The sequence below is a fragment of the Streptomyces sp. NPDC046862 genome, from assembly GCF_040704615.1.
GTDB lineage: Bacteria > Actinomycetota > Actinomycetes > Streptomycetales > Streptomycetaceae > Streptomyces.
Genome location: NZ_JBEYXP010000014.1, coordinates 51,239 through 164,557 on the forward strand (window position 1 = coordinate 51,239; position 113,319 = coordinate 164,557).

At 69.8% G+C, this 113,319-nt stretch carries 107 protein-coding genes, 1 tRNA gene and 2 pseudogenes (1 of these 110 running past the window's edge); 45 read left to right on the forward strand and 65 right to left on the reverse strand.

The genetic code is table 11. The annotated features are described in order from the left end of the window. From AB0959_RS17460 to eccD, 6 genes are all read right to left on the reverse strand, one after another. Positions 1-1,567: AAWKG family protein (locus AB0959_RS17460; RefSeq protein WP_366827279.1), on the reverse strand; the 1,567-nt coding region annotated here is incomplete at its 3' end. 72 nt (positions 1,568-1,639) lie between these two features. After that, positions 1,640-2,089: a type VII secretion system-associated protein gene (locus AB0959_RS17465; RefSeq protein ID WP_366827280.1), complete on the reverse strand. Its 450-nt coding sequence runs from the start codon at positions 2,087-2,089 to the stop codon at positions 1,640-1,642. Between the two features lie 254 nt (positions 2,090-2,343). Further along, complete coding sequence (locus AB0959_RS17470) at positions 2,344-2,664, reverse strand: WXG100 family type VII secretion target (RefSeq protein ID WP_366827281.1); 321 nt, start codon at positions 2,662-2,664, stop codon at positions 2,344-2,346. A 155-nt stretch (positions 2,665-2,819) separates the two neighbouring features. Then, positions 2,820-3,215, reverse strand: a complete 396-nt coding sequence (locus tag AB0959_RS17475; RefSeq protein ID WP_366827282.1) for a hypothetical protein — start codon at positions 3,213-3,215, stop codon at positions 2,820-2,822. Between the two features lie 381 nt (positions 3,216-3,596). Continuing rightward, positions 3,597-5,075, reverse strand: a complete 1,479-nt coding sequence (gene eccB / locus AB0959_RS17480; protein ID WP_366827283.1) for a type VII secretion protein EccB — start codon at positions 5,073-5,075, stop codon at positions 3,597-3,599. 18 nt (positions 5,076-5,093) lie between these two features. Then, entirely contained in the window at positions 5,094-6,491 is a 1,398-nt protein-coding gene (gene eccD, locus AB0959_RS17485) for a type VII secretion integral membrane protein EccD (protein ID WP_366827284.1), read from the reverse strand. 392 nt (positions 6,492-6,883) lie between these two features. On the opposite strand from eccD, the gene eccCa reads away from it, so the two are divergent. Further along, positions 6,884-10,873 (forward strand): type VII secretion protein EccCa, encoded by a 3,990-nt coding sequence (gene eccCa, locus AB0959_RS17490; RefSeq protein WP_366827285.1) that lies wholly within the window; start codon positions 6,884-6,886, stop codon positions 10,871-10,873. Between the two features lie 308 nt (positions 10,874-11,181). Here the strand turns inward: eccCa and AB0959_RS17495 are convergent, their stop codons facing one another. Beyond that, on the reverse strand, positions 11,182-12,489 hold the full coding sequence (locus AB0959_RS17495; RefSeq protein ID WP_366827286.1) for a S8 family serine peptidase: 1,308 nt from the start codon (positions 12,487-12,489) through the stop codon (positions 11,182-11,184). A 133-nt stretch (positions 12,490-12,622) separates the two neighbouring features. On the opposite strand from AB0959_RS17495, the gene AB0959_RS17500 reads away from it, so the two are divergent. Next, complete coding sequence (locus AB0959_RS17500; RefSeq protein WP_366827287.1) at positions 12,623-15,970, forward strand: right-handed parallel beta-helix repeat-containing protein; 3,348 nt, start codon at positions 12,623-12,625, stop codon at positions 15,968-15,970. A 66-nt stretch (positions 15,971-16,036) separates the two neighbouring features. Here AB0959_RS17500 and AB0959_RS17505 read toward each other — a convergent pair whose 3' ends face one another. Then, positions 16,037-17,044, reverse strand: a complete 1,008-nt coding sequence (locus AB0959_RS17505) for a sugar-binding domain-containing protein (RefSeq protein ID WP_366827288.1) — start codon at positions 17,042-17,044, stop codon at positions 16,037-16,039. A gap of 413 nt (positions 17,045-17,457) precedes the next feature. Next, a tRNA-Thr gene (locus AB0959_RS17510) sits at positions 17,458-17,533 on the reverse strand. A gap of 176 nt (positions 17,534-17,709) precedes the next feature. Here AB0959_RS17510 and AB0959_RS17515 point away from each other — a divergent pair. The 4 genes from AB0959_RS17515 (at position 17,710) to AB0959_RS17530 (ending at position 22,095) form a co-directional block, all read left to right on the forward strand. After that, positions 17,710-19,116 (forward strand): RNA-guided endonuclease TnpB family protein, encoded by a 1,407-nt coding sequence (locus AB0959_RS17515; protein WP_366827289.1) that lies wholly within the window; start codon positions 17,710-17,712, stop codon positions 19,114-19,116. 360 nt (positions 19,117-19,476) lie between these two features. After that, complete coding sequence (ugpC, locus tag AB0959_RS17520) at positions 19,477-20,568, forward strand: sn-glycerol-3-phosphate ABC transporter ATP-binding protein UgpC (RefSeq protein ID WP_366827290.1); 1,092 nt, start codon at positions 19,477-19,479, stop codon at positions 20,566-20,568. Between the two features lie 206 nt (positions 20,569-20,774). Then, positions 20,775-21,230, forward strand: coding sequence for a hypothetical protein (locus AB0959_RS17525; protein ID WP_366827291.1), 456 nt, complete (start codon positions 20,775-20,777; stop codon positions 21,228-21,230). 133 nt (positions 21,231-21,363) lie between these two features. After that, positions 21,364-22,095 (forward strand): nucleotidyltransferase family protein, encoded by a 732-nt coding sequence (locus AB0959_RS17530; protein ID WP_366827292.1) that lies wholly within the window; start codon positions 21,364-21,366, stop codon positions 22,093-22,095. Positions 22,096-22,261: 166 nt separating this feature from the next. Here AB0959_RS17530 and AB0959_RS17535 read toward each other — a convergent pair whose 3' ends face one another. From AB0959_RS17535 to AB0959_RS17560, 6 genes are all read right to left on the reverse strand, one after another. Continuing rightward, positions 22,262-24,085: a DoxX family membrane protein gene (locus tag AB0959_RS17535; protein ID WP_366827293.1), complete on the reverse strand. Its 1,824-nt coding sequence runs from the start codon at positions 24,083-24,085 to the stop codon at positions 22,262-22,264. A gap of 114 nt (positions 24,086-24,199) precedes the next feature. Further along, positions 24,200-25,144: a 23S rRNA (guanosine(2251)-2'-O)-methyltransferase RlmB gene (rlmB, locus tag AB0959_RS17540; protein WP_366827294.1), complete on the reverse strand. Its 945-nt coding sequence runs from the start codon at positions 25,142-25,144 to the stop codon at positions 24,200-24,202. Positions 25,145-25,268: 124 nt separating this feature from the next. Then, positions 25,269-26,669: a cysteine--tRNA ligase gene (gene cysS, locus AB0959_RS17545; RefSeq protein WP_366827296.1), complete on the reverse strand. Its 1,401-nt coding sequence runs from the start codon at positions 26,667-26,669 to the stop codon at positions 25,269-25,271. Between the two features lie 679 nt (positions 26,670-27,348). Then, a complete protein-coding gene (gene ispF / locus AB0959_RS17550; RefSeq protein WP_366827297.1) occupies positions 27,349-27,876 on the reverse strand; it encodes a 2-C-methyl-D-erythritol 2,4-cyclodiphosphate synthase in 528 nt (175 codons plus the stop codon). Then, positions 27,866-28,654, reverse strand: a complete 789-nt coding sequence (ispD, locus tag AB0959_RS17555; protein WP_366827298.1) for a 2-C-methyl-D-erythritol 4-phosphate cytidylyltransferase — start codon at positions 28,652-28,654, stop codon at positions 27,866-27,868. Before ispD ends, ispF begins: the two co-directional genes overlap by 11 nt. 488 nt (positions 28,655-29,142) lie before the next feature. Next, positions 29,143-29,625 carry a CarD family transcriptional regulator gene (locus AB0959_RS17560; RefSeq protein WP_003953493.1) on the reverse strand — a complete coding sequence of 161 codons (483 nt, stop codon included), beginning with the start codon at positions 29,623-29,625 and terminating at the stop codon, positions 29,143-29,145. 662 nt (positions 29,626-30,287) lie between these two features. On the opposite strand from AB0959_RS17560, the gene AB0959_RS17565 reads away from it, so the two are divergent. Then, complete coding sequence (locus AB0959_RS17565) at positions 30,288-30,977, forward strand: DUF461 domain-containing protein (RefSeq protein WP_366827299.1); 690 nt, start codon at positions 30,288-30,290, stop codon at positions 30,975-30,977. Between the two features lie 86 nt (positions 30,978-31,063). Here AB0959_RS17565 and AB0959_RS17570 read toward each other — a convergent pair whose 3' ends face one another. Both AB0959_RS17570 and AB0959_RS17575 read right to left on the reverse strand, forming a co-directional pair. Continuing rightward, entirely contained in the window at positions 31,064-31,744 is a 681-nt protein-coding gene (locus AB0959_RS17570; RefSeq protein WP_043441515.1) for a response regulator transcription factor, read from the reverse strand. Next, a complete protein-coding gene (locus AB0959_RS17575; RefSeq protein ID WP_366827300.1) occupies positions 31,741-32,997 on the reverse strand; it encodes an ATP-binding protein in 1,257 nt (418 codons plus the stop codon). The genes AB0959_RS17570 and AB0959_RS17575 overlap by 4 nt, the downstream gene beginning before the upstream one ends. A gap of 279 nt (positions 32,998-33,276) precedes the next feature. Here AB0959_RS17575 and phoU point away from each other — a divergent pair, with 279 nt between their 5' ends. The 5 genes from phoU (at position 33,277) to AB0959_RS17600 (ending at position 36,043) form a co-directional block, all read left to right on the forward strand. Beyond that, positions 33,277-33,966, forward strand: coding sequence for a phosphate signaling complex protein PhoU (phoU, locus tag AB0959_RS17580; RefSeq protein WP_366827301.1), 690 nt, complete (start codon positions 33,277-33,279; stop codon positions 33,964-33,966). A gap of 264 nt (positions 33,967-34,230) precedes the next feature. Further along, positions 34,231-34,383 carry a hypothetical protein gene (locus tag AB0959_RS17585; protein WP_366827302.1) on the forward strand — a complete coding sequence of 51 codons (153 nt, stop codon included), beginning with the start codon at positions 34,231-34,233 and terminating at the stop codon, positions 34,381-34,383. Between the two features lie 142 nt (positions 34,384-34,525). After that, positions 34,526-34,774 carry an SCO4226 family nickel-binding protein gene (locus tag AB0959_RS17590; protein ID WP_366827303.1) on the forward strand — a complete coding sequence of 83 codons (249 nt, stop codon included), beginning with the start codon at positions 34,526-34,528 and terminating at the stop codon, positions 34,772-34,774. A gap of 258 nt (positions 34,775-35,032) precedes the next feature. Further along, positions 35,033-35,248, forward strand: a complete 216-nt coding sequence (locus tag AB0959_RS17595; RefSeq protein WP_366827304.1) for a hypothetical protein — start codon at positions 35,033-35,035, stop codon at positions 35,246-35,248. Between the two features lie 177 nt (positions 35,249-35,425). Next, on the forward strand, positions 35,426-36,043 hold the full coding sequence (locus tag AB0959_RS17600) for a hypothetical protein (protein WP_366827305.1): 618 nt from the start codon (positions 35,426-35,428) through the stop codon (positions 36,041-36,043). Positions 36,044-36,366: 323 nt separating this feature from the next. On the opposite strand, the gene AB0959_RS17605 is transcribed toward AB0959_RS17600, so the two are convergent. Together AB0959_RS17605 and AB0959_RS17610 are read right to left on the reverse strand one after the other, a co-directional pair. Continuing rightward, complete coding sequence (locus AB0959_RS17605) at positions 36,367-36,588, reverse strand: hypothetical protein (RefSeq protein ID WP_366827306.1); 222 nt, start codon at positions 36,586-36,588, stop codon at positions 36,367-36,369. Between the two features lie 250 nt (positions 36,589-36,838). Beyond that, positions 36,839-37,600, reverse strand: coding sequence for a phosphoglyceromutase (locus tag AB0959_RS17610; protein WP_366827307.1), 762 nt, complete (start codon positions 37,598-37,600; stop codon positions 36,839-36,841). Between the two features lie 217 nt (positions 37,601-37,817). Between AB0959_RS17610 and AB0959_RS17615 the strand changes: the two genes are divergently transcribed. After that, positions 37,818-39,146, forward strand: a complete 1,329-nt coding sequence (locus AB0959_RS17615; RefSeq protein WP_366827308.1) for an MFS transporter — start codon at positions 37,818-37,820, stop codon at positions 39,144-39,146. 18 nt (positions 39,147-39,164) lie between these two features. Here AB0959_RS17615 and AB0959_RS17620 read toward each other — a convergent pair whose 3' ends face one another. Beyond that, positions 39,165-39,617 carry a DUF2000 domain-containing protein gene (locus tag AB0959_RS17620; RefSeq protein ID WP_366827309.1) on the reverse strand — a complete coding sequence of 151 codons (453 nt, stop codon included), beginning with the start codon at positions 39,615-39,617 and terminating at the stop codon, positions 39,165-39,167. A gap of 49 nt (positions 39,618-39,666) precedes the next feature. Between AB0959_RS17620 and AB0959_RS17625 the strand changes: the two genes are divergently transcribed. After that, entirely contained in the window at positions 39,667-40,536 is an 870-nt protein-coding gene (locus AB0959_RS17625; RefSeq protein WP_366827310.1) for an AraC family transcriptional regulator, read from the forward strand. Here AB0959_RS17625 and AB0959_RS17630 read toward each other — a convergent pair. The 3 genes from AB0959_RS17630 to mshA all read right to left on the reverse strand — a co-directional run bounded on the left by AB0959_RS17630 (position 40,529) and on the right by mshA (position 44,415). Continuing rightward, positions 40,529-42,313: a glycosyl hydrolase family 28-related protein gene (locus tag AB0959_RS17630; protein WP_366827311.1), complete on the reverse strand. Its 1,785-nt coding sequence runs from the start codon at positions 42,311-42,313 to the stop codon at positions 40,529-40,531. The two genes, AB0959_RS17625 and AB0959_RS17630, sit on opposite strands and share 8 nt — an antisense overlap. Positions 42,314-42,438: 125 nt before the next feature. After that, positions 42,439-42,939, reverse strand: coding sequence for a YbjN domain-containing protein (locus AB0959_RS17635; RefSeq protein ID WP_366827312.1), 501 nt, complete (start codon positions 42,937-42,939; stop codon positions 42,439-42,441). Positions 42,940-43,074: 135 nt separating this feature from the next. Then, entirely contained in the window at positions 43,075-44,415 is a 1,341-nt protein-coding gene (gene mshA, locus AB0959_RS17640) for a D-inositol-3-phosphate glycosyltransferase (protein ID WP_366827313.1), read from the reverse strand. A 309-nt stretch (positions 44,416-44,724) separates the two neighbouring features. On the opposite strand from mshA, the gene AB0959_RS17645 reads away from it, so the two are divergent. The 3 genes from AB0959_RS17645 to AB0959_RS17655 all read left to right on the forward strand — a co-directional run bounded on the left by AB0959_RS17645 (position 44,725) and on the right by AB0959_RS17655 (position 48,716). Continuing rightward, complete coding sequence (locus AB0959_RS17645) at positions 44,725-45,525, forward strand: class I SAM-dependent methyltransferase (protein ID WP_366827314.1); 801 nt, start codon at positions 44,725-44,727, stop codon at positions 45,523-45,525. Positions 45,526-45,710: 185 nt separating this feature from the next. Next, positions 45,711-46,826 carry an NlpC/P60 family protein gene (locus tag AB0959_RS17650; RefSeq protein ID WP_366827315.1) on the forward strand — a complete coding sequence of 372 codons (1,116 nt, stop codon included), beginning with the start codon at positions 45,711-45,713 and terminating at the stop codon, positions 46,824-46,826. 474 nt (positions 46,827-47,300) lie between these two features. Continuing rightward, a complete protein-coding gene (locus AB0959_RS17655; RefSeq protein ID WP_366827316.1) occupies positions 47,301-48,716 on the forward strand; it encodes a SpoIIE family protein phosphatase in 1,416 nt (471 codons plus the stop codon). Positions 48,717-48,797: 81 nt separating this feature from the next. Here the strand turns inward: AB0959_RS17655 and AB0959_RS17660 are convergent, their stop codons facing one another. The 4 genes from AB0959_RS17660 to AB0959_RS17675 form a co-directional block, all read right to left on the reverse strand. After that, complete coding sequence (locus tag AB0959_RS17660) at positions 48,798-49,136, reverse strand: DUF2516 family protein (protein ID WP_366827317.1); 339 nt, start codon at positions 49,134-49,136, stop codon at positions 48,798-48,800. A 165-nt stretch (positions 49,137-49,301) separates the two neighbouring features. Further along, positions 49,302-49,937: a hypothetical protein gene (locus tag AB0959_RS17665; protein WP_366827318.1), complete on the reverse strand. Its 636-nt coding sequence runs from the start codon at positions 49,935-49,937 to the stop codon at positions 49,302-49,304. Positions 49,938-50,063: 126 nt separating this feature from the next. Continuing rightward, the gene (locus AB0959_RS17670) at positions 50,064-50,600 is read right to left on the reverse strand and encodes a helix-turn-helix transcriptional regulator (RefSeq protein WP_366827319.1); all 537 of its coding nucleotides are present in this window, start codon (positions 50,598-50,600) and stop codon (positions 50,064-50,066) included. 272 nt (positions 50,601-50,872) lie between these two features. Continuing rightward, positions 50,873-54,598, reverse strand: coding sequence for a helix-turn-helix domain-containing protein (locus tag AB0959_RS17675; protein ID WP_366827320.1), 3,726 nt, complete (start codon positions 54,596-54,598; stop codon positions 50,873-50,875). Between the two features lie 285 nt (positions 54,599-54,883). Between AB0959_RS17675 and AB0959_RS17680 the strand changes: the two genes are divergently transcribed. The 3 genes from AB0959_RS17680 (at position 54,884) to AB0959_RS17690 (ending at position 57,294) form a co-directional block, all read left to right on the forward strand. Next, entirely contained in the window at positions 54,884-56,155 is a 1,272-nt protein-coding gene (locus AB0959_RS17680) for an acyltransferase (RefSeq protein WP_366827321.1), read from the forward strand. Between the two features lie 213 nt (positions 56,156-56,368). Continuing rightward, complete coding sequence (locus AB0959_RS17685) at positions 56,369-56,824, forward strand: DUF6228 family protein (protein WP_366827322.1); 456 nt, start codon at positions 56,369-56,371, stop codon at positions 56,822-56,824. After that, positions 56,821-57,294 (forward strand): hypothetical protein, encoded by a 474-nt coding sequence (locus tag AB0959_RS17690; RefSeq protein WP_366827323.1) that lies wholly within the window; start codon positions 56,821-56,823, stop codon positions 57,292-57,294. Before AB0959_RS17685 ends, AB0959_RS17690 begins: the two co-directional genes overlap by 4 nt. A 210-nt stretch (positions 57,295-57,504) precedes the next feature. Here the strand turns inward: AB0959_RS17690 and AB0959_RS17695 are convergent. Continuing rightward, a pseudogene (locus AB0959_RS17695) lies at positions 57,505-57,918 on the reverse strand (VapC toxin family PIN domain ribonuclease); the annotation flags it as partial. Positions 57,919-58,423: 505 nt separating this feature from the next. Beyond that, positions 58,424-58,852, reverse strand: a complete 429-nt coding sequence (gene tnpA / locus AB0959_RS17700) for an IS200/IS605 family transposase (protein WP_366827324.1) — start codon at positions 58,850-58,852, stop codon at positions 58,424-58,426. Positions 58,853-58,902: 50 nt separating this feature from the next. Between tnpA and AB0959_RS17705 the strand changes: the two genes are divergently transcribed. Together AB0959_RS17705 and AB0959_RS17710 are read left to right on the forward strand one after the other, a co-directional pair. Beyond that, the gene (locus tag AB0959_RS17705; RefSeq protein ID WP_366827325.1) at positions 58,903-60,117 is read left to right on the forward strand and encodes a transposase; all 1,215 of its coding nucleotides are present in this window, start codon (positions 58,903-58,905) and stop codon (positions 60,115-60,117) included. A 480-nt stretch (positions 60,118-60,597) separates the two neighbouring features. Next, positions 60,598-61,482: a nitroreductase/quinone reductase family protein gene (locus AB0959_RS17710; protein ID WP_366827326.1), complete on the forward strand. Its 885-nt coding sequence runs from the start codon at positions 60,598-60,600 to the stop codon at positions 61,480-61,482. Positions 61,483-61,684: 202 nt separating this feature from the next. Here AB0959_RS17710 and AB0959_RS17715 read toward each other — a convergent pair whose 3' ends face one another. From AB0959_RS17715 to AB0959_RS17725, 3 genes are all read right to left on the reverse strand, one after another. Continuing rightward, complete coding sequence (locus tag AB0959_RS17715; protein WP_366827327.1) at positions 61,685-63,844, reverse strand: AAA family ATPase; 2,160 nt, start codon at positions 63,842-63,844, stop codon at positions 61,685-61,687. Positions 63,845-63,896: 52 nt separating this feature from the next. Further along, entirely contained in the window at positions 63,897-64,526 is a 630-nt protein-coding gene (locus AB0959_RS17720) for a TetR family transcriptional regulator (RefSeq protein ID WP_366827328.1), read from the reverse strand. A gap of 63 nt (positions 64,527-64,589) precedes the next feature. Then, positions 64,590-65,675 carry an aminoglycoside phosphotransferase family protein gene (locus tag AB0959_RS17725; protein WP_366827329.1) on the reverse strand — a complete coding sequence of 362 codons (1,086 nt, stop codon included), beginning with the start codon at positions 65,673-65,675 and terminating at the stop codon, positions 64,590-64,592. A gap of 255 nt (positions 65,676-65,930) precedes the next feature. On the opposite strand from AB0959_RS17725, the gene AB0959_RS17730 reads away from it, so the two are divergent. Next, entirely contained in the window at positions 65,931-66,749 is an 819-nt protein-coding gene (locus AB0959_RS17730; protein WP_366827330.1) for an HAD-IA family hydrolase, read from the forward strand. Here AB0959_RS17730 and AB0959_RS17735 read toward each other — a convergent pair. Next, the gene (locus AB0959_RS17735; protein WP_366827331.1) at positions 66,688-67,626 is read right to left on the reverse strand and encodes a GntR family transcriptional regulator; all 939 of its coding nucleotides are present in this window, start codon (positions 67,624-67,626) and stop codon (positions 66,688-66,690) included. The two genes, AB0959_RS17730 and AB0959_RS17735, sit on opposite strands and share 62 nt — an antisense overlap. 207 nt (positions 67,627-67,833) lie before the next feature. On the opposite strand from AB0959_RS17735, the gene AB0959_RS17740 reads away from it, so the two are divergent. After that, positions 67,834-68,028: a hypothetical protein gene (locus AB0959_RS17740; RefSeq protein ID WP_366827332.1), complete on the forward strand. Its 195-nt coding sequence runs from the start codon at positions 67,834-67,836 to the stop codon at positions 68,026-68,028. Here the strand turns inward: AB0959_RS17740 and AB0959_RS17745 are convergent. Continuing rightward, positions 68,019-68,726, reverse strand: a complete 708-nt coding sequence (locus tag AB0959_RS17745; RefSeq protein ID WP_366827333.1) for an HAD-IA family hydrolase — start codon at positions 68,724-68,726, stop codon at positions 68,019-68,021. The genes AB0959_RS17740 and AB0959_RS17745 overlap by 10 nt on opposite strands. Before the next feature lie 29 nt (positions 68,727-68,755). Then, positions 68,756-69,634 carry a winged helix-turn-helix domain-containing protein gene (locus AB0959_RS17750; protein ID WP_366827425.1) on the reverse strand — a complete coding sequence of 293 codons (879 nt, stop codon included), beginning with the start codon at positions 69,632-69,634 and terminating at the stop codon, positions 68,756-68,758. A 235-nt stretch (positions 69,635-69,869) separates the two neighbouring features. Between AB0959_RS17750 and AB0959_RS17755 the strand changes: the two genes are divergently transcribed. Continuing rightward, positions 69,870-70,058 (forward strand): hypothetical protein, encoded by a 189-nt coding sequence (locus AB0959_RS17755; protein WP_366827334.1) that lies wholly within the window; start codon positions 69,870-69,872, stop codon positions 70,056-70,058. A 76-nt stretch (positions 70,059-70,134) separates the two neighbouring features. Here the strand turns inward: AB0959_RS17755 and AB0959_RS17760 are convergent, their stop codons facing one another. Then, positions 70,135-71,043: a GntR family transcriptional regulator gene (locus AB0959_RS17760; RefSeq protein WP_366827335.1), complete on the reverse strand. Its 909-nt coding sequence runs from the start codon at positions 71,041-71,043 to the stop codon at positions 70,135-70,137. Positions 71,044-71,272: 229 nt separating this feature from the next. On the opposite strand from AB0959_RS17760, the gene AB0959_RS17765 reads away from it, so the two are divergent. Next, the gene (locus AB0959_RS17765; RefSeq protein WP_366827336.1) at positions 71,273-71,455 is read left to right on the forward strand and encodes a hypothetical protein; all 183 of its coding nucleotides are present in this window, start codon (positions 71,273-71,275) and stop codon (positions 71,453-71,455) included. A gap of 261 nt (positions 71,456-71,716) precedes the next feature. Here AB0959_RS17765 and AB0959_RS17770 read toward each other — a convergent pair whose 3' ends face one another. The 3 genes and pseudogenes from AB0959_RS17770 to AB0959_RS17780 all read right to left on the reverse strand — a co-directional run bounded on the left by AB0959_RS17770 (position 71,717) and on the right by AB0959_RS17780 (position 73,988). Then, positions 71,717-72,973 (reverse strand): GNAT family N-acetyltransferase, encoded by a 1,257-nt coding sequence (locus AB0959_RS17770; RefSeq protein ID WP_366827337.1) that lies wholly within the window; start codon positions 72,971-72,973, stop codon positions 71,717-71,719. A 42-nt stretch (positions 72,974-73,015) separates the two neighbouring features. Next, positions 73,016-73,240 (reverse strand): annotated as a pseudogene (locus tag AB0959_RS17775) (GNAT family N-acetyltransferase); the annotation flags it as partial. 118 nt (positions 73,241-73,358) lie between these two features. Further along, the gene (locus tag AB0959_RS17780; protein ID WP_366827338.1) at positions 73,359-73,988 is read right to left on the reverse strand and encodes an AmfC protein; all 630 of its coding nucleotides are present in this window, start codon (positions 73,986-73,988) and stop codon (positions 73,359-73,361) included. A gap of 276 nt (positions 73,989-74,264) precedes the next feature. On the opposite strand from AB0959_RS17780, the gene dtd reads away from it, so the two are divergent. Next, positions 74,265-74,690 (forward strand): D-aminoacyl-tRNA deacylase, encoded by a 426-nt coding sequence (gene dtd, locus AB0959_RS17785; RefSeq protein WP_366827339.1) that lies wholly within the window; start codon positions 74,265-74,267, stop codon positions 74,688-74,690. A 23-nt stretch (positions 74,691-74,713) separates the two neighbouring features. Here the strand turns inward: dtd and AB0959_RS17790 are convergent, their stop codons facing one another. The 6 genes from AB0959_RS17790 to AB0959_RS17815 form a co-directional block, all read right to left on the reverse strand. After that, the gene (locus AB0959_RS17790; RefSeq protein ID WP_366827340.1) at positions 74,714-75,679 is read right to left on the reverse strand and encodes a folate-binding protein; all 966 of its coding nucleotides are present in this window, start codon (positions 75,677-75,679) and stop codon (positions 74,714-74,716) included. Between the two features lie 10 nt (positions 75,680-75,689). Continuing rightward, positions 75,690-76,127: a transcriptional repressor gene (locus tag AB0959_RS17795; protein WP_366827341.1), complete on the reverse strand. Its 438-nt coding sequence runs from the start codon at positions 76,125-76,127 to the stop codon at positions 75,690-75,692. A gap of 30 nt (positions 76,128-76,157) precedes the next feature. Beyond that, on the reverse strand, positions 76,158-76,805 hold the full coding sequence (locus AB0959_RS17800; RefSeq protein ID WP_366827342.1) for a restriction endonuclease subunit S: 648 nt from the start codon (positions 76,803-76,805) through the stop codon (positions 76,158-76,160). Continuing rightward, positions 76,805-78,484 (reverse strand): N-6 DNA methylase, encoded by a 1,680-nt coding sequence (locus AB0959_RS17805; RefSeq protein ID WP_366827343.1) that lies wholly within the window; start codon positions 78,482-78,484, stop codon positions 76,805-76,807. Before AB0959_RS17805 ends, AB0959_RS17800 begins: the two co-directional genes overlap by 1 nt. 14 nt (positions 78,485-78,498) lie before the next feature. Next, a complete protein-coding gene (locus AB0959_RS17810) occupies positions 78,499-79,167 on the reverse strand; it encodes a hypothetical protein (RefSeq protein WP_366827344.1) in 669 nt (222 codons plus the stop codon). A gap of 281 nt (positions 79,168-79,448) precedes the next feature. Continuing rightward, entirely contained in the window at positions 79,449-80,024 is a 576-nt protein-coding gene (locus AB0959_RS17815; protein ID WP_366827345.1) for an FABP family protein, read from the reverse strand. A gap of 252 nt (positions 80,025-80,276) precedes the next feature. Between AB0959_RS17815 and AB0959_RS17820 the strand changes: the two genes are divergently transcribed. Then, complete coding sequence (locus AB0959_RS17820) at positions 80,277-80,639, forward strand: DsrE family protein (protein WP_366827346.1); 363 nt, start codon at positions 80,277-80,279, stop codon at positions 80,637-80,639. Between the two features lie 71 nt (positions 80,640-80,710). On the opposite strand, the gene AB0959_RS17825 is transcribed toward AB0959_RS17820, so the two are convergent. The 9 genes from AB0959_RS17825 to AB0959_RS17865 form a co-directional block, all read right to left on the reverse strand. Further along, positions 80,711-81,088, reverse strand: coding sequence for a VOC family protein (locus AB0959_RS17825; RefSeq protein ID WP_366827347.1), 378 nt, complete (start codon positions 81,086-81,088; stop codon positions 80,711-80,713). Between the two features lie 13 nt (positions 81,089-81,101). Next, complete coding sequence (locus tag AB0959_RS17830) at positions 81,102-81,359, reverse strand: DUF3099 domain-containing protein (RefSeq protein WP_366827348.1); 258 nt, start codon at positions 81,357-81,359, stop codon at positions 81,102-81,104. 131 nt (positions 81,360-81,490) lie between these two features. Then, positions 81,491-81,778 carry a DUF1416 domain-containing protein gene (locus AB0959_RS17835; RefSeq protein ID WP_009189358.1) on the reverse strand — a complete coding sequence of 96 codons (288 nt, stop codon included), beginning with the start codon at positions 81,776-81,778 and terminating at the stop codon, positions 81,491-81,493. A gap of 90 nt (positions 81,779-81,868) precedes the next feature. Continuing rightward, positions 81,869-82,708: a sulfurtransferase gene (locus tag AB0959_RS17840; RefSeq protein WP_366827349.1), complete on the reverse strand. Its 840-nt coding sequence runs from the start codon at positions 82,706-82,708 to the stop codon at positions 81,869-81,871. A gap of 164 nt (positions 82,709-82,872) precedes the next feature. Then, a complete protein-coding gene (locus AB0959_RS17845; RefSeq protein WP_366827426.1) occupies positions 82,873-82,956 on the reverse strand; it encodes a putative leader peptide in 84 nt (27 codons plus the stop codon). A gap of 256 nt (positions 82,957-83,212) precedes the next feature. Next, positions 83,213-83,947: a DUF2993 domain-containing protein gene (locus tag AB0959_RS17850; RefSeq protein WP_366827350.1), complete on the reverse strand. Its 735-nt coding sequence runs from the start codon at positions 83,945-83,947 to the stop codon at positions 83,213-83,215. Positions 83,948-84,242: 295 nt separating this feature from the next. Then, positions 84,243-85,460 (reverse strand): hypothetical protein, encoded by a 1,218-nt coding sequence (locus tag AB0959_RS17855; RefSeq protein ID WP_366827351.1) that lies wholly within the window; start codon positions 85,458-85,460, stop codon positions 84,243-84,245. Positions 85,461-85,467: 7 nt separating this feature from the next. Beyond that, positions 85,468-85,722 carry a MoaD/ThiS family protein gene (locus tag AB0959_RS17860; protein ID WP_366827352.1) on the reverse strand — a complete coding sequence of 85 codons (255 nt, stop codon included), beginning with the start codon at positions 85,720-85,722 and terminating at the stop codon, positions 85,468-85,470. A gap of 36 nt (positions 85,723-85,758) precedes the next feature. Then, positions 85,759-86,646: an alpha/beta hydrolase gene (locus tag AB0959_RS17865; protein WP_366827353.1), complete on the reverse strand. Its 888-nt coding sequence runs from the start codon at positions 86,644-86,646 to the stop codon at positions 85,759-85,761. Positions 86,647-86,827: 181 nt separating this feature from the next. Between AB0959_RS17865 and AB0959_RS17870 the strand changes: the two genes are divergently transcribed. Further along, positions 86,828-87,616: a response regulator transcription factor gene (locus AB0959_RS17870; protein ID WP_366827354.1), complete on the forward strand. Its 789-nt coding sequence runs from the start codon at positions 86,828-86,830 to the stop codon at positions 87,614-87,616. A 150-nt stretch (positions 87,617-87,766) separates the two neighbouring features. After that, a complete protein-coding gene (locus tag AB0959_RS17875; protein WP_366827355.1) occupies positions 87,767-88,789 on the forward strand; it encodes a LacI family DNA-binding transcriptional regulator in 1,023 nt (340 codons plus the stop codon). A gap of 284 nt (positions 88,790-89,073) precedes the next feature. Here the strand turns inward: AB0959_RS17875 and AB0959_RS17880 are convergent, their stop codons facing one another. Beyond that, entirely contained in the window at positions 89,074-90,903 is a 1,830-nt protein-coding gene (locus AB0959_RS17880) for a trypsin-like serine protease (protein ID WP_366827356.1), read from the reverse strand. 359 nt (positions 90,904-91,262) lie between these two features. Between AB0959_RS17880 and AB0959_RS17885 the strand changes: the two genes are divergently transcribed. The 4 genes from AB0959_RS17885 to AB0959_RS17900 all read left to right on the forward strand — a co-directional run bounded on the left by AB0959_RS17885 (position 91,263) and on the right by AB0959_RS17900 (position 95,056). Beyond that, positions 91,263-92,411, forward strand: a complete 1,149-nt coding sequence (locus AB0959_RS17885) for a trypsin-like peptidase domain-containing protein (RefSeq protein ID WP_366827357.1) — start codon at positions 91,263-91,265, stop codon at positions 92,409-92,411. Positions 92,412-92,463: 52 nt separating this feature from the next. Next, positions 92,464-92,718, forward strand: coding sequence for a hypothetical protein (locus AB0959_RS17890; protein ID WP_366827358.1), 255 nt, complete (start codon positions 92,464-92,466; stop codon positions 92,716-92,718). Positions 92,719-92,846: 128 nt separating this feature from the next. Next, complete coding sequence (locus AB0959_RS17895) at positions 92,847-93,584, forward strand: response regulator transcription factor (protein WP_366827359.1); 738 nt, start codon at positions 92,847-92,849, stop codon at positions 93,582-93,584. Then, a complete protein-coding gene (locus AB0959_RS17900; RefSeq protein ID WP_366827360.1) occupies positions 93,581-95,056 on the forward strand; it encodes a HAMP domain-containing sensor histidine kinase in 1,476 nt (491 codons plus the stop codon). Before AB0959_RS17895 ends, AB0959_RS17900 begins: the two co-directional genes overlap by 4 nt. A 13-nt stretch (positions 95,057-95,069) precedes the next feature. Here the strand turns inward: AB0959_RS17900 and AB0959_RS17905 are convergent, their stop codons facing one another. The 8 genes from AB0959_RS17905 to AB0959_RS17940 form a co-directional block, all read right to left on the reverse strand. After that, on the reverse strand, positions 95,070-95,675 hold the full coding sequence (locus tag AB0959_RS17905; RefSeq protein ID WP_366827361.1) for a DinB family protein: 606 nt from the start codon (positions 95,673-95,675) through the stop codon (positions 95,070-95,072). A 51-nt stretch (positions 95,676-95,726) separates the two neighbouring features. Continuing rightward, on the reverse strand, positions 95,727-96,032 hold the full coding sequence (locus tag AB0959_RS17910) for a DUF6247 family protein (protein ID WP_366827362.1): 306 nt from the start codon (positions 96,030-96,032) through the stop codon (positions 95,727-95,729). Positions 96,033-96,141: 109 nt separating this feature from the next. Next, positions 96,142-96,540, reverse strand: coding sequence for a hypothetical protein (locus AB0959_RS17915; RefSeq protein WP_366827363.1), 399 nt, complete (start codon positions 96,538-96,540; stop codon positions 96,142-96,144). Continuing rightward, on the reverse strand, positions 96,537-96,824 hold the full coding sequence (locus AB0959_RS17920; RefSeq protein ID WP_366827364.1) for a hypothetical protein: 288 nt from the start codon (positions 96,822-96,824) through the stop codon (positions 96,537-96,539). Before AB0959_RS17920 ends, AB0959_RS17915 begins: the two co-directional genes overlap by 4 nt. A 162-nt stretch (positions 96,825-96,986) precedes the next feature. Beyond that, the gene (locus AB0959_RS17925; protein WP_366827365.1) at positions 96,987-97,310 is read right to left on the reverse strand and encodes a hypothetical protein; all 324 of its coding nucleotides are present in this window, start codon (positions 97,308-97,310) and stop codon (positions 96,987-96,989) included. Further along, positions 97,307-97,612 (reverse strand): DUF6247 family protein, encoded by a 306-nt coding sequence (locus AB0959_RS17930; RefSeq protein WP_366827366.1) that lies wholly within the window; start codon positions 97,610-97,612, stop codon positions 97,307-97,309. Before AB0959_RS17930 ends, AB0959_RS17925 begins: the two co-directional genes overlap by 4 nt. Before the next feature lie 178 nt (positions 97,613-97,790). Next, the gene (locus AB0959_RS17935; RefSeq protein WP_366827367.1) at positions 97,791-98,012 is read right to left on the reverse strand and encodes a DUF397 domain-containing protein; all 222 of its coding nucleotides are present in this window, start codon (positions 98,010-98,012) and stop codon (positions 97,791-97,793) included. Next, positions 98,009-98,833: a helix-turn-helix transcriptional regulator gene (locus tag AB0959_RS17940; protein ID WP_366827368.1), complete on the reverse strand. Its 825-nt coding sequence runs from the start codon at positions 98,831-98,833 to the stop codon at positions 98,009-98,011. The genes AB0959_RS17935 and AB0959_RS17940 overlap by 4 nt, the downstream gene beginning before the upstream one ends. Positions 98,834-98,970: 137 nt before the next feature. Here AB0959_RS17940 and AB0959_RS17945 point away from each other — a divergent pair, with 137 nt between their 5' ends. The 5 genes from AB0959_RS17945 to AB0959_RS17965 all read left to right on the forward strand — a co-directional run bounded on the left by AB0959_RS17945 (position 98,971) and on the right by AB0959_RS17965 (position 103,688). Next, positions 98,971-99,258: a hypothetical protein gene (locus tag AB0959_RS17945; protein WP_366827369.1), complete on the forward strand. Its 288-nt coding sequence runs from the start codon at positions 98,971-98,973 to the stop codon at positions 99,256-99,258. Next, positions 99,255-99,587, forward strand: a complete 333-nt coding sequence (locus AB0959_RS17950) for a hypothetical protein (protein ID WP_366827370.1) — start codon at positions 99,255-99,257, stop codon at positions 99,585-99,587. The genes AB0959_RS17945 and AB0959_RS17950 overlap by 4 nt, the downstream gene beginning before the upstream one ends. Before the next feature lie 157 nt (positions 99,588-99,744). After that, entirely contained in the window at positions 99,745-100,614 is an 870-nt protein-coding gene (locus AB0959_RS17955) for a hypothetical protein (RefSeq protein WP_366827371.1), read from the forward strand. A 171-nt stretch (positions 100,615-100,785) separates the two neighbouring features. Next, positions 100,786-102,849, forward strand: a complete 2,064-nt coding sequence (locus AB0959_RS17960; RefSeq protein ID WP_366827372.1) for a pectinesterase family protein — start codon at positions 100,786-100,788, stop codon at positions 102,847-102,849. A 113-nt stretch (positions 102,850-102,962) separates the two neighbouring features. After that, positions 102,963-103,688, forward strand: a complete 726-nt coding sequence (locus AB0959_RS17965; RefSeq protein WP_366827373.1) for a response regulator transcription factor — start codon at positions 102,963-102,965, stop codon at positions 103,686-103,688. Positions 103,689-103,761: 73 nt separating this feature from the next. Here the strand turns inward: AB0959_RS17965 and AB0959_RS17970 are convergent, their stop codons facing one another. Beyond that, entirely contained in the window at positions 103,762-105,012 is a 1,251-nt protein-coding gene (locus tag AB0959_RS17970) for a DUF2993 domain-containing protein (protein ID WP_366827374.1), read from the reverse strand. A 139-nt stretch (positions 105,013-105,151) separates the two neighbouring features. After that, complete coding sequence (locus AB0959_RS17975; protein ID WP_366827375.1) at positions 105,152-106,960, reverse strand: bifunctional metallophosphatase/5'-nucleotidase; 1,809 nt, start codon at positions 106,958-106,960, stop codon at positions 105,152-105,154. Between the two features lie 294 nt (positions 106,961-107,254). Between AB0959_RS17975 and mshD the strand changes: the two genes are divergently transcribed. From mshD to AB0959_RS18005, 6 genes are all read left to right on the forward strand, one after another. Next, a complete protein-coding gene (mshD, locus tag AB0959_RS17980; RefSeq protein WP_366827376.1) occupies positions 107,255-108,226 on the forward strand; it encodes a mycothiol synthase in 972 nt (323 codons plus the stop codon). Between the two features lie 136 nt (positions 108,227-108,362). Continuing rightward, positions 108,363-108,764, forward strand: a complete 402-nt coding sequence (locus tag AB0959_RS17985) for a GntR family transcriptional regulator (RefSeq protein WP_366827377.1) — start codon at positions 108,363-108,365, stop codon at positions 108,762-108,764. Further along, complete coding sequence (locus tag AB0959_RS17990) at positions 108,761-109,672, forward strand: ABC transporter ATP-binding protein (RefSeq protein WP_366827378.1); 912 nt, start codon at positions 108,761-108,763, stop codon at positions 109,670-109,672. Before AB0959_RS17985 ends, AB0959_RS17990 begins: the two co-directional genes overlap by 4 nt. Continuing rightward, positions 109,669-110,670 (forward strand): ABC transporter permease subunit, encoded by a 1,002-nt coding sequence (locus AB0959_RS17995; protein ID WP_366827379.1) that lies wholly within the window; start codon positions 109,669-109,671, stop codon positions 110,668-110,670. Before AB0959_RS17990 ends, AB0959_RS17995 begins: the two co-directional genes overlap by 4 nt. Next, a complete protein-coding gene (locus AB0959_RS18000) occupies positions 110,667-111,581 on the forward strand; it encodes a hypothetical protein (RefSeq protein WP_366827380.1) in 915 nt (304 codons plus the stop codon). Before AB0959_RS17995 ends, AB0959_RS18000 begins: the two co-directional genes overlap by 4 nt. Before the next feature lie 356 nt (positions 111,582-111,937). Beyond that, a protein-coding gene (locus AB0959_RS18005; protein WP_366827381.1) for an RNA degradosome polyphosphate kinase crosses the window boundary here: on the forward strand, positions 111,938-113,319 show its 5' portion. 847 nt of this gene lie beyond the right edge of the window; 1,382 of the gene's 2,229 nt are visible here — the first part of the coding sequence; it begins with the start codon at positions 111,938-111,940; its stop codon lies off the right edge, out of view.

Here is a 113,319-nt window from a genome sequence, read left to right on the forward strand (position 1 = left end):
CCTTGGCCTCGGCCTTCTCCCTCTCGGCCTCCGCCTTCTCCCTGTCCCGCTCGGCCTTGGCCTCGGCCTTGTCCTTCTCCGCCTGCGCCTTGGCCTCGGCCTTCTCCCTCTCGGCCTCCGCCTTCTCCCTGTCCCGCTCGGCCTTGGCCTCGGCCTTGTCCTTCTCCGCCTGCGCCTTGGCCGCCGCTGCCGCCGCCTCGGCCTCGGCCTTGGCCTTCGCCGCGTCGGCCTCGGCCTTCGCCCGCGCCGCGTCGGCTTCCTTCTTCGCCTTGTCGGCCTCTTCCTTCGCGGAGATGTCCGAGAGCGACCGCTTGTCCTTGTCGGTCAGCTTGGTGTCAAAAGCCTTCTGGGCGTCACCGAAGGCCTTGTGAATGGCGACGATGGCCTCCGCGCCCGCCACTCCGAGGAAGTTCTGAACGGACTTCCCCCACCGGCTCACCGCCTCGTCCGCCACCTTCTTCCAGGTCGCCATGTCACTGGGCGATCCATAGGACTGGCCGTCGATGATGACGTCGTTCTTGAAACCTTCCTTCGCCACGACGACGATTTGGGCAGAGCTGTACATTCCGCCCCCGATCGTCTCGAAGTCGGTTTTGTCGACCTGGTCGAGGAACTCCAGACGGGCCTGTTCCAGCATGTCGTAGAGCCAACGCTGGGGATTGCTCTCGGGCCTCCACGAGTTGTAGGCGTACTCAAGGTTCTTCGCCTGCTCGTAGAGCTGGTTCTGGGCGGCGATCAGGGCGCGAGCGGGCTCGGACTTGACCACCGTTCCGTCGAGGGCTGTTTCGCCGGCGGATCCGTCGCCGTTGTCACCGTTGAGCTGGTCGGCGTATCCCTCGTAGTTCCTGGCCAGCTTGTGGATGAGCGCCTTGAAGATGGCGGCCGAGGTACCGTCCCAGGAATCGCTGCCCTCGCCGATGTTCTCGGTGTCCCATTTGCCGACGGTGACCGCGCTGTCCTCGAAGAACTTCACGGCCCGGTCGAACGCCCTGGCCGAGTCGGTGAACGAGTTCAGATCGACATAGGCGCTGTCGGTGACGTTCGCCCCACGGTTCGAGAAACCGTGGGTGGAGTGGGGCCACGCCGTCAGCTGCCCAAGGGCTTCCTTGGAGCCGTAGACGTACTGGGTCAGGGCTCTGGTGTTCCAGTCGAGGTCGTTTCCCTCTTTGTTCCAGCCGCCCTTGTCCTTCAGGTTCGTGCTGGTCTTCGTGTAGTCCGGGATGATGTCGTTCCCGCCGGGCGGTGCCTCCTGATAGGAGGCCAGGAAGGTGATGTGCGCCCGGTACATGTAGAGCATCGTCCCCGCCGACACGTCCTTGGCGTCATTGGCCGGGCGGTAGAACGGGATGGTGTAGTCGGTGTTCTTCGTGTGCCAGCCGCCCGAGCCGATGAAGCCGGACGACCAACCCGGCCCGCCCACCTTGTCCAGGCGGACATGGATCATCGGGATGCCGTCGTTCCCCGTCAGGTCCTTGAACACCTCGGCCCGGTCCGGAACGGGATAACCGGTGAGCATCGAGACCGCCGCTCTCCAGTTGTCGTCGTTGTTGTCCTTGGGGTCGGCCATCACCGTGCTCCGCGAATGTCGTGGTCGTGGTCGTGGGAGAAAAGAGGGCTGGCGGTCCGGGGTCGGACCGTCCTAGGAATCGTCCTCGTCATCGCCGTCACCGGTGAGGTCGCTGTCGACGTCCTCGAAGATGTCCATGAATTCCTCCATGGCGATGGTCTCCAGGCCTTTCCCCTGGCTCTTGTTCAACTGCTCGATGGTTTCCCACAGAGCATCCTGGACGTCCTCGAAGAGCACCGAATGGTCCTCGAAGACGCGCACGATCTCTCCCGCCGCCTTCTGGACGACCGCGTTCAGCTCGCCCCCGCCCGCCGCCGCGTTCTCGCCGGCCATACCGCCCAGGATGAGCGGCTTCGTGGCGGTGATCGTGGTGGTGTCGATACCTTCGCTGACGGATTCCATGGCCGGCCCGTCCTTCGGGTCGTCCTTGGCGATTTTGCCCAGGGCCGCCACGAAGGGCTCGATGTGTTCGCTGATGAACTTCTTCAGGAATTCGCTGTCAAGGACCGTGACTTCGGCCACGTCGTTCCCCTTCCGTGCGGCGTCGGGGGACCGGACCGGTCCCGCGCCCAGGACTTCTGAAAGATCGGTCAAACGCCGGGCGCCGTCGCCCTCAGCTGTTCCGGACCGGGTCAGCGGCGCACGGAACAACGGAGGCCGACGGCGCCCGGTCGTTCATTCGCCGCTCCCGCCCGGCTCGACCCGCACGTCGCGCGCGGAGAACCCGGCCCGCGCCGTCGTGCGCGGGAACGGCGGGAGACAGCTGTCTCGCGCGGTCAGCGACTGCCGATCCTGACGCCCTGCCACCGCTGGGTGCCGCTCTGCTCGCTGCGCCGGTAGTCGTCGGAGATGTCGGTGAGCGCGAGGGAGTGGTTGTTGAGCAGGGTCCTGATGTTCTCGACGGCCGCGTTCCACTTCGACTGGACTTCGCCGTAGACGTCGCGGTCGTCACCGATCCAGGTGTTCTGGAGCTCGGACAGCTCCTGGTTCAGGGTCTCGATGGCGCTCGCGATGGCCTGCGACTGGTTCTGCATGTCCTCCACGGCGGCCTGCACCTGGGCGTAGTCGACGTAGATAAAGCCTTCGCTGTTGTTCATCGGAATCCTCGATTCGCCGCGGGTACGGGGGGCGGGTACCGACGGTCAGTGGGCGGGACCGTCGCTGCTGAGCGTTGTTCTCCCGAGCGCGTTCCGCCGTGCTCACCGCCGGCGGAACCCCGTGCTCAGGAGGGAAGGCTGTGGGGGGGACGACGTCAGGAAGGAATGCCCGACTCGGCCTGGCCCGTGGTGGAGGTGGTGTTGGAGGAGGAGACGTCCGTCCCGTTGAGCTCGTCGAAGACGGCCGTGGACCTGGAGTACTCCGCGTCGATCGCCTCGTCCGAGGAACCCTGCACCAGACCCTGTTCCCTGAGGGTCTCGTTGAGCTCGTCGACCATCCGGTCCAGATTGATCAGGATGGTGTCGACATGCCCGTCCCACGTCTCCATCAACTGCTTGAACTTCCCGCCGTCCTTGCCCTGGTAGCTGTTGGCGAGGTTGCCCGCGGTGGACTGCACGTCGTGCTGGCGGCGCGAGATGTCACTGAACGCCGTCTCCAGCGCCATGATCCCGCCGCGTGTCGCCTGCTCTTCGGACTGCTGCATGGCCATGAGAGAACTCCCTAACGGCGAAATTCACCGATCTCTGAGCCCCATACCACCCGTGGGCAGACGAGGTGGCCCGCGAAGCACGCACTGGTTCGCCGGAACATGGGGGGTGGCCAGATGCTAAGCACCCGTCAACTCGTTTGGCAATTGCCAACGAACGGCAAAGACCACGCCAACTCGACTCTTTCGACGCTCAGTTGAGCACAGGTCCGGAATGTGCGCCGCTCACTTGAGCGGCGACACAATGACGGCCGGGCAGACCGGACAATCTCCCCTTTCCCGTGTGGCGGTGGAACACACGGCCTTAACACAAGGTGACCCCGAAGAATCCGAAAATTTCCCCGCCGCAGGCGCACCAGCGATGCGACTTTTCCCACATGCCCACTATTTCTCCGGACAACGCAGCGTCACCCTCGCCTCACCCGAGGACGCCGCCTCGGGAGTGAGGTCCGGGCCGCTCGGCAGCATCGCCAGCATCGGCGACGGCATCGTCCGCGCCTCGACGCCCTCGTATCCCAGCGCCTTCACGCCCTCCTGGGACAGCACCCGGTACTTCAGGCCCTCGTCGGTCACCAGGTAGGTGGTGTCCCCCAGCTCGCTGCCACCCGCGCTCAACGCCCTGACCAGCGCGCCCTTTCCGGCTCGTACGGCGATGGCGTCGACCTTCAGACAGCCCGGCACGACCTCGGGGCCGGGTGCCTGCGCTGCCTCGGGCAGGGCGCTCGCGGGCAGCACGGACGCGCCCACCCGCACACCCCGCTCCGTGGAGTCGACGGCGGCGCACGCGACCGAGGCGGCGGGGACACCGACGGCCTTCGGCGGGCGCTGGGGCAGTTTCGCCGCCTGGGCCGCGAAGTCCCCTGCCCCCGGGGCGAGATGCTCGGTGAGGGCGTCGGCCCCGAGCGTCGCCACGCTCGCCGCGGCTCCCCCGTACGCCTTCTCACGGGTCCGCGGGTCGCCGAGCGTCAGCGCCGCTCCGGTGGCCGTGAGCGGGACCAGCCCCTGCTGGGTGAGCAGGTGGTACCGGGGCGCGGAGCCGGGTACGTCGACCCGGAAGACCTGCCCGATCCTGGTGCTGCGGCCCGCCAACTCAGGCCCTTGGGCTCCCCTGCCGGGCACGTCGGCCGGGGCCAGGTCGGGCCCCTGGGGGAAGGCGTCGAGGAACGCGGCCGAGACGGGGCGCGGCGTGACGTCCCCGTACCCGAGGGCCTCGGCTGCGTTCGCCCGCTTGTCCAGGCGCAGCCGGCTGCCCTGCCACACCAGGTACGTCGTGTCGTCGGGACCGGAGATCAACAGGCCGTCCCGCTCGCCCAGTTGCCGCCCGCCCGGAATGTCCTCGGGCTCGTCCGTGCCGAGGGCGAGGGCAGTGGTCGCCATGACGACTCCGGTGGTCCTCGGCTGGACGCCGGAACACACCAGCCAGGGTTTGCTGTCCAGGTCACCGGTGCCCGGCAGCGTCTCCGGGCCGTCCGGGATGCCGACGGGCGTCCCGTGCGGTGTGCCCGCGAGCGAGGACGTGCCCACGGTCGTGACGTCGACGGCGCCTCCCGAGATCAGCTGGGCCGAGGCGTAGTTGCGCACCGGGCGCAGCCGTCCGTCCAGATACAGGTAGCGGGCGCCGGTCTGCTTGTCGACGATGAGGTTCTGCGCGCTGCGCCAGGAGTCGTTCCCGCCCGGCCTGATGAGCCCGAAGACGAACGCCCCCGCGCACACCAGCACGGCGATGACCACGCCTATCGCGGCACCGCGGTTGGTTCTGCCGAGGGGGCTCTCCGGGTCGTCCGGCTCGGCCCGCAGCATGGCCGAGGCCAGTCGGCCCATGACGAAGAGATGGGCCTGTACTTGGTCCCGTTTGCTGTGCATGGTCGCCGTTCTCCCAGGTCAGCCGTTGATCCCGCGCAGCATGCCGTAGACGCCCATCGACCACAGGGTCAGCGGCAGCATGCTGATGGCGGCGAGTGAGTGCAGCAGCTCGGCCGCGCGTCCCCAGTACGGAACCAGCCGCCGTCCCGGCACGGTCCAGGAGGCGATGGTGATCGCGGCCGTCAGGCCCAGCAGTCCGGCCGTCAGGGTCAGCCGGCCCTCCGGGTCGAGGGCGCGTGCCGCCACGAACAGCAGCAGGGCGGTGCCCCAGGCGCCGGCGGTGGTCAGCGCGAGCCGCTGCAGGACGTTGCCAAGTCCCCTGCTGTGCAGGAGCAGCAGCAGCGACAGGGCCACGACGGTGAGGACCCGGGCGAGGCTCGGATCGGCCACGAGCATCGCGAGACAGGGCAGGCAGATCAGGCCGATGGCCGTGTAGAAGGCGGTCATCCAGCCGTCCGCCATGGTGGCTCGGGTCTCGACGTCGGAGGCGGGGTACGGGTCGATGCCCTGCTGCAGCTGCTGGACGTTGGTGGGCAGCGGCGGCATCCGCATGCCGGAGAGCCGGAACGACAGCGAGGGGACGAAACCGCCGAACAGCACCACCACGACGACGACCGCGCCGGCCGCCTGCTCCGGCGACAGCTTCACCAGGATCAGGACCGCGCCCAGTGCCCCCGCCACCGCGATGGACGCCGTACCGAGGAACAGCGCCGGGTACATGCCGACCGCCGCGAGCGCCAGCACCGCCGCGCCGCCGGCCGCGGCCGAGGCCGCCAGCAGGCGCGCACCGAGCACGGCGTCACCGTCGGCGCCGCTCAACTCCCCGCCGGGCAGCAGCCATCCGGCCAGCGCGAAGTAGGGGGTCGCCATGAGGCCGAGCATCGAACCCGCCGCCGAGTCGCCGACGGCGCGGGCCGCGGAGCCGGCCCCCGCGAGCAGCAGCAGTCCGGCGGCCAAGGCCACCAGCGCCCGCAGCCAGCCGGGCGAGCCCGGCACGGCCAGGAACACCACGCCCAGCGCGAGAGTGGCGACGGCCAGACCGTGCAGCAGGCGCCGGCCGGCCTCCGGGCTCCAGCCGTACGGCCGTTGCCGCATGGTGGTGGAGATGCCGTCGACGAGGTCGTCGAGGTGCACCTCGGGCAACGCCTCGGTGCGCGGCCTGAGATAAAGCGCCTCGCCGTCACGCAGGCCGAGGGAGTCCAAGGTACTCTCTGGGTCGAGCGGTGGGCCGCCGAGGCGTTGCAGTACCCAACCACCGTGCTCCAGGCCGGATTCCTCCAGGTCGTCGCCTCCGTAGCCGATCACAGTGGGCAGCAGATCGGCAACAGGGACGTCGGAGGGCACGGCCAGGTCGACGGTCCTGGCCGGAGCACGTACGGTGACGCGGCACAGGTTTGCCACCTGAATGTCAGTCATGGGCTTCGGGTTCACGCTTTCTGGCGGACCGCGGAACGCGGTGGCTGGAAGGTGGGGAAGCGGCACACCGGTCGGTCACTGAACGTGACGGGAAGTCGGGCAGTGCGCGCCGAAGAGTCTGGCGGTCGGCCGGTCCCCTTCGCAACACCGTTGAAGAATACAGCCCTTCACACAGCTCCCCCGGATCCCATTCGGGAATCGGAAATCAGCCGTGCCGTACGGGCTGACGAAAAAGCCGTTCCGAGCATCCGGGAAACGGTGAACTCCGGCATACGTTCCGGCATACGCTCCGGCTTACGCTCCGGCTTACGCTCGGGCTTACGCTCGGGCTTACGCCCGGGCTTGGCCGTGCCGTCGCCGGAATTGTTCCGACATCATCGAGGAGGCCATTCGTGAGCGTGATCCTGTTTCGCAGGCCGGCACGCCGCAAAGGTCCGGAATTGCCGTCGGGAGACCTGAGTCTTCAGGAACCGCCGACCCTTCCCGAAGTGGTGCCGGACACTTCCGCGGTATGGACATACCTGCCGATGGCGCTGATGTCCGTATCGATGATGCTGATGTTCATGCGGCCCGGTATGGCGCGCTCCAGCGGCGGATTCATCTATATCGCGCTCGGCATGATGGTGGTCGCGTCCGCGGCGATGATGCTCGGTCAGGTCATGAAGCGCAACGCCGACCGCAAGCAGCGGCTGAAGGGCGAGCGCCGCGACTACCTGCGCTATCTGCGGCAGACGCGGCGCAAGGTGCGGGCGTCCGTCGTCGACCAGCAGCGGGCGCTGGCCTGGCGCCACCCCGAGCCCGACGCGCTGTCGTCCTTCGCGCGCAGCACCCGGCTGTGGGAGCGCCGGGCGTCCGACGAGGACTTCGCGGAGGTCCGGATGGGCGTCGGCGACCAGCGCATCGCGATGAAGCTGACCCCGCTGTCGACCAAGCCCGTCGAGGACCTCGAACCGCTGTCCGCGCACGCGCTGCGCAGCTTCACCAAGGCCTACTCGACCGTCCGCGACCAGCCCATCGCGATCTACCTGCGCGCCTGGTCGAAGGTGCTCTTCCGCGGCGACGAGGAGCGCACCCGCGAGCTGGTGCGCGCCCTGCTCGCCCAGCTGGCGGTCTTCCACTCCCCCGACGACCTGTGGATCGCGCTGTGCGTCTCGGACGAGCGGCGCGCCGAGTGGGAGTGGGCGAAGTGGCTCCCGCACAGCCTGCACCGGCACGAGGAGGACGGCGCCGGACCGGCCCGCATGATCACCTCGGCCTTCAACGAGCTGGAGGGTCTGCTCGGCGCCGAGTTCCACGAGCGCCCCGGCGCCGACCCCGACGCGGTCCCCGGCCGCGAGGAGCCCTTCACGGTCATCGTGATCGACGGCTGCACCGTGCCGGCGGGCCACCGCTTCGACGGCCACGGGTTCCGCAACGCGGTGGTGCTCGACCTCACCGGATCCCTCGCCTGGAAGCCCGGCCGCACCACCCTGCGCCTGGAGGTGAAGCAGGACAGCGTCGCGCTGGTCCGCACCGACCGCGACCGCAAGGAACAGTCGACCGTGCTCGGCAGGCCCGACCGGTTCGGTCCCGCCGGGGCGCTGGCCCTGGCCCGGCTCCTCGCGCCGTACCGGATGAGCGTGGGCGGCGACGACTCCAAGCCGCTCGCCACCGACGTCGAGCTGACCTCGCTGCTGAACATCCCGGATCTGCACCGGCACGACCCGGCCACGCTCTGGGAGCGGGCCACCGGCAGCGCCCGGCTCCGGGTGCCCATCGCGGTCAGCGGCGACGGCAGGCCGGTGGAGCTGGACATCAAGGAGTCCGCGCAGGGCGGTACCGGCCCGCACGGCATGCTCATCGGCGCCACCGGCTCCGGCAAGAGCGAGCTGCTGCGCACCCTCGTCCTCGCGCTCGCCCTCACCAACTCCTCCGAGACGCTGAACTTCGTCCTCGTCGACTTCAAGGGCGGCGCCACCTTCCTCGGCCTCGACGAACTGCCGCACACCTCCGCCGTCATCACCAACCTCGCCGACGAGGTGGCGCTGGTCGCCCGTATGCAGGACGCCCTGCACGGTGAGCTGATACGCCGTCAGGAGCTGCTGCGGGCCGCCGGCAACTACACCTCCGCCCTGGAGTACGAGAAGGCCCGGCAGTCCGGGGCGGCGCTGGAGCCGTTGCCCAGCCTGTTCGTCGTGGTCGACGAGTTCAGCGAACTGCTGTCCGCGCACCGTGACTTCATGGAGCTGTTCATCATGATCGGGCGGCTCGGCCGCTCGCTCGGGGTGCACCTGCTGCTCGCCTCGCAGCGGCTCGACGAGAGCCGTATGCACCAGTTGGAGAGCCACCTGTCGTACCGGATCGGTCTGCGCACCTTCTCGGCGATGGAGAGCCGTGGCGTGCTGGGCGTGCCGGACGCCTACGAGCTGCCCGCGCAGCCGGGTGCCGGATTCCTCAAAAGCGGTGTCGACGCGCTGACCCGGTTCCGTGCCGCGTACGTCTCGGGCCCGTACCAGCGGCGCCGTGCCGTCGTACAGGCGCAGGTGGCGCGTCAGGTGGTGCCCTGGACGGCGGAGTGGGTGGTGCCGCGCACCCTCGCGGACCCGGATCTCACCGGGACGGCCGAGGAGGAGCCGGAGACGGAGGGCGCCGACGAGGAGAGCGGGGAGTCGCTGCTGTCGGTGGCGCTCGACCGGCTGCGCGGCTCGGGCCGGCCCGCCCACCAGGTCTGGCTGCCCCCGCTCGACACCCCGCCCACCCTGGACCAGATCCTGCCGCCGCTGACGCCCGATCCGCGCTACGGCCTCACCACGGCCGACTGGCCGATGCGGGGCCGGCTCACCGTGCCGGTGGGCATCGTGGACCGGCCGTTCGACCAGCTCCGCGACCTGCTGACGGTGGACCTGTCGGCGGCCGGCGGCCACGTGGGGATCGCCGGCGGCCCGCAGAGCGGCAAGAGCACCCTGCTGAGGGCCCTCATCACCGGGCTCGCCCTCACCCACACCCCCCGCGAAGTGCAGTTCTACTGCCTGGACTTCGGCGGCGGCACCCTCGCCGCCCTCGACGGCCTGCCCCATGTGAGCGGAGTGGCGGCCCGCGTGGACACCGAGCGCGTGGGCCGGGTGATCGCCGAGGTCACCGCACTGCTCACCAAGCGGGAACGGTTCTTCCTGGAGAACGGCATCGACTCCATGCCCACGTACCGCAAACGGCGGGCGGCGGGCGAGTTCCCCGACGAGCCGCACGGCGACGTCTTCCTCGTCGTCGACGGCTGGTCCACCGTGCGCCAGGACTTCGACCGCCACATCCCCACCTTCAACGCGCTGGCCTCCCGCGGACTCAACTACGGCGTCCACCTGATGGTGACCACGGCCCGGTGGGTGGAGCTGTCGTCGTCCGTGCGCGACCAGACCGGAACCCGCCTCGAACTGCGGATGGGAGACCCGATGGACTCCCAGATCGACTCCCGCAGGGCGGCGACCGTCCCGCGCAGCCCCGGCCGGGGCCTGACCGCCGACAAGCTGCACTACCTCTCCGCGCTGCCCCGCATCGACGGCGTGGAGGACGCCGACGACCTCGCCGAAGGCGTCGCCGGTCTCGTCGCCGCGATCGACGAGAACTGGACGGGCCCGGCCGCACCCCGCGTGCGGATGCTGCCGACCAGCCTGCCCGTCGCCGAACTCCCCGAGGCGCAGGGCGACCTCGGCCTGCGGATCGCCATCGGCCTGGACGAGAACGAACTCGCCCCGGTCTGGCACGACTTCACCGAGAACCCGCACCTGGTCGTCGTCGGCGACACCGAATGCGGCAAGACCAACCTCCTGAAGGTCATCGCCAAGGGCATCACCGACCGGTACACCCCCGGCGAGGCCCGCATCATGACCGTGGACTACCGGCGCGAACTGGTCGAGAGCATCCCCGAGCCCTACCGCCTCGGCCACGCCGTGTCCCTGGACATGCTGAAGGAACTCGTGGACGGGGCCGCCAGGGCCGTCAGGCAGCGGGTCCCCGGGGAGGACATCGCCCCCTCACGGATGAGGCAGGCCGACTGGTGGAAGGGGCCACGGCTGTTCGTCCTCGTCGACGACTACGACATGGTGGGCAGCGGTCCCATGACGCAGCCGTTCAACCCGCTGCTCGACCATCTCGCGCTCGGCCACGAGGTCGGCCTGCACATGATCGTGGCCCGCTCCTCCGCCGGAGCCGGCCGCGGCCTCAACGAGCCCCTGATGCGCAGGCTCCAGGAGGTCAACACCCCCGCCCTGCTGATGTCCTGTCCACCGAGCGAGGGCTACCTGTTCGGCAACGTCAAGGGCCGCGAACTGATCCCCGGCCGCGCCGTCCGCATCGCCCGCCGCAAGACCCTCCAGATCCAGACACCACGTCTGGGGGGCGACGACTGATGCGTCATACAGCCGTGAGAGGGCCGCGCCCCCAAGGGGCCGCAGGCCCCTTCAGGGGTGCGGGGAACCGCGCGACAAGCCACAACGAGCCTGCGGCAATACGACGGCACCAGCCAGGCAGACGCGGCTTCTACTCCCGAACGCCCCGGTTACTGCCCACCGCGGGCGCAAGCCCCTCCAGGGGCGCGGGGAACCGCGCGACAAGCCACAACCAACCCGCAGCCACGCACCGACACGAACCCGGCAGACGAGCAGCCCCACCCGACCACCACCCACGCAGACGCCGCTCCCACACGCGAACGACCCGCTTACTGCTCCCTGGCGGAGCCCCCCGGCAGCCAGTTCCGAGCGCGGCCACGAGGAATCACCACGGCCGCCGCTCCGATCAAAAGCACCACCGCCAGCCCCACACCCGCGATCGCCAACGCCCGGCTCCGAGGACCGGGATCGGCCGGCTCCGGAAGATGCGCGGCGGCCGGCCGACCCGGGGTGGCCTCAGCCGCCTCCGGGACCACGGACAGCGCGGCATAGGGATCGAGCCGGGGCGTGTCCGACGGATAGCTGGTCGCGAGGAGCCGCGCGGAGACCTCCGCCGCCTTCATCTCGGGCCGGTACGCCCGCAACAGCGCGGCGGCCCCCGCGGTGACGGCCGTGGCCAGCGAGGCCCCGGAGCCGATGTAGTGGCCGGACCCGCGCGGCCCGACGCTGACCATGGAGCTGCCCGGCGCCGCCAGGTCGGGCTCATGGGCCGGCGGAGCCTTCTCCTGCCTCAGACCGCTGCGCCCGAAGTCCACGACGGACAGCACACCGGGCGCCGCGGCCGGCCAGTACGGCCCCCCGGGCATCTCGCCGCCGGGCCCGAGTTCCTCGCGCGGTACGGCGTCCGGGGCGGCGGGCGCGACCACGAGGGCGTCCCGCCGGGTGGCGTAGGCGACGGCGTCGGTCAGCTCCGCCTTCCCGGTGCGCAGCGTGTGGCCGACGTAGATGACCCGCGCGCCCCGGTCCGCCGCCGTACGGATGCCGAGGGCGACGCGCTGGACGGAGGGCACACCGCGGTCGTCGGTGCCCCGCAGCGCGACGATCTCGGCCTCCGGGGCGACCCCCGTGACACCGCTGCCCTCCCTAGGGGCGGCCGCGATGAGCCCCGCGGCGAAGGTGCCGTGCCCCACGCAGTCCTCACCGGCGCCGTCGAGGGCCGTCACCCGCCCCGACAGGCTGGGCACGTCAGTGGAGACACCGGTGTCGACCACCGCGACCGTCACCCCGGCGCCCCGGGACATCCGCTGCGCCCACGACAGCCCGAGAGCCGTCTGCGACCACGCCGCGCCCGTGGCGGTCGCCTCCGAGGCTCCGGTGCACGGGCTGTCCTCACCCAGGCGCACCGGCAGCGGAGGCAGTCGCGTCGCGCCCGGATCGCCGGCGCCGGAATCGCCGGAGGCGGGAACGTCGGCGGCGGGAACGTCGGCGGCGGGAACGTCGGCGGCGGGAACGTCGGCGGCGGGAACGTCGGCGGCGGGAACGGCCGACGTCGCGTCCGGTGCGGCGAAGGCGGGCACACCGGTGCCCGGCAGGAGGGCGGCGACAGCCAGCACAAGGCCCGTACACCTGTATTTCATGGCACTCCGCATAAAGCGCATGATATGCGCATGACATAGGCGCCCGCACGCACGGGGCAGGACCCGAGCAGAACCCAGGCAGCAGAACCAGGCAGAACCCAAGGCGCAGAGATTCCAAGGAGGTTCGAGGCGCGTGGCACGGCAAATACTCACGGTCAGCCCGGAACGGACGGACAGCTTCCAGACGATCGGTGAGGCACTGGCCCAGGCACGCACCGGGTCGGTGATCCGAGTACACCCCGGCCGCTACGCCGAGAACCTCGTCATCAGGAACCGGGTGACGATCGTCGCCGAGGGCGAACCGGGAACCGTCGAACTCAGCCCCCGCGCCGGCAGCGCCGTCAGCCTCATGGCCGACGCCGTCATGCTGGGCGGCCTGACCCTGCGCGGACGCGACAAGGAACTGCCCGTCGTCGACGTACCCGCCGGCCAGGCCGCCCTCGACGGCTGCACCGTCACCGGCTCCGGATGGACGGCGCTGCTGGTCCGCGGCAAGGGCTCACTGGCCGCCCGCGACTGCCGGATCAGCAACCCCGGCGGCGCCGGAATCGTCGACTCCTCGGAGACCGAAAGCGTCATCGAGGACTGCGTGTTCGAGAACTTCGGCACCTCCGCCGTCGTCATCGGCGAGACAGCCCGACCCCTCCTCCGCGACTGCCGCATCCGCGGCGCACGCGCCAACGGCGTCCTCGCCAGCGGCGAAGCCAGGGGCACCGTGGACAACTGCGACATCTCCGGCACCGACAAACCCGCCATCGCCCTGGAAGGACACAGCTCCACCCGCGTCCTGCGCTCGACCGTCCACCACACCTCCGTGGGCCTGCTGGTGAGCAGCCTGTCCCGGCCCGAGATCGAAGAGACCTCCTTCGAGTCCATCGCCCAGAGCGCCATCGTCATCTCCGGCGGCGCCGACCCCTACCTGCGCCACTGCGTCACCCGACGCACCAAGAACAGCGGACTGCTCGTCCTCGACCGCTCCCGCGGAACCCTGGAGGACTGCGAGTTCCACACCTCCACCGAACCCGCCATCCGGATCGTCGAAGGCAGCTCCCCGCTCCTGCGGGACACAAAGGTCAGCGACTGCACCGACGCCTCCACGGCCGTACTGCTCGCCGACGACTCCTCCGCCGAGTTCGACCGCCTGGACGTACTCGACGCGACCGGCACCGGCATCTCCGTACGCTCCGCCAACCCCCTCCTGCGCCACGCCCGGGTCATCCGAGCAGGCGGCCACGGCATCGAGATCACCGACGACGGCCGCGGCCGCCTGGAACACTGCGAGATCGACTCAGCGGGCGGCTGCGGCCTCAGCATCGACGACGACGCGAACCCCGAGATCACCGACACCGCACTGCGCTCCTCCGCCCGGTCGGGCGTCCTCATCGGCGCCCACGGACGCGGCACCCTGCGGGACTGCGAGATCACCGACAGCGCCGACGCGGGCGTGAACGTCCAGGACACCGGCGAGATCACCCTGGACCACGTACGCGTGAACGACTCCAAGGCCCACGGCATCCAGGTGGCCCGCGGCGGCCGAGCCTCCCTCACCACCTGCGAGATCACCGGCAGCACCGGCGACGGCATACGCGTCGACAGCGCCGAACGAGTCACCGTCACCCGCTGCGTCGTACGCGACAACCGAGGAGCCGGACTGCGCCAGAGCCGCTCAGGCGACCAGCTCTCCGTCGACTTCCTCACCAGCGCGGACAACGGCACGCCGGACAGCTGGGGCGAGAACGCCGAGATACCGGGCGGCGAGAACACAGCACCCGGCCAACCCGCGAGCCCACCCGAACCCGAGGGCCCGCTCGCGGAACTGGAGGCACTCATCGGCCTCGACAACGTCAAACACCAGGTCAACACCCTGGTCAACCTCAACCAGCTCGCCGAACGCCGCCGCCGCCTCGGCATGCCGGTCCCACCCATGAGCCGGCACCTGATCTTCGCCGGCCCGCCCGGCACCGGAAAGACCACCGTCGCCCGCCTCTACGGAAGCATCCTCGCGGACCTCGGCGTCCTGCGCTCCGGACACCTCGTCGAGGTCGCCCGCGCCGACCTGGTCGCCCAGATCATCGGCGGAACCGCCATCAAAACCACCGAAGCCTTCAACAGCGCACTCGGCGGCGTGCTCTTCATCGACGAGGCCTACACCCTCACCCCCGAAGGCGGCGCCTCCAACGACTTCGGACGCGAAGCCGTCGACACCCTCCTCAAACTCATGGAGGACCACCGCGACGACGTGGTCGTCGTGGCGGCCGGATACTCCGAACAGATGGAGTCCTTCCTGTCCGCCAACCCCGGCCTGGCCTCCCGTTTCACCCGCACCGTCGAGTTCGGCAACTACGCGGTGGACGAACTGGTCACCATCACCGAGAGCATGTGCGTCAAGCACCAGTACGAACTCGGGCCACTGACCCGCGAGGCACTCGCCGTACGCTTCGAAGGCATGACCCGCGACGCCAGCTTCGGCAACGGCCGGGCGGCCCGCGGGGTGTTCGAGGAGATGGTGGACCGACAGGCCTTCCGGCTCGCGGCCATGCCGGACCCGGGCGAGAACGACCTCACGCTCCTCCTGCCACAGGACGTCGGGGACGCGGAAGCGGCGGCCGTCCGCGGAACACCACAGCACACCAACGACACGGACGCGGCAGCCGACCCAATGACCGAACTCACCGCCATGGTGGGACTCGGATCCGTGAAGCAGGAAGTCACCGACCTGGTCAACCTGCTGTCCAACGCCCGCCAGCGCATCGCGGCCGGACTGCCCGCCCCGAAGATCAGCAACCACCTCGTCTTCACCGGCCCACCCGGCACCGGAAAAACCACGGTGGCCCGCCTCTACGCCAAACTCCTCCACTCACTCGGAGTACTCCCCCGCCCCACCCTGGTCGAGGTGGACCGCGCCGACCTGGTGGGCCAGTACATCGGCCACACCGCCCAGCGCACCAAGGAGGTCTTCAACAGCGCACTCGGCGGCGTTCTGTTCGTCGACGAGGCCTACACCCTCACCCCCGAAGGCGGCGCCTCCAACGACTTCGGACGCGAAGCCGTCGACACCCTCCTCAAACTCATGGAGGACCACCGCGACGACGTCGTCGTCATCGTCGCCGGATACACCGAGGAGATGGAACGCTTCCTCGCCTCCAACCCCGGCCTGTCCTCACGGTTCTCCAAATACGTACAGTTCGAGGACTACAGCACCGACGAACTCGTCACCATCGTCACCCGGCACGCCACCACCTCCGGATACGAGTGCGGCCCCGACACCCTCGCGGCACTGCGCACCCACGTGGACGCCATCCCCCGCGACCGCTCCTTCGGCAACGCCCGGCTCGCACGCCGGCTCCTGGAAACCATGATGACCAACCAGGCCCGCCGCCTCGGCGGCCTCCCGTCACCGAGCCTCGCCGACCTCACGACACTGCTCCCAGAGGACCTGCCGCCCACGGACAGCCCCGCACGCCACCAGGCCACGCTCTGACCAGAACAGACCGACCAGGCGAGACCAGGAGACCGCCCGCCGGAAACCACACACCGGCGGGCACCCTCACCCAGCCTTCTCCACCACGTACACATCCCTCACCCGCGGCACGTCGTCCACCCCGTCGGACCACAGCAAGCGGCGCGCGGTCGTCACATCCGTCACGAGCCCGGAGAGCAAACCGGACTTGAGAACGGCACCGATCGCCTCGGCGCTCCGCGGACCCCCCGAAACACCGATCAGCTCCGGAACGCGACGCAACTGATCGGCCCCGACGGAGATCGTGCGCGCGCCCAGCTCCATGGGAATCACCTGGCCGCCCTCGTCGAAGAGGTGACCGGCGACCTCGGCACAGGCACCGAACCCCCGGTACGTCTCGCGCTCCTCATCGCTCAGCGCCTCGTACACCGGCGAACCCGCCGCAGCCCACGCACGAACACCGACGACCGCCTTGGTCACCCGGCCGAAACGGTTCAGCGTCTCGGCGATGGACGGCTGGCTCCTGAGAATGGAAGCGGTCTGCGCGTCCGGCAGAGCGAACGGCGCATAGAGGGGAAAGGCACGGCCACCACCGGCCTCGGCAGTACGACGCACCGCGGCGACAACGGCGTCATTGGCCAGGTCCTGCCCGTGCACCCCGGTCAGCTGGACCACGTCGCAGGAAGGCAGCCGGACAACCGACTCACTGAACGCCTCCACCGAACGACTCCCGTCCAGCCCCAGGACGTCACCCTCCTCGGCGATCTCCGAGACCAGCTGCGCGGCCGCCGTTCCGAGCCACCGGTTGACCTGGCGCGAGTCCCCCGCACCCGGTGCACCGCCCTCACCCGCGGCCAACCTGACGACGACGACGTGCCGGAGACCGAAACGTTCGGTCAGGGCCTGCGCGAGCGGGGCGTCGATCTCGGCCGGGACGGTGATGTCGATCCGCACGATGTCGTGGGCCACCGCGGCGTCGAGAAGACGGGCGACCTTGAAACGGCTGATGTTGAATTCCCTGGCGATGTCGACCTTCGACTGATTGTCGAGGTAGAAGCGCCTGGCGACAGAAGCGGCGAGGAGCTTGTCGATCAACACGGGCGGAGACTCACCCTCACCGTGCTCGCCCACGTCGTCCCGCTGCGGCCTCATAAGCCGCCCCCGACCGGGCCGAGCAGGAAACCGAACAGGAAACCGAACAGGACACCGAGCAGGACATCGTGCCGTTCGGCGCGCGCACCCGGCGCACGGTCAGCTGGCAACACGTCGTTCCCTCCCACAGTCGCACCTCACCGTGGACGCGGTCCGACAACCTCGGGGAACTCCGCTCCCCTCCCACTCCCACAGCGACCAGTCAAGGCTACGCACTTCACCAGACGGTGGCGGGGCAGGGGCGGTTCACCTCACACGGCGGAAATCCGAACGCCGGAGGGACTGGAGGGTGTGGGGCCGTGCGGCGCTGCGCCAGAACACCTCGCAGCAGACGAGGGCTCCGGAACGGAAGAAAGAGCCCCCTGTCGGATTCGAACCGACGACCTGATCATTACAAGTGATCCGCTCTGGGCCGGACTGAGCTAAGGAGGCACCGCGCACCACAACGCCGCACGCGAAGGCGGCTCCACTCTACACAGAGCCCGCATCCTCAAGCCACGAAGTTCCCCGCTCATGTGATCCAAAAAACTGTGCGTAACCATCCGTGCACCCGTTCGTTGATCGGTCTGACGTGCTGTTCCGAAGATCGGATCGTCGGGGAGGGGATCATGGGCGGGTCGGCGGAGAAGGCGAAGCCGAAAGCGGTGACGGGCGAGCAAGCCAAGCGCATCAAGCGTGAGGCGCTCGGCATCGGCGACCGCCGCAAGCACCACACGCGCAAGGCGACCCCGTTGAAGGGGCACGTCAAGGAGCCGGACACCCAGCACCGTCTGTACCGGTTCCGCTTCTATCCGACGGAGGAGCAGGCCGAGCAGCTGGGGCGGACGTTCGGTGCCTGTCGGTGGGTCTGCAACGAGGGGTTGGCTCTGCGTTCCAACGCCTGGGAGCAGCACCGCGTGAATGTGGGTTTCGCGGAGACGTGTCGAGCGCTGACCGGTTGGAAGCGGTCGGAGGAGACGGTGTGGCTGGGGGAGGTGTCGTCGACGGTTCTGCAGCAGTCGTTGCGGCATCTCGACCAGGCGTTCGGCCGGTTCTTCAAGGGTGTGGCGCGGTATCCGAAGCGGAAGAGGAAGGGGCGGTCCCGGGATACGGCGACGTATGTGCGTACGGGTTTCAAGTGGGTGGAGGATCCGGAGCGGACGGGTACGGGGCTGATCACGCTGGCCAAACAGGCGCGGCCGTTGGACGTCCGCTGGTCGAGGGCGTTGCCCGCCGGGACGGTTCCGGTTCGGTTGTCGGTGACGCGGGATCGAGCCGGCCGGTACTTCGTGTCGACGCTGGTGGAGGAGCGAATAGCACCATTGCCTGCCGCGTTCGTGCCGGGTTCGCGGGCGCCGAAGGCGGTGGGGCTGGATCTGGGTCTGGCGTCGCTCGTGACGCTGGACGACGGGACGAAGCTTGATCATCCGCGGTTGTTGAGGCGGTATGCGGAGAAGTTGGCGCGGTTGCAGCGTGAGCTGCACAAGAAGGTGAGGGGGTCGAGGAACCGGCAGAAGGTCAGACAGAGGATCGCACGTCTCTACGCGCTCATCAGTGACGTACGCAGGGACCTGCTGGACCAGTTCACGACCCGCCTGGTGCGCGAGAACCAAGTGCTCGTGGTGGAGGACCTGTCCATCGTGACCCTGCTCCGTGCGTCGCGTGGCAAGGGGAGGCGCCGGAAGGCGAAGCTGAATGAGGCGATCTTCGATGCGGCGTGGGGTGAGTTGCTGCGGCAGCTTCGGTACAAGTGCGAGTGGTACGGCCGGACGCTGGTGGTCGTCGACCGTTTCTTCCCCTCGACCCGGCGGTGTTCGGCCTGTCACGCGAAGGGCCCGAAGATGGACGTCTCGGTTCGGGAGTGGACCTGCACCGAGTGCGGTGTGGTCCATGATCGCGACGTGAACGCTGCCGTGAATCTCCGCGACGAGGGGATGAGGCTGTACTGGCTGGTGGCGGCCGGGCTGCCGCCGGAGAGGAAGTCGCCGACGGTGATCAAGGCGTCGGAGCTGAAGGAGTGTTTGCCGACCGCGTAGGAGCGGCCGGTGCTGTACGGACCGACGGACCGACGGGCCGTCGGCCGGAATGCCTGTGGAGTCCGTGTGAGACCGGTCAGGCACAGCTCTCCAGGGCTGTGCGTGGTCGGCAGTGGGCGATGAAGCAGGAAGCCGTTGGGCAGGACCAAAAGGGCCGCGCTCTGCCCCGTCGAAAATTTCCGCGAAGTTCACAAGGCCCGGACTACTGACAGACCGGTGAACGCCAGGTACCGTCCTGACCCAGTTCACCCCTGTGGACTACACCACCGCGGAAGCGTACGAAACTGCCGCGGCGGATCACCACCTTCCTACAACGGATCGTCCGGCACGTTCCTGCCGGTAGAAGGGGGCCTACGACCCATGGCCACTGTTTCGTTCGACAAGGCGACCCGGATCTACCCGGGTACCGAGAAGCCCGCCGTAGACGCGCTCGACATCCACATCGAGGACGGGGAGTTCCTCGTTCTGGTCGGCCCGTCCGGCTGTGGAAAGTCCACCTCGCTCCGCATGCTCGCGGGCCTCGAGGACGTGAACGCCGGCGCCATCCGCATCGGTGACCGCGACGTCACGCACCTGCCGCCGAAGGACCGGGACATCGCCATGGTGTTCCAGAACTACGCGCTGTACCCGCACATGACCGTCGCCGACAACATGGGCTTCGCGCTCAAGATCGCCGGTGTGCCGAAGGCGGAGATCAAGCAGAAGGTCGAGGACGCCGCCAAGATCCTGGACCTCACCGAGTACCTGGCCCGCAAGCCGAAGGCGCTCTCCGGTGGTCAGCGTCAACGTGTCGCCATGGGTCGTGCCATCGTGCGTGAGCCGCAGGTCTTCCTCATGGACGAGCCGCTGTCCAACCTCGACGCCAAGCTCCGCGTCTCGACCCGTACGCAGATCGCGTCGCTGCAGCGCCGCCTCGGCATCACCACCGTCTACGTCACCCACGACCAGGTCGAGGCCATGACGATGGGCGACCGCGTGGCGGTCCTCAAGGACGGTCTGCTCCAGCAGGTCGACACCCCGCGCAACATGTACGACCGTCCGGCGAACCTCTTCGTGGCCGGCTTCATCGGCTCCCCGGCGATGAACCTGGTCGAGGTGCCGATCACCGACGGCGGTGTGAAGTTCGGCAACTCCGTCGTCTCGGTCGACCGTGACGCGCTCTCCGCCGCCACCGACAAGACGGTCACCGTCGGTGTCCGTCCCGAGCACTTCGACGTCGCCGGCTCCGACTCGGACCAGGGGCTCGCGGTCACCGTGAACGTGGTCGAGGAGCTGGGCGCCGACGCGTACGTCTACGGCACCGCCAAGGTCGGCGGCGACGACTCCAAGGACCTCGTGGTCCGCGTCAGCGGCCGTGACGTCCCGGAGAAGGGCAGCACGCTGCACATCGTCCCGCGCTCCGGCGAGACCCACGTGTTCTCGACCTCCACGGGCGAGCGTCTGTCCGACTGACGCACGACTGACGCACACGCACCCAGGTTGACGAAGAGGGCCCCGCGGACCACCACGGGGCCCTCTTCGCTGCTCGCAGCCACTCCGGCAAAACCGGTCATTTCGAGCGGTGTGCGTCAACCCCTACCCAGAAATCCGCACTCTCACATCCCCCGAACCGGTGACCAAGTGTCGTCGCCCGACTACCCCACGCTACCCTCGCTCGCGTGAAGCACACCATCACCCAACGGACCCAGCGCGGCCCGGGCCCCGCCCGCCGGATCGGCCGCAGCCTCGCTCTCGTTCTCCCCGTCGTCCTGGTGCTCTCCGGGACCCTGGCGGTCACCCGGGTCAACTGGTCCGGGAGCTCGTCCTCGGACTCGGTGCTCGCCGCCGCCGAGGCCCCCTCCGCCGCCAAGGCCCGCACCAAGTCCCGCGCCGCACACGAGGTGCTGCGCGACAAGCTCCTGCTGGAGCTCCAGGAGAAGGACCCGGGCGTCGCCCTCACCCACCTCCAGCAGGCCGTGAACGGCCGCCCGTCGCTGGCCCGCCACTGCACGTCGATCGCCCGCTCCCTGGGCCGCGCGGCCGTCAGGATGTACGGCCCGTCCCGCGCCCAGTCGTACGCCCGCCCGGTCTGCGACACGTCCTTCGCGTCCGGCGTCCTCACCCAGCACGGCTGAGCGCCCGCAGAGCCCGCCCGTCCGCCGCCCGGGCGGTGACCGCCGCGCAACCGATCCACGCGCTACCGATCCACGCGCAACCGATCCACAGGGCCGTGCTCCCGAGAACGGGGTGCCACGTACAGTTCCGGTCATGACCGATCCGAACGCCGCGTCGCGCCCCGTTCAAGCCGTCGTCCTGGCCGGGGGCCAGGGTTCCCGGCTGCGTCCGTACACCGACGACCGGCCCAAGCCCATGGTCGAGATCCCCGGCACGGGCACCCCGATCATCGGCCATCAGCTCGCCTGGCTCGCCGAGGAGGGCGTGACCGACGTCGTCGTCTCCTGCGGCCATCTCGCCGACGTCCTGGAGAAGTGGCTGGACTCGGCCGACCTGCCCGTCCGCGTCACCACGGTCGTCGAGACGGAGCCCCTCGGCCGCGGCGGCGGCCTCAAGTACGCCGCCTCCCACCTCCCGCACCCCGAGCAGCCCTGGTACGCGACGAACGGCGACATCTGGACCCGTTTCTCGCTCCGCGACATGGCGGACTTCCACGCCGAGCGCGACGCCGTCGCCACGCTTGCCCTCGCCCGCCCGCGCATCCCGTGGGGCGCCGTGCGGACGGACGGCTTCGGCCGGGTCACGGACTTCATCGAGGCCCCGCACGTGACGCACGAGATCAACGCGGGCGTCTACGTCTTCTCCCCCGAGTTCGCCTCCCTGCTCCCCGAGCGCGGCGACCACGAACGCACCACTTTCCCGCGCCTGGCCCGTGAGCGCCGCCTGGCCGGCTTCCCGATCCCGCAGGGCGCGTACTGGCGCGCCATCGACACGGCGAAGGACCTGACGGAGGCGGCGAAGGAGCTGGCTGCGCTGGGGCGTTGAGTTCCAGGCGGTCCGGACGGTCCGGACGGTTCGGACGGTTCGGACGGTTCGGACGGTTCGGACGGTTCAAGTAGTCGCCCCGCACAGGCCGTTGTACGACGACGGGGTCCCGCACATGCCCTGTGCGGGACCCCATCGTCGTACGACGCGTGCGTTCCTCTGGTCGTTACCCGAGCAGGCCGCCCACGAGTCCGTCCTTGCCTCCCTCGGAGCCGCCTCCGCCGGAGCCGGCCGAGCCGCCGGCGCCCGTGGAGGAGCCGCCGGACGCGCCGCCGCTGGAGGTGGGGCCCGTGGTGGTGCTGGGGGCCTGCCGGCCCGGGGACGTCTGCTGCGGCGGGACCTGCCCGGCCGTGCCCTGGGTCTGGCTGGGGCGGCCGCCGGTGACGGCGCCCGTGTCGCGGGTCGCGCCCGGGCTGCTCGCGCCCTGGGAGGGACTGGCGGACGTGGCGCCCTGCGTGGGCGAGTCGGCCGATGACGGGGTGCTCTTCTTGTGCCTGCCGGGTTCCTTGGGGAGCGGTGAGCCGGGCAGTTCGTTGCGCGGGGCCTCGCCCGGGCCGGGGACGACCACGCGGTCGGCGTCCCGGACGGCTCCGCCGAGCACCGAGCCGACGAGCAGGGTGAGCCCGATGACGACGGCGGTGACGAGGGCGCCGCGGCGCAGCACGTACCGCCGCAGTTCCCAGAGCTCCGCGCGCGGGCCGAGCCGGCGCCAGGCGTTCCCGGCGAGGCGGCCGTCGGCGGAGTAGACGGGTGCGCCGGCGATGATCAGCGGGGACCAGGCGGCGAGGTAGATGATGTCGGGGGTCTCGTAGGCCGGGACGGTCTTCCAGCTGACGGTGACGAGCAGCGCGGCCGACAGCAGGGCCCCGAAGGCGGCGGCGACGCGCTGCCAGAGGCCGAGGACCGTGAGGACGCCCACGACGACCTGGGCGAAGGCGATGACCAGGCCGGCGCCGACGGGGTGTTCGAGGCCGAACTGGCGCAGTGGCTCGGCGACTTCCCACGGGTGCAGCGTGTTGAGCCACTTCACCATGGAGCCGCGCTTGCCGCCGTCGAAGTAGTGCGGGTCGCAGAGTTTGCCCATGCCGGCGTAGATGGAGATGCAGCCGAGGAAGACCCGCAACGGCAGCAGCACCACGCCGAGGTTCATCCGGCGGCCGGGGTAGTAGGCGTGCCGCAGGGGCTCGTTGCCGTGGCGCCTGGACGGTGAGCGCCCGTCGGCGTCCTCGTACCCCTCCTCGAACTCCTCGTCGGCGTACCCGGGTTCGGCGTATCCGGATTCGGCGTAACCGGCGTCCCCGTACCCGGGCTCGTCGTACGCGCTGCCCGCGCCGCGCATCGGGGGCAGGATGCGGGCGCCGGCGGGGGCGTGGTCGCCGTGGCTGCGCTGGGCGCCCACGATGGGGGTCTCGACGGTCAGGTCGCCGTCGTGGCCAACGTGATCAGTATGACCAACGTGACCAACGTGACTGCCATGACTGCCATGACTGCCGTGACCTCCGTGGCCGCCCGCTCCGGTGGCGTAGCGGTCGGCCCCGGTGTCGTAGCCGGACCCCGAGGGGTATCCGTTGGGGTCGTCGACGCGGGGGATGACCTGGGTCGCGCCGGCGTCGCCCAGCGGGTCGGCGTGGTGGTGCACGCTCGTGCTCCGCACGGCCTGCAGCAGCCGGTGGGCGCCGGTGTCGTCGGGTGCGGACCTCCCGCTCCAGACGACGGGCGCCCGGCGGCGGGTGCCGGCGGCCGCGCCCGCCCTGCCCGCCGCGCCCACGACAGGGATGCGCGCGGTGTTCTCGGTGGCGCTGGAGTACCGTGCGATCCGCGGGGACCGGGCCCCCTGCGCGGCGCCCAACTGCACGCGGAAACTGGCGTGATTGACGATGATCTGCGCCGGATCGCTCGGCACCTTCACCATGCTCAGCGCGGGAGCGTCGTCGAATCCAGACGAGCGGTCCCCCGTGGGTGTGCGGGGTGTTCTGGTGTCCACACTCATCTAACCGAGTGACGTGTCGTTAGGACACTGCCTTGACCGCCCCGATCTGTCCGGACACCATCAAGATCATCCGCAATGCCCCGGACGTGCCCCAGACACCCCCGACGCCCCGTCTCACGCGCGCCGGCGCGCCGCCTCGTACAGCACAACTCCCGCCGCCACACCGGCGTTCAGCGACTCGGCGCCACCGGGCATGGGGATCCGCACCCGGAAGTCGCAGGTCTCGCCCACGAGTCGGGACAGGCCCTTGCCCTCGCTGCCGACGACGATGACGACGGGCCCTTCGAGCGCCTCCAGTTGGTCGACCTCGACCTCACCGTCGGCGGCGAGTCCGACGACCACGATGCCGGCCTTCTTGTACGCCTCCAGGGCGCGCGTGAGGTTGGTGGCGCGCGCGACGGGCGTACGGGCGGCCGTACCGGCGGACGTCTTCCAGGCACCGGCGGTCATGCCGGCCGCGCGCCGTTCGGGCACCACCACGCCGTGCCCGCCGAACGCGGTGACGGACCGGACGACGGCGCCCAGGTTGCGCGGGTCGGTCACTCCGTCGAGGGCGACGATCAGCGGGTCCTGGCCCTCGTCGTACGCGGCGTTCGCGAGGTCCTCGGGGTGCGCGTACTCGTAGGGCGGGACCTGGAGGACGAGGCCCTGGTGGTTGAGGCCGTTCGTCATGCGGTCGAGCTCTGGGCGGGGGGCCTCCATGAGGTTGATGCCGCCGCGCTCGGCGGCGAACTGGAGCGCCTCGCGGACCCGCTCGTCGTTGTCGATGAACTGCTGGACGTACAGCGTGGACGCGGGCACGCCCTCGCGCAGCGCCTCGACGACGGGGTTGCGGCCGACGACCAGCTCGGAGGACGACTTGCCGCCCCGGCCCTTGGGCTGCGGCCGCCCCTGCGCCGCCCGCCGCGACTTGGCGTTCGCGGCGCGCTGCTTGACGTGACCCTTGCGCATCTCGGCGGGCGGGGTCGGACCCTTGCCCTCGAGGCCCCGGCGCCGTTGGCCGCCACTGCCGACCTGCGCGCCCTTCTTGCCGGACATGCGGCGGTTGTTTGCGGCCATGACCTACCTGTCTCCGTGAGCTTTCGTACGTACGTCTTATGCAGTGTGCCGCCCGGAGAGCCGAGCGGCACAATCGATCAAGAAGCCGATCGAGAAGTCGATCGAGGAGTCGATCGAGAAGTGCTCAGCGCGGGCCGAGCGACCAGCGCGGTCCCTGCGGGCTGTCCTCGATGACCAGACCCGACTGGTTGAGCTGGTCGCGGATGGCGTCCGCGGTCGCCCAGTCCTTGCGGGAGCGGGCCGCCTCGCGCTGGTCGAGGACGAGCCGTACGAGGCTGTCGACGACCCCGTGCAGGTCCTCACCGCGGTCGCCCTCGGTCGACCACTGCGCGTCGAGGGGGTCGAGGCCGAGGACGCCGAGCATGGCGCGCACCTCGGCGAGGCGGGCCACGGCGGCCTCTTTGTCGTCGGCGGCGAGGGCGGAGTTGCCCTGGCGGACCGTGGTGTGCACGACGGCGAGCGCCTGCGGTACCCCGAGGTCGTCGTCCATGGCCTCGGCGAAGGCGGGCGGCACCTCGGCCGACGGCTCGACGGCACCGCCGGCCTTCTCCACGACCCGCTGGACGAAGCCCTCGATGCGCGCGAACGCCGACTCGGCCTCGCGCAGGGCGTCCTCGCTGTACTCGATCATCGACCGGTAGTGCGGCGTGCCGAGGTAGTAGCGCAGGACGATCGGCCGCCAGTGCTTGACCATCTCGCTGACGAGCACCGAGTTGCCGAGGGACTTCGACATCTTCTCGCCGCTCATGGTGACCCACGCGTTGTGCACCCAGTAGCGGGCGAACTCGTCGCCGAAGGCCTTGGCCTGGGCGATCTCGTTCTCATGGTGGGGGAAGATCAGGTCGAGCCCGCCGCCGTGGATGTCGAACACGCTGCCCAGGTACTTGTGGGCCATGGCCGAGCACTCCAGGTGCCAGCCCGGCCGCCCGCGTCCCCACGGTGTCTCCCAGGTCGGCTCGCCGGGCTTGGCGGCCTTCCACATGGCGAAGTCGCGGGGGTCCCGCTTGCCCGTCTCGCCCTCGCCCGAGGGCTGCAGCAGGTTCTCCAACTCCTGGTTGGACAGCTGCAGGTACTCCGGGAAGGAGCGCACGTCGAAGTAGACGTTCCCCTCGGCCTCGTAGGCGTGGCCGCGCTCGATGAGCCCGCGCATCATCTCGACCATCTCGGTCACGTGGCCCGTCGCGCGCGGCTCGTACGTGGGCGGCAGGCATCCCAGCACCTCGTACCCGTCGTTGAACGCGCGCTCGTTCTCGTAGCCGATCGCCCACCACGGGCGGCCCTGGTCCGCCGACTTGGTGATGATCTTGTCGTCGATGTCCGTGACGTTCCGGATGAACGTCACCTCGTAGCCGCGGTAGGCGAACCAGCGGCGCATGATGTCGAAGTTGAGGCCCGAGCGGATGTGCCCGATGTGAGGTGCTGCCTGCACGGTGGCGCCACACAGGTAGATCGAGACGCAACCCGGCCTGAGCGGGGCGAAGTCACGGATCTGCCGGGCACTGGTGTCGTACAGGCGAATAGTCACCACTCCAGGGTAGTGGGCGTGGGGCAGTGCACAGCGACTTATGACGTGAGGGCCACGTATTCGTGACATGTGAGGGTTCCTCGCCCCCGCCGCCCCTACCCGTCCCATCCCCAGGGGCGCTGCCCCTTCGACCCCGACCGCCGGTCAAGGGGGCTGCGCCCCTTGGACCTCCACCCTTTTTCGGGGCTCCGCCCCGGACCCCGCACGGGGCTCCGCCCCGGACCCCGTTTCAGGGGCCGCCCCCCGGACCCCCGCTCCTCAAACGCCGGAGGGGCTGGAGGGCGCGGGTCGGCGCTGGATGGCATGGGTCGGGGCTGGGTGCTGCGGGGCGAGGGCTGGACGGTAAGGGCGGCGCTGAAGGGTGCGGGGCGACGCTGAAGGGTGCGGGGCGGGGGCTGAATGGCGCGGGGCAGCGCTGAAGGGTGCGGGGCGGGGGCTGAATGGCGCGGGGCAGCGCTGAAGGGTGCGGGGCGGCGCTGGCTTTCCCGGCCGGGAGCTGTGCTTTCAGGGCCGCGGGGAACCGCACGGCTTTCAGGGGTGCGGGGAACTGCGCGACCAGCCCTCACCCACCCGCACCCAACCCACTCGCCCGGAGACCCCACACGGGGGTCTGGGGGCGCAGCCCCCGGGGACAGGATGGGACGGGTAGGGGCGGCGGGGGCGAGAACACCCCGGTGGGTCAGCCGGACCGTACGACCAACGCCGTAGCCACCGCCATCAACCCCTCCCCCCTCCCCGGAAACCCGAGCCCGTCCGTCGTCGCCCCGGAGACGGACACAGGAGCCCCCACCGCCTCCGACAACACCGTCTGCGCCTCACCCCGCCGCTTGCCGATCTTCGGGCGCGGCCCGACGACCTGCACCGCGACGTTCCCGATGACGAAGCCCGCCGCCCGCACGATGCGGGCGGCCTCCGCCAGCAGCACGACCCCCGCCGCACCGGACCACTCCGCCCGCCCCGTACCGAAGTGCTGCCCCAGGTCCCCCAACCCGGCGGCCGAGAACAGCGCGTTGCACGCCGCGTGCGCGACCACGTCCGCATCCGAGTGACCGGCGAGTCCGGGCCCCTCCCCCTCCCAGAGCAACCCGGCGCACCACAGCTCCCGCCCCTCCTCGAAGGCGTGGATGTCGGTGCCGATGCCCACCTGGGGCAGGGGGAAGGGGACGGCTCCCCCGTGCGGCCCGGAGGCCATCGGTTCAGAAGCCATCGTTCAGCCTCCTCCGCGCGAGGACCGCCTCCGCGAGAACGAGGTCGAGGGGCCGGGTGACCTTGAAGGCCTCCTCGTGCCCCGGAACCACCACGACCCGCAGCCCGAGCTGCTCCACCATGCTCGCGTCGTCGGTGACGTTCTCGGTGACCGTCTCGTGGGCTCGCACGAGCGTGTCGCGGTCGAAGCCCTGGGGAGTCTGCACGGCACGCAGCCGCGAGCGCTCCGGCGTCGCGACCACGGGCTCCGGCGCACCGGGCGCGTCCGCCGGCTCGACCTGCTTGACGGTGTCCGCGAGCGGCAGCGCCGGCACGACGGCGGGCGCCCCCTCCCGTACGGCCTCGATGACGGCGTCCACCGTGTCGACGGGCACCAGTGGCCGCGCCGCGTCGTGGACCAGCACGATGTCGACGCCGGGCGGCAGCGCGTCCAGTCCGAGCCGCACCGACTCCTGCCGGCTCTCACCACCCGGTACGACGAGGAAGTCGGTCCGCTCGGGCAGCGCGTGCGCATCGAGCAGGCTCTTGGTCTCGGCGGTACCGTCGGGCGGCGCCACCACCACCACGAGGGAGACGGCCCGTGACGCGGCCATCGCGCGGGCCGCGTGGATGAGCATCGGGGTGCCGTTCAGTGTGCGAAGCGCCTTGGGGGCGCCCGGACCAAGGCGCACGCCCCGGCCCGCGGCCGGGATCACGGCCGCCGTACGGGCCCCCGTACGAGCCCCCGTACGAGCCTCCGTTCGAACACCTGGAGACGAAGGGCGCGGATCGTCAGACATCGGTTCCTGTCAGGTTTGTGTGCTCGGCATGCGTGGGTATGGCCTGGAGGAGTGCCGGGCGCGAGCCTTGACCGGACCCTTCCGTGACACCTGGTCGAGCCAGCTGCCCGGGCCCGGCACGTCAGTATCGGGGGAATCCCCGTCCGAGTACGGCACGGCGGCACGACACAGGCGTACGAGCGCGTGAACGGACCGTGAAGGATATCGGTGCGGAGCGATGCGCGGAGCTTCATGTACCGCGGAGCTTCATGTCCCGGCGTCATGGCTCGGCATCATGTCGGCGTCGGCTTCGGCGCATCATGACGATCCGGAGTTACGTCCGTCACCGGCGTCCGGGCACGACCGCGCACCCGAGTACGAACATGCGTCCGAGCACAAACATGCCGCAGCGCCCGGCGACAGCTACTGGTCATCGGGCACCGCGGCATTTCACTGCACGGGTTTTCACTCCACTGAAGCGAGCTGCTGGCGCGCTGGGGGCGCCTGCGTCAGGACGCGAGGACCTCGTCGAGCAGTGCCTCGGCCTTGTCCTCGTTCGTGTTCTCTGCGAGCGCGAGCTCACTCACCAGGATCTGCCGGGCCTTGGCGAGCATGCGCTTCTCACCGGCGGAGAGTCCGCGCTCACGCTCGCGACGCCACAGGTCACGCACCACTTCCGCGACCTTGATGACATCGCCGGAGGCGAGCTTCTCCAGATTTGCCTTGTAACGACGCGACCAGTTCGTGGGCTCCTCGGCATACGGTGCGCGCAGCACCTCGAAGACCCGGTCCAGCCCGTCCTGACCGACCACATCACGCACGCCGACGAACTCCGCATTGTCCGCTGGCACACGCACTGTCAGGTCGCCCTGGGCGACCTTCAGCACCAAGTAGGTCTTGTCCACGCCTTTGATCTGACGAGTTTCGATAGCCTCGATCAGCGCGGCCCCGTGATGGGGATAGACCACGGTGTCGCCAACCTTGAACGTCATGTGACAGGTACCCCTTCCGTGGCTATCCAGGGTAACACGGATACGGCGTCTTCTGAATGGCGTTTTCGCAGGTCAGGGCATATCTCGGGGCTTGACAACAGCGACAGGAACGTGCATCGGAGGGGGAACGGAGCGGGGTATTCGCAGGTCGGAGCGGCTCTGCGGGCGGGGTGAAACGCGTACGTTACACACATCCGGAGCCGGTCGACGAAGGCTGAACATCCCGTTATGTCCGACTCCAAGTGTGCGAGTCACGCTACTCCGTTCGGTGAGCGGAGGTGGATCCGAGACGAATCCGGAATTGATCACGACGATGATCTTCGACCGAGTTCGGCGGCCGATCTCCCGACCGTTCTCCCGCCCGATCCGCGCGGTGATCAATTTCCCGGTACCGCCATGCATTCCTTACCGGAAATCGCCGCCGCTGTTGCCGAAGAGGCCGAAGAGGCCAGTGGTGCTTATGTGAATGCGGAACGGGGACACGCCGACGAGAGCACCTGCCCGGGCGAAGCCGACCGCCCCAGAGGAGGGTCGGGTGCGGGGGCCGGGGAACGGCTCGGTAACCTAAGCCCGCTGACCAATGCCTGGGCGGCTTTACGGCCGTACGGCCGCCCGACCTCGCATCGCCCACGTTCGCCCACGTTCAAGGAGTTTCCGCCGCCGTGAGCAGCAGCCTTCGACGCGGCGCCCTCGCCGCCGCCGCCATCGCGTTCTCGATCGCCTCGCTCGCCGCGTGCGGCGCCGGCAACAACGCCCAGACGCTGGAGGTCAAGCCGGACAACGCGGCCACGGCCGTCGGCGACATCAAGGTCCAGAACGCGATCGTCGTCACCCAGCCCGACCTGGAGTCGACGGGCCCGGCCGTGGTCTCCGCGACCTTGTTCAACAACGGTCGTACCGCCCAGACGCTGGACTCCATCACCGTGGCCGGCACCGGCAAGTCGGCGGAGATCAGCCCCGCGAAGGGCAAGGGCAAGCTGACCATCCCGGCCCACGGATCCGTCGTCATCGGCGGCAAGGGCAACGCCTCCGCGGTGCTGCCGAGCAGCCGCGAGGCCGTCAAGGACGGCAACGCGCAGAAGATCACGTTCACCTTCAGCAGCACCGGTGCCGTGAGCCTGCGGGCCTTCGTCGTCCCGGCCGCGAGCTACTTCGAGAAGTGGGGCCCGAGCGAGATCCCGGCGGTCCCGTCGCAGAGCCCCAGCCCCTCGGGGAGCCCCAAGGCCCCCTCCGGCTCCCCGTCCGGGACCCCCTCGGGCACGGCGACGGGTGAAGCGGGCGGGGGTGACGCCATCGGCAGCGAGACCGGGGCGTCGGCATCGTCCTCGTCCCAGGACTCCGCCGGGCACTGAGCCCCGCACGCGCGTCTGCATCCCGTACACACGAAAGGGCGGCACCCTCGGAGGGTGCCGCCCTTCTCGTTGCTGTTCTCGTCGGCCTACGGCTCGAACTTGTACCCCAGCCCACGCACCGTCACCAGGTAGCGCGGAGCGCCCGGGTCGGGCTCGATCTTCGCGCGGAGGCGCTTGACGTGGACGTCGAGGGTCTTGGTGTCGCCGACGTAGTCGGCGCCCCAGACTCTGTCGATGAGCTGCATGCGGGTCAGTACGCGTCCCGCGTTGCGCAGGAGCATCTCCAGCAGGTCGAATTCCTTGAGGGGCAGATCGACCTTGGAGCCGGAGACAGTGACCACGTGGCGGTCGACGTCCATACGGACCGGACCGGCCTCCAGCGCGGCCGGCGCCACCTCCTCGGGCTCGCCGCGGCGGCGCAGGACGGCCCGGATGCGCGCCACCAGCTCGCGCGAGGAGAAGGGCTTGGTGACATAGTCATCGGCTCCTATTTCCAGGCCCACGACCTTGTCGATCTCGCTGTCCTTGGCGGTGACCATGATCACCGGGACGTTGGAGCGGCCGCGCAGCTGGCGGCAGACCTCGGTGCCCGGCAGCCCGGGCAGCATGAGGTCGAGCAGCACGAGGTCGGCGCCGTTGCGCTCGAACTCGTCGAGGCCGTCGGGCCCGGTGGTCGCGATGGCGACCTCGAAGCCCTCTTTGCGGAGCATGTAGGACAGGGCGTCGGAGAAGGACTCCTCGTCCTCGACGACGAGCACTCGGGTCACGGAAGGACCTCCGGGGCGGGAAGCGGTTCGTAAGGGGATGAGTCAGTAGGGGGCTGTCCGTCCTCATCGTCGAGGTCCGGGTGCTGTGACGCGCGGTCGCGGGCCGCGCCCGCCTCCGGCAGTCTGAGGGTGAACGTGGAGCCCTGACCCTCGGAACTCCACACCGTGACCTCCCCGCCGTGCGAGGCGGCCACGTGCTTGACGATCGCGAGACCGAGCCCCGTACCGCCGGTGTGGCGGGACCGGGCGGGGTCGACGCGGTAGAAGCGCTCGAAGACGCGCTCCTTGTCCTTCTCGGAGATGCCGATGCCCTGGTCGGTGACGGCGACCTCGATCAGGTCCCCACCCGGAGTGCTGACCCTGCGGGCGGCGATGCCGACGCGGGTGCGGGCGGGAGAGTAGTTGACGGCGTTCTCGACGAGGTTGCCGAGGGCCGCGGCGAGCTGCCCGCGGTTGCCCCACACGCGCAGGTCGGCGGTGCCCCCGGCGGCCATCGTGATCTGCTTGGTGCCGGCCTGGTGGCGGCACCGGTCGATGGCCTCGGCGACGAGCTCGTCCACGCGGACGGGCTCGGCGTCCTCCAGCGGATCGTCGTTCTGCACACGCGAGAGGTCGATGAGCTCCTGTACGAGGTTCGTGAGCCGGGTGGCCTCGATCTGCATGCGCCCGGCGAAGCGTTCCACCGCCTCGGGGTCGTCGCTGGCCCCCATGACCGCCTCGGAGAGGAGGGAGAGCGCCCCGACGGGCGTCTTCAGCTCATGGCTGACGTTCGCCACGAAGTCCCGTCGTACGGCCTCTATGCGGCGGGCCTCGGTGAGGTCCTCGACCAGGAGCAGGACCAGTCGGGAGCCGAGGGGCGCGACGCGGGCGGACACGGCGAGGGCTTCACCTCGTCCGGTGCCGCGCCGGGGCAGGTCCAGCTCGACCTGGCGTATCTCGCCGTCGCGCCGGGTGTCCCTGGCCATCTGCATCATGGGCTCGATGGCGAGCTTGCCCCCGCGGACCAGCCCGAGGGCGTACGCGGCGGAGCTGGCCTTGACGACGGCGTCGCCCTCGTCGAGTACGACGGCGGAGGAGCGGAGCACGGACAGCACCGTGTCGACGCCGGGCGGCAGCACCGGGTCCGTGTGCAGGGAGGTCCTGGTGGGACGCTTCTGCTCGCGTTCGCTGTAGCGGAACGACAGCATGGCGATGACACCGGTGAGCACACCGGCGATCGCTGCCGCTGCGGCGACCGCCGCGTTCACGTCCATGCCAGACAGGTTAGGCACGACGCCGTGCCCGTCCACAGCCATCGGAGTGCGAGCTCGAACACTCGTCGCCCAGAGTTCACCTTGGAGCCAGTATTGGTTCATTTGGGATGCCGGAAACGGACGCGTCCGGGGCGGAACGTGGCAGCGTGGGGTTCACCGGGCCTGTGGCGACCGGCCGGGAGGCGCCGTACGCCACGGCGTCCGATGGTGGACATTGCTGGTGGAAACCCCAGAACCCCTGGAACCCCCGAAAGAGACGCAAGAGAAGAGGGATCCCTGATGCGGGACGCGTACCACGAGGAACTTGACTCGATCGGCGACGACCTGGTCGAGATGGCCCGCCTGGTCGGGTCGGCGATCGGGCGCGCCACGACGGCCATCCTCGACTCCGACCTGAAGCTGGCGGAGAACGTGATCGAGGCCGACACCAAGGTCGACGACCTCCAGCACGATCTGGAGGCGCGCGCGATAGCCCTGCTCGCCCGCCAGCAGCCGGTGGCGACGGACCTGCGTATCGTCGTGACGTCGCTGCGCATGAGCGCAGACCTGGAGCGCTCGGGCGACCTGGCCCAGCACGTGGCGAAGCTCGCCCGCCTGCGCTTCCCCGAGCGCGCGGTCCCGCGGGACCTGCACGCCACGATCCTGGAGATGGGCCAGCTGGCCCAGCGTCTGATGGCGAAGGCCGCCGAGGTCCTCATCACGAAGGACGTGGACCTGGCCATGCAGCTGGAGCAGGACGACGACGAGATGGACCTCCTCCACAGGACGCTCTTCCAGCACCTCATCGACGACCGCTGGAAGCACGGCATCGAGACCGCGGTGGACGTCACCCTGCTGGGCCGCTACTACGAGCGCTTCGCGGACCACGCCGTGTCCGTGGCCAAGCGCGTGGTGTACCTGGTGACGGGCGAGCACGCGGACGACATCCAGGCGGACATCCAGCCGGTGGCGGGGGCCGAGGGGGCGTAGGGGCCGGCTGCGGCGCAGGACCCCGGCCGGCAAGGGCTTGAGCCCGGCGGGGCGTACGGCCCGGGCAGGTCGTACGGCCCTGGCTGGCTCGGCTCCAGGCACTCGGTACTCGGTACTCGGTACTCGGTACTCGGTACTCGGTACTCGGTACCTGGGAGCGTGCGCTCGGTACGTCAGGGCGTGCGCGAGCCTCAGTGCGCCGTTGATGCGCCCAGGCCAACGGGCGTCCACTGGGCACAGGCACCAGCCTTCGAGGAGGGACCCATGGCCGAATCCCCCATCACACCCGACCCCACCCAGGACCGCGAGACGGAGCAGCCCACCGAGATCAGGACGCTGCCCCTGGTCGCCGCCTGCGGCTGCGGCTCGGGGTGCGGCTGCGGCTGCCAGTCGGGCGGCCCCTGCCAGTGCGGCTGACGACGATACGACGGTGAAGGGCCCCGGGACGATCCCGGGGCCCTTCACCGTCGTAGGGACTCGACCGCCGTAGGCACTCGCCTCTGCGCGCGTCCGGTAGCAGCATGGAGAAAGGGAGCAAATGGGAAGGAGGCGGGAACCCATGACCCGCTTCATGGACGTCCACCACGGAATGAAGGGCATCACGGCCGAGCAGCTGCGCGAGACGCACGAGGCCAACCTCGCCATAGAGAAGGACGAGGGCGTCCACTTCGAGAAGGCGTGGGCGGACCCCGAGTCCGGCACGGTCTACTGCCTCTCCGAGGCCCCGTCGGCCGACGCGGTCCAGCGCATCCACGAACGGACCGGCAACAAGCCCGACGAGGTCCACCCGGTGCCGCTGGCCGTGTGAGCGCCTGTCGTCCACGACGGCCCCCTGACCGCGCGAGTCCGCCGGCAGAGGGCCGGAGGTGTGGGGACAGATGGCTTCCGGTCGTCCGGCACCGTCCGGTACCGGTCGAGGGGGGGGAACGACCCTCTCCGGGGTGCGGTCACCCACACCCCCACCCGGTGGGGTACTCCATGGTTCCCGTACGGGCACGACGGCATCGTTGAACCCGATGGGCCCAGACGCCGACAGTTCTCGTCTCTCATCCGGAAGGTGACTCTCATGATGTCCCAGAAGTCGCTGCTGCCCTCACAGGCCGGCACCACGACGGACGACCTGACCCAGAGCACCGGGGAGAGCACCCTCACCCCGCTGCTCAGCGCCTGGGACCGGGCGCACCCCACCGTCGCCGACCCCGACTGGCGGCACCTTCTGGACGAGATGGCCCACCCGCACACCACGCGGGCCTTCCACCGCCTGGCCACGGCCGCGGCTTGAGCCGGCGGGCCCGTCCGGGCCCGGCCCGGACGGAGACAAACGGCTGCAGCGCCCCCGGCCCATAAACCGTTTCTCGCGTCGGGCGCGGCACGAGACACTCGCCAGGACAGTGAGCAAGGCGATCGCCGGTCGTCTCCCATGCCGCACCGGCGCCGGTGGGGGACCAGTGGGGGGATCATGGCCAGACCCGCGGTTGGGGCGGCATTACACCGCTGTGCCGAATGCGCCGGATACGAGTACGGCGGTGCGCCTGCCTGTGCCGCCTGCCGCGAGCTGGTGGACGGCATCGTCGAAGGCGAATGGCTCGCCTTTCTGCACCAGTGGGGCGTCGCCGACTCCCAGGAGGTCACGGCGCTTGCCGAGATGGTGGCGGCCGAACCCGACCGTCACGACTGGCGGTTGGTGGACGCCGCGCTCGACAGGCTCCCGTGCCCGGAATGCGGCGACCGGCTCAGCCACGGTCCTGTCGGCTGCTCCGCGTGCGATCTCGCCCACGGCTTCCGCTACGCCGCGATCGAGACGGACCGCCCCGGCGTCCCTCGGGGCAACGAGCACGCCATCCGGGTCAACGTCTCGGTCGTACGCCGACCCCAGATCACTTCCGAGAACGAACTCCTCGCCCGCCGCCTGCTGCTACCGCACTTGTTGGTGGGCCTCCTACCGACGACCGAAGAGGCCCAGCGGATAAACGCCCTGATCAAGAGAAACCCGTCGGCGCAGAAGACCGACCTCATCGAACAGGCCATCGAGGAGAGGCTCGGCCGCCAAGGCGACAGAAGTGGCCCTCCAACGTGAGATGACCTCGCCGTCAACGGGGTCACCACAAGCGATAGGGCCCCTTGAGGGCGTGGGGATGAGCTAAGCCGCCTTGGGTCGCGCGGCACGCGTGCGCGAGGTGGGCCCTGGTACGGGCCCCGCTACATCCTCGTGAAGGAAGGTCTCGTCCTCCCCGAAGTCCGGGGCCTGGAAGGGGCTTGTCGTCGGAGGCGGCGGTGCCGCGGTGGCACAGCGGGGTTGCCCTTCCAGGGCGGAGAACAGCGACGTCGGATCGATGGGAGGCTCCCTTTCGTTACAGGTCCCGGAAGGGGCCTGGCGTGCCATGACCGGGCACAGCGGTCCTACAGCTTGGCCATCTTGGCGTACGGGCTCAAGATCCGCATTTGCGCCGAGCCGAAATCCACGAGCGCCGCGATTCCATCCTCGATGCCGATCACTCGGCCGAGGCCGTACATGTCGTGTGTGACCCGGTCGCCCAAGGCGAAGTGCTTGGGAGCCGGGGCGACCGGGGCCTTGAAGGGGCTGGTAGGCAAATGACGCTTAGGTGCATCAGGCTTTGTCATCGCCCCCATTATGCGCCTACACGCGCCCGGTCGACTGTGCCCGTCCATGTCTGCTGCTCGGCACCGGTCCTGGACGGCAACGACCACTACAGGAGAGAGGCGGGGCGGTAGGGCTGATCCGCCCCGGAAGGCACGCCGGCCTTCGGCGGACATGGGAGCACGGACAGAGGTCAGGGACAGACGGCCCCGGCCCACCACAAAGCCCCCTACCCACGGAGAACCCGCAGGCAGGGGGCTTGATCGTGACGGGTTACTTCTTCTTGCCCTGGTTCTTGACCGCCTCGATCGCCGCCGCGGCCGCCTCGGGGTCGAGGTACGTGCCGCCCGGGTTCACCGGCTTGAAGTCGGCGTCCAGTTCGTAGGCGAGGGGGATGCCCGTGGGGATGTTCAGGCCCGCGATGTCGGCGTCCGAGATGCCGTCGAGGTGCTTGACGAGGGCGCGGAGGCTGTTGCCGTGGGCCGCGATCAGGACCGTGCGGCCGGCGAGGAGGTCGGGGACGATGCCGTCGTACCAGTACGGGAGCATGCGGCCCACGACGTCCTTCAGGCACTCCGTGCGGGGGCGGAGCTCCGGCGGGATCGTCGCGTAGCGCGGGTCGTCCGACTGGGAGTACTCGGTGCCGTCCTCGAGCGGGGGCGGCGGGGTGTCGTACGAGCGGCGCCACAGCATGAACTGCTCCTCGCCGAACTCGGCGAGCGTCTGCGCCTTGTCCTTGCCCTGGAGGGCGCCGTAGTGGCGCTCGTTCAGGCGCCAGGAGCGCTTGACCGGGATCCAGAGGCGGTCGGCGGACTCCAGGGCCAGCTGCGCGGTGCGGATCGCGCGCTTCTGGAGCGAGGTGTGCAGCACATCCGGGAGCAGGCCGGCGTCCTTGAGCAGCTCGCCGCCGCGCGTCGCCTCCTTCTCGCCCTTCGCGGTGAGGTTGACGTCCACCCAGCCGGTGAACAGGTTCTTCTCGTTCCACTCGCTCTCGCCGTGACGGAGGAGGATCAGCTTGTACGGTGCGTCGGCCATGGCCCGAGCGTAATCCAACCCTTTGATCACTTGGGATGGCGGTCACCAGGCGGACAGGGGGGCGGATGGGCCGGGCGGACAGTTGACTGCGTTTGTTAATTGAGTGGTCCCCCTGCGCCCTCACTCGTAATGTGTGGTCACCGTCAGCGCCACTTACCTTCGTGCGCCGGTCTCGTCCGCCGGCGTCGTCCGTGGGCTTCATCCGTGGGGGATCCTTATGCCAGTAGCCGCCCTGAGGCGTGCCGTCCGTGAGAGCGTCTCGGGGTTGCCCCGGGAGTTCTGGTGGCTGTGGACCAGCACCCTGGTCAACCGGCTCGGTGGCTTCGTCGCCACCTTCATGGCCCTCTACCTCACGCTCGACCGCGGCCACTCCGCCTCCTACGCCGGTCTGGTCGCCTCCCTCCACGGGCTCGGCGGCGTCATCTCCTCTCTCGGCGGGGGCGTCATGGCCGACCGGCTCGGGCGGCGGCCCACGCTGCTCGTCGCCCAGGCCTCCACCGCCGTGTCCGTCGCGCTGCTCGGCTTCGTGCGCGACCCGGTCGCGATCGCTGCCGTCGCCTTCCTGGTGGGCGCGGCCAGCAACGCCTCGCGGCCCGCCGTCCAGGCGATGATGGCGGACATAGTGCGGCCCGAGGACCGCGTCCGTGCCTTCTCCCTCAACTACTGGGCGATCAACCTCGGTTTCGCCGTCTCGTCCACGGCGGCGGGGTTCATCGCCGAGGTCAGCTATCGCGCGGGGTTCCTGATCGAGGCCGGCATGACCATGGCCTGCGCCGTCGTCGTCTTCGCCAAGCTGCCCGAGTCGCGGCCCGTGCCCGGCGCCAAGGGGCCCGGGGACCGGCCCGAGGTGGGGCTCGGGACCGTGCTGCGCGACGGGCGCTTCATGGCCGTCGTCGGGCTGTCCTTCATGGTCGCGCTCATCTTCCAGCAGGGTTCGGTCGGGCTCCCGGTCGCGATGGGCGAGGCCGGTTTCACGCCTGCCGACTACGGGCTGGCCATCGCGCTCAACGGCGTCCTGATCGTCGTGCTGCAGATTCCGGTCACCCGTTTCATCGAGCACCGGGATCCGCGCCGTCTGCTCGTCCTCTCGTCCGTGCTGGCGGGGTACGGGTTCGGGCTCACCGCCTTCGCCGGTTCGGTCGGCGTCTTCGCCCTCACCGTGTGCGTGTGGACCCTGGCCGAGATCGTCAACGCCCCCACCCAGACGGGCCTCGTCGTACGTCTGTCGCCGGTCCACGGGCGCGGCCGCTACCAGGGCATGTACACGATGTCCTGGTCGGTCGCCGCGCTGGTCGCGCCGCTGATGTCGGGGGTCGTCATCGACCGGTGGGGTGCCGAGTGGCTGTGGGGGCTGTGCGCGGTGGTGGGGACCTTGGCGGGGGTCGGGTACTGGGTGCTGATGCGGCGGGTGACGACGGAGGAGTCCGATGCTCCGGTCTCGGACAGCCAGAATGGCCCGATCAGCCAGGACAGCCAGGACAGCCCGCACTCCGATGCCGATTCCGTCAGTGTCAGCGTCGAGGCCCGGGCCGCCGGTACTGCCTGACCGGCCAAGAGCCGCCCCTCACGGATGCATCCGTGCCCCCTTCATCACCTTGTCCACCGCGTTGCGCGGGCCGTACACCGCCAGGCCCACCAGGTCCAGGTCGGCCGTGCCCACCGCCCGTACGGCCGCGCGGTTGTCGCGGTCGTTGCCCGTGGTGAAGAGGTCGGAGGTGAAGAGGGCGCGGGGCAGGGCCCGGGACAGGGCGCGCGTGTGGGCCGTCCGCAGGGTTTCCTTGGAGCCCTCGAAGATCAGGACCGGCTGGCGGAACATCGGCAGGTACGCGGTGCCGTCCGCGTCCTCGTACGCCTCGCCGACGACCTCCGGGAGCTCCGAGCCCAGGCCGCTCACCAGGAACGCGGTCACGTTCAGGCGCTGCCAGGGTTCCAGGTCGTCCCTCAGCAGTACGGCGATCTTGGTGTCGAAGCGGACGGGCGTGATCCCGGCGGAGCCCGGGTCGTTCTCAGTGGTCATACGACGACAGTGCCGATCGCCCCACGGCGGCGTCTTGTACGTTCTTTGCATGTCCCCGAGGACGGAAGGAAGGCAGATCCGCGACGTCACCGCCTGGCACCCCCGCGTCCCGGGCGTCGTGGAGGTCTTCCACGCCCACTACACCGAGTACGCGTACCCCATGCACGTCCACGACGCCTGGACGCTGCTCGTCGTCGACGACGGCGCCGTACGGTACGACCTCGACCGGCACGAGCACGGCACTCCGCACGGCACGGTGACGCTGCTGCCGCCGCACGTGCCGCACAACGGGGAGCCGGTCACGGAGGACGGCTTCCGCAAGCGGGTGCTGTATCTGGAGGCGGGCGCGCTCGACGCGAGTCTCATCGGGGCCGCGGTCGACGAGCCCGATCTGCGGGATCCGCTGTTGCGGCTGCGCGTGGGCCAGTTGCACGCCGTACTCGCGCACCCCGGGGACGAGTTGGAGGCGGAGAGCAGGCTCGTGCTGGTGCGGGAGCGGTTGCGGCACCATCTGCGTCCCCGGTCGGTACACGAACCCCACTCCGCCGGCCGCCCCGACGGCCTCCCCCTCGCCCGCCGCCTGCGCGAACTGCTCGACGAGCGGACCGCGCAGGGCGTCACCCTCGGCGAGGCCGCGGCACTGGTCCACGCCCATCCCGCCCACCTGGTGCGGGCGTTCAGCACCGCCTTCGGGATCGCACCGCACCAGTACGTCATGTCGCGACGCGTCGAGCGGGCCCGGCGGCTGCTCCTCGACGGGCAGCCGCCGAGCGAGGTGGCGGCCCTCACCGGCTTCTACGACCAGGCCCATCTCACCCGCCACTTCAAGCGGTTGGTGGGCATTCCGCCCGGCCGTTATGCCCGCACCCGCTCCCGCGCCCCCTCCCACCAGGTCCAGGGATCACGCCGCCTCATCTGATCCGCAGCATCCGCAGCCCGCGCTGCGCCTCGTACAGATTGCGCGGCCGTACCGCGCCGGCGTCCGTCGTGCCGTACAGCTCCAGGCGGGAGTGCAGATCCCCGCTGAAGTCCGGCACGTCGATCTGGTCGAACTCCCGCACCTTGTTGACGGCCACCGTCGCGCTGTACGGGGCGAGTCCGTCGATCTTGATCAGTCCGGCGCGCTCGTTCGTCACCCGGATGTTCCAGTGGGCGAAGCGGGCGCCGAAGAGCGGGCCGGCGACGGCGTCACCGCCGTGGCGGCCGTCGTTGTTCACGGTGATGTCGGTGCGGACGTTCGCGAAGGGCATGCCCCGGTGGGAGTCGAAGGTGCCCGTCCGCATGTCGCCGCGCGACCAGACGTTGTACGAGGACAGGCCCTCGACGTTGATGCCGTGCAGCTGGGTGCCCGCGGGCGCCGGGGTCGTGCGCTGTTCGATCGTGAAGTCCTCGATGAGGTTGTCGTGCGAGCCCTCGCGGCAGAAGTACGGGTGATGGGCGCCGCGGCCCGCCACCCTCGTACGGCGCAGGGTGCACGCCGAGGCGGCGACCAGGCCGAAGCCGTTGTCGACGTGGCGTACGACGACGTCGTCCACCCAGCAGTCGTACGCGCACTGGAGCACGATCCCGTTGTGGCCCCGGTCGAGGAGGTGCGGGGACTGCGGGGTCTGAACCGCCTCCAGGGTGAGCCCCTCGACTCCCGCGCCGGTCAGCTCCCTGACGTGGGTGGTCAGGCGCGGATCCCACTCCGGGCGTAGGTCGAGCGGGAGCGGGCGCTCCAGAGTGACCTTCCTGCCGCGCACGCGCGTGATGCGTACGGGCCACTCGTAGGGGACGTAGGAGGTGAGCTTGGTGTGGCGGTCCCAGGGGTAGGCCTCGGCGCCCGGGCCGCCGCCCGCCATGTGCTCCAGGAGGGTGTGGCCGGGGTCGTCCGCGAGGCGCAGGAGGACGAGCCGGCCGGGGCGCAGGCGCGTGGCGTCCGCGACCGTGACCGTCCAGGAGCCCCGGGCCGCCGGGTGGACCGTCGTCAGGGTCCGCCACTCGTCGCGCCGGTTGCCGGTCCAGCCCTCGAACGGCCAGGCGCGCGCCTTGATGGCCGTGACCAGGGAGTCCCAACGGTCATCGGGGGCCAGCCAGATGAGGCCGCCCGCCCAGGACCACGACGACTTGTCACCGCCGTAGCGGGAGCCGTACTCGCCGATGATCTCGGTGAGGTTCCTGGTGGCGTAGAGCTTGGTCCGGGCGCTGCCGGCGCCGCGCAGGACGACGTTGTCGTGGCCGATCCGGATCAGCCCGTCGACGCGGTACGTGCCGGCCGGGACGAACACCGTGCCGCCGCCCGCGCGTCCGGCGGCGGCGAGGGCGCGGTTGATGGCGGGGGCGCAGTCGGTGGTGCCGTCGGCCACGGCCCCGTAACCGGTCACGTCGGCCACCACGGGGCGGCGGGGGAAGCGCGCCGCCCCGCCGTGGCAGCCGGCGCGGCCGACGTAGGGGATCTGCGGGTGAGTGAAGGGAGTGCGGACGAACTCCCGCCAGAGGGAGGGGGCTTCACCCCGCGGTGGTGGTGAGGTGGCGGCCACCGCCCCTGCTTCCGTCCGGGTCGCCGCCCCTGATTCCGTCCGGGTCGCCGCCCCTGTTTCCGTCCCGGTCGCCGCCGTTGCTTCCGCCCCCGCCACCGTCCCGGTCACCGCGACCGTGGCGGCTCCGACGCTCCCGAGGAAACCTCTTCTGCTCATGCCCTCGCAGGTGTTGCTCATACCGCCCGCCTTTCAGGTATGTGAATGACGTTCAGATGCGCATGAGACGTGAGCATGACATGCACACCCACAGGCGGGAAGGGGTCATGCACCCACTACAGAGTGCAGCGAATACGGAGGGCGCCTCAGTCGTCAGCCCGCTGGGTCAGATGTGTGAACGCGTCCAGGTTGCGCGTCGACTCACCGCGGGACACTCGCCAGGCGTACTCCTTGCGGATCGCGGAGGCGAAGCCGAGTTCCAGGAGTGTGTTGAAGGAGCCGTCGGCGGCTTCCAGGACCGAGCCGAGCAGCCGGTCGACCTCGTCGGGCGTGACGGCGGCGAGCGGCAGTTTGCCCGTCACGTACACGTCTCCCAGCGGGTCGATCGCGTAGCCGACGCCGTAGAGCTTGAGGTTGCGCTCGAGGAGCCAGCGGTGGACGCCCTCCTCGTTCTCGTCCGGGTGCCGGATCACGAAGGCGTTCAGGGAGAGCGAGTGCCTGCCGACGATCAGTGAGACGGTCGTCGACAGTTTGCGGGTGCCGGGCAGCTTCACGACGTACGTGCCGGGCTCGGGACTCTCCCACTCCAGCTCGGCCTCGGTGAGGACCTGCTCGATGATCGACGCTGCGTCAGCCGTGGGAGCCATGGGGCGAGCGTACGGGATCAGCGATGTCGGCCGCGGTGGGCGCCTCAGCCCGTGCCGGGTGCCTCAGCCCGTGCCGCGCATCTCGCATCTCAGCCGTGATGCGCCGCACGGGCTGAGGCACCCGGACCGCGCATCTCAGCCGTGATGCGCGCGCAGCCCGCGGCGGTGGGCCTGCGTCGCCGCCGTGTAGACGTCCGCCGTGGCGGAGGCCGCCGTGTCCCAGCCGAAGCACTCGGCGTGCCGGGCGGCGGCCGCGCCCATACGGTCGGGCAGCTCGGGACGGTCGGCGAACTCGCCGAGGACGCGCGCGTAGTCGACCGGGGCGTGCCCCTGGACGAGGAACCCGGTGTGCCCGTCGCGCACCGCGACCGGCAGCCCGCCGACCGCGGCCGCGAGCACCGGCGTACCGGCCGCCTGCGCCTCGATCGCCACGAGCCCGAAGGACTCGCTGTACGACGGCATGACCAGCACCGACGCGGCCCGGAACCAGTCCGCGAGCTGCTCCTGCCCGACGGGCGGCCGGAACCGTACGACATCGGCGATACCGAGCCGTGCGGCCAGCTTCTGCAGCCCCTCGGGCTTGGCCAGCCCACTGCCGCTCGGGCCGCCCACCACAGGGACGACGATCTTCGACCGCAGCTCGGGCCGCTCCCCCAGAAGCACGGCGACCGCGCGCAGCAGCACGTCCGGGGCCTTCAGGGGCTGTATACGGCCGGCGAAGAGCGGGATCAGCGCGTCCTGCGGAAGCCCGAGGCGGGCACGGGCGGCGGCGCGGCCGTCGGCCGGACGGAAGCGTTCGAGGTTGACGCCGGGGTGCACGACGGCGACCTTGGCGGGCTCGGCCTCGTAGTGCCGTACGAGTTCGTCGGCCTCCTCGGCGGTGTTGGCGATGAGCCGGTCGGCGGCGTTCACGATCTGGGTCTCGCCGATGACGCGGGCGGTGGGCTCGGGAGTGTCGCCCTCGGCGAGCGCCGCGTTCTTGACCTTGGCCATGGTGTGCATGGCGTGCACTAGGGGCGCGCCCCAGCGCTCGGCGGCGAGCCAGCCGACGTGGCCGGAGAGCCAGTAGTGCGAGTGCACGAGGTCGTAGTGGCCGGGGCGGTGACCGGCCCAGGCCTGCATCACACCGTGCGTGAACGCGCACAGCTGGGCCGGCAGGTCCTCCTTGTTCAGCCCTTCGTACGGCCCGGCGTCGATGTGCCGGACGAGCACACCCGGCGCGAGCTCCACGACCGGCGGGAGCCCGCCCGTCGTCGCCCGCGTGAAGATCTCGACCTCGATGTTGATCGCGGCGAGGCGCTGCGCGAGCTCCACGATGTACACGTTCATGCCACCGGCGTCGCCCGTGCCGGGCTGGTGCAGCGGCGAGGTGTGCACGGAGAGCATCGCTACCCGACGGGGCTTGCGGTGGGGCAGCCTCAGTCGCGCGGGGGCCGCCGGGGAGCGACGCCCGAGCCTGCCTGCGTACTGGCTCACGGGGCGTTCCTCTCTTACTGCGGGCGCCTTGGTGGGGGCATGCCGTTCAGAGGGCACACAGCACCCTCCGGAGAGGGGGAACACCGGGGCCGCCCGGCGCATTTCCACTTTGCCGAATTATTACTACGGCTCGCTCAACCGTTCGGTGACCGCACGCAAGGGGCGCGGGCAACTGCGCGATCAGCCAAAGACGCCCCGCAGTCAGGCAACGACACCAAGGGGCAGACGCGATGACGGGGGCCTGGGGGCGCAGCCCCCACGAGGGCGACCCCCACCCACGGCAACAAAACCCCCACATACCCTCGACGCATGCCCACCCGCCCCCAGGGGACCGTCACGCGCGGAACCACCAACCCCAACCGCCTGCGCCGCATGGACCGCTGGATCGCGGCGACCCACGGCGCCGAACTGCGCCGCGCGGCGGACCCTACGGCGGTCGACCTCGGCTACGGCGCCGCACCCTGGACCGCGGTCGAGCTGCTCCATCGACTGCGCACGGCCGCCCCCCGCACCCGTGTGGTCGGCGTCGAGATCGACCCGGCCCGGGTGGCGGCCGCGCGGCCGTACGAGCGGGCGGGGCTGGTCTTCCGGCACGGCGGCTTCGAGGTGCCGGTGGCGGGCAGGCCGGCCCTGATCCGCGCGGCGAACGTCCTGCGCCAGTACGACGAGGACGAGGTGAGCGCGGTCTGGGACCGCCTGCGCGCCCGGCTCGCCCCGGCCGCGGCCGGCTCACGGGGCGGTCTGCTGGTCGAGGGCACCTGTGACGAGGTCGGCCGCCGTCACGTCTGGGTCGCCCTCGGGCCGGAGGGCCCCCGCACGGTCACGTTCGCCACCCGTCTTGGCTCCCTGGACCGCCCGTCCGACCTCGCCGAACGGTTGCCGAAGGCCCTGATCCACCGCAACGTGCCGGGCGAGCCGGTGCACGCCTTCCTCCGTGACTTCGACCGCGCCTGGGCGGCCGCGGCGCCGTACGCCTCGTACGGGGCACGCCAGCGCTGGATGCACGCCGTCCGCGCCGTGAGCGCGGACTGGCCGGTGCGGGACGGCGCCGCCCGCTGGCGCCAGGGCGAAGTCACGGTGGCGTGGGAGGCCTTGGCACCGCGCCGCTGACATCGCACCCGGCCTGCTGGAACGCGCGCGGTGAGTCGTTCGTCACAAAGGGCGGGGAGATCGTCTGCGGACGGGTGGAACAGGGGAGGGAGTTCGTGTCCACCTCTGTCGTATTGCGGCACGTCATGGCACGATCCCCGAAGTGCCGGAAGTTACTGACGGTTAATCAGTTTGGGGGCAGAGGTATGGGTACGGGCAAGCGGAGCCGGAGCCTGACCACCGCGGCCGTGGCACTGGTCTGCGCGGTGACCGTACTGGGCGCACCGGGCCTGGCCCATGCGAGCCAGACGGCCCCCGACCCCTCCCCCTCCCCTTCGCCCTCTTCGAGCGGCTCATCCGACTCGTCAGGCTCTGCGTCCGCGAGCACCGAGGAGCTGGAAGCCGTACGCGAGAAGCTGGACAAGCTCTACCACGACGCGGCGGTGGCCACGGACGCCTACAACGCGGCCGAGGAGAAGACCGAGAAGCAGTCCGCCCAGATCGTCGAGCTGGCCCGCGAGATCGTCAAGGGCAAGGAGAGGCTCGCGAAGCTGAAGGACCTCATGGGCGCCGCGGCCCGCGCCCAGTACCGCGGCGGCGGCCTGCCGCCCGAGGTCCAGCTCTGGCTCAGCCAGAACCCGCAGGACTTCCTCGACGGCGCCGGCCGCGTACGGCAGGGCCAGCACGCGTCCAAGGGACTGCTCGCCGAAATGGAGCGCACCCAGCAGGACTTGGAGCAGTACGCCAAGGACGCCTCCGCGCAGTGGAAGAAGCTGGAGGCCAACCGGAAGGCCAGGGCCGAGGCGAAGAAGGAGATCAAGAAGCAGATCGCCGCCGCCGAGGAGATGGAGTCCCAGCTGGAGGCGGAGGAGCGCGCGCGGCTGGCGAAGCTGGAGGAGGAGGCCGCGCGGAAGGCGCAGACCGAGTGGCTCGGCTCGGGCGTGCTGGACGAGATCGGCGGCAAGGGGTCCGAGGAGGGCAAGAAGGCGGTGAAGTTCGCCACGGACCAGATCGGCAAGCCCTACGAGTGGGGCGCCGAGGGGCCCCGGTCGTACGACTGCTCCGGCCTCACCTCGGAGGCGTGGGCCTCCGCCGGCAAGGGCATCCCGCGCACCTCCCAGGAGCAGTGGAAGCAGCTCGACCGCGTCGACGTCAAGGACATGCGCCCCGGCGATCTGATCATCTACAACGCCGACGCCAGCCATGTGGCGATGTACATCGGCGACGGCGCCATCGTCCACGCCCCCCGCCCCGGCCGCACGGTGACGATCGCGGGCGCGGGCTCCATGCCGATCCTGGGAGTCGTCCGCCCGGACGCGTGACCTCGACTGCCCCGGGTGCGTGCCTTCAGGGGCGCGGGACTGTGTCGTTGTGCGGCTCCGCCGCGTGGGCACGAACACCCACAACGAACCCGTACCCACCCACCGCACAAACCCGGCAGAGACGACCAACCGACCCCATACCGCAACACAGCACCCACGCCACCAACACGTCCAACACGACCAACACCCCTGAACAGCAACGAAAGTAACTAAACCGGAGACATCTCCCGCCACGTGACCCTCACCACGGTCCGCCCCCACCGCTCAACCCCACCCGCGTGACATTCGTCATCCCCTGGGGAGCCACCCCGTGTCCAAGTGCGGTACGGGATGCGGCATATGACGCTGGCCGATTGCCGGTGGGCACCCCGTAGACCATTCCGTTGCGGCGCCGCCTACCGCTATGGTCCCCGTCGGTGGGTCGAGGTCCCTCGTTCCCACCGTGCCCTCGGGGGAGGGAAGGAACTCAAGACGATGCCCGTACCCATACCGCGGCAAAGAGCGATCCCGGCCGTGGAAAGTGGTCAGGCGCACGCCGTGTCCGCACCCAGCGGCCCGTCCGGAGGCCCGACCGGCCCTTCCGGCGGCCCGCCCATCCCGTCCGGAGAGGGGGCGGCCCTGAACACGACGCCCGCCACCCCTGCCGACAACCCCGACGACCCGGACGACCCCGGCAGCGCCGGTACCGCCGGCGGCAGCACCAGCCTCACCGTGCTGCTGGTCGAGGACGACCCGGCAGGTTCACTCAGCGTGCCCGAACTGCTCGACTCCGCGGGCAAACCGATCCGTGTCCGTACCGCCCGCAACCTCACCGAGGCCGGGCGGCTCCTCACCGACGACGTGAACTGCATCCTGCTCGACCTCGCGCTGCAGGCCCCCGGTCACACGGCCGCCGGCAAGGACGACGAGCTGGCCGTGCTCAAGCACGTCCTGCGGCTCGCACCCCGGCACGCCGTCCTCGCGCTCACCGGCTCCGGTGACGCCGAGCGCGGCGCCGAGGCGGTGCGCGTCGGCGCCCAGGACTACCTCTTCCGTGACGAGCTGGACGGTCGTCTGCTGAGCCGGGCGATCCGGTACGCGGTGGAGCGGAAACGTTCCGACAGGGCCGAGCGACGCCTCACCGAGTCCAAGCTGCGGGCCCAGGAGAACGCCCGCCTGGAGCGCGGGCTCCTCCCCACCCCGCTCCTGGAGGGCTCCTCCCTCCGCTTCGCCGCCCGCTACCGCCCGGGCCGCTCCCGCGCGCTCCTCGGCGGCGACTTCTACGACACGGTCCGCACCCCCGACGGCACCGTGCACGCCATGATCGGCGACGTCTGCGGGCACGGGCCCGACGAGGCGGCGCTCGGCGTGGAGCTGCGCATCGCCTGGCGGGCGCTGACGTTCGCCGGACTGTGCGGTGACCAGTTGCTCTCCACGCTCCAGCGGGTCCTGGAGCACGAGCGCGAGAGCGACGAGATCTTCGCGACGCTGTGCACGGTCGACATCGCGCCGGACGGCCGCAGCGCGGGCCTGTGCCTGGCCGGCCACCCGGCCCCGCTGCTCGCCCGCGCCGACGGCGAGGGGGGCACTCCGGTGGCCGAGCTGCTGCCCTACGACAACAACGGCCCGGCTCTCGGCCTGCTGCCGAAAGCCCGCTGGCCGCGTACGCAGATCGAGCTCGGCGGTTCCTGGGGCCTGATGCTCTACACGGACGGCCTGATCGAGGGCCGCGTCGGCACGGGCGGCGAACGCCTGGGCCAGGACGGCATGGTCGACCTGATCCGCCGCCTGCTCGACCAGGACCTGGGCGGCGAGGAACTGCTGCAGGCGGCGATGAGCGAGGTCCGCGACCTCAACGGCGGCGAGCTGACGGACGACGTGGCGGTACTGCTGCTGAGCCGCGGAAACTGACGAGGGCGCCGTACGGCTCGGTTGGACCGGCCGCGCGGCGCCCTGTCGCGCTTGAGCTTGGCGTGCTGTGAACCGTCCGCGTCAGCGGCCGCCGTTGTACGGGCCGTAGGGACCGTCACTGCTCGATCCGCGGCCGCCACCGCGCCCGCCACCCGAGACCTGCCGGAGCGCGGGGCGGACGTCGACGAAGAAGACGATCGTCGCGATGAGGCCCGCGATCTGCAGGAAGAGCATCGGCACGAGCAGGTTCACCGCGACCGTGACGCCCAGGATGATCAGCCAGAACATCTTGCTCTGCTTGTCGGCGGCGCGATACGCGTCCTCCCGCGCGACCGCGGCCAGCACCAGCGCCGCCACTGCGAGCAGCAGCATGGCGAGGTAGATCAGCGACATGAAGCCGCCGAATGCCGTCAACAGCACAATGCCCACCACCCGGGTCGAGTCGTCTTACGCCACCGTACCCGGAGAACGGGCCGCACACCCCAAAGGTGCCCGACCCGTTCTTCGCACCGGTGTACGCCCCGGAGACGTCCCTGCTCCGGCTTGCTCCGGCTTGCTCCGGCTTGCTCCGGATCGCTTCCGTTCCTACTTCGCCGGAGGCGTGGTCTTCTTCGCGGTGGTCTTCTTGGCGGCGGGGGCCTTCTTCGCCGCGGGCTTGCGGGCAGCGGGGGCGGCGGGCGCGGCCTGGGCGGGGGCCGGCTTCTGCTCCTCCTGCTTGACCTCGACGGGCTCCGCCTTCGGCTCGACGGCGACCGCGAGCTCCTCGATCTCCTCGGCGGCCTCACCGCGCCAGGTCTTCACGGCCTGCTCGCCGTGCTCGGCCACCTTCTCGTAGGTCTCCCGCGCCTTCACGGCGTACTCGGCGGCGACGCCGACACTGCGCAGGGCGAGGTCCTGGGCGGTCTCACCGAGCTTCTTCAGGTCGGTGTCCAGGTTGCCGATGATCTCGGTGACCCTGACCTGGAAGGTCTCCTGCGCCTCCTTGGCGCGGGCGGTCGCCTTCTCCTGGCTCTCCTTGACCCGGGTGGCGGCCTTCTCCTGGAACGCCTTGGGGTCGGTGTTGCGCACGGCCTCGATGCGGGTCGGGGCCTCGGCGCGGATCTGCTCGACGATGCCGGGCACCTTCTTGGCCTGCTGCAGGGCCAGGTCGGCCGTGCCGGCGGCGAAGTAGAGCGGCGTCGGGTTGCTGAGGGTCTTGCGCAGGTCGTCGGTGATGGCCATGGTGACCGTCCTCCCGTAATGGCTTTCAGCTGAGGGTTTTGGGTTGGTTCGCAGCGGTCCGGCGCCCTGGCCGACCGCGGGTCCGCGCCGGCCTTCAGGGCGGGCCGGCTGTTCAGGACCTCGTGATCAACTGGCCGTCTGCCGCGAACCGGCATCGCCGCCGTCGGCCGTGCGGGGGCCGGGGCGTTCGGTGTCCTTGACGGCGCGTATCTCGCCGCGCACGTCCGTCACGTCCCGGGCGCCGTCCAGGACGTCCTCGTCCCGGGCGCCTTCCCGACCGTCCGCACCGTCTTCGTACGCCGTGCCGGCGACCTCGAAGCCGTTCTCCTTGCGGAACGACTCGTAGATCTGGAGCAGCACCTGTTTCTGCCGCTCGTTCAGCGTGGGATCGGCGAGGATGACGGCGCGCGTCTCCACCTCGACCGGGTCCCGGTCGGCGTCGAGGATGCCGGCGCGCACGTACAGCGTCTCCGCGGAGATCCGCAGCGCCTTCGCGACCTGCTGCAGCACCTCCGCGCTCGGCTTGCGCAGCCCGCGCTCGATCTGGCTCAGATACGGATTGGACACCCCGGCGGCGTCGGCGAGCTGCCTGAGCGACAGCTGCGCGTTGCGCCGCTGTTCGCGCAGGTACTCACCGAGATTGCCGACGTTGAGCGATGCCATGCCTCTACAGTGCCGCACTTCCGCTAACTTTTGCAAGCACCTGCTAACAAAAGTGCGCCACGCCACGTTCCCCGTCTTTGAGGCTGCGCACGATAGGTGTCGTAAGTGCAGGACATCTGTCGGGAACGAGTCAGCACCTGAGCACATCACCCTGGCTTTGGGCGCCGCAGCCACCGTCATTCCGCTCCTGCCCCGGCCAGTGCTGGCCAATGCCTTGACCAAGGTCGACTCCTGGGGCCGGTGCTCGAATCGCGTGGTGATGCGGTGAGGTCCTATCGCCCAGTCGGCGGGCAGCCGGTCTCACCGGACTCGTCGTGAAGGTAATGGGACTGCTCCTGAGGAGTGAGAGTGGTGTCGATGGCCTCGCAGATGTTGCGGATCGCGCGGTCCGGGCCGGGCAGGTCGACGTTCCACAGTTCGACGGTGTGGCCCGTACTGATGGCCAGAGTGCGTCCGTCCGGGCTGAACGCCACCACTCCAGGCGAGCGGGTCGGCAAGGTGCGTCTGAGCTGACTGGTGGCGAGGTCCCACAACTGGACTCCTCTGGCACTGCTTGTGGCCAGGGTGCGGCCATCGGAGCTGAAAGCCAGCGACTCCACATCAGCGCTGACACTGAAGCTGTCCTGGAGCCGACCGATGCGAGCATCCCACGTCTCCACGAGTCCGTTGCTGGCGCTTGCGGTGGCCAGGGTGCGTCCGTCCGGGCTGAACGCGAGGGTCAGCGGGCTCCGGCTGCTCGGCTTGATGGTGCGCTGTGTGCGGCCGGTCGCGGCGTCGAGCAGCGTGACCTGGTCGCCGCCGCTGTCCTCGACGTTCACGACGGCAAGGGTGCGTCCGTCCGGGGTGAACGCCAACGTTCTGACCGGTCTGCCGTGGCCGGTGCGGACGGTGTGCAGTGCGCCCGTTGAAAAGTGCCAGATCCGCACCCATCCCTTCCCGCCGGCGACGGCGAGCCGCGTCCCGTCGGGACTGAAGACCGCCCTGATGGCGCCCAGGGCACGGTTTTGGCGAAGGCGGCCCGTGGCGACATCCCGCACCTCGATCACCACCCCGTCCTTCATGGCCCTTGCGGCCAGGGCACGCCCGGTCGGGCTGAACCCCGCGGCCCCGAGGCGCCAAACCGAGGAACGCAGTTGCTTTCCCGGGTGGGCCAGGTCGGTGTCGAGCGCCAGTGTGGCTTTGCGATCGCCGGTCCTGACATCCCAGACCTGTACCGACCCACGGCCGGGCGGGCCTTGGTGAACCGTGGCCACCGTGCGTCCGTCCGGACTGAAGGTCATGTCGTCGACGGACGTGTCGGCAAGGCCTCGCAGAGCGGTCTGCGGCTGATCAGCGGACAGGCGGTGGACGCGGACGGTGGGTTCCGAGTAGCTGCTGGTGACCAGAGTGCGGCCGTCCGCGCCGAGGGCCATTGCCATGAGCCCGCGTCCCTGGTGACCGGCGGTCACGGTTGCCCGCGCCGTGCCGGAGGCGGTGTCCCACAGTCGGACCGTGTCCCCAGGGCCCGGGATGGCGAGGGTCCGCCCGTCCGGGGCGAAGGCCACCTGGTTCAACTTCATGGGGCCATCCCTGATGGTGCGCCGGGCGATGCCGGTGGCCACTTCTCGCAATTGCACCGAACCGTCGGTGCGGCCAACCGCGTATGTCCGGCCGTCGGGGCTGAAACCCAGCCCACGCTCGATCTGGCTGTCGTGGACAGTGCGGGTGCGGCCGGTGGCCACATCCCACACCCGCACCAGTCCGTTGAGGCTTATCGCGGCAACGGTACGTCCGTCAGGGCCGAAGGCGACCGCTTCCGGGTCGTTGCGGCTGGTGAAGCTGTGCCGCTTACGTCCGGTGGCCACGTCCCATACCCGTACAGCCGCCGGGGAGGACACGGCCACGGCACGACCGTCAGGGCTGAAGTCCATCCCACGTACCGAACCATCGGGGACGGCGAGGGTTCTGAGTTTCCTCCCGGTGACCGGATCCCACAGGCCTACCACCGCGCCGGTGCCCCCGGAGGTAGCGGCGGCGAGGGTGCGTCCGTCGGGGCTGAACACCGCGGCTTCGCTGGTGGTGTTGTGGCCAGTGAACAAGGTTCGTCGGACCCGGCCTCCAGGCAGGTCCCAAATCCGCACCGTGCCGTCTCCGCTGTGCGTGGCGAGGGTGCGTCCATCCGGGCTGAGCGCTATGGCGTCCACGGGTTCGGTGCCGCCGGTCAGGCGCTTGCGCAGCGGTAGCGCCGCGGCGGCATACAGGGCGGCGGTGGCTTCGCGGGTCTGACTGGTGCGGTAGGCGTGGACGGCGAGCAGTGCAGCGCGGTCGGGTTCGGAGTCCAGCAACGCACCGGACTGAGCTGCCAGTTGCCGGGACTGGGCCAGGTGCTGGGCGGTGACCGCGCTCTGCCACTGTCCCACGGCGAGGCCGGCGGCGACGAGGGCGAGGCACAGGGCCGTGCTGACCGCGGCAAGCACCAGCCGGAACCGGCGTCGGCCCCTCTGCTCATGGTCACGGCTGGCGTCGAGGAACGCGTGCTCCAAGTCGGTCAGGTCCTCGCGCGGTGCGCCGCCGAAGTGTTCCTGAGCGGCGGCGAGCCGACTTCCCCGGTACAAAGCGCCCTGCTCGCGGTGCAGTTCCTGCCAGGAATGGGTCGCTTCGGTCAGGTTCCGGTGCACGCGTAGGCGTTCGCGGTCTTCCTCGATCCACCCGCGAAGCCGGGGCCAGGATGTGATCAGGGCCTCGTGGGCTATTTCGACCGTGTCGCCGTCCAGGGTGAGCAGCCGTGCCCCGGTGAGTGCCTCCAGGACCTGGGCGGTGTCATCCCGGTCGGTGCCGGGCAGTTCGGAGCGCTCGACGGGACGGCGGGTGTCGGGAGTGCCGTCACCGGGGGCGATCAGCCTCAGCATTACCCGGCGGGCAGCAGCCGCCTGGTCTTCGGTGAACCGGCCGTAGATCTCCTCTGCGGTCTTGGCGATCGCGCCGTCCAGGCATCCCGCCGCCTCGTAGCCCGCCATGGTCAGCGTCTTGCCACGGCGGCGGCGCCAGGTCTCCAGCAACACGTGGGACAGCAACGGCAACCCGCCCGGCTCGTCGGCGACCTCCTTGACCAGCCGGGCGGTGAGGGCGCGTTCCACGGTCAGTCCAGCGGCCGTGGCCGGCTTGACGACAGCGTCGCGCAGTTCCGCCGGGCTCATCGCACCGGCCAGCAGGTTGGCATCGCGCAGTGCGTCGGCCAGGTCGCGGTGCTCGGCACAGCGGCCGTAGAAGTCGCCGCGCACCGCCAATAGCACCCGTAAGCGGCTCTTGGGCTCCCGGGCGGCGAGGAGCAGGTCGATGAAGCGGGCACGCTCGGCGGCATCGTGGCAGAGGGTGAAGACCTCCTCGAACTGGTCGACGATCACGAGCGTGTCCGCCCCGGCACTGCCGTCGCCGGGAACTGCGGGTGTGAGGAGAGGAGCGTGGGTGCGGGCGGGGCGCTCGCCCGGGGTCAGGATGCGGATCGCGGCCGGACGCAGGTCCGGCTCCTGAGCCTGCCGGAGGACGGGTACCAGGCCGGCCCGCAGCAGGGAGGACTTTCCGCTGCCGGAAGGGCCGAAGACCGCCGCGAACCGCCGACGGCTCAGCAGGTCTACCAGGTCGGCGGTGAGCTGTTCCCGACCGAAGAACAAGGCGCTGTCACCGGGCTCGAACCGCGCCAGGCCCCGGTACGGCGGGAGTGTTCCGTCGTCGCCCCGAGAGCCGTTACCGGCGGACTCCTCCACCGCCTCCTTCCACCGGGCCTCCCACTGCGCCGCATTGCCGCCGCAGCCGCGCACATAGGCCAGGGCCACCGGCAGCGTCGGCAGCTGCTCACCCCCTGCCGCCTGCGACAGCGTGGTCACCGAGTAGCCCGCCCGCTGGGCCAGCGCCCGGTAGGTGACCCCGTCCGCCTCCGCCCGCAGCTTGCGTAACTCGAACGCGAACCGCTGCACCGGACCCGCCGCCGGATCCACCGGCACCTCACGACGACCCGCCACGCCCTCTCCCCCTCCAGCTGTTCCTGCATCAGAGCGAGCAGCCGACGCATGCACCCCTATGACACCCGAACGGCCCGCGCATCCCGTCATTGTTCGGCCGCCAGAACGGTACTGCCGAACAATGCTCCAGCCGCTGAACTCGGTGATGCGAGCGTCAGGGCGGCCTGCAAGCGCGGAGGTCTACGTCGCCCCTCGGCGTTCTCACCCGCCCATTGCGGACCACGTCGGCACGCCCCCCCACGACGAGCCCAACCAACACCTCACCAAAGAGGATTTTGTCCACGCATGGAATCCCCACCCGTCGCCCCCACTTCACCGGACGACTCACCCTCTGTCACTTCACGATTACTTAGAATCGTGGCGAGGGCCGGTCCGTCGCGGTTGGGCTGGCTGGATGCCTTGCGCGGCCTCGCCGCGCTCGTCGTGGTGTTCGACCATTCGTCGTACACCTTCATGGCGGACTTCCGGCGGGAGTTGATGCCGCAGTTCAACACCAGCCGCTACGGCATCATGGTGTTCTTCCTGGTGAGCGGCTACATCATCCCCGCGTCGCTGGAGCGCCGAGGCTGCGTCCGGACGTTCTGGATCGGGCGGGTCTTCCGTGTGTACCCGCTGTGGGCGGCTGTCGTCACTGTGCTCCTTGCCGTCAACCTCTTGGGTATTGCGGAGATGCGTGACTTCGGTCAGCAGAGCGCTGCCACGGTGGCTGTCGCCCACGTGACCATGCTCCAGGAGTTGCTGGGGACACCCAATCTTCTGCTGGTCCTGTGGACGCTCTCGTACGAGATGGCTTTCTACTTGCTGGTCGTCGCCCTCTTCACAGTCCGCCTTCACCAGCGGTCCGCGACGGTCGCCGTCATTTTGGCCGTGCTCGCCGCTGTGAGCGTGACGGCAGGGGCCGTGCTGCCGGCCTCTGCCCTGTCCGGCATGGTCGGCACCGGTCCCCTGATCGCGTTCGCCTCGATCGCCATGGTGGTCGCCATCTGCTGTGCGAGCGCCAGGTCACCCGTACTCCGGGTGCTCGGGGGCGCGTTGGGTGGGGTGCTGGCGCTCGTCCTGGCCGCATTCAACGGCACGGTACCGCTGTGGGAGGGTCTGGTGATCCTCGCGGTGATGTTCCTCGGCACCGCCGTCTACCGTGCCGAGAACGGTCAGAGCACCTGGAGGTACGCGGCGGGCACTGCCGTCGTGGTGGTCGCCTGTGCCATGGGGAGTGCGTACCGGTACGGCGACGGTGACCACTTCACACGGCGCGGCTGGATCGTCGCATTCCTACTGGCTGTGCTCACCTTCGGCGCCGGACTGGCCTCGCGTCGCCGACGCATACCGCGTCTGCTGACCGGACTGGGAACGATCAGCTACTCGGTCTATCTGGTGCATCCGGTGCTGCTGGCGGTGATCGACAGCACGATCGGCCGCCGACGGCAGGACAATCTCCCGCTCGAAGTAGCGTTCTTCATTGTGCTGCTGCCCTTGTGCGTGCTGACCTATCGTTTCATCGAAGCACCGAGCCAGACCTGGGGCCGCAGGTTGGCCCATCGCGTGCAGCCACCGTGACGAGCGGCCGTGCCGCACCGCCCTTGCAGCGCCACTGCTGACGTGTGGGTACCCGACCGGCGCGGACCGTCCTCTGGGGAGCCAGAACCTGCCCATGGGGCGGCAACCTCCTCTCCCTACAGGACCTTCTCCATTCGAACCGGGGCGGTTCAGAGCCCTGAAAGGGGAGAATCTCGATGACGTCGAACGCGACGCTGGCCTAGCGTTCCGCCCATGACCGCCCCGGACGACAACACCGACGACAAGCCCAGGGTGACCATCCGCTGCCAGGACAACGCCTCCGTCGGCGTGACCTTCTGCGATCGGTTCAGCTTCGACGCGGACTCCGTGCACTATGCCGTCGAGCTGCGGGCCCCGGGCCTGACCGCTCGCGTCAACGAGGTCGTCGCCTGGATCTGGGACAGCGATCTCACCACGTTCCTGGAAGCGCTCGCTGCGGACTACCGGGGATGGGACGGCGAACGGAGCTGGCAGACCAACGACCGAGACCTGACATTGTCGGCCGTCTTCCGTTCCGGCGGCCACGTTGGGCTGACCTGGGCCTTGCGGCCCTGGCCACAGACCGCTGGCGGCTGGGGAGCCTCGGTGACCACCTGGCTGGAGGCCGGCGAGCAGATGGCTTCCCTGGCGGCCCACGTCCGGCACTTCCTCACCGGGGAGCAGCAGTGACATCCGGCCTGCGCATCTCCTGGACGCTGGGGGCACACGGATGGGCCGACTGCACCCTTGAGGATCATCACGCGAAGGCCGAGCTCACCGCGTCCTACATCTCCAGTGCGCCCGAGGAGTTCCTGACCGCGGTGGCCCGGCTCATCGCGGGCGAGACAGAGACCCGTGCCCAGTTCGAGGCCGAGCCGACTGCCTACCGGTGGATCTTCTACCGCGAAGGCGAGGACATCTGGATCCGCGTGCTGGAACTGCGCGACGGCAGCGATCATGACAACAAGGGAACCGAGATCTGGTCCAGTCATCTCGGCATCGACCAGCTCGCCCGCGTGGTGATCCGCTGTTTTGACGAGGTCGCACAGACCCATGGCGAGAGTGGCTACAGAGGCAAGTGGGGCGAGCCCTTCCCCCGAACCGAACTCGAAGCCGTCAGACGCCTCTGGCACACTCACCAGCATCCCCAAGACACGTAGTCCGGACAGCGCACACTGCTCAGGTTGAGCGAGACGAGTCAGTCTGTCCCGTCTCAGTCAACCTGAACCACCCCAGGTCAGCGCATCGGGGCTGGTCCACTTCTAGGGAGGCGGGACAGACGCGGCGAAGTTCGCGGCCACGGCCGCCGTATGCGATCTACGCAGCGTACGTCCTGCGCAGCGCGTCCACGTGGGTCGACGATGATAGAAACCGGGAATGTTACGCACATTCCGCTCGCTGACGTCGGCCAGGAAACAGGCCACGGTGACGAAATCGGCGTCGTCGTGCAGGACGACCAGTCCATGATGCGCGGCAGTCGCGCAGATCATCAGTTCGAGCGGACCGGCCGCACCGAGGGCGCCCTTCTCGGCGAGAGCGTACTGGGCTGTGTCGACCCAGTCCCACAACCTCTTCGGAAGAGGTACGTCGGGGTACAGATCGGTGAACATCTCTCCCATGGCCTCGTACTCCACGGCGTTGCGCGCCGAGCGCCGGAACTCAGCCCGCTCGGCGGCGCACGACCCGATGGCCCGGAGGGCGGTGGTCTCCAGCCAGGCGTCCCTCAACTGCTCCTCACGCAGGAGGCGCCACAGGCCTGAGGAGTCGAGCAGGTAGTGGACCACGCGCCCACCCTTGTCCTCGGCGCGGCGCTGCTGCCAGCCCTCGTAGTCCCACTGCTGGGCGGTGTGGAAGTGCTTGGCCACGAGCGCGGCCCGCTCATGACGTTCGGCGTACTCACGAAGGGCGGCATTGACCAAGTCTTTCTTCCAATATATGCATACGCGGGCGGTATGCCTGCCTGGGACCGCCAAACCACGTGCTCCCACAGTCCCTCCGGGCGCCGGAGCGGGACGGCTCCATCGTCCGAACGAGCCGAGTCGGCCACCTCTTGCCCATGGCCCCCTCAGCTTCGATGGAGCGAACTCACCATGAGACAGCGGACCTTGACCCTTGTTTCGCGTCGGCAGAACTGATCGGTGCCATCGATTCGTGATCGTGTTGCGCCAGTTCCAAGCCGTGGTTCCATCCCTTGTTCTTCGCAGGGAATCCCGGCCTTGGCCGGGCGGGAATGCGATTCTCGGCCCGGAGGCGCGTAGCGCCGGAGGTCTCTGCTCTTCGGGGTGGCGGTCAGGCTGGCCGCTTCTGGCTCTCGATGTAGTCCTTGACGATGCTCAGGGGGGCGCCGCCGCAGGATCCCGCGAAGTAGGACGGGGACCAGAACACGGATCCCGTGCTGATCCGGTTGATCCGGCCGGTGTACTCCGCGCGCAGATATCGGGAGCTGACGCCCTTGAGGCTGTTGACGAGCTTGGACAGGGCGATTTTCGGCGGGTAGTGCACGAGCAGGTGGACGTGATCGCCCTCGCCGTTGAACTCCCGCAGCTGTGCGCCGAAGCTCTCGCACACGTCCCGCATGATCGCCTCGCAGCGCGTCAGCATCTCGTCGTTGAAGATCTCCCGCCGGTACTTCGTGACGAACACCAAGTGCGCATGAAGGTTGAAAATGACATGATTTCCTCGTCGGACATCGGGATCTGGCTCCCAGCGCGGTGACATACGCCAAGTGTATTAGGATCAGGTGAACCCGACCGGAGGGGGTGGGCTGGATGATCCGTGCGTACAAGTTCCTCCTGCGGCCCACCGTCCGCCAGGCCCAGGCACTGTCCGAGATGCTGCGGGATCACTGCTCCCTCTACAACGGGGCCTTGCAGGAACGCCGCGACGCCTACCAGCACGTCTCCAGGACCACCGTCAAGTACGGCGACCAGTCGGCGCAGCTCAAGGAGATCCGGGCGTTCGACCCGGAGCGTCAGGGCCGCTGGTCGTTCAGTTCGCAGCAGGCCACCTTGCGCCGTCTCGACAAGGCGTTCGCCGCGTTCTTCCGCCGCATCAAGTCCGAGGAGACGCCCGGCTATCCGCGTTTTCGCGGGGTGAGCTGGTTCGACACGGTGGACTTCCCCAGGGACGGGGACGGCTGCCGGTGGGACTCCACCCCGCACGATGCGACCACCCGCGTCCGCTTCCAGGGCGTCGGGCATGTAAAGGTCAACCAGCACCGCGCCGTGGCCGGCCACATCAAGACCGTCTCGGTCAAGCGCGAGGGCCGAAAGTGGTTCGTCGTGCTTGCCGCCGAACAGGACCAGCCCGAACCGCTGCCCGCGACCGGATCCGTGGCCGGGATCGATCTGGGCATCGCGAACTTCCTCGCCGACTCGAACGGCGATTTCGTCCCCAACCCGCGCCACGGGCTGAGGGCCGCCGCGAAACTCGAAGCCGCGCAGCAGGCCCTGTCCCGGTTCCCACGATGCAAGGCCAAGGACCGCACCGCCAACCATCAGCGCGCAGTGGACAAGGTCGCCCAACTGCACGGCAAGGTGCGGCGCCAGCGCCTTGACCACGCACACAAAACCGCCCTCCAACTACTCCGCGCACACGACTTCATCGCGCACGAAGACCTCAAGATCCGCAACATGAGCAAGGCCCCCGCACCGAAACCCAACCCCGATCAGCCGGGCGCGTTCCTGCCCAACGGGGCCGCCGCGAAGGCCGGGCTCAACACGTCGATCAACGACGCCGGATGGGGGGTGTTCCTGACGATCCTGCACGCCAAGGCTGAAAGCGCCGGACGAGAAGTGATCGCCGTGAACCCCCGCAACACCTCCCGCACCTGCCCCGAATGCGGGCACACCGCCAAGGAGAACCGGCCCACACAGGAAAAGTTCCACTGCGTCGCCTGCGGCCACCACGCACACGCCGACACAGTGGGAGCCATCAACGTTCTACGGGCCGGGCTGGTCCGTCGCGACGCCAACCCGGCATAGCGAGAAGCCCCCGGCTTCAGCCGGGGGAGGAGTCACGAAAGTAGATGTGCTGAGCGGCGGCGGCGAGCGGCAGCGGAAGCGACGCGGTTCCGGTCCACGGAACAATTGAGCGCCGCGCCCATGCGGAAGGGCGAGGGGTCCCGGGAAAACGCCCCATACCGAATAACCGCCTTGCCGTTGCCCCCCATTCGGCATTACCGTTGCCTCCATGACTGCCGGGTTGGCGGCCTTGTGCCGTGAGCGAGTTGGGTGCCCGGCCTCCGAGTGAGGTCGGCGCGGGCCAGGGGTCCGCCGTTTTTTCCTTCCGTCCTTCCGGGCGTTCGGCCTGTTCCATGGGTTTCGCGTGACGTTTCCGCGTGCCCGTACGGCGTCGTCGTAGCCGTATGTCCGGCTGATCCCGCGCTTTTCCTGTCTCCTACCGCAGGCGATCCCTCAGGCGTCCCGCGGCAATTCCCCCTGCCCGAAAACAGAAAGCAGAGAATGCCCAACCCATTCAACCAACAAGTCATCGACGAATTCCGCGCCAACCACGGTCGGGTAGGTGGTTATTTCGAGGGTGCCCGGCTCATCCTGCTGACCACCACCGGCGTCCGCACCGGCACTCCCCACACCACCCCCGTCGGCTTCCTCCACGACGGCGACGGCCGGATCCTCGTCATCGGCTCGGCCGGCGGTTCGCCCAGGCACCCCGACTGGTACCGCAACCTGGTCGCCCATCCGCGCGTGACCGTGGAGAGCGGAGCGTTCACGTACGAGGCCGAGGCCGTCGTCCTGACCGGCGAGGAGCGGGACCGGGCCTTCGCCCGGGCGGTGGAGAGCGATCCGGGGTGGGCCGAGTACCAGGCCAAAACGGAGCGGGTCATCCCCGTGGTCTCCCTGCGGGAGATCCCCAAGGGCGGGCCGCCGAACATCAACGCGGGCTCCCTGGGCGAGCACGTGCGGGTCGTGCACGACGCGTTCCGACGCGAACTCGCGCTGATCAAGGAGGAGTTGACCAGTGGGAACCGTCCGGGCGCCCGGCTCGGCGCGCAGTTGCGCATCAACTGCCTCGCTCTCTGTCAGGGTCTGCACAACCACCACACCGGTGAGGACATCGCCCTGTTCCCGTTCGTCGGCGACCGCCACCCCGAACTGGCCCCGGCCCTCGACCGACTGCGCCACGAGCACGAACGGATCGCCGAGCTCCTCGAGGACCTCCGCCGGGTCGTCGCCGACGAGGAGGGGGACGGGGGCAGGGACCAGGACCGGGACGCCGAGCCCGGCCACGTTCTGCGTGAGATGGAACGCCTGACGGCCGAGCTCGAAGCCCATCTGACGTACGAGGAGGAGCAGTTGCTCCCCGTCCTGGACGCGGCCACCGTCTGAGGTGAACCCGGTGCCGGTGAGCGGCGGGCGAGCCCTGGGGGGAGTTGGGCCCGCCGGGGAGAGTAGGCAGCCACTCACCGGCACGTTCGTTCACGGTAGCCACAGGAACGATCACCAAGGTGCTCACTCGGTCATGACTCGGTCGCCTTCCCGTAACACGGACCGCCGGGCGGCGCGGACAGCGGATCGGACGGACCGACGGTCACCAGGGCAGCGGGCGTTCGTGCACCACGTCCAGGCGTGACACGGCCCGCGTGAGCACCACGTACAGCCGGCGCAGCCCGCGCACCCCGTCGGCCGCGCTCGCCGCGATCTCCGCCGGCTCCACGACCACCACATGGTCGTACTCCAGGCCCTTGGCCGAGCCGGCGGCCAACACCGTGACCCGCGCGCCCAGTTCGTCGGGCCCGGCGGCCGGGATGCCCGCCGCGTCGAGCGCCTTCCGCAGACGTACGACATCGGGCTCGGACGGCACGACGACCCCGAGGGACCCTTCGCGGGCGAGGCCCTCCCGCACGGCCTCCACCGTGGTGGCCACCGCGTCGGCCGTCTCCCGCACCCGCAACTCACCCCCCGCCCGCAGCGACCGGGCCTCCGGCACCTCGACGTCCAGGCGTGCGAGAAGCCGGTTGGAGAGCCGTACGACACTCTCCGGCACCCGGAACCCGGTCGTCAGCGGCACGATCGCGGCGTCCGGCCTGCCCAGGTGCGCGAGGAGGTCGGGCCAGGCGCGGGCCGCCCACGGCGTGGTGCCCTGCGCGAGGTCGCCCAGCACGGTGAGCGAACCGAAGGCGGCCCTGCGGGCGATGGCCCGGCACTCCATCGGCGACAGGTCCTGCGCCTCGTCGACCACGACATGGCCGTAGCTCTCCGGATGCTCGATCAGGCCCGCGGCCTCGTCGAGGAGGACGAGGTCCGCGGCCGACCACCGCGCCGAGCGGTACGAACGCGGCGGCCGAGCCCACAGGATCGCCCGCTGCTCCTCCGCTTCGAGCACCCCGTCCGCGGCCGCGGCCAGCACGTCGGGGTCACCGAGCAGCCCCGCGACGACCTCCTCGGGCCGCACCCGCGGCCACACGGCGTCGACGCACGCGCCCACCGGCCTGGACCGGGAGATCTTCTGCGTCCAGGAGTTCGGCAGCGTCCCGGTCCGCCGCTCGGCCCGCGCCTGGAGACACCGCACGATCCGTGTCCGCACCCGCTCCCGCCCGACGGCGTACGGGGGTTCCTCGGACCGTACGTCCTCCACGATCCGCCGGAGTTCGTCCGCCTGGACGCGCCAGCGGTACGAGCCGTCCGGCACGACGAGGGAGTCCGGTACGACGAGGGAGTCCTGTACGACGAGGGAGTCCTGTACGACGAGGGAGCCGGGTCCGGCAACGGCATCGGACGGTGAGGCGACGCGTCCGTAGAGCGCCCGGCGCACCACCTCCGCCATGCGCGGATCGTGCTTCACGGCAGCGGCCCGCTCGTCGTCCGTCCCGGTGACGGGCTGCCGGGCGATCTCCTCGCCGACGGTGGACTGCCGTACCCCGCTCTCGCCGAGAGCGGGCAGCACCTCCGCGATGTAGGTCAGGAAGGTGCGGTTGGGGCCGAGGATGAGCAGGCCCCCGCGGCGGATGCGCTGCGGATACGTGTACAGCAGATACGCGGCCCGGTGCAGGCCGACGGCCGTCTTGCCCGTGCCCGGGGCGCCCTGCACGCAGAGGGAGGTGGCGAGGTCAGCGCGGACCAGGTCGTCCTGCTCGGGCTGGATGGTGGCGGCGATGTCGCGCATCGGGCCGACGCGGGGACGCTCGATCTCGGCGGTGAGGATGCCGCTGTCCCCTTGCCCCTGCCCCTCGGTGAGGTGCTCCCCCGTGGTGAGGTACTCGTCCTCCAGCCCGGTGAGGTCGGCGGAGTCACCCCGGCTGCCGGGCGCCCAGCCGAAACGGCGCCGGACCGCGACTCCCCGCGGGTCGTGGGAGCCGGCCTGGTAGAAGGCACGGGAGACGGGCGCGCGCCAGTCGACGACGAGCGGCGGAGCGGTGGGCTCCGAGCTGATGCGGCGCCGTCCGACGTGATAGCTCTGCCCGGCGTGCTCGCTGTCGTCGGCCGCGAAGTCCAGCCGCCCGAAGAACAGCGGCCCTTCGGGCAGTTCGCGCATCTCCTTGGCCCGGCTGCGCAGCCGGTACCCGAGCACCTCGGCGTCGGCACCGGAGGCGGACACGTCCTCACCGGTGACGACGTGCTCCTGGGCGCCCTCCACCATGGCGGCGAGGGCGGCGCGGCAGGTGTCGTGGTGGGCGCGTTCCCGGGCGAGGGCGTGGTGGAGGGAGGAGAGACCGGGGGCGTGATCGAGGGCAGGTTCGGCTGACGTCATTCCCCCGAGGATACCGAGAAAGATGTAACCGAGTTACATTATTTACCGAGACTCACCGAGGCTCATGTACAGAGGGTGAGCACAGCACCGCCTGAAGCCGGGCGAAGGCCCGCTCGGCCGCCGCGACGGCGTCGGCCTCGATGTCCTCCACCGACTCCCCCCGCTCCACCCGCCGCCAGTTCTCCAGCGCGAGCACTCGCTGCACCGCGACGATCTGCCCCGCGGCCACCCGGGCGTCGAGGTCTCCGCCGAGCACCTCCGCCAGCGCGGCCTCGGACCGCTCCAGATAGGCGTACATACGGGCGACCAGCGAGGGCGTGCCGTACAGCAGCCGCTGGAAGGCCAGCACCTGGGGATGCCCGTTCAGCCCGGTGATGGGATCCCGCCGGGCCAGCCCGTCGAGAAACCCCGCCCGCAACGCGTCCACGGGCGAGCGCCCCTCCCCGCGCTCCACCACGACCCGTGCCGCCTCGCCCTCGTGGTCGGCGAACCGGTGCAGCACGAGGTCCTCCTTGGCCGGGAAGTACCGGAAGAGCGTCGGCTTGGAGATCTCGGCGGCGGCCGCCACCTCGGCGACGGACACCTGGTCGAACCCCTTCTCCAGGAAGAGCCCGATCGCGATGTCGGACACCACCTGGTACATCCGCCGCTTCTTGCGCTCCCGCAGGCCGATCTCGCTCATGGCCCGAGCCTACGCACGCGGGCGGCGGCCGGCGGCCCGGCGCTCACCGCGCTGCTGCCGCGCTCAGGCCCCGGGCCTGCCCGAGTCCGGCTCGCGGAGCCACCGGTCCAGAGCTTCCCTGATCTCCCACTGGCCCGGCACGTCCGTCAGCCCGAGCGGCTCGGCGGCCGTGCCGAGGATCTTCCGCAGCTTCCCCGCGGTCCGCAGGACAGGAGCCCAGGTGAGCTCCGAGCCGTCCCGCAGCGCCATGGCCATACGGATGACGTCGGTGAAGACGGACTGCGCCTTCTTGTAGGCGAGGATCCTCGGGAGGTCCTCCTCCCAGCCCTTCGAGCTGCCGGGACGTTTGTGCTCGGCGGCCTCGCACCATTCCTCCGCCATGCGCTCCGCCTGGTACCGCGGGTACCGCATCAGGTACAGATGGGTCGCCAGGTCGTAGAGGGGGTCGCCGACCATCGCCAGCTCCCAGTCGATGGTCCACAGTCCGCCCCGCGGGTCGACGATGAAGTTCTCGCGGTGCAGATCGGCGTGGAGCAGGGAGAACGGACGGTCCGTGAGGCCTGCCACGTGCTCCCTGATCCGAGCGAACGATTCGTCACCCACTCCGAGCGCCCGGAACAGCTCCCCGAACCTCTCCTGGTTCTCCCGGTAGACCTGCTCCTCGGTGAAGACGATCAGACGCTCCAGGAAACCGGCACTGTCCCCGTCCTCGGGCCGGTCCTCGAAGCCGCAGCGCCGCCCGACGGAGAGCCTCTCCGGCCTGATCTCGATGGTCTCCCGGAAGCGCTGGACGATCTGGTCGAAGATGCCCTGAGGGACCGGCCGTCCCGACCGGTAGTACGAGCCGAGCGTTCGTCCTTCGATGAACACCTGGAAATCCATGCCCTCGACGGCGACGATCTCGGGGACCTGGGTGACGTCGAGCTTCGCCAGCGCGCCGAGCAGTTCCTCCTCGGACTGGAAGCAGCGCCGGTCGAACCAGAGGATCCGGTCACGCGGCTCCCGGCACTTGACCACGAGTGCCCCGTCCCGCACGGGGAGTAGGTGAGTGACGTGGTGATAGCCCTGGAACGAGACTTTCGCCGCGCTCGTGCTGACGCTCCCCTGGTCGGCGCGGGGCCGAGCGACAGAGACCGGTTCGGATGTCATTCCCTGGTTCGTACCGTTCCGATGGTGCTGATCCGATGGTGCTGAAGAGAATGGTGCTGAAGAGAACTGAGAGAAGAGATGGTGCACCGTACTCCGTCAGAACCCGGTTGAGGGCGGGAAGTCCACCATTCGAGGGTGCGGTTACCCGGCACGGGCGACTGACGTGCGCACCGGGGACGGCCCGGCCTGGTACGTCCGGGGCACACGGGACCTGCGTTGCTGGCCCCACGGCACTCGATGGGCAACACTGTCGCGATGACCGGACCAGAACCTGCCGAGGACTCCGACGACGCGTCACACGACGCGGACGACGCGCCGTACGACGGACAGGTTCTGTTCGACCTGCTCGACTCCACGAAGGCGGTCCTGTTCGACTTCGACGGCCCGGTCTGTGACCTCTTCGGGGGCGCCTCCACGGCATCCGTCGCGGCCGAGGTCAAGGAAGCGGCACGACAGGCCTGGGGGGTGCTCGACCCGGAGGTCGAGGCCTGCGACGACTCGCACGGCATTCTTCGCCGCCTCAGGGACGTGTACGACCGACCGGCCGCGCGGTCACTCGGCCGGGACCCGCTCGACCAGGCGGAACTCATCGTGGCGCGTCAGGAGTTGGGCGCCGTTGAGAAGGCCGCCGAGACCCCTCACGTCGGAACGCTGCTGGGTCTGTTGCACGAGCTCGGCATCCGTATGGTCATCGTGAGCAACAACGCCGAACGGCCGATCCGGGAGTACCTGAGGCGTCACGGGCTGGAGGAGCGGTTCGGGCACGTCTTCGGACGGGACCCCGACAACGCCGGACTCATGAAACCGGACCCCGACTGCGTGCGACGCGCCCTGAAGTACCTGGACGTCCCCGCCGGTTCATGTCTCTTCGTGGGGGATCAGCCGAGCGACCTCGAAGCAGCCCGGTCGGCCGACACCTGCCTCCCCTTTCTCGGCTACACGCGGGACAGGGCCAAGGCGTCGGACATGGCCGCGAACAGGGCGAACGCCGTGGTCGACTCGTACCTTCCCGTCATCGGGGCCGCCGAGAAGGTCCGGAAGGCGCGCTGGGCGAGCCGGCATCAGGTCGGCTGATCGGCTGATCGGCCAGCAGGTCCCAGGCCCCGTCGAACCAGGACTGCATGCCGTTCACGAACACGGTCCCCTGTGAGGAGGGGTCGTCGTCCATCGTGTGGTGGGTCAGTGTGGCGCCCAGCCCGAACACGTCGGTGGCCTCGATCTCCCTGCCGTCGTCCAGCACGATCGAGCGCGTGAACGGCACATAGGGACCGTGCAGCGCGTCCACCTTGTTGACCAGGTACAGCTTGAACAAGGGCGCCACGTCGAGCTGGCGGATCTCGAAGTCCACGGAGGGCACGAGCTTCATGGTCCTCAGATCGCTCAGCACGGTGCGCAGTGACACGGTGTGGCGGCGCGTTATGGCCAGCACGCGCTCCCTGAGGATGGCGTCGTGCACGCCCTCCGTGGACCGCCAGTACGGGAACGTCACCGACTCGGCGGGCAGCAGCATGCGCAGCGCGATGCGCTCCGGACCGATCTGTCCGGCCCGGATCCGTTCCGCCTGCGTCCTGATGTGCGCGTCGAGGGACTCCGAGGTCAGCGTGTAGACGTCCAGGATCACTTCGGGCTGCTCGAACGCCTCACTGATGAACGGCCCCAGGGTGACCGTGCCGCCGGGCCGCTTGCTCCTCGTGGGCGAATGGATCCGCTGGTTGCGTTTGACCACCCGGGACCCGCTGCCCTGCCGGGACTCGATCCAGCCCTCGCTCCTCAGCTCTCTGAGCACCCGCTGCACGGTGTCGCGCGAGACGCCGAACTCCTCGGCCAGTTCACGTTGCGACGGCAGACGTGACTGCACCGGGTAGACGCCCTCGGCCATGCGCGTGCGCAGCTCGCCCGCGACGCGCTCGAACTCCTTGCCGCCCCCGTCGACCCCATACTCGCCACTCACACGGCGACCGTACCTCGCCCGGCCGATCAGCAAACCGGTCTCAGTCAAATTGGTGACGCCAACTGGAACGGTTGACTGACTGGTTGACCGATCCATGACCCTCAACTCGTTAAGGGATCAACCGTGTAGGGGATACCCACACCAAGGAAACCAGTCCAATTGGACTGGTAGCTGATCGGTTCTCGGAACCGGGACTGGGGTGGGCAGATGATCGTATGGGAATGCGTGGGGGTGGTGGTCCAATTCGGCGTGAGCCGGCTGGTGGAGACCGAGTTCGGCCCGGTGGGGCTGGTGCTCCTCACCGGGGCCACGGCTCTGGCTCTGCTGGGTGGACAGGCACGCCAGATACACCCGGCGTGGTGGGCGGCCTTCTTCCTCGTACTGCTGACGATTCAGGTCTGAGCCGTCAGCGCGAGCAGTACCTGCTGCAGGGAGCTCACGACGTGCTCGCGCCGGACTCCCGCCGCCAGCAGGGCCTGCGCCTTGACCTCGTTCCGCGCGTATCCGAGGAACGACACGCGGGCCTTCTGTGCCGCCTCGAAGTCCGAGGGCGCGTCACCGATCATCAGCGAGACCGACGGGTCGGCGCCCATGGCGTTCAGCGCCTGGAGCAGGTAGTGGGGGTCCGGCTTCATCAGGTCGATCTGCTGGGTGCGGCCGTAGATGTAGGGGAAGCAGTCCGTCAGACCACGACTCTCGATGTAGCGGGCGGCCGCGAGCGCCGCGTTGTTCGTCGTGATGGCGAACCGGGCCCGCGACGCCCACGTCCTGATGAGCGGGTCCGCGTGCGCGGTGGGATACGCCGTCGGGACCGCGAGCAGTTCCTGCCGGGTCAGCCACTCCTCGAGCTCGATGATCAGGTCGCTCTCGGGCCGCCGCAGGTGGACCCCGCGCAGGACGATCTGCGGGTCCTGCGTGTGCCGCTCCTCGCCGGTCAGCAACCCGCCCAGCCCGCGTCCTTCGACCAACTGCACCAGATGTCTGGCCACTCGGTGCGCGGGATGGCCGGCGAACAACCGGCATATCGGCCCGTCCAGGTCCCAGAGCACGAAGCGAACGGGGGTGATCAGCTCTCGCAGGCTATCCGTCTCCACTGTCACCCGCTCAGTCTGCGCTGTATCAGAAGTCACTAGGAGAGTGTCAGGTCCGTCGTGATGGTTTCCCAGAGGGCGTCGAACCACCGCTGCGATTCCTCCACGAACGCGGAGTCCCGTCGCCCCTCACGCTTCTCGAAGGAGAAGAGGAGCGAGTCGGTGCCCAGGACGTCGTACATGTCCAGGGTTCCCTCGTCCGACGACTCCTCCCGCCGCGTGATCATGTAGTACGCGATCAGCGCCTCCGACCCGTTGAGCAGGTACAGCTTCACCGGCGGGGTGAAGGGCAGCGCCCTGAAGGTGACGCGTACGTCGATGCCGTGCGACGAGCGCAGGGAGCGGAGGTTGTGGCGCAGGACGTGGCCCTGGGCGTTGCGCTGGGCCAGCCAGCGGTCGTGGACCGGATCGGCGTCACCGTGTTCCTCGACGGAGATCGGGAAGGCCAGGTTGATGTCCCGGGACGGCAGCAGGATGCGGACGTCGATGGACTCGGGGCGAATGCGACCCTCATGGATCATGCGCAGAGGCTCGCCCAGGGCCAGCATCAGCGTCTCCGCCGTCAGGCACGCCGCGTCGATGCGGACGTGAGGAGCCGAGAAGGCCTCCGCCAGGCGCGGGGCGAGCCCCACCATCGTCGGCTGGGGCTCGTCGTGGATCGGGGCCGGCTCGGCGATGCGGGGCGGGCTGCCCTTGCTCACGTTGGTGAGCAGACCGTCGTTCTGGAGTGCGCGCAGCGCCTGGCGGACCGTGCCGCGTTCCACGCCGAACTCCTCGGCGAGTTCGGCCTGGGTCGGCAGACGGTCTCCGGCCCTGAGCTCTCCGGCGCGTATGCGGTCGCGCAGGGCGTCGGCGATCTCCTGCGGTGAGAGCCTTCTGCTGCCGTTCACTGCAACGTTCTCCTGGGTCACGACCAAAACGTACAACTCCCATCCATCTTTGAGGAGTTGTTTTGGAGTTGTTTGCGGGTGCCGACCAAGTGGGCATAACTTAGTCGAAGTTGGTTGCCAACTTGGCTAAGTTGGCGGAAGTTTTACCTCCTCTCGCAGCCTCTTGGCAAGTAGTGGCCCGCAGCACGTGCGCAAAAGACGCCCCACGTCACCCCGGTTCCGCCCCCCGCTCCACCGAAACGCCCCGAAGGAGGAACACCCCATGCCTGTCCTCGCCCTCGTCTCCACAGTCTTCGTCATCGGATTCCAGCAACTCGTCCAGTGGCGCTACGGCCCCATGGGCATCGTCGGCCTCCTGCTCCTCAGCATCGGGATCAAGGCCAACAGCCCCACGTGCAGCTCCATCGGGGCCCTCGTCCTGGCGCTGATGGTCGCCGGACCGGCCCTGTGAGCAGCAGCGACACGAGCCACCATCCCCGCGGAAGAGAAACCACAACCCCCCACTCGCAACGCACTGTGGGAGACGATCAACTCGTGAGCACCAGCTCCGAACTGATCGTCTCCCACAGTGCGTTGAACCACAGGTGCGACTGCTCCACGAAGGACGTGTCCCGCAGCCCCGCTCCCTGCCGGAAGGCGAACAGCATCGACCGGGTGCCCTCGGCGTCGTACGTCTCCAACTGTTCGCTGTCCACCTCCTGCTCCAGTCGTTGCACGGTGTAGTACGCGAAGAGCGCCTCCGCGCCGTTCAGCAGATACAGCTTCACCGGCGGGGTGAAGGGGAGCGCCCGGAAGGAAACGTGCACGTCGATGCCGTGCGTGGCGCGGAGCGCGGTCAGGTTGTGCCGCAGGACCTGGCCCTGCGCGTTGCGCTGGGCGAGCCAGCGGCGTTGCACCCGGCCGTCGGAGGAGTCGTCCACCGGAGTCGGGAAGGCGAGGTCGATGTCGCGGCTGGGCAGCAGGACACGGACGTCGATCTTGGCCGGTTTTGTTCGCCCCGCGTGAATCTCGCGCAACGGTTCACCCATGGCGAGGGTCAGCGACACCGATGTCAGACACAGCGCGTCGATCTCCACGTGCTGGGCGGCGAAGGCGGCCGAGATACGCGGGGCGAGCCCCACCATCGTGGGCTGCGGTGGAGCCTCGGGACCGGCCAGGGCCTTCCCCGGGATCGGAGCCACGGTGGCCGGGCTGCCCTTGGAAACGTTGGTGAGCAGTTGCTCCGACTGCAGGATGCGCAGCGCCTGGCGCACGACACCCCGCTCCACACCGAACTCGTCGGCCAGCCTGGCCTGCGTGGGCATGCGCTGGCCCGGCCTCAGTTCGCCGGACCTGATCCGGCCGCGCAGTTCCTCGGCCACCTCGCGGTGTGACCTCTGTGGCCGTTGTGACCTCTTCCGCCCATTGACGGCGGCATGTTCCCCGTCCACGACCAAACACTACAACTTCTCGCCATCTTTGGGCAGTTCATGGGAAGGTGGTTATGAGACGACTCCAAGCGGAGATAAGTACGGTGGAGTTGGTCGCCAACTTGAGCAACATGGTCAAACTTAACGGGGGGTTGGTCACAAAAGGTGACCAGCGATCGCTGAGGGTGACTCCGTCGAACAGGTGGGCGCCGCCGTCTCGTCCCTGAGGAGGGACGTTCCGGAAGGAGGGACCGTCATGCCACTCGCCATCGTCGCCGCCGCCCTCGCAGTCGGGTTCGAGCAGCTCATCGAGTGGAAGTACGGCCCGATGGGCATCATCGGTGTCCTCGCGCTCACCGTCGGACTCAAGTCCAGGAACACGCTGATCAGCGGCATCGGAGCCGTACTGCTCGTGATGCTGCTGGCCCCGTCCGGCTGACCGGCCGACAGTCCGGCGGCCGGGCTCCCTTCCGGAGGGGAGCCGGGAGCTCGGCCCGCCCAGCACAGCCACAACTCAACAGCACAGCCACAACCGAAGAGAACAGCCACAACTCAACAGCACAGCCATAACCGCATATCGCGTACCGCACCACAACTTCATAAGGGGAGCTACCACAACTGCATAGCTACGGATACGGATTCAGCACCACAGCAGCACCAACGCACCACCGGCACATCATCCGCACGGAAGGAGTACCGCTCAGAAGACGTCCGGGCACCACGGTCGCCTGGACGTACGCAGCAGGGCGTCGGCAACGGAGGCGGCGCCCTTTTGCTGCTCCCGCACCCGGCCGAGCGCGGCAAGCCGCACCGCCGACTCGTCACCGAGCCACAGGGCGCCCAACTCACTGACATCCAGCGTGAGTTCGGCGTCCTCTTGCGTGGGGGCGCAGGAGGCGCCGTCCGGACCTGCCTCCAACCGGTACCGGCCGCCCGCCAGCCCCGCCGCGTCGAGGACCTCAAGAACGAGCGTCCCGGTTCCCGTGTACGTACGCGTCTCAAGAGCCCGTACGACATCCAGCACCCGCACCCACAGCCAGTCCGCCTGAGCCGTGATGTGGGCGGCGCGCGGGTCGGGGAAGAACAGCGGCAGCAGGTCGTCGGGGGCCCGCATGTCCGACGTGACCTTGGTGATCCAGTCGATCGAGCACAGGTAGTGCCACAGGGCGCGTTCGGCGGCCGGGGTCACCGCGATCAGCCAGTTCACCTCGGCCTTGTTCTGCGGCTGCTTGTCGAACCAGCTGTCGTCCGCCTTGTACGAGACGAGGCCCTCGACCTCGCCGGCCGCCGAGCGGTACACGGCGTAGAAGGGTTCCGTCCACGGCGAGCGGTCCAGCAGCACGGCTCCGGTGTTGGTCTGCCACCAGCGCTCGTCCCGGCTGACGGCGCCGGGCTGGGCGCGCCGCAGGCGCTCGTGCAGCTCTGGGCCGAGTTTACGGACGTCCGCACCGTCGACGAGGTCGATACGACCGCCGTCGTCCGGACCCGACCAGCGGGGGTCGAGGCCGGTGCGCGGGACGTCGATGGTCCACCGGGCGGCCCAGGTGGCGGGGCCGAAGCCGTAGCGGCCGTAGATCGGGTACTCGGCCGCGATGAGCGTCGCGACGACGTCTCCCCGGTCCTTCGCCGCCTTCAGGTCGTGGGCCATCATGCGGGTGAGGAGGCCCCGGCGGCGGTGGGTGGGGGTGACGGTGACGTTCGATATCGCGTCGGCGGGCACGGGGGTGCCGCCCACGGCGGTGATCTGCTGGGGGAAGGACCGGAAGGTCGCCACACAGCGATCACCGTCGAAGGCTCCCAGGGTGCGCTCCGGAACGATGTACGACCCGCGGTCGGCTATCTCGGTCTCCGCGACCTTCGGGGGCCGCAGGAAGCCGGTGTTCAGGGCGCGGGTCCAGTCGGGGATGTCGTCCCTGGTGATGGGGCGTACGTCGATGGCGTCCGGGGAGCGGGTCATGAGCTCACGGTAGGAGGGCGGGGTCGGGGGTGTCGCGCGGTTTTATCCCCGAGGCCGTACGAAGTCGTACACGGCGAAGTCGGTGACCGGGACGTACCCCAGGCGCTGGTGGAGGGCGTTGCTGGTGGGGTTGGCCGCGTTCGTGTGCAGCACGACCTCCTTGGCGCCGGCGGCGAGCGCTGCCCTGCTCACGTCGACCGTCACGGCGCCCGCGTAGCCGCGGCCGCGGAGGTGGGCCGGGGTGTGGACGGGGTGGAGCCGGCGTCGATGGTGACGACCTCCCCGACGTCCGCGAACTGGCCGGAGGGGCTGATTTCAGCCCCTCCGGCGTCCGAGGACGAGGCCCGGGTCCCGAGGCCGTTCAGGCCCCCGCTCCCCCGCTCCCTCACACCAGCAGGTCGTCCACCTGTGCTTCCCCGTCGCGGTACCGGCGGGCGATCTCCGCGCCGCAGTCGTCGGCCGTGTGCTGCAACTGCTGGCGGCGGCGGGAGACCTGCTGCTCGTAGCGGACCAGTCGGGACAGGCCCGCGCCGAGTTCCTCGTCCGTGCGGGCCTGGAGGTCGGACAGCTCGACCTCGGCGAGCATGTCGGCGGCCAGGGCCCGGTACTCCTCACGGTGCGGGGTGCCCACGGTCACGTGGCGGGCCGAGGAACGGTGCCGCGCGGGTGCGTCCGTGAGGATCTCCGGGAGCCGGTCGACCAGGCCGGCGCCGGCGCCGGCGGGCGCCGCCGCGCCGCCCCGCCGCGCGAGTTCGGCCCGCAGGATGTCGATGCGCCCCTGGAGCAGCCGTCGTACGTAACTGAGGTCGGCCTCGTCCCGCTGGGCGTCCCGGCGCATGGCCCGCAGCTCGGACAGCCGGAGCAGGGCCACGTCCCGGCTGGACTGGTCGGGGGCCACCGGTGTGCTGCTCGTGCGCTGCACGGGCGGGCGGTGTGCGCCCTCGACGGCCCACTCCACCCACTCCACCGGCCACTGCCCCGTACTGGTGCTGGTGCTCGTACTCGAAGTGCTCATGTGCTCAACCGTCCCCTCAGCCGGCGCGGTGCACCCCACGCACGCACCGCAACACAGGCATCGTGCCACCCCAAGTGGCCGCTATGTGACCGAGTGCCCCTGATAGGCCCCAGATGCGGGGTTAAGAATCAAAAGGATCATTAAGGATGATCGCCCGAGTCACACGGTCGGCCGTACGGTGGGACCGAGCCTGCCGGGGTTGCGTCCAGCACTCTTCCCTGGTCGCGTCAATACCCCCGTACGAGTGACGCGTCATCGCACGGCATCATGGTCCCCATGCGTGCGGTGGTACAGAGGGTGGACGGCGCGAGCGTCGTCGTGGACGGAGAGACGGTCGGCGCGATCGAGGGCGAGGGGCTGTGCGTCCTCGTCGGGGTCACGCACGACGACACCAAGGACAAGGCCGCCCAACTCGCCCGCAAGCTCTGGTCGATCCGGATGCTGGGCGACGAGAAGTCGTGCAGCGACATCGACGCGCCGCTGCTCGTCATCAGCCAGTTCACGCTCTACGGGGACGCCCGCAAGGGCCGCCGCCCCACCTGGAACGCGGCCGCCCCCGGCGACGTCGCCGAGCCCCTCGTCGACGAGGTCGTGGCCCAACTGCGCGCGCTGGGCGCGACGGTGGCAACGGGCCGCTTCGGCGCCAAGATGCGGGTGTCCCTGACGAACGACGGCCCGTTCACGGTGCTGCTGGAGATGTGAGCCCCCGGCGAGGGGCGGGCATCTCAGGGCTCGACCACGACCTCCTGCGCCGCCGCCGTCGAGTCGGCCATCAGCGGTGCGTCCGTCGGCACGTTCCGCTTGATCAGGGCCAGCGCCACCGGGCCCAGCTCGTGATGGCGTACGGACGTGGTCACGAAGCCGATCTTCCGGCCGTCGGGGCCGTCGTCCGCCAGGCGGATCTCCGTGCCCGCGGGCGGCAGGTGGACCTCGCTGCCGTCGAGGTGGAGGAAGACGAGCCGACGCGGGGGCTTGCCCAGGTTCTGGACGCGGGCCACGGTCTCCTGACCCCGGTAGCAGCCCTTCTGGAGGTGGACCGCGCTGCCGATCCAGCCCAGCTCGTGCGGGATGGTCCGGTGGTCGGTCTCGAAACCGAGCCGCGGGCGGTGCGCCTCGACGCGCAGGGCCTCGTACGCGAGCAGCCCGGCGGCCGGACCGGCCTTCTCCGCATACGACTCCAGGTCCGTACGCGGCAGGAAGAGATCACGCCCGTACGGCGTCTCGCGGACGACGGCGCCCTGCGGGGCCTCGGCGATGGAACCGGCCGGCAGGTGGACGACCGCGATGTCGTCGGTCCGGTCGGCGACCTCGACCCGGTAGAAGAACTTCATCGACTCCAGGTACGCGACCAGCGCGTCCCGCGTGCCGGGCTCGACGTGCGCCCAGACCGTCTCGCCGTCGTCCACCAGGTACAGCGCGTGCTCGATGTGACCGTTCGCGGAGAGGACGAGCGCCTCGGTGGCCTGGTGCGGCGGGAGGTCGCTGACGTGCTGGGTGAGCAGCAGGTGCAGCCAGCTGAGCCGGTCCGTACCGGTGACGGCCACGACGCCCCGGTGGGAGAGGTCCACGAATCCGGTGCCGTCGGCGAGGGCGCGCTGTTCGCGGAACAGATCACCGTAGTGGGCTGCGACGCCTTCGTCCACGCCCTCGGCGGGGACGGCACCGGGCAGGGACAGCAGAGGACTCTTCATACCGACAAGCCTACGACTTGGTAGTTGAACCCTTCAGGGAACATTCCTGACACCGGCCGAAGATCGCGAAGTGCTTCATGTCGGTGTCGAAGCCGAAGGTCTCCCGCAGCTTGGCCGTGAAGTCGGCGGCCACCTCGACGTCGGCCTCGATGACGTTCGTACAGTCCCGGCACACCAGGTGGATGTGGTGGTGCCGGTCGGCCAGGTGGTACGTCGGGGCCCCGTGCCCGAGATGGGCGTGCGAGACCAGCCCGAGCTCCTCCAGGAGCTCCAGCGTCCGGTAGACGGTGGAAATGTTGACCCCCGACGCCGTCTTCCTCACTTCCACGAGGATGTCGTCGGGGGTCGCGTGCTCCAGGGTGTCCACGGCTTCGAGGACAAGCTGGCGCTGCGGCGTCAGCCGGTAACCGCGCTGCCTGAGGTCGCTCTTCCAGTCGGTGCTCACCACGCACCCAAGTCTAGGGCGGGGTGGGCCGGGTCACGGCTCGGCGGACAGAACGCCGTTCATCAGTGCATCGGCGAGCGCGCTGCGGTATGCGCGGGTCGCACGAGCGATCTCGGTATGTGCGTGGATCTTGTCGTCGAGGGCGGCGAGCGTGGCACCGATCGCCGCCTGCTCGGCGGCCGGTGGAAGGATGACGGGCAGTTCGCCCAGGGTGCGGATGCTCAGCGAGGGGATGACCGCTCCGGCGGCCCGGGTTCTGATCCAGTCCTGTGCGGCTGTCGCGCTCAGGTAGGCGGCCAGATACGCGGCCGAGACCAGCGGCTCCGCAGGCAGCCTGAGCCGTACCAGGTTGGGGTGGAAGAGCCAGCCCGCGTGGGTCCCGGTGACCAGCGCGCATCGGCCCACGGTGCCGGTACGGGTGAGAAGTACGTCTCCCTCGGACAGCTGGTACTTCGCCAGCGTCCGCGCCCGCTCCCAGGGAATGGCGGGCGCGGACGCGGTCTCCTCCGGAACGATCCGCAGGCCACGCAGGTCGCGTGGCACCACGACGGGATTCCCGCCGTCGGCCTGGGTACGCCCCCTGTCCTCGGCGCGGATGCCCGGACCGGCCTGGAGAGAGGCGCACACCTCTCGCAAGGGCATGCGGGACCAGCCCGGCGGGGCGAACTCGTCGGCGGTCATCACAGTCCGTACCTCCTGAGCCACCGGGCGGCTTCAGCGTCGGCTGCCTCTGCCCGTGCGTGCGCGGCACCGATCTCCTCGCTCAGCCGGGACAGCCTGGCCAGGGTCCCGGCAGGCCCTTCCGTCTGAGCGGCCGAGGCCGGGCCGTAGGGCCGGACATACGGCGCGGGGTCGAGGCTGTGGCCGTGCGTCGCGATGTCCAGCACCGAAACCGACCGGCTCAACCCCGGGGTGCTCACGAAAGGAGCTTTGGCCTCTCGGGCCTCGTACCAGGAGACGTACTCGGCGACCAACCGCGCGATGTCGTCGTCGGACAGGGCACGCTCGGTCCGGGCGATCTGATGCCCGAGGCGCTCACCGGCCACGAACAGCACCTCGGGATGCGCTACACCGCCGGAGCCGGGTGCACGCAGGAACCAGATGTGCGTCCTGACGGCTGTGAGCGTGAAAAGCCCGGCGGGAAGGGCGATCACACACTCCACCACCCCGGCCTCGACCAGTCCCCTGCGCACCTTCCCGGCGGCCCCGGCGTTGAACGCGGCCCCGGCAGGCATCAGCACGGCGGCCCGGCCGTCGGGGGCGAGCCGTGAGACGGCGTACTGGAGCCAGTCGAACTCGGTACGGCGGGCGGGACCGTACGTCCAGTACGAGGGTGGGGTGATGTCCCCTGGGAGGGCGCCGAAGGGTGGATTGGTGAGGATCACGTCGAAGGTCTCGGGAAAACCTTCGGGAAGACCTGGAAGACCGCGGGGATCGAGCGCCGGGGTCACGGGTCCTTCGGCAAGCAACGCCATGCGCCCGTGGTGGACCCTCAGGTTCCAGTTCGCGGCCAGCCGTCCCCCGGGCCCGGCTCCCTGGGCCTCGGGCACCCAACCGGTGAGTCGGCACTGTTCGCCACCGCCGTGCGCCGCGACCGCGTCCAGGTGGGCGACCAGCAGTTCCCCGACTCGGGCGTACGGATCGTGCACACGTACCGCGCCAGGGCGTACGGCGGCCAGGGCCTCGGCCATGACCCGGCTCACGGACGGCGGGGTGAGGAACGCGCCGCCCTCACGTGCCTGCTCGGCGCGCCAGCGCACCAGAACGTGGTCGAACGCCGCTCGGGCTTCCCGCTCGGAGCCGACGGGAGTGTGCCCCAGCCTGTTGCAGAGTTCGGCCGGCAGGCCATGCGGAAACGTCATCTCCGGGCGATAGTGCTCCCCCAGCGTGGCATAACGCCCCAGCTCCTCGGCCATACCGCCGTCGGGGTCCTTGACATGGGTGTGGACGTAGTCCAGCAGCAACCAGAGGTAGTCGTCGAGCGGCATCGCCCCCCGCAGCCGGTCCGCCTCCGGCCCCGCGAGCCGCTCGACCAGCCGGAGCAGTCCGCCGGCCGTCCCGCCGGGCAGCCCGGCCCGGAACCGGTCGCCGTAGGTCGTCCCGGCCGGTTCGCCGGGCAGCAGGGCGTTCGCGGGGACGGTCCGAGTGGACAGCCAGGCCAGCACCTCACCAGAGCGGAACAGCTCGGGGTCCCCGCCCACCGGAGCGGGATACTCTGGGTGGCGGCGCTCCCAGTTGGTGACTGCGGGCCGTTTCACACCCGCGAGGCGCGCGATGTCGGGCCGGGAGACGAGTACGTCGGCGACCGCAGGGTCACGGTCACCGCCCGGGCCGGACGACGGGGTGGCGTGGTCGGTCACTGCGTCTCCCGCGTTCAGAACCGGGGCGGTCTCACGCCGCCCAGGATGTCCGCCCGGTCGGCGAGCAGGGCCGGGACCCGGTCCATGGCCTGCGCCTCTGTGGCGAGTTCGGGGCTGAGGTGACCGAGTACCCGGTAGATCTTGGCATGGTCGGCGGCGAGGTGCCGGTGGAAGACCGGCTCATGGTGCATGATCCGGTTGCGGAAACGCACCAGCGACAGAAGGCTGTCGTGCAGGTCGGCGCGGCGTCCCGAGTAGTACGGAAACGCCTTGTGCGTGACAGGCACCCAGAAACCGCGGTCGTAGCCCCGCGCACCGCTGATCAGGGAGATCCAGAAGCCGAAGGTCAACTCGGCGACGATGCCGTCCGCACACGCCGTACCCGCTCCGCTCCGTTCACACTTCTCGCGTGCCTCGTCGACCAGCCGGATGCCGTTGCGGTTCAGGGGCGCACGACTCCACCAGTCCGGTCTGCCGTGGTGCCTGGCGAGTTCGTCGTGCAGAGCGTTGCGCAGCGTGACTTCCAGACAGTGCAGAGGGCCGTAGAACGCCGCGGACGCGGCCACGTTCCACCAGTACAGGCGCATCGCCGTCGTGGATTCGCCGCCTGCCGCCGTCAGGTAGGTGGCCATGCGCGGCTTCGAGAAGGCCTTCGCCAGCCACTCGGGCAGGTTGTCGGTCATGGTTTCCCCCTGCTGCAGATGAAATCTGCTAAAGTCGATGGCGTACGTCCTGGGTCCGCCTCTGCTTGCATGCCGCTCAGGACACGGCCTTGGGAGCCCCGGTCGCAGACGTGTTGCGACCGGGGCTCCGTGCGTTCACGAGACCCCGCGAAGACATCCCTGACTGTAGTCTCAGCACACTCGATCCCGCAAGCGCATTGCCATGCAGTGAATTTTGTTAACCCCGAGAATGAAACAGGGCCCTGCGGAAGCCCGCAAGGCCCTGTGTTCCAGGCGAACGGCTACTTGAAGAACGCGATCCCGTCGTCCGGCATGTCGTCGGGCAGGGCCTTGGCCCAGCGCTCGACCTCCTCCGGGGTGACGACCTTCTTCAGGTGCGCCGACATGTAGGGGCGCAGCTCGACCTCCGGGGTCTGCTTCTCGCCGACCCACATCAGGTCGCTCTTGACGTAGCCGTAGAGCCGCTTGCCGCCGGAGTACGGGCCCGAGGCCGCCGTGCGCGCGACCGCGTCCGTGACCAGGTCGATCTGCGGCTTCTTGTCGGCCAGTTCGCCGTACCAGACCTCGACGACGCCGTCGTCGCGGACCATGGTCACCTCGACCTTGCGGTCGGCGTCGATGCGCCAGAAACCGGACTCCGTCTCCAGCGGCCGGACCTTGTTCCCCTCCTGGTCAAGGACCCAGGTGTGGGAGTGGTACTCCAGGAAGTCCCTGCCGTCGTGGGTGAAGGTGACCTCCTGGCCGAAGTTGCACTTCTCGGAGCCGGGGAAGTCGTGCACGCCCGCGCCGGCCCAGTTGCCGAGCAGGAAGGCGAGGGGGACGAGGTCCTTGTGCAGGTCGGACGGGATCTCGATCATGGGAAGTTCCTAGACGTGGGTCAGCGCTGGCCCTGGTACAGCTTCTTCACGGTCAGCCCGGCGAAGGCGAGGACGCCGACGCAGACAAGGGCCAGCAGGACTTCGAAGAAGATCTCCACGGGGTGCTCCTCGATTGAGCGGAGGGGGCGGTACTACGAACAGGGCCGGGGCCCAGCTTACGCGGCTGAGGGCGGGCCCTCGCCGTCAGGTACGGCTCAACGCGGGCGCCGGCTCGGGAACTACGATGCGGGCATGCCGAAGAAGCTCGTGATCAAGGTGACGGCCGGGGCCGACGCGCCCGAGCGCTGCTCGCAGGCGTTCACCGTGGCGGCGGTGGCCGTGGCCAGCGGTGTCGAGGTCTCCCTGTGGCTGACCGGTGAGTCCGCCTGGTTCGCGCTGCCGGGCCGCGCCGCCGAGTTCGAGCTCCCGCACGCCGCCCCGCTCCCCGACCTGATCGACTCGATCCTCGCGGGCGGCAGCCTCACGCTGTGCACCCAGTGCGCGGCCCGCCGCGACATCTCGGAGAAGGACGTCATCGAGGGTGTGCGGATCGCGGGTGCCCAGGTGTTCGTCCAGGAGGCCATGGCGGACGGGACCCAGGCGCTCGTCTACTGAGACGGGCGGTTCACTCCCCGGTCACTTCTCGATCAGTCCTTGATCAGTCCTTGATCAGTCCCTGATCAGTCCTAGCTCTCCACCCACAGGCAGAAAGGGTGCCCGGACGGGTCGAACAGCACCCGTACGTCGTCCTGGGGCTGGTGGTCGGCGAGTACGGCGCCCTCGGCGACCGCCCGGGCCGTCTCGCCCTCCAGGTCGTCGACCTCGATGTCCAGGTGCAGCATCATCTGCTGGTCGCCGGGGTTCCTGGTCGGCCAGACGGGACGGACGTACTCGGGCTCGGTCTCGAAGGCGAGTGAGACGCCGTCGCCGTCGGCGGGCCCGATGAGCACCCAGTGGGGCTCCTCGCGGCGCACCTCGTACCCGAGGAGCCGCAGATAGAAGCCGGCCAGCTCGTGCGCGTCCTGCGCGTCGAGCACAACGGTGGACACCCGTGCGTTCGGCATGACCACCTTGGTACTAGCGGCGCTTCTTCCCGTCCAGCTCGTCCCACCACTCGTCGGACTGCGGGTCGCCCGAGGGGTCGTCCCACCAGCGGTCCTCGGGTCCCCGCCGGTTGGCGACCATCGCGGCCACCGGCGGGATCACCATCGCCACCACGCACATGCCCACGGCCGCCGGAACGGACCAGAGCCGCACGACGCCCCAGGCCAGGACGAAGAGCACGAGACACGTCGCCATCATGGCGAAGTAGAGACGGCGTCGGCGCGCGTACATACCTCCAGCGTAGGCCTGTGCACGCCAAAAGGGCCGCACCTCGGGTCTTCGACCCATGAGGTGCGGCCCCTTGGCCGTCACGTGCGATCAGACCGCGCTCGGATCGCGATCAGACCGCGTGCAGACAGCGATCAGACCGCGATCGCGACCTCCGCCAGGCCGCCCTTCTGAGCGACGACGGTGCGGTCGGCGGTGCCTCCGGGGACGAGGGCGCGCACGGTCCAGGTGCCCTCGGCCGCGTAGAAACGGAACTGCCCGGTGGCGGAGGTGGGCACCTCCGCGGTGAACTCGCCGGTCGAGTCGAGGAGACGGACGTATCCGGTCACCGGCTCGCCGTCACGGGTCACCTGACCCTGGATGGTGGTCTCACCGGGCTTGATCGTCGAGGCATCGGGGCCGCCGGCCTTCGCTCCACACATGTCTTTCTCCAAGAGAGGTCTGACCGGAGGAAGGCCGGTCGGGATTTGCGGGTCTTGTCGCTTACTGCGGGTCTTCGCTTACCGCGGGTCCTACTTGTTGGCGCCGAGCTCGATCGGCACGCCGACGAGGGAGCCGTACTCGGTCCAGGAGCCGTCGTAGTTCTTGACGTTCTCCACGCCGAGCAGCTCGTGCAGCACGAACCAGGTGAGCGCGGAGCGCTCGCCGATCCGGCAGTACGCGATGGTGTCCTTGGCCAGGTCGACGCTCTCCTCGGCGTAGAGCTCCTTGAGCTCGTCGTCCGACTTGAAGGTGCCGTCGTCGTTGGCGTTCTTGGACCACGGGATATTGCGGGCGCTCGGGACGTGACCCGGACGCTGCGACTGCTCCTGCGGCAGGTGCGCCGGAGCGAGCAGCTTGCCGGAGAACTCGTCGGGGGAGCGGACGTCGACCAGGTTCTGCGCACCGATCGCGGCGACCACGTCGTCGCGGAAGGCGCGGATCGAGGTGTTCTGCGGCTTGGCCTTGTAGTCGGTCGCCGGGCGCTCCGGCACCTCCTCGACCAGCTCGCGGGCGTCGAGCTCCCACTTCTTGCGGCCGCCGTCGAGGAGCTTGACGTTCTCGTGGCCGTAGAGCTTGAAGTACCAGTAGGCGTACGAGGCGAACCAGTTGTTGTTGCCGCCGTAGAGGATCACCAGCGTGTCGTTGGCGATGCCCTTCCCCGACAGGAGCTTCTCGAAGCCCTCCTGGTCGACGAAGTCACGGCGCACCGGGTCCTGGAGGTCCTTGGTCCAGTCGATCCGGATGGCGTTCTTGATGTGGTTCTTCTCGTACGCGGACGTGTCCTCGTCGACCTCGACGATGGCGATCGTCGGGTCGTCCAGGTGCTCCTGGACCCAGTCGGCGTCAACCAGGACGTCGCTGCGGCTCATGCTCTTTCTCCTCCGGGGCAGTTGCGGCGGGGCTGTGCGTGGAGACTTCTGGGTGCGGGCACGCGGCGGGGTCATGAGGCCATGGAAGCGGCCGGCCTGTGCGGCGCACGGGTGGCCCTGAGTCAAGTCGAAGGGCCGGGGGAATCGGGAGTCGACACTCCCGGTCAGAGAACGCGACAGAGCATGGCGGCGACGCGGCACAGGTCTACTGCCCGCCGCTTCGTGAGGTCCGCCTGTCGCTGCTTCATGCGCTCGATCGTAGGGACGGACAGGCGGGCATGTCACCGGTGTGTCGCATGGTGAGACGCGATCGTCCGGGATGTGGGATCAGTGGGCCGCGCGGGCGGGCGCCGCGCGGATTCCGAACCGGTCCGGCGACCGTCATATCTGCTGTACGGACGGCGGCGTCTCGCGTTTCGGACAGGGATGGTGGCGGCAGGGGACGCCGTACGGCCGCAGGAGCGAACGCCCGTACGGCCGTCACCGGCTCAGCCTCCGACCGTGCTACCCGGCGAGCTTCACGTCCGAACCCTTCACCGTGATCTCCACACCATCCTTACCGCCCTCCACCTTGTCGAGCTTGATGCCGCCGGGGAGGTCGTCGATGGCCTGCTGGAAGTCGGTGATCGAGCGGACCGCGTTCTCGGCGACGTCTATGCCCATGTTGGGGAGGGAGTCGGCGCGGACCTGGACGGTGTCGCCCTTGACGCTGACCGTGCTGAGCACGGAGACGGGCTTGGGCAGCTTGTTGCCGAGGACGGTGGCCTCGACCTCGACCTTGATCTTGCCGTTTCCGCCGGAGGAGAGGCCGACGACCTTGGCCGAGACGCCGGGGCTGACGTCGGTGGGCTGGGACTTCGCCGCCTTGAGGAGGTCGGCGTACGCGATGGTGGCCGTGCCGGTGGCGGTCCGCGCGGTGGCGGAGCTGTAGTCGCCGGAGAAGACGACGCCCCGCATGTCGGCCTTCATGTCCGAGATGCGGATCTTCTCGCCGCCGGTGCCTGTGGCGGCCTCGTAGTCGTTGATGCCGACCTCGACGTCGTCCAGTTCGCCGCTCGCGACCTGGGTGAGGAAGGGGAAGCCCTTGATGGAGACGTCGGGGGTGGTGGACAGGCCCTCGGTGGTCCGCATCTTCTGCGCGGCCTCGTCCTCGGCGAAGTTGACCGCGACGCGGTCCGCGATCACGAACAGACCGCCCAGGATCACGGCGAGGATGATCAGTATTCGCAGTGCGCGCATGTCTCGGTGTTCCCCCACGTTCCTACTCGGCGGTCGTTCGGCTTGGTTCGCAGTGAGCTGATGGCCGTTGAGCGCGAGGGTAACCCTGCTGGGGGTTGGTGGGGGGTGGTGGGGGAGTTTGTGGATCATCTGTGACAAGTGGCGGGCCGCCGTCTTGGGGGTATCTCGCCCCCGCCGCCCGTGGATCTCTCAGCCCCTCCGGCGTTTGAGGAGCGGGGTCCGGGGCGGAGCCCCGGGGGACGGGAACGGGTAGGGGCGGCGGGGGCGACATACCGGCTCCCCGGTGCCGCACCGCTCAGCCCAGCGCCCGCCCCAGCAAATACACCGCCGGAGCCGCCGTCGTGAGAGGCAGTGCCACCCCCGCGGTCATGTGGACGAAGCGGGACGGGTAGTCGTAGCCGGCGACGCGGTGGCCGATCAGGGCGCAGGCGGCCGCGCCGAGGCCGAGGAGGGCACCGGACGTGCCGAGGTCCGTCATGCCGCCGAGCACGAGGCCGGCACCCGCACCCGCCGCAAGCCCGAGGAGTACCGAGATCACCGTGGGCAGAGGCAGCGCACGGACCACGATCGCCACGGCCACCGCCCCCGCGCCCACCGTCACCGCGTCCGCCTCCGCCGCGAGATGCCCGGTGGCGACGATCGACAGGGCGGCCGAGGCGACCGTGGCCATCAGTCCGTACATGCGCTCGTCCGGGTCGGCGTGGCTGCGCAGTTGCAGGACGAGGGTCAGCAGCACCCAGACACCGAGCGTGCCGAGGATCGCGGCGGGCGCGTTCTCCCGGCCGGCCACCAGCAGCACCACGTCCGCCGTCACCGCGCCCGCGAAGGCCAGCGCGATGCCCTGGCGGGCGGGCCACATACCGTTCAGCCGGAACCATCCGGCCGCCGTCACCGCCTGCAGGATCACCAAGGGGACGACGAGCGCGTACTCGCCGATCGCGGCCGTCAGCGCGAGCAGCGCCCCCAGTACGGCCGTGATCAGCGCGGGCTGCGCGCCGGGGTCGATGATCGGCGACCGGCCCTCGGCGCGGGCGCGCTGGGCGTCGGTCACGCGGGTGTTGCCGGTGAGGGTGGGAGGGCCGTAGGAGGGTGCGTCCGCGGCGGGGCCGGGCGGCGCCGGGGGCATGGCGGCGGCTCCGTCATGCGGATGGGGCTGCAGCGGCTGGACCGGGGGCTGCGGCTGGACCGGCGGCTGCTGCCAGCCCGGTCCCGGCTGCTGCTGCGCCGCGCCCGGAGCCGACGGCGGCTGTCCGTAGCCCTGCGGCGGCAGGTACGCCGTCTCCGTCACGTCGACCGCGGCGACCGGCGGCTGCACCTGGGTCTCCCAGGTCTGCCCCTCCCACTGCTGGGTGTACTGCTGGGCGTGGGCGGCCGGTGACTCGTCGTGGCCCTGCCAGGCGGGCTGCTGGTACCCGGGGTGCTGCTGTTGCTGATCCGGCTGGGGCTGTTGGTGGTCCGGCTGCTGATACGGGTCGTACCCCTCGTACGGGGCGCCGTACGGCTGGTTGCTCATGATCGCGTCACCCTCCTGCGAACGGTGGGAGCACCTCGACCGTGCCGCCCTCGGCCAGCCGTACGGTCTCATGTCCGCGGGTGCCCACGGGGTCACCGTCGATGAGGAACGAGCATCGCCGCAGGACGCGGACCAGTTCGCCGGGGTGTCGCTCGCGGGCCTCGTCCAGCGCGTCGGCGAGCGTGAGCGCGTCGTACGGCTCCTCGGCGACGCCCGCGGCGGCCTTGGCGGCTGCCCAGTAGCGCACCGTGCCCTTTGCCATCTCGTCCCTCAATCGGTTGTGGTGAACACGGTCAGGCTATCGGGAGGCCTTGGGTACGGCCGCCGCCGCCCATGCGCCGATCCGCGCCAGCAGCGCGTCGTCCGTCGCGTCCTCCGCGTGCCCCATCCCCGGCTCCAGCCACAGTTCGCCGTTGTCCCCGGCCGCCTCGGCCAGCGTCCGCGGGTGGTCGACCGGGAAGTAGCCGTCGCGGTCGCCGTGGACGATCAGCAGGGGTGTGGGCGCGATCCTCGGTACGGCCTCGACCGGGGACATGGGTACCGGGTCCCAGTGCCGGTGGTGGATGCGGGTACCGAACCCGTAGCGGCCGACCGTCCGGCCCGCCCTGCCCATCACGAGCCAGTGCACCCGTCGCATCGGCGCCGTACCCCGGTAGAACCACCGAGCCGGCGCACTCACCGACACCACCGCGTCCGTGTGCGCTTCCCTGCGCCCTTCGTGCTCCTGGAGCTCCGGGGCGCCGTGCAGCGCCGCGTGCCGCAGTACCACCGAGCCCCCCATCGAGAAGCCGACGGTGACCACGCGCGTGTGCCCGAGTTCCCGGGCCCACGCGACCGCGGCCGCCAGGTCGAGCACCTCGCGGTCGCCGACCGTCGACCGTCCACCCGAGGCGCCGTGCCCCCGGAAGGAGAACGTGAGCACGGCTCCGTACCGGGCGAGGGCACGCGCCACCCTGCGTACGTGCGGACGCTCCAGATGGCCCGTGAAGCCGTGGGCGACGACGAACACCAGGTCACGGGAAGGTGGCCCGGAGGCGTCGTATACGAGGGAGGGCGGCTCGTATACGGAATCGATCGGCACGCCGTCGAGCGTGCGCAGAAACCTCCTCAGAGGGGCTTTCGAGCCCGTCCCGGAGATCGGGAAGGACGGGGAACGCGTCACATGACCTGCCGGACCACTGCTCATGTGGGCTATTCTGCTGGGCAGAGGACTCGGGCAGCGTAGCCCCCGGGTCCTTTTGTGCTTTCGGAAGCGTTGTATACGAAGCGGGAAACTCCAGGTGACCGCGGGTGTACGGGGCTCTGGGATCGCAGAGCAGGTGACGTACCGCACACGTCCTCGCCCGGACCGAGGAGGAACACGACGTATGAGTTCTCTGCTGCTCCTGACCAATGCCCTCCAGCCGTCGACGGAGGTGCTCCCCGCCCTCGGTCTGCTCCTGCACAACGTGCGAGTGGCCCCCGCGGAGGGACCCGCCCTCGTCGACACCCCCGGTGCCGATGTCATCCTCATCGACGGCCGCCGCGACCTCCCGCAGGTCCGCAGCCTGTGCCAGCTGCTGCGTTCGACCGGGCCCGGCTGCCCCCTCATCCTCGTCGTCACCGAGGGCGGCCTCGCGGCCGTCACCGCCGACTGGGGCATCGACGACGTGCTGCTCGACACCGCCGGCCCGGCGGAGGTCGAGGCACGGCTGCGGCTGGCCATGGGCCGCCAGCAGATCGTCAACGACGACTCCCCCATGGAGATCCGCAACGGCGACCTGTCCGTGGACGAGGCGACCTACAGCGCCAAGCTCAAGGGGCGGATCCTCGACCTGACCTTCAAGGAGTTCGAGCTCCTGAAGTACCTCGCCCAGCACCCGGGCCGCGTCTTCACGCGCGCGCAGCTGCTGCAGGAGGTCTGGGGCTACGACTACTTCGGCGGCACGCGGACCGTCGACGTGCACGTACGGCGGTTGCGCGCGAAGCTCGGCCCTGAGCACGAGTCGCTGATCGGGACCGTCCGGAACGTCGGCTACCGGTTCGTCACCCCGGAGAAGGTGGACCGGGCCACGGACGAGGCCAAGGCCAAGGCGGCCCGGCCGAAGCCGGAGGACGCGGACGAGTCGGCGCACCTGGACGCGGCGGACGCCCGCGAGGTCTCCGCGGACGCGTAGGCCTGACGCGGGGCGGTGCGGGGCGGTGGCGCCGGGCTGGAGCACTGGCACGGTGGCGGGCCCGGCGGCCGCTCAGGTTACCGACAGGTTGTACCAGGTTGAGACCTGTACGCCCTGCCCAGAGCGTTGCAATCCGCGTAGACTCCGCGCGTGGCCAAGGTGACTAGGGATGATGTGGCGCGGCTGGCGGGGACTTCCACCGCCGTCGTCAGCTACGTCATCAACAACGGACCCCGGCCGGTCGCCCCGGCCACGCGCGAGCGTGTCCTCGCCGCGATCAAGGAACTGGGGTACCGGCCGGACCGGGTCGCCCAGGCCATGGCGTCACGGCGCACGGACCTCATAGGCATGATCGTGCCGGACGCGCGCCAGCCCTTCTTCGGGGAGATGACGCACGCCGTCGAGCAGGCCGCCGCCGAGCGCGGCAAGATGGTCCTCGTCGGCAACACCGACTACGTGGCCGAGCGCGAGGTCCACTACCTGCGGGCCTTCCTCGGGATGCGGGTCTCCGGGCTGATCCTCGTCAGCCACGCCCTCAACGACAACGCCGCGGCGGAGATCGACGCGTGGGACGCGCGGGTGGTGCTGCTGCACGAGCGGCCCGAGGCGCTCGACGACGTGGCCGTGGTGACCGACGACCTGGGCGGCGCCCAGCTGGCCGTGCGGCATCTTCTGGAGCACGGCTGCGAGTACGTGGCCTGTATGGGTGGCATCGCCGAGACTCCGCTGGTCGGTGACCCCGTCTCCGATCACGTCGAGGGGTGGCGGCGTGCGATGCAGGAGGCGGGCCTCTCCACGGAGGGGCGCCTCTTCGAGGCGCCGTACAACCGTTACGACGCGTACGAGATCGCTCTGGAGCTGCTCGCCGGGGCGGATCGGCCGCCGGCGATCTTCTGTTCCACCGATGACCAGGCGATCGGTGTGCTGCGGGCCGCGCGGGAGTTGCGGATCGATGTGCCCGGGGAGTTGACGGTGGCCGGGTTCGACGACGTGAAGGAAGCGGCGTTGACCGATCCGCCGCTGACGACTGTGGCGACGGATCGTACGGGGATGGCTCGGGCGGCGGTCGATCTCGTGCTGGATGACGCGGTTCGGGTGAGCGGGTCTCGTCGTGAGCGGGTGAAGCTGTTTCCGTCGCGGTTGGTTGTGCGGCGGTCCTGTGGGTGTGCGTAGCTTCGTCGCCGTGTTCGTAGCGCCGTAGAGGGTGCGGTGGTTGGGCGTGTGCGGGTGCGTTGTGGCTTGTCGCGCAGTTCCCCGCGCCCCTTAAAAGCCTGTGGTTGCCCGCGCCCTTGAAGGACCCTCGGCCTCCGCGCCCCTAAAAGCCTGCAGTCGCCCGCGCCCTTGAAGGACCCTCGGTCCCCGCGCCCCTAAGAGCCTGCGGTTGCCCGCGCCCCAGAAAGTGCCGGTGGGCCCGCGCCCCTTTCGGGGTGCGGGCCCAGCCGCAGGTGAAGTTGCGATCAGAACATCAGGTTGTACTGGTTGAAGCCCGTGCCCAGGCTGACCCTCGACGAGAACAGGTCGCTGGACGCCTTGCCCGTGCCGCGGTACAGCCACAGCGTGCCGCCCGAGTCGCGGGCGATGACGTCGGCGATGCCGTCGCCGTTCACGTCGCCGTTGGTGACGTAGGACGTGAAGTTCCAGCCGGTGCGGGCCTTGATGCGGGCCGACCAGGGGGCGGACGACTTGCCCGTGCCGCGGTACAGCCACAGCGTGCCGTCGGTGGAGCGGACCAGGAGGTCGGCCTTGCCGTCGCCGGAGAGGTCGCCGCGGCCCATCAGCTTGACGCCCTTCCAGGCGCCGGAGACGACCTTGATCTTGCTGTTGAACTGGCCGTTGCCCTTGCCCGGGTAGAGGTAGACCGAGCCGTCCGCGTCCAGGGCGACGAGGTCGGGGCGGGCGTCACCGGTCAGGTCGCCGGGGATGGCGTACGACTTGTAGCCGCCCCAGACCGAGCTGATCTGCATCCAGGTCCACTCCATGGTGGAGTGATCCATGTAGCTGCGGTACAGCTTGCCGTCCGTCTTGTCGCGGACGATCAGGTCCTGGTAGAAGTCGCGGTCCAGGTCGGCCTGCAGGGCCCAGCTGCTGCTCTCCCAGCCGTTGCCCTGGTACTCGCGGGTCGCGAGCGACGTGCCCTTGCTGGACTGCGCGAACAGGTTGCCCGACGGCGTGCGCTCCAGCACGTCGGCCCGGCCGTCGAAGGTCAGGTCCGTGTCGTCGATGCGCGGCTGGGCCGCCCAGGTGTACGCGGAGACCTTGGTGAAGACGGGGTAGGCGCCCTCGGCGGTGCAGCCCGTGACGCCCCAGGAGACGATGCCGATGATCTTGCCGTTGACGACCAGCGGGCCGCCGGAGTCACCGTTGCAGGGGCTGATGGTGCCCGAGTCGCCGCCGGTGGCGGGGGTACCCGCGCAGATCATCGAGCCCTCGGCGAAGTCGTCCTCGCCGAGCACCGACTGCATGGCGGTGTTGCAGGTCGAGTCCGCGACCACCGGGAGGTTCGCCTTGCGGAGCGTCGGCGACAGTTCGGCGCCGTCCGCGCCCGAGGTCAGGCCCCAGCCGTACACCGTGCCGGTGGTGCCGGGGGTGTAGAGCGAGCTGTCGTTGGAGGCCGCCAGGCGCAGCCACTGCTGCTCCAGCGGGCGGTCCAGGGTGAGGACGGCGACGTCGTTCTTGATGGTCGCCGCGTCGTACTTCGGGTGGCTCCACTGGCGCCACACGCCGGCGACGGTGCCCGTGGAGTCGTCGAGCAGGTTGCTGGTCCCCGAGATCACGGAACCGAACTGCTGCCAGTCCTGGCCCGCCACGCAGTGGGCGGCGGTGAGGACCTTGTTCGGGGCGACGAGGGTGCCACCGCAGAAGAAGCTCTGGTCGGCGGCCTCGTCGTAGTAGTAGAGCTGGACCATCCACGGGGCGCTGGAGATCGTCGTCTCGGTGCCGCCGATGATGAAGGGGGACTGCTCGGAGGACGAGCCGGACGATCCGGTGGATCCGGTGGAGTCGGCCGAGCCGGAGGACTCCTTGGAACCGTTGGACTTCTCGTCCGCCTTGGCCGCCTGGTCCTTCGCCGCCTCCACGGCGCGCTCGCGCAGTTCGGCGTCCGAGGCGGTGGGCTTGGGGGCGGCGGCCTGCTGCCGGGCGATGCCCGCGTCTGGCAGGGAGGCCGGTCCGTCGGTCGCGCTCGCGGTCGTCGCGAGGGCGCCGGCGCAGCTCAGCGCCAGCGCGAGGGCGGCCACGGGCAGCGCCGTGACTACACGTCTGTGGCGGCCGCGCAGGGCACGTATCACTCAGGGCTCCTGGGGTGCGATGTCGTAGTAGGGCCCGAGAAGGGCGTACTACGCAACGCGCGGGCCACTCCTGCCATCGATGTCATAAGGCAGTGGGCGAAACCGCGGAGCCCCCCTCCGGCGCGGATGATCGTAGGCACCAAATGTCCCTCTGCGCACCACTGTCACAGCACCCAAACAAGTATTCGTCCGGCGCCTTCCGGGTTCTCACCTCACGGCAACCCGTTGTTTCCCCACCGCGCGGGTCCCGGCAGCTTCAGGCGCGATCCCGGCCCCTTTATATCGGGCATACGAGGTTCTGCCGGGCTTCTCAGCCGGCACTCAGGGACCTCTCATGGACGGGCGACAAGCTCTGAGACATGACCGAGAGCTTCCGCCGCAGCGGCGAGTACGAGAACCCCCAGGGTCACGGCCACCAGCCCGCGTACCCCCAGCAGCAGCACGCCTCTTCCCCGGTGAACCCGGAGTGGCCGCCCCCGCCGGCGTACGAGCCGCAGGGGCCGGCGTACGCCGGGTACCCGGCCGGTGACGCCCATCAGGTCGGTGGCGCGCACCAGGAGCCCGCCGCGGCGACCACCGCCACGGGCACCGCTCTCCTCTCCGAGCCCGTCTCCTCCGGCCCCGGCCCCGCCCCCAAGAAGCGCGCCCGCGGACCGCTGGCCCTCCTCGCTGCCGTGGCGATCGTCGCGGCGGCCATCGGCGGCGGCACCGCGTACGGCATCCAGGAGCTGACCGGCAAGGACACCGCGGTCTCCACCTCCACCAGTACCAGCGTGGTGCCGACCAGCCAGAAGGGCACGGTCGCCGGGGTCGCCAAGGCGGTGAGCCCGAGCATCGTGGAGATCAGCGCGAGCTCGAACGCCGGTCAGTCCACCGGTTCGGGCGTGATCATCACCAGTGGCGGCGAGATCATCACCAACAACCACGTGGTCTCCGGCGCCTCGTCGGTCAAGGTGACGACCAGCAACGGCAAGCAGTACACGGCCCGGGTCGTCGGCACCGACAGCAAGAAGGACCTCGCGCTGATCAAGCTGGAGAACGCCTCCGGTCTGAAGGCCGCCTCGCTCGGCAACTCGGCCGACGTCCAGGTCGGCGACCAGGTCGTCGCGATCGGCTCCCCCGAGGGCCTGAGCGGCACGGTCACCAGTGGCATCGTCTCCGCGCTGAACCGGGACGTCACGGTCGCCACCGACGAGGGTCAGCAGCAACAGCAACAGGGCGGTGGCGGCTGGCCGTTCGAGTTCGGCGGGCAGCAGTTCAACGGTGACACCGGCTCGTCCACGACGACGTACAAGGCGCTCCAGACCGACGCCTCGCTCAACCCGGGCAACTCCGGCGGCGCGCTGATCGACATGAACGGCAACATCATCGGCATCAACTCCGCGATGTACTCGGCGGCCGGCTCGGGATCCTCCGACGCGGGCAGCGTGGGCCTCGGCTTCGCCATCCCGATCAACACCGTCAAGAACGACCTGAGCTCGCTGCGGGCGGGCGGTTCCGACAACTGAGCCACCGAGCCACCGAGCCGCCCCGGCGGGGCGACGGACCAAGGAGTTCGACATGATCACGCAGGTCAGGCAGATCAAGCAGGTCAAGCAGGTCAAGCAGATCAAGCAGGTTGTGCACGAGCGACGGAGCTTCGACGCGTACGGAGATCCGGCCGGGCTCGCTCTGGCGCTCGCCGTGGCGTATGAGCTGAGCCCGCCGACACCGCGCGCCCCCGAGGTGGCCGTCGCCGCCACGGAGGTCCGCACCAAGGCCAAGGCCCGCCGGAACACCGCCGCACGCTCCCGCAGCCGTACGGTCCGCGGCTGATCGTCACTCGCGGCATGTACCGCACGTACCGCACGTACCGCGCCCATACCGCACGTACCGCACGACCCTCTGACGTGCGAGGCTGAAGACGCCCGCCACGTCCCACCGCACCCGAGGAACCACACACCATGAGCCCCGCCGAAGGCGACCGTGAAACCCAGCGCATCCTGATCGTCGACGACGAGCCGGCCGTGCGCGAAGCACTCCAGCGCAGCCTGGCCTTCGAGGGGTACGACACCGAGACGGCCGTGGACGGCGCCGACGCCCTGGACAAGGCGACGGCGTACCGGCCCGACCTGGTCGTCCTGGACATCCAGATGCCGCGGATGGACGGCCTGACCGCCGCCCGCCGTATCCGCGGCGCGGGTGACACGACGCCCATCCTGATGCTGACGGCCCGCGACACGGTCGGCGACCGTGTCACCGGGCTCGACGCCGGGGCCGACGACTACCTGGTCAAGCCGTTCGAGCTGGACGAGCTCTTCGCCCGCGTCCGCGCCCTGCTGCGCCGCAGCTCGTACGCGGCGGCCACGGCGGCCGGCGCGGCGGCGGAGGACGATGCGCTCACCTTCGCCGACCTTCGGATGGACCTCGCGACCCGTGAGGTCACCCGCGCGGGCCGGGCCGTGGAGCTGACCCGTACGGAGTTCACGCTGCTGGAGATGTTCCTGGCGCACCCGCGCCAGGTGCTCACCCGTGAGCAGATCCTGAAGGCGGTCTGGGGCTTCGACTTCGAGCCGAGCTCCAACTCCCTGGACGTGTACGTCATGTACCTCCGCCGCAAGACGGAGGCGGGCGGCGAACCGCGTCTCGTGCACACCGTGCGCGGGGTCGGTTATGTGCTGCGGTCGGGTGGGGCGGAGTGAGGAAGGTCCTGCGCCGCTTCCGGTCGCTCCCGCTGAGGGCGCGACTGTCGCTGCTGGTCGCGGCGGCGGTGGCGTTCGCGGTGGCGGCGGTTTCGGTGAGCTGTTGGTTCGTGGTGCAGGGGAAGTTGTACGACGAGGTGGACAACGACCTGCAGCGGGCGGCGGCAAAGCCGCAGCGGTACGACCAGGTCGAGGCCTTTCTCAGTACCTGCCCGACGGAGCCGAAGGACACGAACACCACCAACGGCCTCGTGGGGCGCGGCTCCTACTACTTCCAGCTGATCAAGGAAGACGGCACGGCTTGTGTCGACGAGAGCTCCCAGGGCACGGTCAAGGTCACGTCTCGCGACACCGACGTGATCGAGAACGCGACGAAGACGGGCAACGGACTCGCCCGCAACGGCACCGACGCGAACGGCAACGCCGTACGCGTGCTGACCACGCCTCTGTTGGTCACCGCGGGCAGCTTCTCTCCGCCGCAGATCTACCCCGGCGCCGCACTGCAGATCGCGATTCCTCTGAAGAACACCCAGAACACCCTCAACGACCTCGCTCTCCTGCTCCTCCTCGTCTCCGGCATCGGAGTCGTCGGCGCCGGAGCCACGGGCCTGTTCGTCGCCCGCGCGGCACTCCGCCCCGTCGACAAGCTCACCGACGCCGCCGAGCACATCGCCCGCACCGAGGACCTGACGATCCGCATCCCCGTGGAGGACGAGGCGGAGGACGAGATCGCGCGCCTGTCCCGCTCGTTCAACTCGATGACGGGCGCCCTGGCCAACTCCCGCGACCTGCAACAGCAACTGATCGCGGACGCGGGCCACGAACTCCGAACGCCCCTGACCTCCCTCCGCACGAACATCGAACTCCTCACCCGCAGCGAGGAGACGGGCCGCCCGATCCCCGAGGCGGACCGCAAGGCGCTGCTCGCCTCGGTCAAGGCGCAGATGACCGAGCTGGCCTCCCTGATCGGCGACCTCCAGGAGCTGTCCCGCTCCGACACCGCCCAACAGGGCGACCGCGTGCAGGTGGTGGACTTCCAGGACACGGTGGAGTCGGCCCTGCGCCGCGCCCGCCTGCGCGGACCGGAGCTGACGATCACGGCGGACCTCGACCCCTGGTTCGTACGCTCGGAACCGGCGGCCCTGGAGCGGGCGGTCGTCAACGTCCTCGACAACGCGGTGAAGTTCAGCCCCGAGCACGGCACGATCGAGGTGGCCCTGGCGGCCGGCGTCCTTACCGTCCGCGACCACGGCCCCGGCATCGCCGCCGACGAACTCCCGCACGTCTTCGACCGCTTCTGGCGCTCGCCCAGCGCGCGGGCGTTGCCGGGCTCAGGCCTGGGCCTCTCCATCGTGGCCCGCACGGTCCAGCAGTCGGGCGGCGAGGTGACCCTGACCCGGGCCGAGGGCGGCGGCACGCTGGCGACGGTACGGCTGCCGGGGGCGCCTACGCCGCCGCCGGAGGTGCCCTGAGCTTCTCCTGGCGCTACTCCTGGGCGGACGACTGCCTGGCCACACGCTCCAGTCGGCTTCGATAGCTCTCCCACCACGCCGGGTCGCCGGACGGGATGCTGTTGTTGCCCTGTTTCTCGCCCACGGCGCCGTCCATGAGTTCCCGGAGGATGTCGGCGTGCCCTGCGTGCCGGTGCGTGTCGGCGATCACGCGCACCACGGCGTGGTGCAGCGTCACTTCGTCCTTGCCGCTCGGCCACCACGGCACGTTGCCGACGGTGTCGAGCGGCAGCGCGTCGATCGTCGCGTCGGCGTGCGCCCACGCCCGGCGGTACAGCTCCACGATGTACTCGCGTGACTCGTCGGCGGTGGCCCACATGTCCGCGTTGAGCTCGGCGCCCTCGTCCAGCCAGGGCATCGGCTCACCGGACGGCCGCCCGAAGGTGTCCCCGAGATACCCCAGCTCCACGCTCGCCACGTGTTTGACCAGGCCGAGGAGGTTGGTGCCGGTCGGCGTCATCGGCCGGCGGACGTCGTACTCCGAGAGCCCGTCGAGCTTCCAGAGGAGGGCGTCGCGGGCCTCCTGGAGGTAGCGGTGGAGGTCGGCTTTGGGGTCCGGGGCGGACTTCGGTGGGGTCATGGGGTCAGTCTTGCGGGCGGGCGATCTTTGGCGCCCGCCTTTCCCCATCAGTCATTCTCCGGGCTCCAGTTTTTGCACCCGGTGGCGAATCTTCGTTGCCTCTTCGAGGAGGGCATTCGCTTCGGCGATGTCGGTGGACTCTGCTGCCCGCAGTTCGAGATCGTGCACGTGTGCGTCCAACTCGGGGTCCCGGGCCAAGGCGTACTCACCCCACCAGAAGGCCACGAACGCGGGCACAGGGCCTACGTCGTACGCATCGGCAATCGCCCGCTTCCAGTGCTTGTCGAAGTCCGGAACGAGCTCGGGCGTGTGCTCGGCGATGGCCTCACGCAGCGCCTTCGGGGTCCGCTCGGGCATGGGAGGGACCCTTGGTGGGGGTTCCGCAGCGTGGGCGGCCATGCTCGATGTGCTCCTTCGACACGTGGCGCCCATAGCGACGGACGCGTTCATGGGCCCGGCGCTTGGATCAGTAGAAGCCGAGCATGTCGGGGGAGTCGATGTCGACGGTGACCACCCCAGGCGGGAAGTTCTGCTCCCGGTCCGTGAGCAGGATCGACATTCCTGTGAACTCGGGGCGGGGCAGCGCGCAGTACAGAGCGTGGCAGGTGTCCGCGCCACCGTAGCCGTCCCGGATCATGGTGCCGACGGTGACCGACGCAGCCGTACCCAAATCGTCGACGACGATCGAGGAGAAGGCGAGCACCCGCTGTGCGGTGCCCGCGTCCTCCGACTCCGCCTGCATGAGACAGAGGGCGGGGATGCGGAGGAAGTCACCGGGCGTGTGGGCCATGTTTCCGGCGAGGAGGTTCAGCGTCTTATGCCCGTCCGCGAGGGCCCGGGTGGCACCGGTGTCGAGAATGATCACGCGGCCGTGTCCCGCGCCATACGGACCTTCTCGGCAGCGATCCGGTAGATGTTGCCGAGTACGTCGGGCGCCTGGTCGAACTCCTCGTCACTGATGTCGACGCCGATCACGTCACGAACGACCTGCCTGTCGGCCGCCACCCGCTCGGCGATCTGCTCCGCCGTGGGCTGCTGGGAGGCCAGCAGTTCGATGAGCTGCCCCAGAGTCACGCCCCGCTCTTTGGCGACCTGGGCGAGATGGTCGCGGGTCTGTCGGGACACCTGAATGGTCGTGTTTTCCGCCATGGCTCCACCATAGCCACACCACAGGCCGAAGTGACCCCAGCTTCCGCCCGCTTCACCTGATGGCGTTCGCTCCCGCCTCGCCCTTGACGCCCGCCATGAGCGCGGGCCAGGTCGAACGACTCTCCACGAGCGGAGGGATACGGCACGAGCGGAACGCACCGCTCACTGCCAGAAGACCTCGAACACCAGGATCTGCGGATCCTCAGAGCGTCGAACGAAGGTGTAGACGAGCCAGCCATTGTGGTTGTCGAAGTACAGGATGCGCGGCCCCCTGGGATCGCTGGACCTCACCGGCTCTACGCACATGGTCTCTGGGAGGTCGACATCGGCGTCGGCTCCCCTGAAATAGGGGACCTTAGCGGTGACCAACTCGGCACGAGCCTCGTCCACCATCTTCCGTACGTGCTCGGGCAGTGCGTCACGGCTGGCCAGGGCGTCGAGCCGCCAGTCCATCTGCCACGGCGGCCCCATGAACTCGTCGGTCACTCGCCGGGCTCCAGGTCCCGCGTGCTGTAGCGGATCCTCGCCACCTCGTCGAGGAGAGCCTTGGCCTCCCCAATGTCGGTTGCCTCGGCTGCCCGGTGCTGGAGATCGGTCACGTGAGCGTCGAGCTTCGGGTCACGGGCGATCGCGTACTCACACCACCAGCGGGCCATGAACGCGGGCACTGGGCCGAGGTCGTACGTGTCGCCGATCGCCCTCTTCCAGTGTTTGTCGAAGTCAGGGAGGAGGTGGGGTGCATCCTCGGCGATCGCCCTGCGCAGCGCCTTCGGAGTCCGCTCAGGCATGGGGGGAATCACCGGCTGGGATTCCGCACCGTGAGCAGCCATGATCGGTGTCCTCCCTCGACGCGCCGTTTCTACGACCATAGCCGCCTCGCACTCCTTGGATCAGTCATTCGAGTACTGGTCACAAGTTCCACCTTGACGGTGGCAAGGCGCTGAAAGTCGGGAATATCAGCGGGTGTCACCCAAAGGTGTTCCGACCCGCTTCCTTCTTGGCCGCTGCCACGAAGACAGACCAGGACGCGGCCGAGAAGACCAGCGGGCGGGCATACGGGGTCTTGCTGTCGCGGACGGGGACTATGCCGGGGTGGCCGTCGGCGACCTCGACGCAGTTCGAGGCTCCGCCGTCGCTGTAGGACGACTTGCGCCACACGGCAGTGCTCAGGTCAGTGGTCCGGTTCATGATCTGCACTCCTCCAGAAGGCGCGTGATGAACACCGTCGACTCCGCCGGAGTCAGGGCCGCATCCCGGACGAGATCGTAGGACAAACGGTAGGACAGCACCTTGTCCGGATCGTCGATCAGCTTGCCGAAGCCGTTGCCCTCCACGTAGGCAACCGGCTCCCCGACTCGCTGCCACAGCAGGATGAGGTCGCTGCTCATGAGGTCATGCACGCCAGCCGTGTAGGGCAGCACCTGAATTGCGACCGACGGCAGTTGCGCCGCGTCCAACAGATGCGACAACTGGTCCGCCCACACCTTCGCATCGGGAACCGACCGCCGCAGCGCCCCCTCGTCCAGGATCACGCGCACGTTCGGCGCCGAGTCTCGGTAGAGCAACTCCTGCCGTCCCATGCGCGCGGCCACCTGTTCCTCGACTTCATCGCCGTTGCCGGCCGTTGTCTGGGCTCCAGACAACCCTGACAACACCCTGCGGGCGTAGTCCTCGGTCTGCAACAGGCCCGGCACGCGCAGCTGGAACATCCACATGACCCGCGCCGTGGCCTCCAGCTCCATGAACGCCTTGTACTTGTCCTTGATGACCTCCTTGCGCGCCTCCCTCCACAGGCGAACCAGCAGGTCACCGCACCCGTAGAACCCGTCCAGGTCCTCCATGACCGTCACCTTGGACAGCCGCTCGCCCGCCTCCAGCCGGTACAGGTAGCTCTTGTCATAGCCGGTTTGGTCGGCCAGTTGCCCGAGCGACTTCCCCGCCTTCTCCCGCAGGTACTTGAGCGTCCGCCCCAGCGCGACCCGCCCCGACTCCCGCTCCCCGTCAACCATTTCGCCCACGTCACCCTCACCGTTGCCTGGGGCCGCAGACAACGGCGACCCCCTTCCGCAGCGTATGCCGCATCAGTGACGATCTGAGCGCGAACGGTAATCACCACTGGTCACCCACACCGCGAAAGGGCACCCCCATGCGCGTACGCATCGCCGAACTCTGCGAGTCACTCCTGATGACCGTGGTACGGATCCTGTTGCCCCCAGAAGGGCGCCACCGTGCCCTCCCCGACCAACCCCTCGACGGCGAACGGTCGTCGACCGCCGGCCACTCCCCACCCTCACTCCCCCATCCCCTCGACGTCTGGCCCTTCGAACCCGACATCAACGACCTCGTCCGCCCCTACCTCCTCACCCCGGAGGAACACCACGAGCGCAGGCTGCGGCGCCGTGCCCACGGAAACGGAATGAGGATCGCCGCGTGACATCCGCCGACGACGTCAAGCCGCTGGACCGTCTCCGCCTGCTCCCCTGGACCACCCCCGACGGCAAGCCCTGCTACCTCAGCGCCGACCACACCACCAGCACGCTCTCCCGTCTCGCCGACGACATCGAAGCGGCCCAACTCCACTCAGGCGAACAGGTTCTCGCGGGCGCCAGGGCCGTACTCCAAGACGCCGCAGCAGGGGAACGCGCCGTGCGTTTCGCGCTCACCAGGGCGGTCGAGTCACTCGGGGACGTGATCCGCATCGCTGTCGGCCGAGGTGAGCGCATCGGTGACGTGTCCGGCTGCGGGAGAGCGTGTGGTTTCTGAGAGATCTTTGATCTTCTCGTAAACCTGCCGTGAGATTCGCCGTGTTCACTACGACCTCCCCGGCGGTCGCTGCGAACGACCCTCTCCGCCGGACCTGTTACCCCCACGACAGCGTCCCAGGGTTATCCACCCCCTGTGGACAACAGGAGAGTGCACAGTGAAACGCGTACCCGGACCGAACAAGTGGGCCGGACTGAAGAAGTGGGCCGTCGCGAGCGCGACCGCGGCCCTCGCCGTCACCGGCCTCGTGGCCAACGCCGGGACCGCCCACGCGGCGGGGCCTGGCGGTGCGGCCAACGTCCGGGGCGTCGACCCCGGCAACACCGACCTGATGATCGAGCGGCTCTGCAACCAGGAGACCAGCCTGACCGGCGTCTACGGCGCCCTCAACGTCCGGACCGGTGAGTTCAAGACCAAGGACGAGTACCACCGGGACGTCTTCGGCCTGTGGAAGCCCGCGGGCGACTGGGAGCTCTTCCGCGGCTGGTGCGGCAACGTCCAGGCCTCCACCTGGTCCATCAAGGGCGAGCCCGTGCGCACGTCCCCGTGGATCGGCAACCGGGGCTCGAAGGACGACAAGGAGACCTTCGTCAGCAGCTACGGCACCAAGACGTTCGCGAAGAAGAGCGTCGGCGCCGAGATCGGCTTCTCCCTCGCCAAGAGCATCTTCTCGGGCAGCGCGGGCGGCAGCTTCACCTACGAGTGGGGCTGGGAGAAGGAGTCCCGGTTCGAGCGCCGCAGCGAGAAGACCATCCCGCCGTGCACCCAGGTCGCCGTGACGTGGACGCCGTACCAGCGCGTGGTGCGCGTGAACCCGGTCTTCTACGTCGAGGACTACCAGTGGAACAAGGGCGACGGTGACGTCACCACCCACACCTGGCGCGGCCGGGACGCCAGTTGGAAGACGATCTACTCGTACGGCTACTACATCGACGGGACCTCCGACAAGCTCCTCCCCAACGGCCAGCCCGACGGCCGTGAGGACAAGATCGAGCAGAAGCTGGACCCGAGGACCTGCAGCAGCTGATCTCCGCTTTCCTCCACGCGCCTCCGCCCAGCACCGGGCGGGGGCGCGTCACCCTTTCCGGCCTTCCGGGCTCGAAAGTTTCGGGCCCGAGGCGCGGCAACCTCCGCCGCCCCCGCGGCAACCACTCCGTGGCTCTTCCCCCCACAGCATCCGGACAGATCGGAAGAACACGTGAGTGAGACACGCAGCAAGGCCCGCCACCGCAGGCGGAGAGGTGCCCTGGTCCTCGGTGTCCCGCTGGCCCTGACCGCCGCCGGTGTGATGGCGTACGGCAACGACCTCGGAGTGTTCGGAGCCGACGCCCAGCGGACGGCCGCCGCCGCGACCACGGCCTCCCCCGCCTGGGCCGCCGACGTCGCCGACGGCTTCGCCTCCGTCAACGCCCTCGGGCAGAACGGGACCTACGGCGGGCGGGGCGGACAGACCGTCACCGTGAAGACCCTCGCCGACCTGGAGAAGTACGCCACGGCCACCGAGCCGTACGTCATCGTCGTCGCCGCGACCATCAACATGAACCCCGTCGGGAAGGAGATCAAGGTCCAGTCCGACAAGACCATCGTGGGTCAGGGGACCTCGGGGCAGATCGTCGGCGGCGGGTTCTTCCTCGGTCAGGGTGTGCACAACGTCATCATCCGCAACCTGACGATCCGTGACTCGTACCAGGGCACCTGGAACGACAAGGACCACGACTTCGACGCCATCCAGATGGACGGTGCCCACCACGTGTGGATCGACCACAACGACCTGCGGCACATGGCCGACGGGCTCATCGACAGCCGCAAGGACACCACCTACGTGACGGTGTCCTGGAACAAGCTGAGCAACAACAACAAGACCTTCGGCATCGGCTGGACCGACAACGTCACCGCCGACCTCACGATCCACCACAACTGGTTCAGCGACACCGAGCAGCGCAACCCCTCCACCGACAACGTCGCCCACGCGCACCTCTACAACAACTACCTGGAGGACGTCGCGGGGACCAGCGTCAACTCCTCCTACGGCAACTACTCGCGCGGCAGGACGAAGATGGTCCTGGAGAACAGTTACTTCCAGGGGATGAAGAACCCCGTCCAGAAGGACAGCACGGCCAGCATCGTCCAGCGCGGGAACGTCTTCTCCGGGACCAGCGGACGCAACGAGAGCGGCGGTACGGCCTTCGACCCGAAGTCGTACTACGGCTACACGCTCGACAAGGCGGCCGACATCCCGGCGCTGCTGAAGTCCGGTACGGGACCCAGGACTTCGATCGGTACGGCGAGCACGAAGGCCGCGGCCGCCACCACCCTCACCGTCGCCAAGGACGGCAGCGGCCAGTACACCAGCGTGCAGAAGGCCGTCGACGCCGTCCCCGCGAACAACGGCTCGCGCGTGGTCATCCAGGTCAAGCCCGGCACGTACCGCGAGACCGTCAAGGTGCCGTCCAACAAGCCGCACGTCACCTTCCAGGGCACCGGCGCCAGCCGCAAGGACACGGTCATCGTCTTCAACAACGCGGCGGGTACGCCGAAGCCGGGCGGGGGCACGTACGGCACCGGCGGCAGCGCGACCGTCGCCGTCGAGGCCGACGACTTCCAGGCCCGCAACCTGACCATCACCAACGACTTCGACGAGGGCGCGAACCAGAACCTCAGCGGGCACCAGGCCGTCGCCCTGCGCACCGCCGCCGACAAGGTCTTCCTCGACGGGGTCATCGTCAACGGCGACCAGGACACGCTGCTGCTCGACACCGCCGCCAAGGACAAGCTCGGCCGGGTCTACGTCACCAACTCCTACGTCACGGGCAACGTCGACTTCATCTTCGGCCGCGCCACCGCCGTGATCGACAGGTCCGTGATCACCCTGAAGAAGCGGTGGGACGGCACCTCGGCCGGCTACGTCACCGCGCCGAGCACCGCCGCGAACCGCAAGGGCATCCTCATCAACCGCACGACCGTCAACGGTGACGTGTCCGCGGGGAGCTTCTTCCTGGGCCGTAACTGGCACGCGGGCGGCGACGCCTCCCTCGACCCGCAGACCACCGTCCGCGACAGCACGCTGAGCGCCGCGATCAAGTCCACCCCGTGGTCCGACATGGGCGGCTTCTCGTGGAAGGACGACCGGTTCGCCGAGTACAAGAACACGGGCCCTGGCTCGGGTTCGGCGAGCAGCAACCGCCCGCAGCTCAGCGACTCCCAGGCGGCGGGCCAGGAGGTCGCGGACTGGCTGGGCGACTGGACGCCGACGGCCGGCTGAGCACATCGGGAAGGCCGAGGAAGCCGAGGGAACCCGAGCAGGCCGAGAAGCCTGACAGCTCACCTCCACCGGCTTCCAAGATCAAGCACAGCCTCCCGCTCCACGTTGGTCCGATGGCGACGCTGAGGACGCTGACGACGCGGAAGATCCTGCTGGCCGACGACGACGAGGCCTTGCGCGAAGGGGTCGGGAGGCTGCTCAGGTTCGAGGGCTACGAGACCGTACTCGCCGGAGACGGTCGCGCGGCCCTCGACCTGGTGGGCGTCCCGGACGGCGGCCCCGACCTGGTGCTGATGGACGTGACCATGCCGGGCCTGGACGGGCTGGCCGCGACCCGGCGGATCCGGGCCTCCGGGTCCACCGTGCCGATCATGATGCTCACGGGGCGGGACGCGGTCGGCGACCGTATCGTCGCGCTCGACAACGGCGCCGACGACTACCTCATGAAACCCTTCGCCACCGAGGAACTCCTCGCCCGGGTCAGGGCGTTACTGCGCCGCAGCCTGCCCCCGCCGCCCCTGCCGGACCCCTCCCCCGCCGACCACCTCTCCTTCGGCGGCGTCCGGATGGACCTGCGCACCCGCTCGGTCACCCGCTCCGACCTCCTCCTCGACCTCACCAGGACCGAGTACGCGCTGCTGGAGTACCTGCTGCGCCACCCGGGCGTCGTCCTGAGCCGGGCGCGCATCCTCCGGGACGTCTGGGGCTTCGACTTCGCGCCGGTGTCCAACACGCTGGACGTGTACGTGATGTACCTGCGGCGCAAGCTGGAGCAGGGCGGCAGGTCCCGGATCGTCCACACGGTGAGGGGCGTGGGCTACGCGCTGCGCGACGCGTAGCCCTCCGGGGGTACGGCCGGGCCCCTGAGAAGCGCGCACTCCCCGCGCCCGACCGGAGGGACCCGACCGGCCCTTACCGGCCGATCGCCAGCCCCGACCCACTGAGCGAAACCCGGATCCCGTCCTTCTCCACCCGCACGTCCCGCAACCGCGCCTGACCCTCCGTCGGTTTCGGCAGGCTGAAGCCGAGGGAGAGACGGTCGGCGAGGACCGGGCGGGTGAGGCCGGTGAGCGCGTCGAGGAGGGCGGGGTCGACGCCGACGAGACGCTGCAGCAGCTTGGGGTTGTCGGCGGCGACATCGATGAGGTTCAGGTTCATGGCCTGGCGGGCGAAACGGTTCGTGCCGGTCAGTTCGGCCAGCCGTGAGTCGTCCTGGAGCGCCGCCCGCACCGCCGACCGAGGAACGCCGAGACGGTCCACGATGGTCGGCACCGCCAGCAGTTCCCTCGCCCTGCCGGTCTCCTTGGCGAGCAGGGCGGCCCCCTTCGGGGTGAGGTGGAGCCCGTCGGACGGCCCGGCGCCCGGCCGGTACATCGCCAGGTCCCCGATGTCGACGCGCATCCCGTCGATGTCGGTCGCGATGCCGCGCTCGCCGTCGCGGCGGATATGGGCGTCCGCGCGGACCCTGAGGTCGTGTCCGGCCACGGGGAGCGTGCCGCGCGCCCGCACCTCGTCGCCGCCGTGCCCGGTGAACGTCACCTGGGAGGCGCCCAGTTCACGGTTCAGGTCCTCGAAGGAGAGCAGTACCTCGCCGTCCAGCTCGGGGATGGAGGCACCCCGGACGGAGGTCAGACCGTCGGTGTCGAGCATGACGTTCTTCGCGGTCGCCGAGACCTTCGCCAGCGACACCCGGTCGGCCGCCACGTCCGGCACGGTCACGGACACCGACTCCAGCCGCCTGTCGGCGAGTTGGGTGAGGAAGGGGAAGCCTTCGATGCCGACCTCGGGGGCCGCGCTCAGGTTCAGCTGCTTCTTGAGTGTCTCCCCGGCCTTGTGTTCGGCGTACAGCACCGCCCAGCGGTCGCCGAGGGCGAGGAAGGCGGTGAGCCCGACGACGAGGACGACCGCCTTCAGGGCGAGGGGCAGCCCGGCAAAACGTTTCCTCCGGCGGCGGCCGTCGCGACGGTGGTTGGGCGGACTCCAGTCCTCCTCGGCCTCGCCGTCGGATTCACGCTCGGCCTCGGCGGGTCCGGCCTCGGCGGTCCCGCCCCTGGCGGGCTCGTCCTCCTGGAGGAACTCCTCAAGCGGTCCGTCGTCCAGTGCGCCCAGCTCGTCGTAGGGGTTCGGCCGTGAATGCGTCGGTATGTCATGGGGGGTACGCATCACCTCATCCCACCACGCGGACCGACCACCCCCGCAAGTTGGTTCGGGGATAAGGGAGATAGCTCACGCGGACGGCCCCGCGCCCCACGAGGGGGTGCGGGGCCGTCCGGCACCGTCGGCGGTCAGCTCACGACCGTGATCAGCTCACGATCGTGATCCGGTTCGCCGCCGGAGGAGCGATCGGCGCGGTGGCCGACGAGTTGGCCAGCAGGTACTTCTCCAGCGCGGCGAGGTCGTCCGCGCCCACGACGTCGTTCGCTCCCTGCCCCAGCGTCGGGAAGCCGTCGCCGCCACCGGCGAGGAAGCTGTTCGTCGCGACGCGGTAGGTGGCGGCCGGGTCGATGGTGGCGCCGTTCAGCCTGATGGAGTCGGTGACCACACGGTCCGCACCGGACTTCGTCAGGTCCAGCGTGTAGGTCAGCCCGGACGAGATCTGGAGAACCTTCGGCGCGGCGGCGTTGGCCCCGCTCACCTGCTCCTTGAGCACCTGGACGAGCTGGGCGCCCGTGAAGTCCTGGAGGTTGACCGTGTTGGCGAACGGCTGGACCGCGAAGCCCTCGGCGTACGTCACCACACCGTCGCCCTCGGCGCCCTTGGCCGCGTACGTGAGCGGGGCGCGGATGCCACCCGGGTTCATCAGCGCCAGGTCGGTCTCCGGGTCGAGTTCCTTGCCGTACGCGAGCTGCGCGTCGGCGATGAGGTCACCGAGTGGGGACTCGTTGCCCGTGTTGCCGATGTCGCCCGAGAGGTAGCCGATGGCACGGTTGCCGATCGGGGCGGCGAGGGTGTTCCACTTGCTGATCAGCGCGGTCATGTCGGGGGCCTTCGGCACGTCCCGGGTGACCACGTGGTTCGCGGACTCGACGGCCGTACGGGCGATGTCACCGGTCCAGCGGTCGTACGTCAGCGTGGTGTCGGTGTAGAGACGGCCGAAGGACGCGGCCGACGTGACCATGCGCGGCTTGCCCGACGGGTCGTTGATCGTGCAGGCGTACGCGGCGTGCGTGTGGCCGGTGACCAGGGCGTCGACCTTCGGCGTGACGTTCTTGGCGATGTCGACGATCGGGCCGGAGATGCCGTCGCCGGCGCCGGGCGAGTCGCAGTCGTAGTTGTACGACGTCGAGGCGGGGAACCCGCCCTCGTGGATGAGCGCGACGACCGACTTCACGCCCTGGCGCTCCAGCACCTTGGCGTACTTGTTGATCGTCTCGACCTCGTCCTTGAACTTCAGTCCCTTGACGCCCTCGGCGGAGACGATGTCCGGCGTGCCCTCGAGGGTCACACCGATGAAGCCGACCTTGACGCCGTTCTTCTTCCACACCCAGTACGGCTTGAGGATCGGCTTGCCGGACTTCTCGTCGAGCACGTTGGCCGCGAGGTAGGGGAAGTCGGCGCCCTGGAACTTCTGGCCCCCGTAGCACCCCTCGGTGGGGTGGCACCCGCCGTTCTGCAGCCGGGCCAGTTCCTTGGCGCCCTCGTCGAACTCGTGGTTGCCGACGCTCGTCACGTCGAGGTCCAGCTTGTTCAGCGCCTCGATGGTGGGCTCGTCGTGGAAGAGACCGGAGATCAGCGGGGAGGCGCCGACCATGTCCCCACCGGCCGCGGTGACGGAGTACTTGTGACCCTCTCGCGCCTTGCGCAGATGGGTCGCCAGGTACTCGACACCACCGGCGTCGATGGTCTTGGTCGTCCCGTCCGCCTGCACCTCGGTCACCCGGCCGGAAGACCCCGCGGGCGGCTCCAGGTTCCCGTGCAGGTCGTTGAACGACAGCAGCTGCACATCCTGGTAGCGGCTCGGCTTCTGGTGCCCGGGCTTGTACGTCGTCGCCTCACCGGCCGAGGCCGGGAGCGCGGCGGCGAGAGCCCCGACAGTGGCGAGCCCGGCGGCCAGGGCCGTGATCCGGAACGTACGGCGTCTGCGGCGTTGCGCCTGGGGTGTGGCTGACATGTGCCCCCCTGAGGGTCAAAGGACAGTAAGAAACAGGCCCCGTCGGCCCGAAGCGTAGGGTCAACGCGCGTAGCGCGACAGGGGGTTCAGGGTTACGACCTGGTTGCCGTCGAGGACGATTCGCCATGAACAGGGCAAGAGGCCCGCGCTCCCGAAGGGGCGCGGGGCTGCATCAACGTGCGGCTCCGCCGCGTGGGCGCGACAAGCCACGACGAACCCGCACCCTCGACACCACCCCCACCACCCCCTCCCGACCGAGCCCCCACTCCACCCAGCGGAGCTAACCTCGTACACATGACCAGCCACGACCCCGCCCCCACCGGCGGACCCCGAAGCATCGAGAGCCTCTCCTCGCTGACCACCGGCCAGGTGGACGCCGTGCTCACCCTGCTCGCGGAGGCCGCCCGGGCCGACGGGCAGCAGGCGGTGTCCGAACAGGGTCGCCTCCAACTGCGCGGCGGCGAACGCGCGGGCGTCCGGCACCTGCTGCTCACCGTCGGAGACACCTCCGTCGCAGACACCTCCGTCACAGACACCTCCGCCGCCGACACCCTCGTCGGATACGCCCAACTGGAGGACACCGACCCGGTGGAGGCCCCGGCCGCCGAACTGGTCGTCCACCCCGCCCACCGCGGCCACGGACACGGCCGCGCCCTCGGCACCGCGCTGCTCGCCGAGTCCGGCAAGCGCCTCAGGGTGTGGGCGCACGGCGGCCACTCCGCCGCCCGGCACCTCTCGCAGGTCCTCGGCCTCACCCTGTTCCGCGAACTGCGCCAGATGCGCCGCTCGTTGGCCGACCTCGACCAGCCCGAGCCGGCGCTCCCCGAAGGCGTCACCGTCCGCACCTTCGTACCCGGCAAGGACGACGCCGCATGGCTCGCGGTGAACGCCCAGGCGTTCGCACACCACCCCGAGCAGGGCTCCCTGACCCAGCGCGACCTCGACGACCGCAAGGCGGAAGCCTGGTTCGACCCCGCCGGCTTCTTCCTGGCCGAGCGCGGCGGCGAACTGATCGGCTTCCACTGGACGAAGGTCCACGCGGCGGAGGGCCTCGGCGAGGTGTACGTCCTCGGGGTGCGCCCCGGTGCCCAGGGCGGCGGCCTCGGCAAGGCCCTCACCGGCATCGGCCTGCGCCACCTGGCCGCCCAGGGCCTGCCGACGGCCATGCTGTACGTCGACGCCGACAACAAGGCAGCGGTGAGTGTGTACGAACGGCTCGGCTTCACCACCCACGAGACGGACCTGATGTACCGCACGGAGACCTGACGGACGTCCGGCCGGAGACCTGACGGACGTCCGGCCGAGGACGCTCTCCAAAAGACCCCAAGGGGCGGCGACTTGACGCCGCCCCTTCTTTGCACCACCCTTTCACTACTCAATTAGTGAAAGGGTGGTTGTCCGAGTGGTCGAGTACCGCATCGACCGGCGCAGCGGTGTCGCCACCTACGTCCAGATCGTCCAGCAGACCAAACAGGCCCTGCGCCTCGGCCTGTTGGAACCCGGCGACCGGCTCCCCACGGCCCGCGAGGTCGTGGAGGCCACCGCGATCAACCCGAACACGGTCCTGAAGGCCTACCGCGAGCTGGAGCGCGAGGGCCTGGTCGAGGCACGCCGCGGCCTCGGCACGTTCGTACGGAAGTCACTGGGCGCCACGCCCGTCGACTCCCCTCTGCGGGCGGAGCTGGACGCGTGGGCGGGCCGGGCCCACGAGGCCGGACTCGAGCGGGAGGACGTGGCGGCGCTCTTCACCTCCGTACTCGACGAGCACTTCACCCATGACCACGGCAAGGGGGACGAGGAATGACCGGCACCGCCATGGAGGCGGCCGCCCTGGGCAGGAGATTCGGGCGGAACGGGGAGTGGGCGTTGCGCGACTGCACGTTCCGGCTGCCCGCGGGGAGCGTGTGCGCGATCGTCGGCCCCAACGGAGCGGGCAAGTCGACCCTGCTCGCCATCGCGGCCGGCCTGCTCAGGCCCACCGAGGGCACGCTGACGGTGCTCGGCACGACACCGGCCGAGGCGCGCGAGCGCTTCGCGTACGTCGCCCAGGACAAGCCCCTGTACCCCCAGCTCAGCATCGCCGAGACCCTGCGCCTGGGCGAGGAGCTCAACCCCGGACGCTGGGACCAGGCCGTCGCCGAGCGGATCGTGGCGGACGGCGACCTCGACCCGCACACCCGGGTCCGCACCCTCTCCGGCGGCCAGCGCACGCGCGTCGCCCTCGCCCTCGCGCTCGGCAAGCGGCCCGAACTGCTGCTCCTGGACGAGCCGATGGCCGACCTCGACCCGCTCGCCCGGCACCAGCTGATGGGCGCGCTGATGGCCGAGGCCGCCGAGCACGGCACGACGGTCGTGATGTCCTCGCACGTCATCGCCGAGCTGGAGGACGCCTGCGACCACCTGCTCCTCATCGGCGGCGGCCACGTCCGCCTCGCGGGCCCGCTGGACGACCTCCTCGCCGCGCACGTCCTGGTCACCGGCCAGGACGGCGACCTCGACCCGCACACCGTCGTCGAGTCCCGTACGACGGGACGTCAGCTCACCGCCCTGATACGGCCGGACGGGCCGCTCGACGACGAGTGGCGGACCACCGAGCCGACCCTGGAGGAGCTCGTCCTCGCCCACCTGCGTTCGCCCGAGGCCCCGGTGCTCACGCTCACCGGCGACGACGAGGACGACGACTGGGGATGGCCCCAGGAGGCCGCCGTATGACCGCCGTGACCACCTCGCCCGCCGAGGCACCCACCCTGCGCCGCTCCCTCAGGCCACGCGGCCTCGTCTGGACGATGCTGTGCCTGCACCGCGCGGCGCTGCTGTTCTGGACGCTGCTGGTCGCCGTGGCGGCCGGGGCGCTGCTGTGGGCGTGGGGCCCGGGGACGAGCGGGGTCTGGACCGAGTACCGGACGATGCGCTGCGCGTTCCCGGGTCAGAACACGAGCTGCGACTACAGGGGCGACGCCTACCTCGCCTTCGACCTGGCCACGTCCCTCGGGGGCCTGATCATCACGGTCGTGCCGTTCCTCGTCGCCGTCTGGGCGGGAGGTGCGCTGATCGCCCGGGAACTGGAGACTGGCACGGCGGAACTCGCCTGGACCCAGTCGGTCTCCCCGGCCCGCTGGCTGGTGGCCAAGCTCGCCGTCCCGGCCGTCCTGATCGCCTCCGGCACCGTCCTGCTCACGCTGCTGCACCGGCTGATGTGGCCGTCGGACAGGGAGCTGCTGCGGTGGCTCGGCTGGCACTGGTACGACGAGGTGGCCTTCCGGGGCAACGGCCCCGTGGCCGTCGCCCACGCCCTGCTGGGTCTCGCGGTCGGCGTGCTCGTCGGCCTGATCGTCCGCCGCTCCCTGCCCGCGCTCGGCATCAGCCTGGTCAGCCTGCTGGCCCTCCACTTCGTGCTCGCCATGGCGCGCCCGTATCTGTGGCCGTCGGTCACGCTGACCAACAAGGAGGAGTTCTCGGTCTTCAGCGGCATGCCCGTCTCCGCGGGAGGCATCACCTCCACCGGCGCCCACGTTCCCAACCCCTGCGCCGGCGAGGGCCCCGGCTGTCTCCCGCAGCACCGCATCGTCGGCTTCTACGTCGACTACCACCCCTCGTCCCACTTCTGGCCCCTCCAGATCATGGAGACCGGCGTCGTCCTCGCCCTCGCCGCCCTCGCGGTCCTGGCCTCCTTCCGGCTGCTGAACCGCCACACGGGAGACGCCGCATGATCGCGCTGACCGCCGCCCCGGCCGCCGACCGTCCTTCCTCCCGGGCACCGCGGGGTCCCAGGGGGCTGCTCTGGACCGTCCTGCGGCTGCACCGGACGGCCCTGATCCTCTGGGCTCTCGCGTCGGCCGCCATCGCCGGGTACCTGATCCGGCTGCACGCCCTCGGGGACGAGGCCCGCGCCGGCATGAGCGTCTGCGGCTCGCCGGGCACCGGGCTCCCCCTCTGCTCGACGGTCAACGCGATCACCGCCGACATGACCTACACCGGCGGGATGTCCCTGATGGCCACCGCGGTGACGTATCTGGTGTTCCCCGTGGCCGCCTGGGCCGGCGCCTCGCTGATCGGCCGGGAGCTGGAGACGGGCACGGCGGAACTCGCCTGGACCCAGTCGGTCACCCCGACCCGCTGGCTGGCCGCCAAGCTCGCCGTCCCGGCGGTCCTGATCGCCTCCGGCACCGGTGTGCTCGTCCTGCTGCACGACTGGGCCAGGCTGGACGGCGACCCGAACCTGACCGGCGACTGGTACTACCCGGACGTCTTCCTCGCCACCGGCCCGGCGGCCGTCGCGTACGCCCTCGCGGGCCTCGCCCTCGGCGCACTCGCCGGAATGCTGACCCGCCGGGCCCTGCCCGCGGCGGGGCTGGGCTTCTCCGCCTCCCTGGTGCTGTACCTCGTGCTGGACCACTACCGCGAGGACCTCCGGCCCGTGGTCACACGGATGAACCCCGTCACACCCGAGCTGCCGAGGAGCGCCTGGCAGACGGACAGCGAGTTGGGCAGCCTGACCACCACGTTCCACCCCCAGTCCCACCGCTGGCCCCTGCACCTGATGGAGACCGGCATCGTCCTGGCCGTCGCCGTCACGGCCACCGTCGCCGCGTTCGCCCTCCTCCGCGACCGCACGGCCTGACCAGCCGTACGGCCGGCCGTACGATCCGGCGGCTCCCAGTACCGGTACGCCCCTCCACGGGGGGAGGGGCGTACCAAGGGGCGCACCAAGGGGCGTACCAAGGGGGCGGCGCACCAAGGGGGCGGCGCACCAACGGGCGTACCCCCGGGAGCCTCTCCCCGCTATCCCGGACGTCATGTCTCCGTAACCGGCGATTCAGACGGCCTTGCAACGCTCGATCAATGAACCCCGCCGTGCCCGAGCCCTCGCCACCCCCGCAGAACGGGGAGAGCGCGGGGAGCGGCCGCCCCGTCGCCGCGCTCCCGCCCGCCGCTTCCGACGCGCCCGTTTTCCTGGCGGCGCGGAACAATGGGTTTATGAGCCAGCAGAACGCCGAGGCAGAGGTCCAGCACGCGCAGCCCTCCGTGGGCTCCCTAGCCGCGCACCGCCCGCACACCATCGCCGCCGTGGTCTCCGACCTGGAACCCGACATCGACGCCGACCTCGACGCCTACGAGGAGTCGCTGGACGGCGAGCAGCTGCCCCACGGCCGCTTCCTCGACCGGGAGCGCAGCTGGCTCGCGTTCAACGAACGTGTCCTCGAACTCGCCGAGGACCCCAGTACGCCCCTCCTCGAACGGGCGAACTTCCTCGCGATCTTCGCGAGCAACCTGGACGAGTTCTTCATGGTCCGGGTGGCCGGCCTGAAGCGCCGTATCGCCACGGGCGTGGCCACCCGCTCCGCCTCCGGCCTCCAGCCTCGCGAGGTGCTGGAGATGATCTGGGCCCGCTCGCGCGAGCTCATGGCACGGCACGCCGCCTGCTACCAGGAGGACGTGGCCCCCGCGCTGGCCGAGGACGGCATCCACCTGGTCCGCTGGAGCGAGCTGACCGGCGCGGAGCAGTCCCGCTTCTTCACCCTCTTCAAGAACCAGATCTTCCCGGTCCTGACCCCTCTGGCCGTCGACCCGGCGCACCCCTTCCCGTACATCTCGGGCCTCTCGCTCAACCTCGCGGTCGTCGTGCGCAACCCGGTCTCCGGCCACCGGCACTTCGCCCGGGTCAAGGTCCCGCCGCTGCTGTCCCGCTTCATGGAGGCGTCGCCGAACCGGTACGTCCCCATCGAGGACGTCATCGCCGCCCACCTGGAGATGCTGTTCCCGGGCATGGAGGTGCTGGAGCACCACACCTTCCGCCTCACCCGGAACGAGGACCTGGAGGTCGAGGAGGACGACGCCGAGAACCTTCTCCAGGCCCTGGAGAAGGAGCTCATGCGGCGCCGCTTCGGGCCGCCGGTGCGCCTGGAGGTCGAGGAGTCCATCGACCAGTACGTCCTCAACCTGCTGATCCGCGAGCTGAAGATCTCCGAGGCCGAGGTGTACCCGCTGCCGGGTCCCCTGGACCTCACGGGCCTCTTCGGCATCGCCAAGCTCGACCGCCCCGAGCTGAAGTACCGGAAGTTCATCGCGGGCGTCCACCGGGACCTCGCCGAGGTCGAGTCGGCGTCCGCGCCCGACATCTTCGCGTCCCTGCGCGAGCGGGACGTGCTGCTGCACCACCCGTACGACTCGTTCTCCACCTCCGTCCAGGCCTTCCTGGAGCAGGCGGCGAACGACCCGGACGTCCTCGCGATCAAGCAGACCCTGTACCGGACCTCCGGCGACTCCCCGATCGTCGACGCGCTGATCGACGCCGCCGAGGCCGGCAAGCAGGTCCTCGTCCTCGTCGAGATCAAGGCCCGCTTCGACGAGCAGGCCAA

Bases quoted from the DNA above. Each gene is read 5' to 3' on its own strand.
- AB0959_RS17835 (WP_009189358.1), bottom strand. From the start codon at position 81,778: ATGTGTGGAGCGAAGGCCGGCGGCCCCGATGCCTCGACGATCAAGCCC.
- AB0959_RS17655 (WP_366827316.1), top strand. From the start codon at position 47,301: ATGCCCGTACCCATACCGCGGCAAAGAGCGATCCCGGCCGTGGAAAGT.
- AB0959_RS17470 (WP_366827281.1), bottom strand. From the start codon at position 2,664: ATGAACAACAGCGAAGGCTTTATCTACGTCGACTACGCCCAGGTGCAG.
- AB0959_RS17590 (WP_366827303.1), top strand. From the start codon at position 34,526: ATGACCCGCTTCATGGACGTCCACCACGGAATGAAGGGCATCACGGCC.
- AB0959_RS17650 (WP_366827315.1), top strand. From the start codon at position 45,711: ATGGGTACGGGCAAGCGGAGCCGGAGCCTGACCACCGCGGCCGTGGCA.
- AB0959_RS17770 (WP_366827337.1), bottom strand. From the start codon at position 72,973: ATGACCCGCTCCCCGGACGCCATCGACGTACGCCCCATCACCAGGGAC.
- AB0959_RS18000 (WP_366827380.1), top strand. From the start codon at position 110,667: ATGATCGCGCTGACCGCCGCCCCGGCCGCCGACCGTCCTTCCTCCCGG.
- AB0959_RS17865 (WP_366827353.1), bottom strand. From the start codon at position 86,646: ATGAGCAGTGGTCCGGCAGGTCATGTGACGCGTTCCCCGTCCTTCCCG.
- AB0959_RS17475 (WP_366827282.1), bottom strand. From the start codon at position 3,215: ATGGCCATGCAGCAGTCCGAAGAGCAGGCGACACGCGGCGGGATCATG.
- AB0959_RS17855 (WP_366827351.1), bottom strand. From the start codon at position 85,460: ATGAGCAACCAGCCGTACGGCGCCCCGTACGAGGGGTACGACCCGTAT.
- AB0959_RS17820 (WP_366827346.1), top strand. From the start codon at position 80,277: ATGCCGAAGAAGCTCGTGATCAAGGTGACGGCCGGGGCCGACGCGCCC.
- AB0959_RS17625 (WP_366827310.1), top strand. From the start codon at position 39,667: ATGTCCCCGAGGACGGAAGGAAGGCAGATCCGCGACGTCACCGCCTGG.
- AB0959_RS17825 (WP_366827347.1), bottom strand. From the start codon at position 81,088: ATGCCGAACGCACGGGTGTCCACCGTTGTGCTCGACGCGCAGGACGCG.
- AB0959_RS17680 (WP_366827321.1), top strand. From the start codon at position 54,884: ATGGAATCCCCACCCGTCGCCCCCACTTCACCGGACGACTCACCCTCT.
- AB0959_RS17515 (WP_366827289.1), top strand. From the start codon at position 17,710: ATGGGCGGGTCGGCGGAGAAGGCGAAGCCGAAAGCGGTGACGGGCGAG.
- AB0959_RS17800 (WP_366827342.1), bottom strand. From the start codon at position 76,805: ATGACCGCCGACGAGTTCGCCCCGCCGGGCTGGTCCCGCATGCCCTTG.
- AB0959_RS17610 (WP_366827307.1), bottom strand. From the start codon at position 37,600: ATGGCCGACGCACCGTACAAGCTGATCCTCCTCCGTCACGGCGAGAGC.
- AB0959_RS17710 (WP_366827326.1), top strand. From the start codon at position 60,598: ATGCCCAACCCATTCAACCAACAAGTCATCGACGAATTCCGCGCCAAC.
- AB0959_RS17620 (WP_366827309.1), bottom strand. From the start codon at position 39,617: ATGACCACTGAGAACGACCCGGGCTCCGCCGGGATCACGCCCGTCCGC.
- AB0959_RS17585 (WP_366827302.1), top strand. From the start codon at position 34,231: ATGGCCGAATCCCCCATCACACCCGACCCCACCCAGGACCGCGAGACG.
- AB0959_RS17910 (WP_366827362.1), bottom strand. From the start codon at position 96,032: ATGCCCGAGCGGACCCCGAAGGCGCTGCGTGAGGCCATCGCCGAGCAC.
- tnpA (WP_366827324.1), bottom strand. From the start codon at position 58,852: ATGTCACCGCGCTGGGAGCCAGATCCCGATGTCCGACGAGGAAATCAT.
- dtd (WP_366827339.1), top strand. From the start codon at position 74,265: ATGCGTGCGGTGGTACAGAGGGTGGACGGCGCGAGCGTCGTCGTGGAC.
- eccD (WP_366827284.1), bottom strand. From the start codon at position 6,491: ATGACTGACATTCAGGTGGCAAACCTGTGCCGCGTCACCGTACGTGCT.
- AB0959_RS17730 (WP_366827330.1), top strand. From the start codon at position 65,931: ATGACCGGACCAGAACCTGCCGAGGACTCCGACGACGCGTCACACGAC.
- AB0959_RS17920 (WP_366827364.1), bottom strand. From the start codon at position 96,824: ATGGCGGAAAACACGACCATTCAGGTGTCCCGACAGACCCGCGACCAT.
- AB0959_RS17860 (WP_366827352.1), bottom strand. From the start codon at position 85,722: ATGGCAAAGGGCACGGTGCGCTACTGGGCAGCCGCCAAGGCCGCCGCG.
- AB0959_RS17685 (WP_366827322.1), top strand. From the start codon at position 56,369: ATGACCGCCCCGGACGACAACACCGACGACAAGCCCAGGGTGACCATC.
- AB0959_RS17895 (WP_366827359.1), top strand. From the start codon at position 92,847: ATGAGCCCCGCCGAAGGCGACCGTGAAACCCAGCGCATCCTGATCGTC.
- AB0959_RS17560 (WP_003953493.1), bottom strand. From the start codon at position 29,625: ATGACGTTCAAGGTTGGCGACACCGTGGTCTATCCCCATCACGGGGCC.
- AB0959_RS17850 (WP_366827350.1), bottom strand. From the start codon at position 83,947: ATGCGCGCACTGCGAATACTGATCATCCTCGCCGTGATCCTGGGCGGT.
- AB0959_RS17605 (WP_366827306.1), bottom strand. From the start codon at position 36,588: ATGACAAAGCCTGATGCACCTAAGCGTCATTTGCCTACCAGCCCCTTC.
- AB0959_RS17940 (WP_366827368.1), bottom strand. From the start codon at position 98,833: ATGGTTGACGGGGAGCGGGAGTCGGGGCGGGTCGCGCTGGGGCGGACG.
- AB0959_RS17755 (WP_366827334.1), top strand. From the start codon at position 69,870: ATGCCTGTCCTCGCCCTCGTCTCCACAGTCTTCGTCATCGGATTCCAG.
- AB0959_RS17630 (WP_366827311.1), bottom strand. From the start codon at position 42,313: ATGAGCAACACCTGCGAGGGCATGAGCAGAAGAGGTTTCCTCGGGAGC.
- AB0959_RS17635 (WP_366827312.1), bottom strand. From the start codon at position 42,939: ATGGCTCCCACGGCTGACGCAGCGTCGATCATCGAGCAGGTCCTCACC.
- AB0959_RS17600 (WP_366827305.1), top strand. From the start codon at position 35,426: ATGGCCAGACCCGCGGTTGGGGCGGCATTACACCGCTGTGCCGAATGC.
- AB0959_RS17840 (WP_366827349.1), bottom strand. From the start codon at position 82,708: ATGAGCCGCAGCGACGTCCTGGTTGACGCCGACTGGGTCCAGGAGCAC.
- ugpC (WP_366827290.1), top strand. From the start codon at position 19,477: ATGGCCACTGTTTCGTTCGACAAGGCGACCCGGATCTACCCGGGTACC.
- AB0959_RS17725 (WP_366827329.1), bottom strand. From the start codon at position 65,675: ATGACATCCGAACCGGTCTCTGTCGCTCGGCCCCGCGCCGACCAGGGG.
- rlmB (WP_366827294.1), bottom strand. From the start codon at position 25,144: ATGGCCGCAAACAACCGCCGCATGTCCGGCAAGAAGGGCGCGCAGGTC.
- AB0959_RS17495 (WP_366827286.1), bottom strand. From the start codon at position 12,489: ATGAAATACAGGTGTACGGGCCTTGTGCTGGCTGTCGCCGCCCTCCTG.
- AB0959_RS17615 (WP_366827308.1), top strand. From the start codon at position 37,818: ATGCCAGTAGCCGCCCTGAGGCGTGCCGTCCGTGAGAGCGTCTCGGGG.
- AB0959_RS17790 (WP_366827340.1), bottom strand. From the start codon at position 75,679: ATGAAGAGTCCTCTGCTGTCCCTGCCCGGTGCCGTCCCCGCCGAGGGC.
- AB0959_RS17975 (WP_366827375.1), bottom strand. From the start codon at position 106,960: ATGTCAGCCACACCCCAGGCGCAACGCCGCAGACGCCGTACGTTCCGG.
- mshD (WP_366827376.1), top strand. From the start codon at position 107,255: ATGACCAGCCACGACCCCGCCCCCACCGGCGGACCCCGAAGCATCGAG.
- AB0959_RS17965 (WP_366827373.1), top strand. From the start codon at position 102,963: ATGGCGACGCTGAGGACGCTGACGACGCGGAAGATCCTGCTGGCCGAC.
- AB0959_RS17575 (WP_366827300.1), bottom strand. From the start codon at position 32,997: ATGGACGTGAACGCGGCGGTCGCCGCAGCGGCAGCGATCGCCGGTGTG.
- eccB (WP_366827283.1), bottom strand. From the start codon at position 5,075: ATGCACAGCAAACGGGACCAAGTACAGGCCCATCTCTTCGTCATGGGC.
- AB0959_RS17870 (WP_366827354.1), top strand. From the start codon at position 86,828: ATGAGTTCTCTGCTGCTCCTGACCAATGCCCTCCAGCCGTCGACGGAG.
- AB0959_RS17845 (WP_366827426.1), bottom strand. From the start codon at position 82,956: ATGAAGCAGCGACAGGCGGACCTCACGAAGCGGCGGGCAGTAGACCTG.
- AB0959_RS17765 (WP_366827336.1), top strand. From the start codon at position 71,273: ATGCCACTCGCCATCGTCGCCGCCGCCCTCGCAGTCGGGTTCGAGCAG.
- AB0959_RS17670 (WP_366827319.1), bottom strand. From the start codon at position 50,600: ATGGCATCGCTCAACGTCGGCAATCTCGGTGAGTACCTGCGCGAACAG.
- AB0959_RS17970 (WP_366827374.1), bottom strand. From the start codon at position 105,012: ATGCGTACCCCCCATGACATACCGACGCATTCACGGCCGAACCCCTAC.
- AB0959_RS17885 (WP_366827357.1), top strand. From the start codon at position 91,263: ATGACCGAGAGCTTCCGCCGCAGCGGCGAGTACGAGAACCCCCAGGGT.
- AB0959_RS17830 (WP_366827348.1), bottom strand. From the start codon at position 81,359: ATGTACGCGCGCCGACGCCGTCTCTACTTCGCCATGATGGCGACGTGT.
- ispF (WP_366827297.1), bottom strand. From the start codon at position 27,876: ATGGCTTCTGAACCGATGGCCTCCGGGCCGCACGGGGGAGCCGTCCCC.
- AB0959_RS17705 (WP_366827325.1), top strand. From the start codon at position 58,903: ATGATCCGTGCGTACAAGTTCCTCCTGCGGCCCACCGTCCGCCAGGCC.
- AB0959_RS17780 (WP_366827338.1), bottom strand. From the start codon at position 73,988: ATGAGCACTTCGAGTACGAGCACCAGCACCAGTACGGGGCAGTGGCCG.
- AB0959_RS17935 (WP_366827367.1), bottom strand. From the start codon at position 98,012: ATGAACCGGACCACTGACCTGAGCACTGCCGTGTGGCGCAAGTCGTCC.
- AB0959_RS17890 (WP_366827358.1), top strand. From the start codon at position 92,464: ATGATCACGCAGGTCAGGCAGATCAAGCAGGTCAAGCAGGTCAAGCAG.
- AB0959_RS17945 (WP_366827369.1), top strand. From the start codon at position 98,971: ATGCGCGTACGCATCGCCGAACTCTGCGAGTCACTCCTGATGACCGTG.
- AB0959_RS17930 (WP_366827366.1), bottom strand. From the start codon at position 97,612: ATGCCTGAGCGGACTCCGAAGGCGCTGCGCAGGGCGATCGCCGAGGAT.
- ispD (WP_366827298.1), bottom strand. From the start codon at position 28,654: ATGTCTGACGATCCGCGCCCTTCGTCTCCAGGTGTTCGAACGGAGGCT.
- AB0959_RS17990 (WP_366827378.1), top strand. From the start codon at position 108,761: ATGACCGGCACCGCCATGGAGGCGGCCGCCCTGGGCAGGAGATTCGGG.
- AB0959_RS17905 (WP_366827361.1), bottom strand. From the start codon at position 95,675: ATGACCCCACCGAAGTCCGCCCCGGACCCCAAAGCCGACCTCCACCGC.
- AB0959_RS17815 (WP_366827345.1), bottom strand. From the start codon at position 80,024: ATGATCGAGATCCCGTCCGACCTGCACAAGGACCTCGTCCCCCTCGCC.
- AB0959_RS17530 (WP_366827292.1), top strand. From the start codon at position 21,364: ATGACCGATCCGAACGCCGCGTCGCGCCCCGTTCAAGCCGTCGTCCTG.
- AB0959_RS17995 (WP_366827379.1), top strand. From the start codon at position 109,669: ATGACCGCCGTGACCACCTCGCCCGCCGAGGCACCCACCCTGCGCCGC.
- AB0959_RS17535 (WP_366827293.1), bottom strand. From the start codon at position 24,085: ATGAGTGTGGACACCAGAACACCCCGCACACCCACGGGGGACCGCTCG.
- AB0959_RS17720 (WP_366827328.1), bottom strand. From the start codon at position 64,526: ATGAGCGAGATCGGCCTGCGGGAGCGCAAGAAGCGGCGGATGTACCAG.
- phoU (WP_366827301.1), top strand. From the start codon at position 33,277: ATGCGGGACGCGTACCACGAGGAACTTGACTCGATCGGCGACGACCTG.
- AB0959_RS17665 (WP_366827318.1), bottom strand. From the start codon at position 49,937: ATGGCCATCACCGACGACCTGCGCAAGACCCTCAGCAACCCGACGCCG.
- AB0959_RS17595 (WP_366827304.1), top strand. From the start codon at position 35,033: ATGATGTCCCAGAAGTCGCTGCTGCCCTCACAGGCCGGCACCACGACG.
- AB0959_RS17645 (WP_366827314.1), top strand. From the start codon at position 44,725: ATGCCCACCCGCCCCCAGGGGACCGTCACGCGCGGAACCACCAACCCC.
- AB0959_RS17740 (WP_366827332.1), top strand. From the start codon at position 67,834: ATGATCGTATGGGAATGCGTGGGGGTGGTGGTCCAATTCGGCGTGAGC.
- AB0959_RS17810 (WP_366827344.1), bottom strand. From the start codon at position 79,167: ATGACCGACAACCTGCCCGAGTGGCTGGCGAAGGCCTTCTCGAAGCCG.
- AB0959_RS17715 (WP_366827327.1), bottom strand. From the start codon at position 63,844: ATGACGTCAGCCGAACCTGCCCTCGATCACGCCCCCGGTCTCTCCTCC.